Here is a 115,343-nt window from a genome sequence, read left to right as displayed (position 1 = left end):
AGGATCGTCCGTTGAGGCTGGGCTCGGTGAAGTCGAACATCGGGCATGCGCAGGCGGCTGCGGGTGTGGCGGGTGTGATCAAGATGGTGGAGGCGATGCGGCACGGTGAGCTGCCTCGGACGCTGCATGTGGAGGAGCCGACGCCGCATGTCGACTGGGCTTCGGGCGGGGTGGAGCTGCTGACCGAGTCCGTCGAATGGGCTGCGAACGACCGCCCCCGTCGGGCGGGCATCTCCGCCTTCGGTATCAGCGGCACCAACGCCCACGTCGTCATAGAGGAAGCCGATGAGCAACTGCCCACCGGCGCGCCCACGAGCGAAGCGCCTGTGCGGACGACCCTGCTCCCCTGGCTGACTTCGGCGAAGTCCGAGATGGCATTGCGTGAACAGGCGGGGCGTTTGGCTGCGTTCGTGGGGGAGCGGTCGGAGCTTTCGGTTGTGGATGTGGGCTTTTCGTTGGTGGCGTCGCGTGCGGGGTTGGAGTCCCGGGGTGTGGTGCTGGCGGCGGATCGTGCGGGTGCGTTGGCGGGGCTTGGGGCTCTGGAGCGGGGTGAGGTTGCGGCTGGTGTGGTGAGTGGTGTCGCGGCTGCTGAGCCGGGTCGGGTGGTGTTTGTGTTCCCGGGTCAGGGTTCGCAGTGGGTGGGGATGGCGGCGGGGTTGTTGGAGTCCTCGTCGGTGTTCGCGGGGCGGCTTGCTGAGTGTGATGCGGCGTTGGAGCCGTACGTGGGCTGGTCTGTGGTGGATGTTGTCCGGGGTGTGGATGGTGCGCCGTCTCTGGATGACGTGGTGGTGGTGCAGTGTGCCTTGTGGGCGGTGATGGTGTCGCTCGCTGAGCTGTGGCGGTCGACCGGTGTCGAGCCTGCCGCGGTGATTGGTCACAGTCAGGGTGAGATTGCGGCGGCTGCGGTGGCGGGTGCGTTGTCGCTGGAGGATGCGGCGAAGGTGGTGGCGCTGCGGGCTGCCGCGATTGCCGAGGAGCTGTCCGGTAAGGGCGGCATGATGTCGATCGCCCTGCCGTCCGACGCTGTGCGGGAGCGGATTGCCTCGTTCGGTGAGCGGGTGTCGGTGGCGTCGGTCAATGGCCCGTCCTCGACGGTGGTGTCGGGTGATCCGGACGCGTTGGATGAGCTGTTGTCCGTGTGTGAGGCGGACGGTGTGCGGGCGCGGCGGATCGCGGTGGATTACGCCTCGCACTCCGCCCAGGTGGAGTCCATCCGCGAACAGGTGATCACGGCGTTGCAGGGCATCAGTCCGCACGCCTCGGAGGTGCCGTTCTACTCCACGGTGACCGGATCGGTGATCGACACGACGGGGCTGGATGCGGAGTACTGGTTCACGAACCTGCGTCAGGAGGTCCGCTTCGATCAGACCGTGCGGAGCCTCCTCGCGGACGGCTTCGGCTATTTCGTGGAATGCAGCGCTCACCCGGTGCTGACCGTCGGTCTGGGCGAGACGTTCGAGGACACCGCCAGCAACACCGCGTACGCGCAAGGCACCCTGCGCCGCGACGAAGGCGGACCGGAGCGCTTCCTGACCTCCGCCGCCGAAGGCTACGTACGCGGCCTGCCGGTCAACTGGCAGGCCCTGTACGCCGGTTCAGATGCCCGCCAAATCGACCTCCCCACCTACGCCTTCCAGCACCAGCACTACTGGCTGGAGCCCAGTGCTCACTCCAAGGCCGACGTGAGTGGCTTTGGTCTCGGTGTGACGGGTCATCCGTTGTTGGGTGCGTCGGTGCGGGTGGCCGGTGAGGGGCAGTTACTGCTGACCGGCAGGTTGTCGCTGGCGTCGCATCCGTGGCTGGCCGATCACGCCGTGTCGGGCACGGTGCTCGTGCCGGGCGCCGCCCTGGTCGAGCTCGCGCTGCGCGCCGCCGACGAGGTCGGCTGCCAGGAGGTTCACGAGCTGACCCTCGAGGCGCCCCTCGTGCTGCCGGAGAACGCCGCAGTCCAGGTGCAGCTGTCCGTCGGCGCACCCGACGAGACCGGCCATTGCGAAGTGGACATCTACTCCCGGCTCGACGAGGCCCGGCCCGACGCCGTCTGGACGCGCCATGCCACCGGCGTGCTCCGTGCGGATGCGCCCGAGGAAGCAGTCGGCCTGACGGCCTGGCCGCCGACGGGTGCGGAGCGTGTCGACGTCGAGGGTTTCTACGAGCGGGTGGCGGAGGCCGGATACGACTACGGCCCCGGCTTCCAGGGCCTGACCGCTGCTTGGCGCGTGGGTGACGAGATGTACGCCGACATCACGCTGCCCGACGAACTGGCCGACGACGCGGGAAAGTTCGTGATCCACCCGGCTCTCCTCGATGCGGCGCTGCATCCGTTGCTGCTACTCGATACCTCAGGTCCGCAGCGACTGCGGTTGCCCTTCTCGTGGGGTGGGGTGTCCCTGTACGCGGTGGGGGCGACGTCGCTTCGGGTGCGGGTCTCTCCTGCTGGTGAGGACGCGGTGTCGGTGGTGGTCGCGGACGCGGCCGGTGCCGCGGTCGCTTCCATCGACTCCCTCGTCCTGCGGTCCGTCTCGCCGGAGCAGCTGCGCCTGGTCGATGACCCGACCCGTGACGCCCTCTTCCGCGTCGACTGGACCCCGCTGGCCCCTGTGGCCGACGCGCGGCGGGACACCCTCGTCCAAGCCGTACTCGGCGAGTCCGTCCAGACGCTTCAGGATGCGACCGCGCACCCCGACCTCGCTTCGCTCGCTGCCGCGGTCGATGCGGGCGCTCCGATCCCTGACGTGGTCTTCGCCTTCCGCGACGGAGGTGGGGACCAGGGTTCGGCGAGCGCGGTGCATGCGAGCACCGCCAAGGTCCTTGCGATGATGCAGGGTTGGCTGTCCGAGGAGCGGTTCGCGGGGTCGCGTTTGGTGGTGGTGACGCGGCGTGCGGTGGCGGTGCGTTCTGGTGAAGGCGTGCTGGATCTGGTGCATGCGCCGTTGTGGGGTTTGGTGCGGACGGCCCAGGCGGAGAACCCCGGCCGCTTCCTGCTGGTCGACCTCGACCACGCCCCCGACCACGACCACGATCTCACCCTCGACGCCGACGCTCGGGATGATTCCGGGACCGACCTGGCGACAGCCGTAGCCACCGCCCTGGCGTCCGACGAACCTCAACTTGCCTTCCGCTCCGGTGAGATGCTCGTCCCCCGTCTGACGCGGACGACCTCGTCCGGAGGCTCCCTGACGCCCCCGTCGAGCTCCCCGGCCTGGCGGCTGGACACCACCCACGCGGGGACTCTGGAGGGCCTCGCCCTGTTGCCGGTCCCCGAGGCGCTGGAGCCCCTCGGCGAGGGCCAGGTCCGGCTGTCCGTGCGGGCGGCCGGGGTCAACTTCCGTGATGTCGTCGTCAGCCTCGGCCTGGTCCCCGGTCAGGAGACGCTCGGCAGTGAGGGCGCGGGAACGGTTGCCGAGGTGGGCCCGGGAGTGACCGGCCTCGCCGTCGGTGACCGGGTGATGGGACTGATTCCGCAGGGCGCCTTCGGCCGGTCGCGATCGTCGACCACCGGCTTCTCACACGTATCCCCGAAGGCTGGTCCTTCGAGCAGGCCGCCGCCGTACCCGCTGTGTTCCTGACCGCTTACTTCGGGTTGGCGGATCTGGCGGGGTTGGTGGCGGGGGAGTCGGTGTTGGTGCATGCGGCGACGGGTGGTGTGGGGATGGCTGCGGTGCAGTTGGCCCGGCACTGGGGTGTGGAGGTGTTCGCGACCGCGAGTGAGGGTAAGTGGGATGTTCTGCGGTCGATGGGGTTTGACGAGGCTCATATCGCGTCGTCGCGGACGCTGGACTTCGAGGGGAAGTTCCTCGGGTGACCGGTGGTCGGGGTGTGGATGTGGTGCTCGATTCGCTGGCGCAGGAGTTCGTGGACGCGTCGCTGCGGATGCTGCCGCGTGGTGGTCGGTTCCTGGAGATGGGCAAGACCGACATCCGGGATCCGGAAGTCGTAGCGGCGGATCACCCGGGCGTCACCTACAACGCGTACGACCTGGCCCAGGTTGACCCGGACCGTGTCGCCGCGCTCCTTGCCGAACTCCAAATCCTCTTCGAGCGGGGTGTGTTGGAGCCGTTGCCGGTGCGGGTGTGGGATGTGCGGCGGGCGCCTGAGGCGTTGCGGTTCATGAGTCAGGCCCGGCATACGGGCAAGTTGGTGCTGTCAGTGCCCGCGCCGCTGGACGTGGACGGCACGGTGCTGGTCACGGGCGGTACGGGCACGCTGGGCGGGTTGCTGGCCCGGCATCTGGTGGCTGAACACGGCGTACGCAGCCTGGTGTTGACCAGTCGTCGCGGTGCTGCGGCCGAGGGTGTCGAAGAGCTGGTGGCGGAGCTGTCGGCGGCCGGTGCACGCGTGGAGGTCGTGGCGTGTGACGCGGCCGACCGGGACGCGCTCGCGGAGGTCGTGGAGGGGATCGGGTCGTCGCTGACGGGTGTGGTGCATGCCGCCGGTGCTCTGGATGACGGGCTGGTCTCGTCCCTCACTCCTGAGCGGCTTCAGGCGGTGCTGCGTCCGAAGGTGGATGCCGCGCTCAACCTCCACGACCTCACCCGTCACCTCGACCTCTCCCTCTTCGTCCTCTACTCCTCCTTCGCGGGGGTCATGGGGAACCCGGGACAGTCCGGTTACGCCGGGGCCAACGCGTATCTCGACGCGCTGGCCGCGCACCGACGCGCCCAGGGCCTGGCCGGGCAGTCGCTGGCCTGGGGCCACTGGGAGCAGACCAGCGAACTCACCGGCAACCTCGACACGGCCGAACTCGCCCGCCTCGCGCGCTCGGGGATCGTGCCGATGTCATCGGAGCAGGGGCTCGGGCTGTTCGACGCCGCGCACTCCCTGGACGAGGCGCTCGTCGCCACTGCCCGGCTCGACGTCGCGGCTTGGGCCTCGGGAACGGCCAACGAGGTCGTCGGCGCGCTGGCGCGCGGACTCACGATGCCGCACACGGGCCGGGTGCGGGCGACGGCCGCGTCGGGCGCCAGGGGATCCGGCAGCGGTCCGGAGCTGGCGCAGCGCCTGGCCGGAATGTCCGGGACCGAGCGCCGGAACCACCTGGTGGATCTCGTGCGGACACATGCCGCGGCCGTCCTGGGCCACGGCTCCGCCACGGCGGTCGAAGCCGAGCGCGCCTTCAAGGACCTGGGCTTCGACTCGCTGACCGCAGTCGAGCTGCGCAACCGCCTGGCCACCGCCACCGGACTGCGCCTGCCCGCCACCCTCGTCTTCGACCACCCCACCCCCACACCCTCGCCGAGTTCCTCGGGCAGCAGATCGCCCCCGGCGAGGAGGAACCGGCCGCGGCGGAATCGCTGCTCGCCGAACTCGCCCGGATCGAAACGGCGTTCGCCGGGGTCACGGCGGACGAAGCCGCGTACTCCACGATTTCCCGTCGCCTGGAGAGCCTGCTCTCGGCGTGGCAGGAACTCGACCCGGGTCGGCGCGAGAACACCGCGAGCGACCGTCTGAAGTCGGCGTCCGCCGACGAAGTCTTGGATTTCATCAACAACGAGCTCGGGATCTCCTGACTCGGGATCGCCTGAGAACGTCACGTAACTGGATCCCCATGGCTCATGGGTGAGTCCCATTGGTTGTTCGGAGAGGACCGAGTCGGATGACGAACGATGAAAAGCTGGTCGACTACCTGAAGCGCGTGGCGGCCGACCTGCATGAAACTCGTCAACGTCTGCGTGAGGTCGAGGACCGGGAGCACGAGCCCATCGCCATTGTGGCGGCCGCCTGCCGTTTCCCCGGTGGTGTGCGATCCCCGGAGGACCTGTGGCGACTCGTGGAATCGGGCACGGACGCGATATCGGATTTCCCGACCGACCGAGGCTGGGACATCGAGGGAATCTACGACCCGGACCCTGAAGCGAGCGGCAAGACCTATCTGCGGCAAGGCGGATTCCTTTACGAGGCGGGCGACTTCGACGCCGAACTGTTCGAGATATCGCCGCGTGAGGCGCTGGCGATGGATCCGCAGCAGCGGCTGATGCTCGAATCCTCCTGGGAGGTCTTCGAACGCGCCGGAATCGACCCCAAGTCCCTGAAGGGCAGCAGGACGGGTGTCTTCGTCGGCGCCGCGGGCACCGGCTACCTCACCAACATGCAGCGCGTCCCCGACGGGGTGGAGGGCTACACCGGAACCGGGTCGTTCGTCAGCGTCGTCTCCGGGCGGGTCTCCTACGCCCTGGGCCTCGAAGGCCCGGCGATCACCGTCGACACCGCCTGTTCCTCGTCCCTCGTCGGCCTCCACATGGCCGTGCAGTCGCTCCGCTCGGACGAGTGCTCGCTCGCCGTCGTGGGCGGCGTCGCGGTGATGCCCACCCCCTGGGTGTTCGTCGACTTCAGCCGCCAGCGCGGTCTGGCGCGCGACGGCCGGTGCAAGGCGTTCGCCGCCTCGGCCGACGGCACGGCCTGGGCGGAGGGCGTGGGCACCCTGCTGGTCGAGCGGCTCTCCGACGCGCGCCGCAACGGCCACCAGGTCCTTGCCGTCGTACGCGGCTCCGCTCTCAACCAGGACGGTGCGAGCAACGGCCTGACCGCGCCGAACGGCCCCTCACAGCAGCGGGTGATCCGCGCGGCACTGGCCAACGCACGGCTCGCGGCCGACGAGGTCGACGCCGTCGAGGCACACGGCACGGGCACGACCCTGGGCGACCCGATCGAGGCCCAGGCGCTGCTCGCCACCTACGGCAAGGCCCGCCCCGAGGACCGGTCCCTCTGGCTGGGCTCCATCAAGTCCAACCTGGGCCACACCGCACACGCGGCCGGTGTCGCCAGTGTCATCAAGATGGTCATGGCGCTGCAGAACGAGGCGCTGCCGCGCACCCTCCACGTCGACGAGCCCTCCCCGCACGTCGACTGGTCGACCGGCGCCGTCCGCCTCCTCACCGACCAGGTGCCGTGGTCCAGCAACGGCCGCCCGCGCCGCGCCGGCGTGTCGTCGTTCGGGATCAGCGGCACCAACGCCCACGTCATCCTGGAAGAGGCACCGCGTCCGGCAGCCGACGAGCCCGGCGCGGATCCGGCGCCCGCGACCGACGGCGCGGAGGCGGCAGCCGAGACACGTGTCCTCGAACTGCCCGTCGCTCCCTGGCCGATCGCGGCCAAGAGCCAGAACGCCCTCCGGGCACAAGCCGGACGGCTCGCCACGTTCGTCGAGAACGCCACCGCGCCGGACGCGTACGACATCGGCCATTCGCTCGTCACCTCCCGGGCGGAGCTCGAGCACCGCGCGGTGCTCCTCGTACACGATCAGGAGAGCGCCCTGACCGGCCTCTCCGCGCTGGCCCAGGGCGTACACGCCGTGGACGCGGTGACCGGCGCCGTGCTTCCCGGCGCGGGTCGGGTGGCGTTCGTGTTCCCGGGTCAGGGTTCGCAGTGGGTGGGGATGGCGGCGGGGTTGTTGGAGTCCTCGCCGGTGTTCGCGGAGCGGCTTGCTGAGTGTGATGCGGCGTTGGAGCCGTATGTGGACTGGTCCGTGGTCGACGTGGTGAGCGGGATCGAGGGCGCGCCGTCTCTGGATGACGTGGTGGTGGTGCAGTGCGCGTTGTGGGCGGTGATGGTTTCGCTGTCCGCGTTGTGGCGGTCGACAGGTGTGGAGCCTGCCGCGGTGATCGGTCACAGTCAGGGTGAGATCGCGGCGGCGGCGGTGGCGGGTGCGTTGTCGCTGGAGGATGCCGCGAAGGTGGTGGCGCTGCGGGCTGCCGCGATTGCCGAGGAGCTGTCCGGTAAGGGCGGGATGATGTCGATCGCGCTGCCTGCGGAGGCTGTGCGGGAGCGGATCGCCTCGTTCGGCGAGCGGGTGTCGGTGGCGTCGGTGAACGGCCCGTCTTCCACCGTGGTGTCGGGTGATCCGGACGCGTTGAATGAGCTGTTGGTCTCGTGTGAGGCGGACGGTGTGCGGGCGCGGCGGATCGCGGTGGATTACGCCTCGCATTCGGTGCAGGTGGAGTCGATCCGCGAGCAGGTGATCACGGCGTTGCGGGGCATTGAGCCGCGTACGGCCGAGGTGCCGTTCTACTCCACGGTGACCGGATCGGTGATCGACACAGCGGGGTTGGACGCGGAGTATTGGGTCACGAACCTGCGCCAGGAGGTCCGCTTCGACCACACCGTGCGGAACCTCCTCGCCGACGGCTTCGGGGCGTTCGTGGAGTGCAGCGCACACCCGGTCCTGACCGTCGGCCTGGGCGAGACGTTCGAGGACACCGGCAGCGAAGCGTTCGCACTGGGCACCCTGCGCAGGGATGAGGGCGGCCCGGAACGCTTCCTGACCTCCGCCGCCGAAGGCTACGTACGCGGCCTCCCCGTGAACTGGCAGACGCTGTACGCCGGTTCCGAGACCCAGCACGTCGACCTGCCCACCTACGCCTTCCAACACCAGCGCTACTGGCTGGAGTCGGGTGCGCTCAACGTCGCCGACGCGGGCGGACTCGGGCTCGGCGCGGCCGAACACCCGCTCCTTGGCGCCGCCGTACAGATCGCGGGAGAAGACCAACTCCTGCTGACCGGGCGGCTGTCGCTGCAGACGCACCCTTGGCTCGCCGACCACGCCGCGCTCGACGCCGTACTGGTCCCGGGAGCCGCCTTCGTAGAGCTGGCGCTGCGCGCCGCCGACGAGATCGGCTGCGAGGAGATCCACGAGCTGACCCTCGAGGCGCCCCTGGTGCTGCCGGAGCACGGCGGAGTCCAGGTGCAGATCTCTGTCGGCGCGCCCGACGGGTCGGGCGCCCGTGAGGTCACCATTCACTCCCGCGCGGACGAGTTGGCGGGTGTGGACGGGGCGTGGACGCGGCATGCGGTGGCTGTCTTGGCCGCCGTCGGCGGTGCGGCTGGAGATGGTTTGAGGGCGTGGCCGCCTGCTGGGGCTGAGCGGGTGGATGTCGGGTCGTTCTATGAGCGGGTCGCTGATGTGGGTTATGGGTATGGTCCGGCGTTTCAGGGGTTGCGGTCGGCTTGGCGGCTGGGTGGGGAGGTGTTCGCCGAGGTCGAGTTGGCGCAGGAGCAGGTCGCGGACGCGGGAAGGTTCGGTCTGCATCCCGCACTCCTGGACGCCGCACTGCACCCGGCCGCGCTGCTGAGCGGGACGCCCGAAGGTGCGGACGGGCTGCGCCTGCCGTTCGCGTGGAGCGGCGTCCGGCTGCACGCGGTCGGCGCGACCACGGTGCGCGTTCGGATCGGCCCCTCGGGCGATGACGCGGTGTCCCTCACGATCGCTGACGGCACAGGGGCGCCGGTCGCCTCCGTGGACTCCCTCGTACTGCGCCCGGTCTCGCCCGAGCAGCTCCGGACGGCCGACGTCTCCACCAGGGACGCGCTCCTCCGGCTCGACTGGGCTCCGCTGCCCGTCGACACCACTGCCCCCGTCGACACGACGGGGTGGGCCACCATCGGAACGGGTATCGCACCGGACGGCTCGGACCAGACGTCCTTCGATGACCTCGACGCGCTGCTGGCCCGGCTCGACGCCGAACCGTCGGCCGACGTTCCACGGACGGTCGTCGCCTCCTTCAGGTCCTCCGAGGATCAACAGGTGCCGGTCGACGTCCAGTTGCCGGACGTCGTACGCGAGAACGCCGCGAGGGCGCTCCACCTCGTACAGACCTGGCTGGCCGATGAACGGCTCGCCGACACCCGGCTCGTCGTCCTCACACACCGGGCGATCGCCACAGCTCCGGACGAGGACGTCACCGACCTCGGCCACGCGTCCCTCTGGGGCCTCGTACGCGCCGCGCAGTCCGAGCACCCCGAACGGTTCCTGCTGGTCGACACCGACGATCACGCGATGTCCGGATCCGACGTCCTCGCCGGAGCCTTGTCGGCCGCGATCGCCGCGGGCGAACCGCAGATCGCCATACGGGAGGGGGCCGCCCTGGCGCCGCGCGTCGTCCGGGCGGCACACGCGAAGTCTGCCGGTTCCGGCCTCGATGCGTCGGGAACCGTACTGATCACCGGCGGAACGGGCGTGTTGGGTGGCCTGCTGGCCCGGCACCTGGTGACCGAACACGGCGTGCGTCGGCTGGTGTTGATGAGCCGTCGAGGCGGTGAGGCTGAGGGTGCGGCTGAGTTGCTGGCCGAGCTGGAGGCGGCCGGTTCGGATGTGGAGATCGTGGCGTGTGACGCCGCGGACCGGGACGCGCTCGCCGAGGTGCTGGACGGTATCGGCTCGTCGCTGACTGGTGTGGTGCACGCGGCGGGTGCCTTGGACGACGGGCTCGTGGGGTCGCTGACTCCCGAGCGGTTGAGGGAGGTGCTGCGGCCGAAGGTGGACGCTGCGGTCAACTTGCATGAGCTGACGCGGGAGTTGGACCTCTCTGCCTTCGTGCTGTTCTCGTCGGTGGCCGGGACGCTGGGCAATCCAGGGCAGGCCAACTACGCCGCCGCCAACGCCTTCCTCGACGCCCTGGCCCAGCGGCGTCGCGCCGACGGCCTGCCCGCCCTCTCCATGATCTGGGGCTACTGGGCCCGGACCAGCGAGCTCACCGGACACCTCGGCACGGCGGACGTGGCGCGCTACCTGCGCATGGGTGTGACCCGGATGGAATCGGAGCAGGGCCTCGCGCTGTTCGACGCGGCCCTCGGCGCTCGCGACGATCACGCCGCCCTGGTCCTGAGCCGTCTGGACTTCGCCGCACTGCGCGGCCAGGCCACCGAGGGAGAGCTCCGTCCGCTGTACCGGAACCTCATCCGCACCCCCAACCGTCGCGTCGCCGAGGCGGGCGGCGACAGCGGAGCCCTGCTCACCCGGCTGTCCGGGCTGAGCGAGGACGAGCAGCTGCGCTTCCTGCTCGACCTGGTGCGCGGCCGGGTGGCGAGCGTACTCGGACATGCCGACGGCAGCACCATCGAAGCGAATCGCCCTTTCAAGGAGTTGGGGTTTGATTCGTTGACGGCGGTGGAGTTGCGGAATCGGTTGAATGGTGTGACGGGTCTGCGGTTGCCTGCGACGTTGGTTTTTGATTATCCGACGCCGGTGGCTTTGGCGGGGTTTTTGCGGGCTGAGGTGGTGGGTGGGGTTCGGGCCGGTGTGGTGTCTGGTTCGAGTTCGGCTTCTGCTTCTGCTTCTGGTGTGGGTGTGGATGAGCCGGTGGCGATTGTGGGGATGGCTTGTCGGTATCCGGGTGGTGTGGTGTCGCCGGAGGGTTTGTGGGATCTGGTGGCTTCGGGTGGGGATGCGGTGTCGGTGTTTCCGGGGGATCGGGGGTGGGATGTTGAGGGGTTGTATGACCCGGATCCGGATGCGGTGGGAAGTCGTATGCGCGTGAGGGTGGGTTCCTTTATGGGGCTGGTGAGTTTGATGCGGGGTTCTTTGGTATTTCGCCGCGTGAGGCGTTGGCGATGGATCCTCAGCAGCGTTTGTTGTTGGAGGCGTCGTGGGAGGTTTTCGAGCGGGCGGGTATTGATCCGGGGTTGTTGAGGGGGAGTGCGACGGGCGTCTTCGCGGGCGTCATGCACCACGACTACGCCTCCCGAGTGGAGCAGCTCCAGGGCGAGATCGAGGGATACGCCCTGATGGGTGCCTCGCCCAGCGCGGTCTCCGGCCGGGTCGCCTACACCTTCGGGCTCGAAGGCCCCGCGGTCACGGTGGACACGGCCTGCTCCTCCTCGCTGGTCGCCCTGCACCTGGCGGTGCAAGCGCTGCGTACGGGCGAGTGCTCCATGGCGATCGCGGGCGGCGTGACCGTCATGGCGACGCCCACCCTCTTTGTCGAGTTCAGTCGGCAGCGGGGGATGGCGGTGGACGGCCGGTGCAAGGCGTTCTCGTCGTCCGCTGATGGCGCGGGGTGGTCCGAGGGTGTGGGGCTGTTGCTGGTGGAGCGTCTGTCGGATGCGCGGCGGAACGGTCATCAGGTGTTGGCGGTGATCCGTGGTTCGGCGGTGAACCAGGACGGCGCGTCCAATGGCCTGACGGCGCCGAACGGTCCCTCGCAGCAGCGGGTGATCCGTGCGGCGTTGGCCAATGCCGGGCTTGAGGCCGCTGAGGTCGACGCGGTGGAGGCGCACGGCACGGGCACGACGTTGGGTGACCCGATCGAGGCGCAGGCGCTGCTGGCGACGTATGGCCAGGACCGTCCCGAGGACCGTCCGTTGAGGCTGGGCTCGGTGAAGTCGAACATCGGGCATGCGCAGGCGGCGGCGGGTGTGGCCGGTGTGATCAAGATGGTGGAGGCGATGCGGCACGGTGAGCTGCCTCGGACGCTGCATGTGGAGGAGCCGACGCCGCACGTCGACTGGGCTTCGGGCGCGGTCGACCTGCTGACCGAGTCCGTCGAATGGACTGCGAACGACCGCCCCCGTCGGGCGGGCATCTCCGCCTTCGGCGCCAGCGGCACCAACGCCCACGTCATCATCGAACAGGCCACCGACGCCGACGCGGAGCCCGAGCAGGCGCTTCCTGCGCCCACCGACCCGCACGCCCTCGACACAGTCACCGTTCCCTGGGTGCTCACGGCCAAGTCCGATACGGGGCTCCAGGCGCAGGCGGCCACCCTCGCGGAATTCGCCGCCGAAAGCTCGGATCTCTCGTCGCTGGTGGATGTGGGCTTCTCGTTGGTGTCTTCGCGTGCGGGGTTGGAGTCCCGGGGTGTGGTGCTGGCGGCGGATCGTGCGGGTGCGTTGGCGGGGCTTGGGGCTCTGGAGCGGGGTGAGGTTGCGGCTGGTGTGGTGAGTGGTGTCGCGGCTGCTGAGCCGGGCCGGGTGGCGTTCGTGTTCCCGGGTCAGGGTTCGCAGTGGGTGGGGATGGCGGCGGGGTTGTTGGAGTCCTCGCCGGTGTTCGCGGAGCGGCTTGCTGAGTGTGATGCGGCGTTGGAGCCGTATGTGGACTGGTCCGTGGTCGACGTGGTGAGCGGGATCGAGGGCGCGCCGTCTCTGGATGACGTGGTGGTGGTGCAGTGCGCGTTGTGGGCGGTGATGGTCTCGCTGGCCGCGTTGTGGCGGTCGGTGGGTGTCGAGCCTGCCGCGGTGATCGGTCATAGTCAGGGTGAGATTGCGGCGGCTGCGGTGGCGGGTGCGTTGTCGTTGGAGGATGCGGCGAAGGTGGTGGCGCTGCGGGCTGCCGCGATTGCCGGGGAGCTGTCCGGTAAGGGCGGCATGGTGTCGGTGGCGCTGCCTGCGGAGGATGTACGGGAGCGGATCGCTGCCTGGGGCGAGCGGATCTCGGTGGCTTCGGTGAATGGTCCTTCCTCGACCGTGGTTTCCGGCGATCCCGTCGCTCTCGACGAACTGCTGTCCTCGTGTGAGGCGGACGGTGTGCGGGCCCGGCGGATCGCCGTGGATTACGCCTCGCACTCCGCGCAGGTGGAGTCGATCCGCGAACAGGTGATCACGGCGTTGCGGGGCATTGAGCCGCGTGCTGCCGAGGTGCCGTTCTACTCCACGGTGACGGGTTCCCCGCTGAACACGGCGGAGTTGGACGCGGAGTACTGGGTGACGAACCTGCGTCAGGAGGTCCGCTTCGACCAGACCGTGCGGAGCCTCCTCGCGGACGGCTTCGGCTATTTCGTGGAGTGCAGTGCGCATCCGGTGCTGACCGTGGGTCTGGGTGAGACGTTCGAGGACACCGGCAGCAACACCGCGTACGCGCAAGGCACCTTGCGTCGTGATGAAGGCGGTCCGGAGCGTTTCTTGACCTCCGTCGCCGAGGGCTACGTGCGTGGCCTGCCGGTCAACTGGCAGGCCCTGTACGCCGGTTCCGGTGCACGGCGCGTCGACCTGCCCACCTACGCCTTCCAGCGAGACCAGTTCTGGCTCCAGGCGACCGCCGGTGACGCGTCAGGTGACGTGAGTGGCTTTGGTCTCGGTGTGACGGGTCATCCGTTGTTGGGTGCGTCGGTGCGGGTGGCCGGTGAGGGGCAGTTGCTGCTGACCGGCAGGTTGTCGCTGGCGTCGCATCCGTGGCTGGCCGATCACGCTGTGTCGGGCACGGTGCTCGTGCCGGGCGCCGCCCTGGTCGAGCTCGCGCTCCGCGCCGCCGACGAGGTCGGCTGCGGCCTCGTGGAGGAACTGACACTGGCCGCTCCGTTGGTGATGCCCGAGCGGGGCGGCGTCCAGGTGCAGTTGTCGGTCAGTGCGCCCGATGAGTCGGGACGACGTGAACTCGGCTTTCACTCCTGCGCGGAAGACGCCGGGATGGACGCGCCGTGGATCCAGCACGCGAGCGGCGTCATCAGCCCTGAGGAGCCCGCATTGGGCGCCAGCCTCACGGCCTGGCCGCCGAGCGGTGCGGAGCGTGTCGACGTCGAGAGCTTCTACGAGCAGGTGGCGGAGGCCGGATACGACTACGGCCCCGGCTTCCAGGGCCTGCGCTCTGCCTGGCGCGTGGGCGACGACGTGTACGCGGAGATCGTGCTGCCCGACGAACTCGGCCCACAGGCCGAGCGGTTCGGCATCCATCCCGCGCTGCTGGACGCCGCGCTCCACCCCGTCGTACTGCTGAACGGCGGCTCCGCCGCGGACATCAACGAACTGCGGTTGCCCTTCTCGTGGGGTGGGGTGTCCCTGTACGCGGTGGGGGCGACGTCGCTTCGGGTGCGGGTCTCTCCTGCTGGTGAGGACGCGGTGTCGGTGGTGGTCGCGGACGCGGCCGGTGCCGCGGTGGCGTCCATCGATTCGCTCGTCCTGCGGGCGGTGTCGCCGGACCAGCTGCGCCTGGCCGATGACCCGACCCGTGACGCCCTCTTCCGCGTCGACTGGACCCCGCTGGCCCGGCCGACCGACGCCACCACGACGCTCTCCGCCGTGGCGCTGTCGAGTGGGGACGCGCTCCCGGACGTGCCCGCGTACCCCGATCTCGCGTCATTGGCCGAGGCGGTGGACGCGGGTGATCCGGTGTCTGATCTGGTCTACGCCGTCTTCGCAGGCGATGAGGTGCCGAGTTCGGCGGATGCCGTGCACGCCGTGACGACGAACGCGCTGAGTCTGCTCCAGGGTTGGTTGTCCGAGGAGCGATTCGCGGGGTCGCGTTTGGTGGTGGTGACGCGGCGTGCGGTGGCGGTGCGTTCTGGTGAAGGCGTGCTGGATCTGGTGCATGCGCCGTTGTGGGGTTTGGTGCGGACGGCCCAGGCGGAGAACCCCGGCCGCTTCCTGCTGGTCGACCTCGACCACGCCCCCGACCACGACCACGACCTCACCCTCGACACGGCGACCGTCGCGGCCGTCGTGACCGCTGTCGAGTCCGAGGAACCCCAACTGGCCCTCCGCTCCGGTGAGATGCTCGTCCCCCGTCTGACGCGGACCACCTCGTCCGGCGGCTCCCTGACGCCCCCGGCCGAGTCCCCGGCCTGGCGGCTGGCGACGACCGGTTCCGGAACGCTGGAGAATCTCGCCCTGCTCCCCGCGCCGAGCGCGCTGGAGCCCCTCACCGATGGGCAGGTCCGAGTCTCCGTACGGGCCTCCGGAGTCAATTTCCGCGACGTACTGATCGGCCTCGGCATGTACCCCGACGCCGACGCCTACATGGGCACCGAGGGCTCCGGCACGGTGACCGAGGTGGGCCCGGGTGTGACCGGCTTCGCCGTCGGCGACCGGGTCATGGGCCTGCTCCCCGAGGCGTTCGGCCCGGTCTCCGTCGTCGATCAGCGCCTGATCGCTCCCGTTCCCGCGGGCCTGACAGACGAACAGGCCGCCGCGATCCCTGTCGTCTTCCTCACCGCTTACTTCGGGTTGGCGGATCTGGCGGGGTTGGTGGCGGGGGAGTCGGTGTTGGTGCATGCGGCGACGGGTGGTGTGGGGATGGCTGCGGTGCAGTTGGCCCGGCACTGGGGTGTGGAGGTGTTCGCGACCGCGAGTGAGGGCAAGTGGGATGTTCTGCGGTCGATGGGGTTTGACGAGGCGCATATCGCGTCGTCGCGGACGCTGGACTTCGAGGGGAAGTTCCTCGGGGTGACCGGTGGTCGGGGTGTGGATGTGGTGCTCGATTCGCTGGCGCAGGAGTTCGTGGACGCGTCGTTGAGGTTGTTGCCGCGTGGTGGTCGGTTCCTGGAGATGGGCAAGACCGACATCCGGGATCCGGAAGTCGTAGCGGCGGATCACCCGGGCGTCACCTACAACGCGTACGCCCTCACGGAAATACCCACCGATCGGCTCGGGGAGATCCTCCGGGAGCTTTGCGAGCTCTTCGAGCGGGGTGTGTTGGAGCCGTTGCCGGTGCGGGTGTGGGATGTGCGGCGGGCGCCTGAGGCGTTGCGGTTCATGAGTCAGGCCCGGCATACGGGCAAGTTGGTGCTGTCCGTGCCCGCGCCGCTGGACGTGGACGGCACGGTGTTGGTCACGGGCGGTACGGGCACGTTGGGCGGGTTGCTGGCCCGGCATCTGGTGGCTGAACACGGCGTACGCAGCCTGGTGTTGACCAGTCGCCGGGGTGCTGCGGCCGAGGGCGCCGAGGAGTTGGTGGCGGAGCTGACGGCGGCCGGTGCACGCGTGGAGATCGTGGCGTGTGACGCGGCGGACCGGGACGCGCTCGCGGAGGTCGTGGAGGGGATCGGGTCGTCGCTGACGGGTGTGGTGCATGCCGCCGGTGCTCTGGATGACGGGCTGGTCTCGTCCCTCACTCCTGAGCGGCTTCAGGCGGTGCTGCGTCCGAAGGTGGATGCCGCGCTCAACCTCCACGACCTCACCCGTCACCTCGACCTCTCCCTCTTCGTCCTCTACTCCTCCCTCGCGGGCACGGCAGGCAGCCCCGCGCAGGGCAACTACGCGGCGGCGAACGCGTTCCTGGACGCGCTGGCCGCGCACCGACGCGCCCAGGGCCTGGCCGGGCAGTCGCTGGCCTGGGGCCACTGGGAGCAGACCAGCGAACTCACCGGCGACCTCGACACGGCAGACCTGGCCAGGATGGCGAAGTCCGGTGTGGTGCCGATGCCGTCGGAGCAGGGGCTCGGACTGTTCGACGCCGCGCGCTCACTGGACGAGGCCCATGTGGTGACGGCCCGCCTGGAGCCGTCGGCCTGGACCTCGGGCACCAGCAGTGACGTGGTGCGAGCGCTGGCGCGCGGCCTGGTGAAGCCGGGCTCGGCGCGCCGGGCCAGGGCCGTGGCAGGGACGGACGCCGCGGCGGGGACATCGGCTCTCGCCCGGCGACTCGCGGGCATGTCCGCCGCGGAGCGTACGGAGCATCTGGTGGATCTCGTACGGACGCATGTCGCGGCCGTGCTCGGCCACGGGTCACCCGCCGCGGTCGAAGCCGAGCGTGCCTTCAAGGACCTGGGCTTCGACTCGCTGACCGCGGTCGAGCTGCGCAACCGCCTGGCCACCGCCACCGGACTGCGCCTGCCCGCCACCCTCGTCTTCGACCACCCCACCCCCCACACCCTCGCGGGCTTCCTGCTCACCGAGCTGGGCGTGGACGCACGGACCGAGGCGGCCGTGCCGGTGCCCGTGCGGACGGGGGCCGACGTCGACGACGATCCGATCGTCATCGTCGGCATGGCCTGCCGCTTCCCGGGTGACGCGGACTCCCCCGAGGGGCTGTGGGACCTGGTGGCCGAAGGGCGGGACGCGATCTCCGGATTCCCCGGTGACCGAGGCTGGGACCTGGAGCGGCTGTACGACCCGGATCCGGACCGCTCCGGCAAGAGCTACGCGCGAGCGGGCGGCTTCCTCCGGGACGCCACGGACTTCGACGCCGCGCTGTTCGGGATCTCGCCGCGCGAGGCCCTGGGCATGGACCCGCAGCAGCGGCTGATCCTCGAATCCTCCTGGGAGGTCTTCGAGCGGGCCGGGATCGACGCGACCGAGCTGCGCGGCAGCAGGACCGGCGTCTTCGTCGGCGCCGTCAGCACCGGATACGGCCAGGGCGAGAAGCTGCAGCAGAGTGTCGAGGGCTACTCCGTCACCGGCAACGTCCTCAGCGTCATCTCCGGGCGGGTGTCGTACGTCTTCGGCCTCGAAGGCCCGGCCATGACGGTCGACACGGCCTGCTCCTCCGCGCTGGTCGCCCTGCACCTGGCGGCCCAGTCCCTGCGCGGCGGCGAGTGCTCGCTCGCGCTCGTCGGCGGCGTCACGATCATGCCGAGCCCGTTCGGTTTCGTGGAGTTCAGCCGTCAGCGGGTCCTGTCGCCCGACGGCCGCTGCAAGGCGTTCTCCGCCGAGGCCGACGGCACCGGGTTCGCCGAGGGCGTGGGCACCCTGCTGGTCGAGCGCCTCTCCGACGCACGCCGCAACGGCCACCAGGTCCTTGCCGTCGTACGCGGCTCCGCGACCAACCAGGACGGCGCGAGCAACGGCCTGACCGCGCCGAACGGCCCCTCGCAGCAGCGGGTGATCCGTGCGGCACTGGCCAACGCCGGGCTCGCGGGCGACGAGGTCGACGCCGTCGAGGCGCACGGCACGGGCACCAGCCTCGGCGACCCCATCGAGGCCCAGGCGCTGCTCGCCACCTATGGAGCCGACCGGCCCGCGGACCGGCCGCTGTGGCTCGGTTCCATCAAGTCCAACATCGGGCACACGCAGGCCGCCGCCGGTATCGCCGGGCTCATCAAGATGGTGATGGCCATGCGGCACGGGACGCTGCCCCCGACCCTGCACGCGGACGAGCCGACCTCCGAAGTGGACTGGTCGTCGGGCGCCGTCCGGCTGTTGGCCGAGCCCGTACGGTGGCCGGTGAACGACCGCCCCAAGCGCGTCGCCGTGTCGTCCTTCGGCATCAGCGGCACCAACGCGCACGTGGTCCTCGAAGAGCCGCCCGCGCAGCAGGCCGAGGACGAGCAGGAGCCCGCGGACGGGCCGACGCCGGAGAACGAGGTCCGCGGCGGACGGCCGGATTCCGTGCCGTGGGTGCTGTCCGGCAAGACGGCCGAGGCGATGCGCGCCCAGGCAGGGCGGCTCGCCGGGCACGCCACCGAGCACGGCGACCTCTCGCCGCTCGACGTCGGTCACTCCCTGGTCGTGTCGCGGACCGCCCTGGAGCACCGCGCCGTGGTCCTCGCCGACGGCCTCGACGAAGCCGTCCCGGCACTCGGTGCGCTGGCCGCGGGGTTGCCCGCCGCGGGCGTGGTCACCGGCACCGCGGACGTACGCGGCAAGGTGGTCCTCGTCTTCCCCGGCCAGGGGTCGCAGTGGCAGGGCATGGCGCGTGAACTCCTCGACAGCTCACCGGTGTTCGCCGAGCGCTTCGCGGAGTGCGACGCCGCGCTGCGCGGCCACGTGGACTGGTCGGCGACCGATGTCGTCAGGGGAGTGGCAAACGCCCCGGCGCTGGAGCGCATCGAGGTCCTGCAGCCCGTGCTGTTCGCCGTGAACCTCTCCCTCGCCGCCCTGTGGCGTTCGGTGGGCGTGGAACCCGCGGCGGTGGTCGGTCACAGCCAGGGCGAGATCGCCGCGGCACAGGTGGCGGGCGCGCTCTCGCTGGAGGACGCGGCCAGGATCGTCGTGCTGCGCAGCGCCCTGTTCGCCGAGGAACTCGTCGGCCGCGGTGCGGTGGCCTCGGTGGCGCTGTCAGCGGACACCGTCGCGGAGCGGCTCGCCGAGTGGGAAGGACGCATAGTGATCGCGGGTCGCAACGGTCCCGGCGCGGTGACCGTCGCGGGGGAGGTGGCGGCCCTGGAGGAGTTCGTGGCCCGGTGCGCGGAAGAGGACATCAGGGCCCGCGTCGTCGGCTCCACGGTCGCCTCGCACTGCGCCCAGGTGGACCCGCTGCGCGAGCGCATCCTGGAGCTGTTCGCCGACGTCGCCCCGGACCGGAGCCGGATCCCGTTCTACTCGACGGTCACCGGCGGCGCCCTGGACACGACGCGGCTGACGGCCGAGTACTGGTTCGACAACGCGCGCCAGCCGGTGAACTTCGAGGGCACGGTGCACGCGCTGCTCGCGGACGGCTTCCGGTTCTTCGTGGAATCCAGCGCGCACCCCGTACTGACGACGGGCATGCAGGCCACCTTCGAGGACGCGGCCACCGACGCCGTCGCGGTCGGCTCGCTGCGCCGCGACGAAGGCGGCACGCACCGGTTCCTGACGTCGCTGGCCGAGGGGTACGTCCGCGGCCTGCCCGGCGTGGACTGGACGGCGGTCTTCGCCGACAGCGGCGCGCGCCGGGTCGAGCTGCCCACGTACGCCTTCCAGCGCAGCCGGTACTGGCTCGACGACCTGAGCGCCTCCCTCGCCGACGACGCGGGCGCGAACGGCGCCGAAGCCGAGTTCTGGGACGCGGTGGAGCGCGGTGACCTCGACGAGGTCGCCGCCGAACTCGACCTGGAGGCCGACCCGTTGAGGGAGGTGCTGCCCGCGCTCTCCTCCTGGCGACGGCGGCGGCTCACCCGGTCGCGGGTCGACGGGTGGCGCTACCGGGCGATCTGGAGGCCCGTACCGGCACCGGCGGCACCCGCGCTCTCCGGTCGCTGGCTGCTGCTCGTACCGGCCGCCCTCGGTGAGGACACCTGGGCCGAGGGCGCACGGCAGGCGCTGACCGGGGCCGGGGCCAGGGCCGAGTGCTTCGTGGTGGACACGGCCGACAGCGACCGCGACCAACTCAGTGACGTCCTGCGGCAGTTCCAGGCGGACGAGGAGGACCCCGTCGTCGGAGTCCTTTCGCTGCTGGCTCTCGACGAGAGTCCGCACGCCGACCGCCCCGCGATGCCGAACGGCCTCGCCGCCACGGTGGCGCTCGCCCAGGCCGTCGACGACGCCGACCTGACAGTGCCGCTGTGGACCGCCACCCGGGGCGGCGCGCTCACCGGGCAGGACGATCCGCCGGCACGGCCGGACCAGGCCCAGACGTGGGGACTCGGCCGGGTGATCGCGCTCGAACAGCCCGGGCGCTGGGGCGGCCTCGTCGACCTGCCGGAGACCGTCGACGACGCGGCCCGCACCCGCCTCGCCGCGGCCCTCACCGGTCTCGGCGAGAGCGGGCACGAGGACCAGCTGGCGATACGTCCGTCCGGCGTGCTGGCCCGCCGCCTCGTGCGGGCACCCCTGGAAGACGAACCCGCCCGGCACGAGTGGCGACCCGAGGGCACCGTCCTGATCACGGGCGGCACCGGCGGCATCGGCGCCCGCGTCGCCCACTGGTGCGCCCGCAACGGCGCCGCACACCTGCTGCTCACCGGGCGCCGCGGCCCCGACGCCCCGGGTGCCGCACAACTCCGTACGGAACTGGAGGAGTTGGGTGCCCAGGTGACCATCGTGGCCTGCGACATGGCCGATCGTGACGCGGTCGACGCACTGATCGCCTCGGTGCCCGAGACGGCGCCGCTCACCGCGGTGATCCACGCCGCGGGCGTGCCGGGGACCTTCGCGCCGGTCACCGAGACCTCGCCCGACACCTTCACCGGCATCACGTCGGGCAAGGTGCTCGGAGCGCTCAACCTGGACGCGGCGCTCGGCGACACCGAACTGGACGCCTTCGTGCTCTTCTCGTCCAGCGCGGGCCTGTGGGGCAGCGGCGGCCAGGGCGCGTACGCGGCGGGCAACGCCTTCCTCGACGCGTTCGCCGAACGGCGCAGGTCCCAGGGCAGGCGGGCCACCTCGGTCGCCTGGGGCGCCTGGGGCGGTGGCGGCATGATGACCACCGACGGGGCCGTCGCCTACATGGGGCGCCGCGGCGTGGTGGAGATGGACCCCGATCTGGCGATCGCCGCGATGGTGCGGGCCGTCGAGCACGACGAGACCTGTGTGGCCGTGGCGGACGTCGAATGGGAGCGGTTCGTCCTCGGCTACACCGCACTGCGCCCGAGCCCGCTGATCGCCGAAATCCCCGAGGCCCAGAGCGCGTTGCGTCAGGACGACACCGCCGTCTCCGCCGAGGAGAGCGCCGCGGGTGCGGCTCTGACGGCGCGCCTGGCCGCACTGCCGGAGAACGAACAGCTCAAGACGGTCCTCGAACTGGTCCGCGGCGAGGTGGCGGCCGTCCTCGGCCACACCACCCTCGACGGAATCCAGGCCGGACTCGCCTTCAAGGAGATCGGCTTCGACTCCCCTGACGGCGGTCGAGCTCCGCAACCGCCTCAACAGCGCGACCGGCCTGCGGCTCCCCGCCGGTGTGGTCTTCGACCATCCGACACCCGCCGCCCTGGCCAAGCATCTGTGGGGCCTGCTCGTACCGGACCCCGCGGACACCTCGGACGCCGTCCTCGGCGACCTCCAGACGCTGGAGCGTTCGATCGCCGCCCTCGCGGACGACGGCGAGGGCACCACCAAGGTCGTGGAACGTCTTGAAGCCCTCATCTGGAAGCTGCGCGACGACCGCGACGCCACCAGGGCGCGCGGCACCGAAGGAACCGGTGCGGGCGACGCGGACAGTCTCGCCTCGGCCTCCGCCGACGACATGTTCGCCCTGCTCGACGAAGAACTCGGACAGTCCTGACCCGCGATCCGGGCTAGGGGACCTGCGGAATTGGGGAACTGGGGCATGGCAGAGACAGACACGGAACGGCAGGCCGCGGAGCGCACGGCCACGGCAGGCACCGCCACGTCAGGCAACGGCGTGACCTCCAACGAAGAGAAGCTGCTCGACTACCTCAAGCGGGCGACGGGCGACCTGAGGCAGACCCAGCGACGGCTGCGCGAGATGGAGGCCGCCCAGAGCGAGCCCATCGCCGTCGTCGGCATGGCCTGCCGCTATCCGGACGGGGTGGACTCGCCGGACGCGCTGTGGGACCTCGTCGCCGAGGGCCGGGACGCCATCACGGAGTTCCCGGCCGACCGGGGCTGGGACGTCGAAGGCCAGTACGACCCCGATGTCGCGCGAGCCGCGAAGAACGGCAAGAACTACGTGAGCGGCGGCGGATTCCTGCGCTCGGCCACCGAGTTCGACGCCGGTTTCTTCGGCATCTCGCCGCGCGAGGCGCTGGCCATGGACCCCCAGCAGCGCCTGCTCCTCGAAGGCTCCTGGGAGCTGTTCGAACGCGCGGGCATCGACCCGAAGTCCGTCAAGGGCAGCCCCACCGGCACCTTCATCGGCTTCAGCACGATGGATTACGGATGGGAGCACCAGAGCATCCCCGAGCCGGTCGCCGGCTACTACGCCACCGGCAACTTCGCCAGCGTGATGTCCGGCCGGATCGCCTACACCTTCGGCCTGGAGGGCCCCGCCGTCAGCGTCGACGCGGCCTGCTCCTCCTCCCTTGTGGCGCTCCATCTCGCGGGGCAGGCGCTGCGGTCCGGTGAGTGCTCGCTCGCCGTCGCCGGAGGCGTCACCGTCATGTCCACCTCGATCGGATACGCCGAGTTCTGCCGCCAGCGGGCACTGTCCCCGGACGGCAGGTGCCGTGCCTTCGCCGCCTCGGCCGACGGCTTCGGACCGGCCGAGGGCATCGGCCTGCTCCTCGTCGAGCGGCTCTCCGACGCACGCCGCAACGGCCACCAGGTCCTTGCCGTCGTACGCGGCTCCGCCGTCAACCAGGACGGTGCGAGCAACGGCCTGACCGCACCCAACGGCCCTTCCCAGGAACGTGTCATCCGCGCCGCCCTGCGCAATGCCCGTGTCGCGCCGGAACAGATCGACGTGGTGGAGGCGCACGGCACCGGCACCACCCTCGGCGACCCCATCGAGGCGCACGCTCTGCTCGCCACCTACGGGCAGCGGCGCTCCCAGGACCGCCCCCTGTGGCTGGGATCGGTGAAGTCCAACATCGGCCACGCCTCCGCCGCCGCCGGTGTGGCCGGAGTGATCAAGATGGTGCAGGCCATACGACATGGCGTACTGCCCAAGACGCTGCACGTGGAGGAGCCGACCCCACACGTCGACTGGTCGTCGGGCGCCGTCCGCCTCCTCACCGAGGCCCGCGCCTGGCCCGACACCGAAGGCCGCCCCCGGCGCGCGGGCGTCTCCGCGTTCGGCATCAGCGGTACCAACACACATGTGATCGTGGAGGAGGCGCCGAGCGACACCGAGGCCGCGGCCGGGTCCGGGCCCGCCGACACCGCCACCGAAACCGCCACCGACGGCCAGAACGGCCGGACCGTCTCCGGCCTGACGGACACCCTCGTGCCCTGGCTCGTCTCGGCCCGCTCCGAGCGTGCCCTGCGAGCCCAGGCGGAGCTCCTGGCGGCCCACGCGGCAACCGAACACACCTCCCTCCGGGACATCGGCCACTCCCTGGCCTCGACCCGCGCCGCACTGGAACACCGAGCGGTCATCCTGGCCCCCGACCACGAGACCGCGGTCGCGGGCCTGACGTCCCTCGCCACGGGAGATCCGACCGTCCCGTCCCATGTCGTACGCGGAACGGCGACGACAACGGACCCGGACGAACTCGAACTGACCGGCAAGACGGTGTTCGTTTTCCCGGGTCAGGGTTCGCAGTGGGTGGGGATGGCGGCGGGGTTGTTGGAGTCCTCGCCGGTGTTCGCGGGGCGGCTTGCTGAGTGTGATGCGGCGTTGGAGCCGTATGTGGGCTGGTCTGTGGTCGATGTTGTCCGGGGTGTAGATGGTGCGCCGTCTCTGGACGATGTCGTTGTGGTGCAGTGCGCCTTGTGGGCGGTGATGGTGTCGCTCGCGGAGTTGTGGCGGTCGGTGGGTGTCGAGCCTGCCGCGGTGATCGGTCACAGTCAGGGTGAGATCGCGGCGGCGGCGGTGGCGGGTGCGTTGTCGTTGGAGGATGCCGCGAAGGTGGTGGCGCTGCGAGCTGCCGCGATTGCCGGGGAGCTGTCCGGTAAGGGCGGCATGGTGTCGGTGGCGCTGCCTGCGGAGGATGTACGGGAGCGGATCGCTGCCTGGGGCGAGCGGATCTCGGTGGCTTCGGTGAATGGTCCTTCCTCGACCGTGGTGTCGGGTGATCCGGACGCGTTGGACGAGCTGTTGGTCTCGTGTGAGGCGGACGGTGTGCGGGCGCGGCGGATCGCCGTGGATTACGCCTCGCACTCCGCGCAGGTGGAGTCGATCCGCGAGCAGGTGATCACGGCGTTGCGGGGCATCAGTCCGCGCGCCTCGGAGGTGCCGTTCTACTCCACGGTGACGGGTTCCCCTCTGAACACGGCGGAGTTGGACGCGGAGTACTGGTTCACGAACCTGCGTCAGGAGGTCCGCTTCGACCAGACCGTGCGGAACCTCCTCGCGGACGGCTTCGGCTATTTCGTGGAATGCAGCGCTCACCCGGTGCTGACCGTCGGTCTGGGTGAGACGTTCGAGGACACCGGCAGTAACACCGCGTACGCGCAAGGCACCTTGCGCCGTGACGAAGGCGGCCCGGAGCGTTTCCTGACCTCCCTCGCCGAGGGCTACGTACGCGGCCTGCCGGTCAACTGGCAGTCCCTGTCTGCCGGTTCGGATGCCCGTCGAGTGGACCTGCCCACCTACGCCTTCCAGCACCAGCGCTACTGGATGGAAGCCGACCCCGCTGCCGCAGGTGATCCGGCGGAGCTCGGGCTCGGTGCTGTGGGGCACGCGGTTCTCGGTGCCGCGCTTCCCGTGGCCGACGGCGGACCGCTCGTGCTGACCGGCTCCCTGATGCCTCGCACGCATGCCTGGTCCATGCAGCACACGGTGCACGGATCGATGGTCGTGCCGAGTGCCGTGTTCGCCGAGCTGGCCGCGACGGCCGCGTACGAGACGGGCTGCGGCCGGGTGGCGGGCCTGACTGCCGAGGCGCCCCTTGTGCTACCCGAGCAGGGCGGCGTACAGCTCCAACTGGTCGTACAGGACAGGGGGTTGGAGGGCGAACGGGAGTTCGCGGTGTACGCGCGCAGTGCGCAGGCGGCGCCGGACGTGCCCTGGACGCCTCATGCGCGCGGGACTCTGGCCGACGGCGCGCCGGACCTGGTGGAGGACGCTCCGGCGACGTGGCCGCCCGCCGGTGCCGAACAGGTCGGACTCGACGATCTCTACGAGCGGCTGGAGGCCGCGCGGCACGGTCATGGCCCCGCGTTCCGGGCGCTGCGTTCCCTCTGGCGGGCGGGCGACGAGTTCTTCGCCGAGGTCACCGTCGGCGAGGGAGAGGACAGGACCCTGTCCGTCGACGGGTTCGGACTCCACCCGGCCCTGCTCCACGCCGCGCTCCAACCGGCCCTGATCGCGCGCTCCGACGGTGGCGAAGGACTGCCCCTGCTGCCGGTCGAATGGCGCGGGCTCACCCTGCACGCGGTGGGTGCCACCAGCCTTCGTGTGCGGGTGAGGCCCGTGGACGAGGACACCGTGGCGGTCACCGCGACCGACCCGGACGGCGCGCCCGTGGTCACCGTGGACGCCGTACGGCTCGCTCCGCTCGGGCCCGAAGAGCTGCGTGGGGTCGAGGAGTTGACGCGGGACGCGCTGTTCCGTCTGGAGTGGACTCCGGCGTCTGCCGGGCAGTCCGTCGCCGACGCCCGTCGTTGGGCGGTCATCGGCACCGACGAGCTGGGCCTGGCCGCCGCCCTCGGCCTGGGCAGGGGCGGTGCGGACGCGGCGGACACGTCCACCGTCGCCGTGTTGTCGTACGCCACGGCACCGACCTCCGATCCGGCGGCGGACCCGGGCCTCGCGGACCGGGTGCGCGAGGTGACGGCGGAGGCCCTGGAAGTCGTGCAGAAGTGGGTGGCCGACGAGCGTGCCGAGTCCTCGACCCTGGTGGTGGTGACCCGGAACGCCGTGGCCACGCGGGCGGGAGAAGAGCTCGGCGGGCTCGTCCACGCGCCGCTGTGGGGGCTGATACGGGCCGCCCAGGCGGAGTATCCGGCCGGGCGGTTCCTGCTGGTCGACGTGGACGGGCGGCAGTCGTCGCTCGACGGGTTGGTCCCCGCTGTCACGGCGGCTCTCGCCGAGGGCGAACAGCAGCTGGCCCTGCGGGAGGGGGAAGCACTGGTGCCTCGGCTCGCCCGGGCCCGCACCGAGGCGCACCCGACGGAGACCGCCGCCACGCACCCGGCGGAGACAGACCCCGCCCACCAGCCGGAGGCCGACCCGGCGGCGGGCACCTGGCTCGTCACCGGCGGCACCGGGACCCTGGGCGGCCTGATCGCCCGCCATCTGGTGACCGAACACGGCGTGCGCCATCTGGTGCTCGCGAGCCGCCGAGGGAGCGCGGCCGACGGCGCCGCGGAGCTGGCGGCCGAGCTGACATCGGCGGGGGCGGCCGTGGACGTCGTGGCCTGTGACGCGGCCGACCGGGCCGCGCTGGCGGCGCTCCTCGACACCGTCCCGGCCGACCGGCCGCTGACGGGCGTCGTGCACGCGGCGGGTGTGCTCGACGACGGACTCGTCGGATCGCTCTGCGCCGAACAGTGCGAGCGGGTGCTGCGACCCAAGTCCGACGCGGCCCTCAACCTGCACCAACTCACCCTGGAACACGACCTGTCGGCCTTCGTGCTCTTCTCCTCGGCGGCCGGCACGTTGGGCAACGCGGGACAGGCGGGCTTCGGCGCCGCAAACGTGTTCCTCGACGCCCTCGCCCAGCACCGCAGGGCCCGTGGGCTGCCCGGGGTCTCCCTCGCCTGGGGGCCCTGGCGGACGGGCGGGAGCACAGGGGGAAGCGGCGACGGAATCCTGCCGTTCACGCCGGACGAGGGGCTCGTGCTGTTCGACGCGGCCCGGCACGGGACGGACGCGCTGGCGCTGCCGATCCGTCCCGACCTGCCGGTGCTCGGCGAGGCGGCGGCAGCGGGCGCGCTGCCCACGGTGCTGCGCGGCCTCGTCAGGACCGCGCGGCGCACCGCCGCCACCGGCGCGGGCGCCGACCGCTCCCGTACCGAACTCGCCGGGAAACTGGCCGGAGTGCGGCCCGCCGAGCAGACGCGCGTCCTGCTCGACCTGTTGCGCACCGAGGTCGCGGCCGTACTGCGGCACGCCACGACCGAGGACGTCGACGCGGACCGGGCCTTCAAGGACCTCGGTTTCGACTCGCTCACCGCGGTCGAGCTGCGCAACAGGCTGGCCGCCGCGACCGGTCTCACGCTGCCGCCGACGCTCGTCTTCACGTATCCCACGCCGACCGTCCTGGTGCGTTTCCTCCTGGAGGAACTGGCACTCGGGGCGGGCGCCGAGGGGGAACTCCCGGTCCTCGCCGACCTGGAGCGGCTCTCCGACACCCTGGCGGCGACCGAGGCGGACGAGTCCACCACGGAGCGGATCACCCAGCGCATCGAGGCCTTGCTGTGGCAGTGGCGGGGCGACCCGCGCGGCACCCGGCAGGTCCTCGCCGGGGAAGCCCTCGACGCCGCGTCGGACGACGAGATGTTCGCACTGATCGACAAGGAACTGGGCGGCTCTTGAGCGTCCATCCCGAGACCCGGGACCAGGCACCCCCGCCAGGGGACACGACCGCCGGGCGCCCCTGCCCACCGTTCGCCGAAGGAGACAGAGGGACACCATGTCCAACGGCACTACCGAGGCAAAGCTCCGCGACTACCTCAAACGCGTCACGGCCGACCTGAGCCTGACGCGGCACCGGCTGCACGAGGCCGAGGCAGCGGACAGCGAGCCCATCGCCGTCGTCGGCATGGCCTGCCGCTACCCCGGCGACGCGGACTCCCCCGAAGAGCTGTGGGAGCTGGTCGCCGAAGGCCGCGACGCCATCAGCCCCTTCCCCACCGACCGGGGCTGGGACCTCGACGCGCTCTACCACCCCGACCCCGAGGTGCGGGGCACGAGCTACGTCCGCAACGGCGGATTCCTCAGCCGCGCCGGGGACTTCGACGCGCCCTTCTTCGGCATCACCCCGCGCGAGGCACTCGGCATGGACCCGCAGCAGCGGCTGATGCTGGAGATCTCGTGGGAGGCGTTCGAGCGCGCGGGCATCGCCCCCGCCACCGCGAAGGGCACCCGCGTCGGCGTCTACACCGGCATCGTGGCCACCAACTACGTGTCCCGGCTGCGGGAGACCCCCGAGCCCGTCGAGGGGTACGTGGTCACGGGCACGATGTCCAGCGTGGCCTCGGGCCGTGTCGCGTACACGCTGGGCCTGGAAGGCCCGGCCGTGAGCGTGGAGACGGCCTGCTCCTCCTCGCTGGTCGCCCTGCACCTCGCGGTGCAGGCGCTGCGGTCCGGCGACTGCGCCATGGCCCTGGCCGGCGGGGTCGCGGTGATGCCCATGCCGGACGCCTTCGTGGAGTTCAGCCGCCAGCGGGGCATGGCCCCGGACGGTCGCATCAAGGCCTTCGCCGCCGAGGCCGACGGCACCAACTGGGCCGAGGGCGCCGGAGTGCTCCTCGTCGAGCGGCTCTCCGACGCGCGGCGGGCGGGCCACCCGGTCCTCGCGGTGATCCGCGGCTCGGCGATCAACCAGGACGGCGCGAGCAACGGGCTCTCGGCCCCCAACGACCTCGCCCAGGAGCGCGTCATCAGGGCGGCACTGGCGAGCGCCAGGCTCACCGCCGACGACGTGGACGCGGTCGAGGCGCACGGCACCGGCACCACGCTCGGCGACCCGATCGAGGCGCAGGCGCTGTTCGCCACCTACGGAAAGGACCGGCCCAGGGACCGGCCGCTGCTGCTGGGGTCGATCAAGTCCAACTTCGGGCACGCGGGTCCGGCGGCGGGCGTGGCCGGAGTGATCAAGATGGTGGAGGCGATGCGGCACGACCTGCTGCCGCGCACCCTCCACGTCGACGAGCCGACGCCGCACGTCGACTGGTCCTCAGGGGCGATACGGCTGCTCACCGAGCCCACGCCGTGGCCCGCGCGGCAGGACCGGCCGCGCCGCGCCGGTGTCTCCGCGTTCGGCATCAGCGGCACCAACGCCCACGTCGTCCTGGAGGAGGCCCCGGGGCAGCCCGTACCGGAAGCGCCGGGTGCCGATGCCAGTGCCGACGCTGATGCCAGTGCCGACGCCGACTCCGTCGCCGTCGAGGCGTCCGGACTCACCGGGGAGCTGGTGCCCTGGCTGGTGTCGGCCCGTTCGGAGACCGCGTTGCGGGCCCAGGCCGCGCGGCTCGCCGCGTTCGCCGGGGCGCGGACCTCGGCCGCCCCTGCGGACATCGGGCGTTCCCTGGCGCTGACCCGGTCCCCGATGGAACACCGGGGTGCGGTCCTGGCCGCCGACAGGGACGGTGCCCTCGCGGCGCTCACCGCCCTCGCCGAGGGCACACCCGCGCCCGGAGTCCTCACCTCGGTCGCGGCCCCCGGCGGCCGGGTCGCCTTCGTCTTTCCCGGGCAGGGCTCCCAGTGGCAGGGCATGGCGGCCCGACTCGCCGACACCGCACCGGCGTTCGCCCGACGGCTCGCCGCCTGCGACGCCGCGCTGCGGCCGCTCACCGGCTGGTCGGTGACCGAGGCCATCCGCGGCGGCGAAGGCGCGCCCTCCTTCGACGACGTCGAGGTGGTGCAGTCCGCGCTGTGGGCGGTCATGGTGTCCCTCGCGGAGCTGTGGCGTTCCGCAGGGGTCGAACCCGCCGCGGTGATCGGTCACAGTCAGGGCGAGATCGCCGCCGCCGCCGTCTGCGGAGCGCTGTCGCTCCAGGACGCGGCGAAGGTGGTCGCCCTGCGGGCCCGCGCCATCCGCGAGGAACTCTCCGGCAAGGGCGGCATGGTGTCGGTGGCGCTGCCCGCGGACGGCGTACGCGACCGGATCGCACCCTGGGGCGAGCGCATCTCGGTGGCGTCGGTCAACGGCCCCTCCTCCACCGTGGTCTCCGGCGAACCCGTCGCCCTCGACGAGCTGATCGCCTCCTGCGACGCGGACGGGGTGCGCGCGCGACGCATCGCGGTGGACTACGCCTCGCACTCCGCGCAGGTGGACGCGATCCGCGACCGGGTCGTCGACGCGCTGCGGGACATCGAGCCGCGCACCTCCGACATCCCCTTCTACTCGACCGTGACCGGCTCGGCCCTCGACAGCTCGGCGCTCGACGCGGAGTACTGGATCACCAACCTGCGGCAGACCGTCCGCTTCGACGACACCGTCCGCGCCCTGCTCGCCGACGGCTTCAGCCACTTCGTCGAGTCGAGCGCGCACCCGGTGCTCACCGTCGGCCTCCAGGAGACCTTCGAGGACACCGGCAGCGACGCCGTCGCCCTCGCCACGCTCCGCCGCGACGAGGGCGGCACGGGCCGCTTCGTCACGGCGCTCGCCGAGGGGTACGTACGGGGACTGCCCGTCGACTGGGCCGCGGTCTTCGCCGGAGCGGGCACCGGAGCCCGGCACATGGACCTGCCGACGTACGCCTTCCAGCACAGGCGCTACTGGCTGGAGGAGGCCGATGCCGACGCGCCCGCCGCCGAGCGGCACGGTGACGAGGGCGACGACGCCGACTTCTGGGCCGCGGTGGAGCGCGGCGACCTGGCCGACATCACGGCCGAACTCGGGGTCGCCGCCGACCGGCCGCTGAGCGAGGCACTGCCCGCCCTGTCGTCGTGGCGGCGCCGCAGCCGGTCGCGATCGCGCGCCGACCGCTGGCGCTACCGCGTGGCGTGGCACCCGCTCGCCACCGCCGAGACCCCGGCGCTGGAAGGCCGTTGGCTGCTGCCCGTTCCGCAGGGCGAGGAGTACGACGACTGGGCCGCCGGAACCGTACAGGCACTGGAGAAGCTCGGCGCACGGGTCGAGCGGCTGGCCGTGGATCCGGCGACGGCCGACCGGGCCCACCTGGCAGGGCTGCTGCGCGAGGCCTGCACCGGCCGGGAAGGACCGCCCGCCGGAATCCTCTCGCTGCTCGGCCTCGACCGGCGCCCCCACCCCGACCACACCGCGGTGCCCGCCTCGCTCGCCGCGACCCTGGCCCTCACCCAGGCACTGGTCGACGTCTCAGGGGAACTACCGGTCGCGCCGCGCCTGTGGTGCGTCACCGGTGGAGCCGTCTCCGTCGACGCGGGAGATCCGCTCACCGACCCGGCGGCCGCGCACCTGTGGGGCCTCGGCAGGGTCGTCGCGCTGGAACACCCGCTGCTGTGGGGCGGGTTGATCGACCTGCCCGCCGATGTCACCGACCCGGCGGTGGACGGGCTGCGGGCCGCGCTCACCGCCCCCGCCGACGAGGACCACCTCGCCGTACGCGCCGACGGCACCCTCTACGGGCGGCGGCTCGTCCGCGCCCCGCTCGCCGACACCCCCGTGCGCCGCTCCTGGCAACCGCGCGGCAGCGTGCTCATCACCGGCGGCACCGGCGGCATCGGCTCTCACCTGGCCCGGCAGCTGGCGCGCGACGGGGCCGAGCATCTGGTCCTGGCGAGCCGGAGCGGCCCGGCCGCGCCGGGCGCCGCCGAGCTGAGCGAGGAACTGACCGCGCTCGGCGCCAGGGTCTCCCTCGTCGCCTGCGACGTGGCGGACCGCGACGCGATCGCCGACGTGCTCGCGGGCGTTCCCGACGACCTGCCGCTGACCGCGGTGATCCACGCGGCCGCGGTCCTGGACGACGGGGTGATCGACTCGCTCACCCCCGAGCAGGTGCAGCGCGTGCTGCGCGTGAAGGCGCGGGGCGCGGTCCACCTGCACGAACTCACCCGGGACATGGACCTCTCGGCGTTCGTGCTGTGCTCCTCCTTCGGCGCCACCTTCGGACTGCCCGCGCTCGGGAACTACGCGCCGGGGAACGCCTTCCTCGACGCGCTCGCCGAGCACCGGCGCGCCCAGGGACTGCCCGCGACCTCCGTCGCGTGGGGCACCTGGGCGGAGACCGGCATGGCCGCCGGAGCCGTCGGCGCCCGCGGCCGCCTCGAAGGAATCGAGGCGATGGACCCCCAGTCGGCCGCCGCCGCCCTCTCCCACGTCCTCGACCGCGAGGAGGCCACCGCCGTCCTCATCGACCTGCGCTGGGAGCGGTTCGCGCCGGTCTTCCACGGCAAACGCCCCACCGCGCTCTTCCAGCAGATCCCCGAAGCCGTACGGGCGCTGGCGGCGAGCGTGCGGGGACCGGATCCGGACACCGGGGGCGAGCCCGCCGACGGGCTGCGGACCAGGCTGCTCGGCGCGACCCGCCACGAGCAGGAGCACGAACTGCTCGAACTGGTCCGCTCGCACGCGGGTGTCGTCATGGGCCACGTGACCCTCACCGGCGACGCCAAGGACGCCATCGACCCGGACCGACCGTTCCGTGAGCTGGGCTTCGACTCCCTGATGGCGGTCGAACTGCGCAACCGCGTGGGCGCGGCCACCGGCCTCACGCTGCCCTCCACGCTGGTCTTCGACTTCCCCACCCCCGATGCCGTGGCCCACCACCTGTGGGAGCAGATGGGGCTCGGCCAGGGTGGGGGCCCGCAGCCGGGAGAGGCGGAACTCGACCTCCTCGAAGCCTCGCTCGCGACGGTTCCCGCCGACGCCGAGGCGCGCGCGAGGACCGTCAAGCGGCTGGAACGCCTGCTGTGGAAATGGACCGCGGACAGCACCGCGGAAACCCCTGAACACGGGACCGACGAAACCGAGTTCACGACCGTGACCAACGACGAGATGTTCGCCCTCATCGATCGCGAACTGGGAACAGGCGGCGCCGCAGATGACTGACACGACGAACGCGACGGACACGACGACCCCTACGGACGCGACGGACACGAACACGACGATGAGTGACAACGAGAAGCTGCGGGACTACCTCAACAAGGTCATGGCCGACCTGCGCCGCACCCAGCGACGCCTGAAGACCGTGGAGGAGCAGAGCCACGAACCGATCGCCGTCATCGGCATGGCCTGCCGCTACCCCGGCGGCGCCGAATCCCCCGAGCGGCTGTGGCGGCTCGTCGACGACAGCGGCGACGCGATCTCCGGGTTCCCCACCGACCGGGGCTGGGACCTCGAAAGGCTGCGACTGCGGGACCCCGAGGGCAAGGAAATCGCCCCGGAGGGCGGGTTCGTGGACAGCGCCGCCGCCTTCGACGCGGAACTGTTCAACATCTCGCCGCGCGAGGCGCTCGCCATGGACCCGCAGCAGCGGCTCGTCCTGGAATCCTCCTACGAGGCGTTCGAGCGGGCAGGCATCGACCCCGCCACGCTCCGCGGCAGCCGCACCGGCGTCTTCGTGGGCGCCTCCTACACCGGATACGGCGCCGACGTCGAGCAGATCCCGGACGGCCTCGAGGGCTACACCATGACGGGCTCCGCCAACAGCGTCGTCTCCGGGCGCGTCTCCTACACCTTCGGCCTCCAGGGCCCCGCCGTCACCGTCGACACGGCCTGCTCCTCCTCGCTGGTCGCCCTGCACTGGGCGGTCCAGTCCCTGCGCGCGGGGGAGACCACCCTGGCGCTGGCCGGTGGGGCGATGGTCATGCCGAGCCCCATGGAGTTCGTGGAGTTCTGCCGCCAGCAGGTCCTCGCGGCCGACGCCCGCTGCAAGGCCTTCGCGGCCGCGGCCGACGGCACCGGCTTCTCCGAGGGCGCGGGCCTCGTCCTCCTCGAGCGCCTGTCGGACGCCCGCCGCAACGGACACCGGGTGCTCGCGGTCATCCGAGGCTCCGCGGTCAACCAGGACGGCGCCTCCAACGGACTGACCGCTCCCAACGGGCCCGCGCAGCAGCGCGTGATCGAAGCCGCGCTCGCCGACGCCAGGCTGACCGCCGACGAGGTCGACGCGGTGGAGGCGCACGGCACGGGCACGACGCTCGGCGACCCGATCGAGGTCCAGGCGCTCCTCGCGACGTACGGCAAGGACCGCCCCGCGGACCGGCCGCTGTGGCTCGGCTCGGTCAAGTCCAACATCGGGCACACCCAGGCCGCCGCCGGTGTGGCCGGTGTCATCAAGACGGTCGAGGCGCTGCGTCACCGCGTGCTGCCCGCGACCCTCCACGTCGACGCCCCCACCCCGCGGGTCGACTGGTCGTCCGGCGCCGTGCGGCTGCTGACCGAGCGCCGCGAGTGGCACGACGCCGGGCGCCCGCGCAGGGCGGCCGTCTCCGCGTTCGGCATCAGCGGCACCAACGCCCACCTCGTCCTGGAGGAGGCACCGGCGGAAGAACCGGCCCAGGACAAGGGCGAGGACGGGGACAAGGGCGCGGGCACGGCGGCCACCGGCCTGGTCGATGCCGTCGTGCCCTGGCCCCTCTCCGGCCGGAGCGGTGGCGCGCTGCGCGCCCAGGCCGACCGCCTCGCCGCCCACGTCCAGGACCGCCCCGACCTCCCCGGACTCGACATCGGGGCCTCCCTGGCCCTGTCCCGCGGCGGACTCGAACACCGGGCCGTCGTCCTCGCGGCCGACCGCACCGAGGCGTTGACCGGTCTCTCCGCACTCGCCCAGGGCGTCCCCGCCGTCGACGTCGTCACCGGCACGGTCCGGCCGGGAGCGGCACGCGTCGCGTTCGTCTTTCCCGGCCAGGGGTCCCAGTGGGTGGGCATGGCGGCCGAACTGCTCGACACCACACCGGTGTTCGCGCGCCGCCTCGCCGAGTGCGACACCGCACTGCGCCCGTATGTCGACTGGTCCGTGCTCGACGTGGTCCGCGGCGGCGCCGACGCCCCCTCGCTGGACGACGTGGTCGTCGTACAGGTGTCGCTGTGGGCCGTCATGGTCTCGCTCGCCGAGGTGTGGCGCTCGGTGGGCGTCGAGCCCGTCGCCGTCGTCGGACACAGCCAGGGCGAGATCGCCGCCGCGGCCGTGGCGGGCGCCCTCTCGCTCGACGACGCGGCCAAGGTGGTGGCGCTGCGCGCCATCGCGGCCGCCGAGGAACTGTCGGGCAAGGGCGGGATGGCCACCCTGACCCTCTCCGCCGACCAGGTCGCCGAGCGCATCGCGCCCTGGGGCGACCGGATCTCCATCGCCGCGCTCAACGGCCCCAACTCCACCGTGGTCTCCGGCGACCAGGGCACGCTCGACGAACTGCTCGCCGACTGCGAGGTGGACGAGATCCGGGTCCGGCGCATCCCGGCCGCCTACGCCTCCCACAGCGCCCATGTCGAACGGATCCGCGACCGACTCGTGCGCGACCTCGCCGACGTCCGGCCCCGGACCGGCGACATCCCGTTCTACTCGACCGTCACCGCGGGACTGCTCGACACCAGCGGCCTCGACGCCGAGTACTGGTACAGCAACCTGCGCCGCGAGGTGCGCTTCGACCAGACCGTCCGCGCCATGCTCGCCGACGGAGTCGCGTACTTCGTGGAGGCGAGCCCCCACCCGGTGCTCGCCGTCGGCCTCCAGGAGACCTTCGAGGCCGCGGGAGCCGACGGCGTCGCCCTGAGCACCCTGCGCCGCGACGAGGGCGGCCCGCACCGCTTCCTCACCTCGCTCGCCGAGGGCTACGTGCGCGGCCTTCCCGTCGACTGGCACAAGCTGTTCGCCGGGACGGGAGCACAACGGACCGAGCTGCCCACGTACGCCTTCCAGCACGAGCGCTACTGGCTGGACATCACACACACCGCCCCCGGCGATGCCGCGGACTTCGGGCTCACCGGCACGGGGCACCCGCTGCTCACCGCGGCCGTCGAGGCCGCCTCCGGTGACCAACTGCTGCTCACCGGACGCCTCTCGGCCCGCACCGACAGCTGGCTCGCCGACCACACCCTGCACGGCACCACCGTCCTGACCGGTGCCGCCTTCGCCGAACTCGCCCTGGACGCGGGCGAGCGGGCCGGTACCGCGCTGGTGGAGAGCCTCACCGTCGAGGAGCCGCTGACCCTGCCCGACGGCGCCGGGGTCCAGCTCCAGCTGACCGTGGCCGCACCCGACGACACCGGTCGCCGCGCGCTCGCCCTCTACGCCAGGGCCGAGTCCGACGGGACGACACAGCCGTGGGTCAGGCACGCGACCGGACTCCTCGCCCCGGAACAGGACGACATCCCCGACGGAGCGGGGGAGTGGAGCGTGTGGCCGCCGACCGGCGCCCAGCCGGTCAGCGTGGCCAACTTCCAGCAGCGCATGTCGGATGCGGGGCAGGGCTACGGACCGGCCTTCGGGGGCCTGTCCGCCGTCTGGCGCAAGGGATCCGACCTCTACGCCGAAGTCGCGCTGCCCGAGGACCACGTCGGGCAGGCCGCGTCGTACGGGCTGCACCCCGCCCTGCTCGACGCCGCGCTGCAGCCCGCCCGCCTCGAACAGCGCACCGGCCTGCTCTGGACGGACTGGAGCGGCCTGCGACTGCGCGCCGTGGGCGCCGGTGCGCTGCGCGTCCACCTCCGCACGCTCGCGGACGGGGCGGTGAGCGTCACCCTGGCCGACGAGACAGGGCGTCCTGTCGGCTCCGTGGAATCCGTCCGCCCCCGCCCGATCACCGCGGCGGAACTGCGCCGCCCGGACGACGCGACCCGCGACGCCCTGTACTGCCTGGAGTGGCAGCCCGTGCCGGCGGCGGGCCAGAGCGCCGAATGGGTGGTGCTCGGCGACGACGCGCTCCAACTCACCGACGCCTTGGAGGAGTCGGGCGCCTTCCCGCAGTTCTACGACGACCTCGGCGAGCTCGCCGGGGCCGTCGACGCCGGGCTGCCCGCGCCCGAGCTGACCCTCGTCTCGTACGGCCCGCACGGCGAGCGGTCCGACAGCGAAGAGGCGCTCGACGCCACGACCCGCCTGCTCGCGCTCGTGCAGGAGTGGCTGGCCGACGAGCGGTTCACCGCCTCCCGGCTGGTCGTCGCCACCAGGGGAGCGGTCGCGGCCACCGCCGCCGACACCGTCGACGGCCTCGCGCACGCGGCACTGTGGGGTCTGGTGCGCTCGGCGCAGGCCGCACACCCCGGCCGGTTCGCCCTGGTCGACCTGGACGCCGACGAGGGTTCGCTCGCGCTGTTCCCGAGCGCCGCGCCCGCCGCCGTCGCGTCCGGCGAGGCCCAGTTCGCCCTGCGCGCCGGGTCCGTGCTGGTGCCCAGGGCCGTACGGGCGGCGGGTGCCGACCCGGCGGCCGCCCCGCGGCCCTTGGACCCCGAGGGCACCGTCCTGATCACCGGCGGCACCGGCGGGCTCGGCGGCGTCGTCGCCCGCCACCTCGTCAAGCACCACGGCGTACGCCACCTCCTGCTCGTCAGCCGCAGCGGCCGTGGCGCGGCCGGGGCGGACGAACTCGAAGGCGAACTGACCTCGCTCGGCGCGACCGTGACCATCGAGGCCTGCGACGTCGCCGAACGGGCCCCACTGGAAAGGCTGTTGGCGGCCGTCCCCGCCGATCGGCCGCTCACCGCGGTGCTGCACAGCGCGGGTGTCCTCGCGGACGCGCCCGTGGAGGCACTGACGGCCGATGACGTACGGAAGGTGTTCGCGCCGAAGGTGGCCGCGGCCACGCACCTGCACGACCTCACCCAGGACACGGACCTGTCGGCGTTCGTCCTGTTCTCCTCCGCGTCCGGCGTGCTCGGCAGCATTGCCCAGGCCAACTACGCCGCCGCCAACGCGCATCTGAACGCCCTCGCCCAGTGGCGCCGCGCCCACGGACTGCCCGCCCAGTCCCTCGCCTGGGGCCTGTGGGAGCAGAGCGGCGAGATGGGCGCGGCGGCGGACATCGCGAAGTTCGCGCGCGCCGGGATCCTGCCGCTGACCGCCGACGAGGGCACCGCGCTCCTCGACGCGGCAGGGGCGCTCGACGAGGCGCTGCTGATGCCCGTACACCTCGACAGTGCCGCCCTGAGCACCCGGGCCGCCGACGGCACCCTGCCCGACCTGCTGCGCGGCCTGGTGCACCGGCCCTCGACCCGAAGGACGGCACAGCAGACGCAGAGCGCGGCCGAAGGATCCGACTGGGCGGAGCGCCTGAGCGGCCTGCCCGCGGCGGAGCAGCTCCACCGCCTCGTCGAGCTCGTACGCGGCCACGTCGCCTCGGTCCTCGGGCACGCCACCCCTGAGGCGATCGATCCCGACCGGCCCTTCAAGGAGCTCGGTTTCGACTCGCTGACCGCACTGGAACTGCGCAACCGGCTGCAGGCCGCCGCCGGACTGCAACTGCCCGCGAGCCTCGTCTTCGACCACCCCACGCTCGACGAGACCGCCGCGTTCCTGCGCGAGCAGCTGGCGCCGGGGGAGGCCGAGGTGGTGCCGCCCGCCCTCGCGGAACTCGACCGCCTGGAGAGCGCGCTGCTCGACATCGGCGCCGACGACGCCGAGACCCGCGAGAAGGTGACCAACCGGCTGCGCGCCCTGGTCTCCAAGTGGCAGGACACGGGCGCGGCCACGGAGTCCGCGACGGACGCCGACGACGGCGCCGTCGTGGACGACGCGTCCGACGCCGAGCTGTTCGCGCTGCTCGACGACGAACTGGACTCGCCGTGACGCCGCCCCGGGCAACGCTCCGCGACCGGCCGAACCTCATCACGAATAGGTGTGACGCATGACCGAGAACACGGCGAGCACGGCAGCCAAGGCCGGCGAGACCAAGCTCCGGGAGTACCTCAAGCGGACCACCAACGACCTGCGCAAGGCCCGGCGCCGCATCCGGGACCTGGAGGAGCCCGGACCCATCGCGGTCGTCGGCATGGCCTGCCGCTACCCGGGCGGCGCCGCCTCTCCGGAGGCGCTGTGGGACCTGGTCGCCGCCGACGGCGACGCGATCTCGCCGTTCCCCGACAACCGGGGCTGGGACCTGGACGGCATGTACGACGCCGACCCGGACGCCGAGGGCAGGACCTATGCCCGTGAGGCCGGGTTCCTGCACGACGCGGGCGAGTTCGACGCGGAGTTCTTCGGGATCAACCCCCGCGAGGCGCTGGCGATGGACCCCCAGCAGCGGCTGCTCCTCGAGACGTCGTGGGAGGTCCTCGAACGCGCGGGCATCGACCCCACATCGATGAAGGGCAGCCGCACCGGTGTCTTCGCCGGTACGGCGACCATCGACTACATCACCGGCAGGCAGCGCATCCCCGAGGGCCTCGAGGGGTACTCGGGCACCGGCTCCTTCGCCAGCGTCATCTCGGGCCGGGTCGCCTACAGCCTCGGCCTCGTCGGCCCCGCCATCACCGTCGACACCGCGTGCTCCTCCTCGCTGGTGGCCATCCACCTGGCCGTCCAGGCGCTGCGCACCGGAGACTGCTCACTGGCGCTCGCGGGCGGCGTCGCCCTGATGCCCACCCCTGCCGGGTTCATCACCTTCAGCCGGCAGCGGGCCATCGCCCCCGACGGGCGCTGCAAGGCGTTCGCGGCCGCGGCCGACGGCTTCGGCCCCTCGGAGGGCGCGGGCCTGATCCTCCTGGAGCGCCTGTCGGACGCGCAGCGCAACGGCAGGAACATCCTCGCCGTCATCCGTGGCTCGGCCGTCAACCAGGACGGTGCGAGCAACGGCCTGTCCGCGCCCAACGGGCCTTCCCAGGAACGCGTGATCCGCGCCGCCCTCGCCGATGCCCGTCTCTCGCCCGACCAGGTCGACGCCGTCGAGGCACACGGCACGGGCACCAGCCTGGGCGACCCCATCGAGGCCCACGCGCTGCTCGCCACCTACGGCCAGGAGCGGCCCGCCGACCGGCCGCTGCGGCTCGGTGCCATCAAGTCGAACATCGGGCACTCGGCACACGCCGCCGGTGTCGCCGGGGTCATCAAGATGGTGATGGCGCTGCGCCACCGCATGCTGCCCCGCACCCTGCACGTGGACGCCCCCTCTCCGCACATCGCCTGGTCGTCCGGCGCGGTGGAGCTGCTCACCGAGCCCGTCGAGTGGACGGCCGACGGACGACCGCGCAGGGCCGGTGTCTCCGCGTTCGGCATCAGCGGCACGAACGCGCACGTGATCGTGGAGGAAGCGCCCTCCGCACCCGCGGCGACCGGCGAGGAACCCGAGGCCACCGCCGAACCGGCCGCCGAGCGCCCGCGCCCCCTCGACCTGGGCGTCGTGCCCTGGACCCTGTCAGGACGCACCGAACCCGCCCTGCGCGCCCAGGCGGAGCGCCTTGCCGCGCACATCGGCCAGGACGGCGAAGGGCACGCCCCCGCGGACATCGGCCGGTCCCTCGCTTCGACGCGGGCGCACCTGGAACAGCGCGGCGTGATCCTCGCCGCCGATCTCGACGGAGCGCGGGCGGGCCTCGCGGCACTCCTCGACGGCACACCCGCCCCGAACGTCATCATGGGCCGCGTCCGCCCCGGAGCCGCCCGCCCCGTGTTCGTGTTTCCGGGGCAGGGGTCGCAGTGGGAGGGAATGGCGGTCGGACTGCTCGATTCCTCCCCGGTGTTCGCGGGCCGTTTCGCGGAGTGCGAGCGCGCCTTGCGGGCGCATGTGGAGTGGTCCGCGACGGATGCGCTGCGGGGCGTGGAGGGCGCGCCGTCCTTGGAGCGCATCGAGGTGTTGCAGCCGGTGCTCTTCGCGGTGCACGTGGCGTTGGCGGGGCTCTGGCGGTCCCTCGGCGTGGAGCCCGCGGCGGTGGTCGGCCACAGCCAGGGCGAGATCGCGGCGGCCCACGTGGCGGGCGCGTTGTCGTTGGAGGACGCGGCGCGGATCGTCGTGCTGCGCAGCGCCCTGTTCGCCGAGGAGTTGGTCGGACGCGGTGCGGTGGCCTCGGTGGCGTTGTCGTCCGACGTGGTGGAGGAGCGCCTCGCACGGTGGGACGGACGGTTGGTGGTGGCCGGGCGCAACGGCCCGGGGGCCGCGACGGTGGCCGGGGAGACCGGGGCCCTGGCGGAATTCGTCGCCCAGTGCGAGGCCGAGGACATCAAGGCCCGCGTCGTGGGCTCCACCGTGGCGTCGCACTGCGATCAGGTGGATCGCCTGCGGGAGCGGATTCTCGAGCTGTTCGCCGGTGTCGAGCCCCGGCGCGGCGAGGTGCCGTTCTATTCGACGGTGACCGGTGGCGTGCTGGACACGGAAGGTCTCGACGCCGCGTACTGGTTCGAGAACTGCCGTCGTCCGGTCGACTTCGAGGGCGCGGTGCGGTCCCTGTTGGCGGACGGTTTCCGGTTCTTCGTGGAGTCGAGCGCGCACCCGGTGCTGACGATGGGTGTGGAGGCGACGTCCGAGGACGCCGGGGTCGAGGCGGTGGCGGTGGGGTCACTGCGCCGGGGCGAGGGCGGCCCGGAGCGCTTCCTGACCTCCCTGGCCCAGGGGTACGCGCACGGCCTGGCGGTGAACTGGCGGGAGGTGTACGCCGGTTCCGGCGCCGGCCTCGTGGGTCTGCCCACCTACGCCTTCCAGCACAGGACCTTCTGGCTGGACGCCGAATACGACACGGCCGACCCGGCGGGACTGGGGCTCGACGGCGGGGGACACCCCCTGCTCGGCGCGGCCGTGCGGCTCGCGGACGAGGACCGGATCCTGCTGACCGGACGTCTCTGCGCCAAGTCCCAGCCCTGGGCGGCCGGTTCGGGCGTCGATGGGCTGCTGCCAGGATCGGCGCTCGCGGAACTCGCGCTGCGAGCGGCACGGGAGGCGGGCTGCGGCCAGGTCGACGAACTCACGCTGACCGAACCGCTGCCGCTGCCCGAACAGGGCGGCACGCAGATCCAGTTGACCGTGTCCGCACCGGACGAGAGCGGCCGCCACGAGCTGCGGGTGTACGCGCGTGACGCCGACGCCGAGCCGGACAGCCCGTGGAACCGGCACGCCACCGGTGTCCTCGCCCAGTCCCCTGCGACCGCCCCGTTCCACGCGTCGGCCGCGTGGCCGCCACCCGGCGCGCGCCCGCTCGATGTCCCCGAAACCGCGGAGGAACAGGGCGTCCAGGCCCTCTGGCGGGACGGGGACGCCCTCTGCGCGGACGTCGTCCTGCCGGAGCGACTGCGCAACGAAGCGGGCCGGTTCGGCCTGCACCCCGCACTGCTCGACCTCACCCTGCGCGCCGCGGCACACGGCGGGCTGCTGGACGGCGACGCGTCCGCCCTCACCCCGCACGCCTGGCGCGAGGTGGCGCTGCACGCCGTCGGCGCGACCTCCGCGCGGGCACGGATCACGGCCACGGGCCCTGACACCCTCACGCTGTCCCTCGCGGACACCACGGGCGAGCCGCTGGCCACGATCGGATCCGTCGAACTGCGCGCCCTGACCGCCGACCAGGTTCCCACGGTCTCCCGAGCCGAGCGGGACTCCCTGTTCCACGTGGAATGGTCGGGACAGCCCACCGGCGTCGCGGCCGCCGAGAGCGCGGCGTCCGACACCGGCGCGGACTGGGCGGTGCTCGGGGACGACAGCCTCGGCCTGATACCCGCCCTCAAGGGAGCCGGTGCGTTCGGCCGTTCGTACGCCGACGCGGCGGAACTCGGCGCCGCGATCGACGCGGGCGCGACGGCGCCCGATGTGGTCCTCGCCTCGTACGCCGCGCCGGACTCCCACGACGATCTCGCGGGTTCGGCGCACCGGGCGCTCACCGAGACGCTCGGCCTCGCCCAGGAATGGCTCGGCGACGAACGGCTGCGCCCCTGCCGCCTCGTGGCGGTGACGCGCGGCGCGATCGCCGCCGCACCCGACGAGGACGTCAGCGACCTCACGCACGCCCCGCTGTGGGGACTGCTCCGCTCCGCCCAGGGCGAGAACCCCGGCCGCTTCCTCCTGGTCGACCTCGACGAACGCCAGGAGTCCCGGGCGGTACTCGCCGCCGCGGTCCGTACGGCGCTGGCCGCCGACGAACCGCAGATCGCGGTGCGTGACGGCGAGGTGCGCGTCCCGCGCCTAGCCCGTACCGCCGCCGGATCCCTCACCCCGCCGCCCGGTACGGCCGCCTGGCGGCTCGCCGCCACCACCGACGCCGGGGCGGGCCAGGGCGTCACGGCGCTGGCGCACCCCGAACTCCTCGCGCCGCTGGCCGCCGGACAGGTGCGGATCTCCGTGCGCGCCGCCGGAGTCGAGACGGCCGACCTCCTGCCGGGGCGCACCGTCCTCGGGGGTGAGGGCGCCGGTGTGATCACCGAGGTGGGGCCCGGCGTGACCCGCCTCACCGCAGGCGACCGGGTGATGGGCCTGCTGCCCGACGGGGCCTTCGGCCCGCTCGCCGTCGTGGACCACCGGCTCGTCGCCCGGGTCCCGCGCGGCTGGTCGTTCGAGCAGGCCGCCGCGGCACCGAAGGCGTTCGTCCACGCCTACCTCGCCCTGTTCGATGGCGCTCAACTCGCCGACGGCGAGACCCTGTTGGTGCACGACGCCACCGGTGCCACGGGCCGGGCAGCGGTGCAGCTGGCCCGCTACCGGGGCGCCGACGTCTACGCGACGGCCCAGGAGGAGACCCGGTACCTGCTGCGCGGCATGGGATTCGACGAGGCGCACTCGGCCTCATCGGCCAGGGCGTCCTTCGCGGACGCGGTCCTGGCGGCCACCGGCGGCCGCGGCGTCGACGTAGTGTTCGACGCCGAGCCGTGCCAGGACGCCGCCCTCGTGGCCGCTCACCGAGAGAGTCTGCTGAGGGTGCTGCCGCGCGGCGGACGGCTCGCGGAGCCCGCCGTCGACGGCGGGCCCGGTACGGGCTCCACGGGCTCGGACGACAGCGGCGCGACGGCCGCGTCGGTGCGCCGCCACTCCTACGACCTCGCGTCCGTCGACCCTGACCGGATCGCCGAGATCCTGGCCGACCTCGTCAAGCTCTTCGACCGGCGGGTGCTGCGTCCGCTGCCGGTGCACGGCCACGACATCCGGCAGGCCGCGCGGCTCCTGAGCGCCCTCGGCGAAACCGCGGGCTCCGGCAAGGCCGTCCTGACGGTGCCCAAGCCGCTGGACCCCGACGGCACCGTCCTCATCACCGGCGGCACCGGCACCCTCGGCGGTCTCCTTACCCGGCACCTGGTGGCCGAGCACGGCGTGCGGCACCTGGTGCTCACCAGCCGCCGCGGCCCGAAGGCGAGCGGCGCCGAGGAACTCCGGGCCGAACTGGTCGCGGCGGGCGCCTCGGTGAACATCGCGGCGTGCGACGCCGCGGACCGCGCCGCCCTGGCCGCGCTGCTCGAGGACATCCCCGCAGAGCATCCGCTGACCGCGGTCGTGCACGCGGCGGGCGCCCTGGCCGACGGGCTCATCGGCTCGCTCACCGAGCGGGACGTCGAGCACGTGCTGCGCCCCAAGGTCGACGCGGCCGTCCATCTCCACGAACTGACCCGGGACCTGGACCTCGCCGAGTTCGTCCTGTACTCGGCGGGCGCGGGCGTCCTCGGCAACCCGGGGCAGAGCAACTACGCCGCGGCCAACACCTTCATCGACGCGCTGGCACACCACCGGCGCGCCCGGGGACTGCCGGCCGTCTCCATGGCGTGGGGCTTCTGGGGCGAGACCAGCGAGCTGACCGGACAGCTCGACGAGACGCTGGTGACCCGCATGCGCCGCTCGGGCGTGCTGCCCATCGCGGCGCGGGAGGGCATGGCACTGTACGACGCAGCCCGCGCGGCGGGCCGACCGCTGCTCGTGCCGACCCGCCTCGACCTGGGGGCACTGCGCGCCCAGGCCGCCACCACCGCGCTGCCCAGCATGCTCCGCGGCCTGGTCCGCGCCGCGCTGCCCACCGCCCGCGAGAGCGCGCGGCGGACGGCGACGCTGGAGGCGCGCCTGGCCGGTCGCGGCGGTCCGGAACAGCGGGCCCTGCTCGTCGACCTGGTCCGCTCCAACGCCGCCGCCGTCCTCGGGCACGCGGATGCCCAACCGGTCGGCGCCGACCGGGCGTTCAAGGAACTCGGCCTCGACTCGCTCACCGCCGTGGAACTGCGCAACCGGCTCACCACGGTCACCGGCCTCACCCTGCCGAGCACGCTCATCTTCGACTTCCCCACCCCCGTCGAACTCGCCGCCCACCTCCATCAGCGCCTCGTCCCCGAGGCGGACAACGGCCCGGCCGTCGATCCGGAGGAGGCGGAGGCACGCAGGCTGCTCGATTCGATCCCGGTGGCGAAGCTGCGCGGCTCGGGCGTCCTGGACCTGCTGCGGCAGCTCGCCGAGGAACCGACGCACACCGAGGCGGCCGAGACGGCGGAGAGCGGGGCGATCTCCTCGATGGACGTGGACGACCTGGTCCGCGCCGCGCTCGGCGAGGGCGACGCATGAGCCCCCGCCGTCCTGCCGAGGCACCCGACGAGAGAGAAACGGAGAACGTGTGATGGCCAGGTCGACGGAGGAGATCGTCGCGGCGCTGCGCGCGGCCCTGACGGAGGCGGACCGGCTGCGCAAGCACAACCAGCATCTCGTCGCGGCGGCCACCGAGCCGATCGCGATCGTGGGGATGGCCTGCCGATTCCCCGGCGGCGCCGACTCCCCCGAACAGCTGTGGGAGTTGCTCGCGGCAGGCAAGGACATGATGATCCCGGTCCCTCAGGACCGGGGCTGGGATCTGGAAGCGATTCTCGGCACCCGTGCGGACGGCTCGCCGCGGACCGCTGAGGGCGGCTTCCTGGAAGGGGTCTCGCTCTTCGACGCCGACTTCTTCGGCATCGCCCGCGCGAGGCGCTGGCGATGGACCCGCAGCAGCGGCTGATGCTGGAGACGGCCTGGGAGGCGTTCGAGCGGGCGGGCATGGACCCGCTGTCGCTCAAGGGCAGCAGGACGGGCGTGTTCGTGGGCACGTCCTACTCGGCGTACGCCAGCGACGTGCCGTTCGTGCCCGCGGAGATCCAGGGCTATTCGATGACCGGCAACGTCACGAGCGTCGCCTCGGGCCGGATCTCCTACGCGCTGGGTCTGGAGGGCCCCGCCGTCACCATCGACACGGCGTGTTCCTCCTCCCTGGTGGCGCTGCACCAGGCCGCGCACGCGCTGCGCGCGGGCGACTGTCCGCTCGCGCTGGTCGGCGGCGTCACGGTGATGCCGATCCCGGCGCTCTTCGTGGAGTTCACCCGCACGCGGGGGCTCGCGTCGGACGGCAGGGTCAAGGCGTTCGCCGCGGCCGCGGACGGCACGGCATGGGCCGAGGGCGCGGGCGCGGTCGTGGTGGAACGCCTCTCCGACGCCCGGCGCAACGGCCACCAGGTGCTTGCCGTCATCCGTGGCTCCGCCCTCAACCAGGACGGATCGAGCAACGGTCTGACGGCGCCGAGTGGCCCCGCCCAGCGCCGGGTGATCCGCGCCGCCCTGGACAACGCGGGCCTCACCTCGGCCGATGTCGACACCGTCGAGGCACACGGCACCGGCACCACCCTCGGCGACCCGATCGAGGCGCAGGCCCTGCTCGCCACCTACGGCCAGGACCGTGACGCCGACCGGCCGCTGTGGCTCGGCGCCATCAAGTCGAACATCGGGCACACGGGCACGGCCGCGGGCATGGCGGGCCTGATCAAGACGGTGCAGGCGCTGCGGCACGGCGTGCTGCCCAAGACCCTGAACGTCGACGAGCCCACGCCGAACGTCGACTGGTCGTCGGGCGCGGTCGAACTGCTCACCGAGACCCGGCCGTGGCCCGAGATCGGCGGACGCCCCCGGCGGGCCGGAATCTCCGCGTTCGGCATCAGCGGCACCAACGCCCATGTGATCGTCGAACAGGCACCGGCCGACGCCGCGGTCGTCGCACGTCCCGCGGCCGCAGGACCCCGGCCCGCGGAGTTCCTGCTGCCGGTGGCCGCCAAGACCGTACCGGCCCTGCGGGCCCAGGCCGCCCGCCTGGAGCAGGCGCTGGCCGAGGACCCCGGTCTAGCGCCGCTGGACGTCAGCTACTCCCTCGCGACCACGCGGGCGGCCCTCGGCGAGCGTGCCGTCGTGATCGCCGAGGACCGCGACGAGGCGCTGCGCGCCCTGCGCGCACTGGCCGAGGGGTCTCTCGATGGCTGCCTGGTGGAGGGCACGGCCGCGCAGCGCGTCGAGACGGCGTTCCTCTTCACCGGACAGGGCGCCCAACGGGCGGGCATGGGAAAGGAGTTGTACGAGGCGTTCCCGGTGTTCGCGGCGGCGTTCGATGCCGCCTGCGCCCAACTCGACCGCCATCTGCCGCGACCGCTGCGCGACGTCGTGTTCGCGACGGAAGGATCGCCCGAGGCGGCCCTCCTGGACGAGACGGTGTTCACCCAGACGGGAACGTTCGCGCTCCAGGTGGCCCTGCACCGGCTGTGGGAGTCGTGGGGGGTGCGCCCCGGCCACCTCATCGGCCACTCGGTGGGCGAGCTGTCCGCCGCGCACGTCTCCGGAGTGCTCTCCCTGGAGCACGCGGCCGAGCTCGTGGCGGCCCGCGGCACCCTGATGCAGCGGCTGCCCGCCGGAGGGGCGATGCACGTGCTCCAGGCATCGGAGGCCGAGGTCGTCCCGCTGCTCGAAGGGCGGGCGTCCGAGATGTCCGTCGCGGCCGTCAACGGCCCCGCGGTCACGGTCGTTTCGGGTGACGAGGAGGCGGTCGCCGAGGTCGCCGCGCACTTCGCGGGCCAGGGCCGCAAGACGAAGCGGCTGCGTGTCAGCCACGCCTTCCACTCGCCGCGCATGGAGGCGATCGTCGACGACTTCCGCGCTGTCGCGACCCGTCTGGAGTACGCCCCTCCGCAGCTCCCTCTCGTCTCGAACGTCACCGGCAGGCAGCTCACGGCCGGCGAGGTGTGCGACCCCGAGTACTGGGTGCGGCACGTCCGTGGCGCCGTGCGCTTCCTGGACGGGGTGCGCACCCTGGCCGACGCGGGCGTGACCGCCTTCGTCGAACTCGGCCCCGACGCGGTGCTCACCGCCATGGCCAGGGACTGCCTGGGCGGGCGCGCCGCCGACGTGGCCCTCGTGCCCACCCTGCGCCGGTCCCGTCCCGAGGCCCGCTGCGCGCTCACGGCCGTCGCCACGGCCCACGTCAAGGGTGTCCCCCTCGACTGGGAGAAGGTCTTCGACGGCAGCGGAGCCCAGCGCGTCGACCTGCCCACGTACGCCTTCCAGCGCCGTCGCTTCTGGCTGGAGAACATGGCCGATCCGGTGGCCTCCGGAGCAGTCGCCGCCCTGGCCGGATCCCGTAACGGCGGGCCCGCGCCGGGGACGACCGCGGCCGGAAGTCCCGCACCCGTGCCGCTCGCCGCGGACCCGGAAGCGTCCGGGGAATCGCTGGGGGAGCGGATGCGCGGCCTCGACGAGGAGGCGCGGCGCGGTCCTTTGCTCACGCTGATACGCCAGTACGCCGCCGGAGCCCTCGGCCACGCGTCGGCGGACGAGATCGCCCCCGGCCGGGACTTCTCCGACATGGGCTTCGACTCCATGTCGGCCGTCGAATTCACCGTACGGGTCTGCGACGCCACGGGATTCACTCTGCCCAGCACCATCGTCCTGGACCACCCCACCGCCGAGCACCTGGCCGACTTCCTGGCCGGTGAGTTCGGCAAGCCGGTCACGGACGCCGCGCCGTCCTACGGGAGTGCCGAAGGACTCGGCGGTCTCTTCGTGCGCGCCTGCCAGGAGGGCAAGGCCGCCCAGGCGCACCGGTTGATGTCCGAACTGGCCGACTACCGGCCGGGATTCAGCACGCTCGCGGAGCTGGACCGGGCGCCGCGCACGGTCTGGCTGTGCGACGGCGCGGACGAGCCGGTCCTGATCTGCTTCCCGTCGTTCGTATGGCAGCAGAACTTCTACCAGTACTCGCGGCTGGCCACCGGATTCCGCGGCAGCCGCGCCGCCGCGATGGTCGGCCTGCCCGGCTTCCTCACCGGAGAGCCGCTGCCGACGTCCGTCGGCGCGCTGGCCGAGGCGCTCGGCGACGCGGCTCTGCGGGCCGCGGGCGGGCGGCGGTTCGCGCTCCTCGGCCACTCCGGCGGCGGCTCGATCGCCAGTGTGGTGACCACGTATCTGGAGGGCAGAGAGGCCGGGCCCGAGGCCCTGATCCTCCTCGACACCCCGACCTGGGGCGGCCGCAACGGTCTCGGCGAGGAGTGGGGCGACACGGTCCAGACGTCCCTGCTCGGCCGCAAGGAGCGCATCGAACAGGCGGGCGACGGCGGGGGAGAGGCCTGGATCACCGCACGCGCCCGCTACGCGGGCTTCGACTACTCCGTGCCACGGATCGCCGCCCCCACTCTCCTCGTGCGTGCCACCGAACCGGTCGGCGGCCCCGGCGCCGCGGCGCCGGAGAGCGACGGGTGGCGGGTGAACTGGGAGCCGGAGCACACGCTCGTGGAGGTGCCCGGTGACCACTTCTCCATGCTCGAGGGCGACCACGCGGCGCACACCGCCCGCGCCGTCGAGGACTGGCTGCGCGGCCCCGGCCGACGAACCCGAGGAGGGACATCATGACCGACTGGCACCGCGAGGCCGGTCCCTGGCTCACGCGCTACACCCCGGCGGGGCCGACGGGTGAGCGGGCCCAGCTCATCTGCTTTCCGCACGCGGGCGGCTCGGCGACGTACTTCCAGCCGCTCGCCCGCGAGCTGGCCGCACGGCAGGACGCTTCCGTGGAGGTGCTCGCCGTCCAGTACCCGGGCCGCCAGGAGCGGCGGGCCGAGCCGTTGATCGAGGACCTGTCGGTGCTCGCGGACCGGATCACCGAGGCGCTGAAGCACGCGGCCGACGCACCGCTGGTCCTCTTCGGGCACAGCATGGGCGCCCTGCTCGCCTGGGAGGTGGCCCGTCGGCTCGACGGCCACGGCGTCGTCCCCGGGCGCTGATCGTCTCGGGGCGCGGGGCCCCGGCCTCTACCGCGACGTCCAGCTGCACCGGCGTACCGACGACGAGCTCACCGCCGACCTGCGCTACCTCAGCGGCACCTCGGCACACCTCCTGACCGACCCGGGAGTGCTGGAGATGGTGCTGCCCGTCCTGCGCGGCGACTACCGGGTGGTGGACGGCTTCCGGTACGAGCCGGGGCCACCGCTGAGCTGTCCGATCAGTGTCTTCCTCGGCGACCGCGACCCGTGGGCGCGCGAACGCGAAGCGCGCGGCTGGCAGGCGGAGACCACCGCCGACGTGTCGTTCCGCAGCTTCCCCGGCGAGCACTTCTACCTCGCCTCGCAGTGGGGTGCGGTGGCCGAAGCGATCGCCGACATCCCCCTGGGTGCCCCGTCACACTGACCGCTCGACCACCCGAACTCCCCCTCCCGTAAAGGAAAGTGAGAGCAAACATGTCCCACACGACAAGGGCGGTCGTCCTGGGGGCGGGGATGGCGGGCATGCTCGCCGCCACCGCGCTCGCGCGCCACGTGGACGCCGTCACCGTCCTTGACCGCGACCGGCTGCCCGACGGCGCGGACCCGCGTCGCGGGGTGCCGCAGGCCCGCCACACCCACGTCCTGTGGTCCGGTGGCGCCCGGGTGATCGAGACCCTGCTGCCCGGCACCACGGACCGCCTCCTGGACGCGGGCGCCCACCGCGTCGGCCTGCCCGAGGACCTGGTCTCCCTGACCGCGTACGGCTGGCAACAGCGCTTCCCCGAGACCCAGTTCATGATCGCGGCCAGCCGTTCGCTGCTCGACTGGACCGTCCGGGACCAGGCGGCGCGCGACCCCAAGGTCACCGTGCTCGGCGACATGGACATCCTCGGGCTGCGCGGCGACGCCCGCGCCGTCACGGGTGTGACCTGCAAGCCGAGGCGGGAGGGCACCCTGTCGGTGATCGAGGCGGACGTCGTCGTGGACGCCACGGGACGCGGCTCCCCGATGAAACGCTGGCTCACCGGGCTCGGTCTTCCGCCGGTGCAGGAGGACGTGATCGACTCGGGCATGGCGTACGCCACCCGGATCTTCCGCGCCCCCGAAGGGGCCAGGAAGAAGTTCCCCCTCGTCAGCGTGTACGCCGACCACCGCGCGGGTGTGCCGGGCCGCAACGGCATCCTGCTGCCCATCGAGGACGGCCGCTGGATGGTGACCCTGTCCGGGACCCGTGGCGGCGAACCGCCGACCACCGAGGAGGGGTTCGCCGACTATCTGCGTACCCTGCGCCACCCGCTCATCGCCGACCTGATCGACCGCGCCGAGCCGCTGACCGGAGTCCAGGCGTCGCGCTCCACGGCGAACCGGCGGCTGTTCTACGACCGCCTCGTCGAATGGCCCGACGGCCTCGTCGTGCTCGGGGACGCGGTGGCCGCGTTCAACCCCGTCTACGGCCACGGCATGAGCGCCGCGGCACTGAGCGCGGCCACGCTGGACGCCACCCTCCGGAATTCCGCTCTGCGGCCCGGCACGGCACGCGCGGCCCAGCGGGCGATCGGGGCGGTGGTGGACACTCCCTGGTCGCTCGGTACGTCGCAGGACATCTGTTACCCGGACGTGTTCGCCAGGACCGATGACCCACGGCTGACCCGGCACGCCGACGACCGTCGCCGCCAGGCGGACGTGATCGGCGCCGCGGCGCTCGGCGACCCTCTGGTGTGCGCCGCCGCGTTGCAGGTCAACACCCTTTCGGGAGCCGCCGACGCCCTCCAGGACCCCGAGGTGCAGCAGGCGCTCTCGCGGGCCGGGGAGCTGGGCCTCCCGGACGGGCCCACGCTCACCGACGAGGAGCGGGACGCGGCACGGACGACGGTGAACGCCGCCTCCTGAGCGGCATTGACGGAACTTTGACGCGGCGGGGACGACTCGCCGCGTCATTCCGCTTCCCTTCGCCGCGTCTCGTGATTACAGTGATGACTGAAACAACTAGAACGTGCTGTAAGAACTAGGAGGTGCTGCATCTTGTCGCCGAGAGCCGACCAGGAGCCGGGACCCGAGCCGCGGAACCAGGGCGCGGGACCCGAAGAAGAAGTGCTGGCCTGGATCGAGCGAGTGGCGTCTTGGTTCATGCAGCAGGCGGGATGGCCGCCGATCATGGGCCGGACGATGGGCTGGCTCATGGTGTGCGACCCCGCGGAACAGAGCGCCGCACAGATCGCCACGGCGGTCCAGGCCAGCCGCGCGTCCCTGACGAACACGCTGCGGCTGCTCACCGAGGCACGCATGGTCGAGGCGGTCACCCGCAGCGGAGAGCGCGCCACGTACTACCGGATCACCGAGGACGCGTGGTCCGGCGTGCTCAAGCGGCGCCTGGAGAGCATGACGTCCTTCGTGGACATCACGGCCGAAGGGCTGCGCCTGTTCCCCGAGGGAGAGGCACGGGCGGCACGGGTGCGCGGTGCGCATCGCATGTTCACCTGGCTCCACTCGGAGGCGGAGCCCATGTGGAAGCGCTGGGAGGCCGTCAACCGCGCCGACCAGCAAGGGAATTCGGATGAGGAATCGGACGGGATGCCGTTATGAGCAATCAGGAGACCCGCAAGTGGTGGGCCCTGGCAGCTATTGGGGTCAGTCTGCTGACGGTGGGTGTGGACGCGACGATTCTCAATGTCGCACTGCCCACTGTCAGTGCTGATCTCAACGCCTCCACCAGCGAACTGCAGTGGGTCGTCGACGCCTTCACCCTCGTGCTGGCCGCGGTGCTGCTCCCCGCCGGCCTGTTGGGCGACAAGTTCGGACGCAAGAAGCTCCTCGTCGCCTCCCTCCTGCTGTTCGGCGGCGCCTCGCTGTGGTGCGCGTACTCAGGATCGGCGGAACAGCTGATCGCCGCCCGTGCGACGCTCGGCCTGGCCGCGGCGTTCCTGGTGCCGCTCTCCACCTCCGTGCTCCTGAACATCTTCGAGTCGGAGGCGGAACGGACCAAGGCGATCGGCGTCGTGGCGGTCTCGCAGATGCTGGGCCTCCCGCTGGGACCCATCATCGGCGGCGCGCTGCTCAATCACTTCTGGTGGGGTTCCGTCTTCCTCATCAACGTGCCGCTGGTGGCCCTCGGCGTCATCGCCGTGATCAAGCTGGTCCCCGAATCGCGCAGCAAGGACCGCGTCGGCATCGACGTGGTGGGCGTCGTGATCTCCAGCGTCGGCCTGGCCGCCCTGACGTACGGGGCCATCGAGGCGGGCGAGAAGGGCTGGGGCAGCAGCGAGACGGCGATCTCCCTGCTGGCCGGCGCGGTCGCCCTCGTCCTGTTCGTGGTGTGGGAGCGCAGGGTCGCCGCGGCCGGACATGATCCGCTGGTGGACCTGACGCTCTTCCGCGGCCGGGGCTTCGTCTGGGGATCCATCCTCAGCACCGTCGTCAGCTTCGCGATGTTCGGCCTGATGTTCGCGCTGCCGCAGTACTTCCAGGGCGTGCAGGGTGCCGACTCCCTCGGCACCGGTCTGCGGCTCCTTCCGATGATCGGCGGTCTGCTGGTCGGCGCCAGCGTCATCAACAAGATGCCCGCCCAGTTGGGTCCGCGCGCCGTGCCCGCCCTCGGCTTCCTCCTGGTGAGCGTCGGCCTGTTCATGGGCACCTACACCGAGACGTCGACGGGCTACGGATACGTCGCGGTCTGGCTCGTGATCATGGGCGCGGGCCTCGGCCTCGCGATGACCCGGGCCATGGCGGCGGCGCTCAACACGCTCTCCAAGGAGCGCAGCGGCGTCGGCTCCGCCGTCGTGCAGGCCCTGCGCCAGGTCGGCGGCGCGATCGGTGTTGCGGTGCTCGGCTCCGTGGCCAGCGCCTCCTACCGGGGCAACCTCGACCTGGCGAACACCCCCCAGGAGATCGAGGACGCGGTCGGACGCAGCGTCTCCACCGGCGTCGCCGTCGCCGAGAAGATGCACGACGCGGCGATGCTCACAGCGGTCCGCGACGCCTTCGTCGACGCGATGCACACGCTGCTGTTCGTCTGCTCCGGCATCGCCCTCGTCGCCGCCCTGCTCGCCCTCGCCTTCATGCCGCGCACGGCCGCCGTGCCGCCGAAGGACTCCGAGGACGCCCCCACGGAAGCGGGGGTCACTGACTCGGTCGCCTGAGGATTCCCCCGGTTCCAGACGACCGACCGAGCCGCGGCACCGCCTGTTGTCCAGGCGGTGTCGCGGCACTTTTCGGTGCGGGCCCCGTGTCCGGGCCGCTCAGCGCGCGGCCGCGGCCTCCTTGCCGAAGGCGCCCACGAACTCCACGACCGTGTCGCACACCGCGGACCGATGGTCGTTGAGGAAGAAGTGACCGCCCGTGAAGCTGCGGTAGTGCAGGGACGAGGTGGTGTGCTTCTCCCAGGCGCGGGCCTCCGCCGGGGAGACGCGCGGGTCCGATTCCCCGGTGACGACACCCACCGGGCAGCGGAGCAGCGGCAGCGGATCGGGCTCGTGGGTCTCGACCGCCTTGTAGTCGGCGCGCAGCGCGGGAAGGATCATGCGGAGCAGTTCGGCGTCCTCCAGAAGGGGCGCCGCCGTGCCGCTGAGGCCGCGTATCTCGGCGATGAACGCGGCGTCGTCCAGCTTGTGGGCGTTCTCCTCCCGGTAGACCGACGGAGCACGGCGCCCGGACACGATCAGGCCCAGCGGGGTCCCCTGCGTCGACTGCTCGAACTTCCGCGCCACCTCGTGGGCGAGGACCGCCCCCATGCTGTGCCCCATCAGCACCAGCGGCCGGTCCTGCCAGCTCCGCAGCGCCGCGAAGATCCCGTCCACGAGCTCGGGAAGGGAATCGACGGCGGGCTCCTCGCGCCGCTCCTGCCTGCCGGGGTACTGCAGGCTCAGTACGTCGATGCCGTGGGTGGCGAGCATCGCCGAAAAGGGGTGGAAGAAAGGTGCGGAGCCGCCGGCGTGCGGAAAGAAGACCACGCGGGAATCCGCATCTTCGACGGGGTGAAATCGCCTTGCCCACAAGTCGTTCGCCCGATCTGTTTCGTGCATTCCTCAGCTCCTCACCGGAGTTCCCCGCACTCTGCGGAGCACCTCCGCCTCACTGTCCGGTGATTTCGTATGCGGCCATGCACACATGGCGCCACCACGGTATGCGGAGCAAAGAGGCGCTCTGAACCCCTATTGGGCCCCTCCGACCCCTGTGCTCAAGGGGCATCCGACGGGTCCGACATGCCTGCGGCGCCCTCAGGGTTAGGGGTTCTGACAGGGGTTCACCCTTCGTACAGTCGACGTGGCTGTCGCCCGTCACCACCTCTCGTCAATTGCCGTCATCTGTCGGCACGCCGGAATAGGGGCCCCTGTGGAAGCCATTGTCAGTGCCGCGCTCTCCGAAGACGCCCGCACCGAGGATTTCGCCGCGCTCGCGGTGCCCGAGTCCTATCGCGGAGCGGTCGTCCTCAAGAGGAGGTCGGAATGTTCGAAGGCCTCGCGAGCCAGGACAAGGACCCCGCAAATCCCTGCACATCGAGTCCGTGCCGACACCGGACCGGGTCCTGGGGAGGCGCTGATCGCCGTGATGGCGAGTTCCGTCAACTACAACACGGTGTGGAGTTCCCTCTTCGAACCGCTGCCCACCTTCACCTTCCTGGAGCGCTACGGGCAGTCACGGCCCGAGGGGGAGCGGCACAACCTGCCCTACCACGTGCTCGGTTCGACCTGTCGGGAGTGGTGCTGTGCACCGGACCCGGCGTGCGTCGCTGGAAGCCGGGTGACCGGGTGGTGGCGCACTGTCTGTCGGTGGAACTGGAGAGCGCGGAGGGCCACAGCGACACGATGCTCGACCCCGAGCAGCGCATCTGGGGCTTCGAGACGAACTTCGGCGGCCTCGCCGAGATCGCGCTCGTCAAGTCCAACCAGCTCATGCCCAAGCCGGGCCACCTGAGTTGGGAGGAGGCCGCCTGCTCGGGCCTGGTGAACTCCACCGCGTACCGCCAGCTCGTCTCGCGCAACGGCGCCGACATGAAGCAGGGCGACAACGTGCTGATCTGGGGCGCGAGCGGCGGCCTCGGCTCCTACGCCACGCAGTTCGCGCTCGCCGGCGGCGCCAACCCGATCTGTGTCGTCTCCAGCGAGCAGAAGGCCGACATCTGCCGCTCCATGGGCGCCGAGGCGATCATCGACCGCAGCGCCGAGGGCTACCGGTTCTGGAAGGACGAGCGCACCCAGGACCCAAGGAGTGGAAGCGCTTCGGCAAGCGCATCCGCGAGTTCACCGGCGGCGAGGACATCGACATCGTCTTCGAGCACCCAGGCCGCGAGACCTTCGGCGCCAGCGTCTACGTCACCCGCAAGGGTGGCACCATCACCACCTGCGCCTCCACCTCGGGCTACATGCACGAGTACGACAACCGCTACCTGTGGATGTCCCTCAAGCGCATCATCGGCTCCCACTTCGCCAACTACCGCGAGGCCTGGGAGGCCAACCGCCTGATCGCCAAGGGCAAGATCCACCCCACCCTCTCGGAGGTCTTCCCGCTCGCCGCGACCGGAGAGGCCGTGCGTGAGGTGCACCGCAACCGGCACAGCGGCAAGGTGGGTGTCCTGTGTCTCGCGCCCGAGGAGAACCTCGGTGTCGAGAACCCGGAGACGCGAGCCCGCCACGAGTCCGCCATCAACCGCTTCCGCGGCACCGGCCGGTAGCGGTCTCGTGTACCGGGGCGCGCGCCAGGGCAGGTAGCACCGGTACGGCCACGGCGGGGCAGGCCGCGGCGCGGGAGCAGCGGGAGCAGGAGGAGTCGGACACCATGGCACACGACACGGCCGGGTACTGGGAGTTCACCGACGACCGGGATCACCTGGTGAGGGCCGCGGCACGCCCGGCGAGGCCGGTCGCCTACCTACCCACGGGCGCGGCCCTGTACGACCACGGCATACGTCCGGCGGGTGTCTTCGGCTCCGCGCACGACGATCCCGCCGTACCGGATCCCGCCAAGGCGGGCAGCCTCCCGCTGGACGGCCTGGGCTACTTCGGCGCCGGTTCCGCACTGGACCTGGACGCCCTTGTCGCCGCAGGGCCCGACCTCGTCGTCGCGGTCACCTATGGCGGCGGACAGGTCTACGGCATCGACCCCGAGGCCGCCAAGCACCTGGAGGAACAGGTGCCGGTCGTCGTGCTCGACATCGGGCACGGGCGCAGCCTCGCCGGAATCAGGGGGCGCCTGACCGCCCTCGCGCAGAGCCTCGGCGCCGCCGAAAAGCCCGAGGAGGACGCCGAACTCGCCGTCGCCGAGCAGAGGTTGACCGCGGCGGCGGGCGGCCGCGCACGGCCGCGCGTGCTCGCGCTCTCTCCGGCGGGCCCCGACACCGTGCACCTGGCGCGGCCGTACGCCTGGCCCGATCTGGCCGCGCTCGCCGGGCTCGGCGTCGGACTCGTCGACCCCGAACCCGGGCAGGGCGCCAACTGGTCCACGACCACCTGGGCCGAGGCTGCCGCCCTCGAACCCGACCTGGTCCTGACCGATGTGCGCTCCAACGCCGTCCCGCTCGGCGACGCCCTCGGCCCGGGCATCCGGACGCTGCCGTGGAACCCCGAACTGCCGCCCAGCGCACGGCAACACGCCCGCTTCGCCACCTCGCTCGCCGAAGCCCTGGAGGACGCGCGCCCCTGAGTCAGCCGCAGCGCAGCCGATCGCCGGTGACGGGCGCGCCCTCCACCATGCTCCGGTCGTACGTCACCTTCGCCACCTGTTGCTTCGCGGCGCCCACCGCGACCCGGAAGACCGGCCCTTGACCGGTGACCTGGCGCAGCCGGGAGCCGGGCAGCGCGGCGGCGAGCGTGTCGACGTAGCGGGCCTGGACCGGGTCGTACGTGATGACCGTCGGACCCGCGGCCCGGCCCGCCGAGGGATCGACGGCGCGCACGTCGAAGCCGTTGGCCCGCAGCCCGTCGGCGGTCGCCGGATCGTCGACGCGCACGCGGACGGTCCCCGGCCGCTGGTCCACGGGGACGGCCTTCGCCGGGCGACCCTGGACCAGCGACCGGTCCTCGCGCACCGCGTCGAACAACGCCTTGGCGCGCGGCTCGTCCCACAGCAGCGTCGAGCCCCAGCCGGGCACCTGGTGGTCGAAGTCGGACATCGGGACGGTCGCGAACTCGGTGTGCGCGAGGTCGAGACGGCGCAGTGCGCGCCCCCACGCGTAGAGCGTGCCCAGCGAGGTGTTCTCGTCGGTGCGCACGCTGCGCGCGAGGGCGCGGGCCGTGCGCCCTGTGGCCAGGGGATCGGTGAACGCGCCCGCGTCGGAGAGCCGGGCCAGCATGCCGAGGAGGAGGCGCTGCTGGCGGCGGACCCGGCCGAGGTCGCCGGGCGGTGAGACATGGCGGGCCCGTACGTAGCGCAGCGCCGTGCCGCCGTCGACGGCATGGGTGCCGGGCGCAAGGTCCAGGCCGGAGTTGAGGTCGGACAGCGGAGTCGAGGTGCACACCTCGGCGCCGCCCAGCCGGTCGACGGCCTCGACGAAGCCGAGGAAGTCGGCCTCCAGGTAGTGATCGATGGGGACGCCGGTGGCCTTCTCGACGGTCCGTACGGCGAGGTCGGCACCGCCCTCCGCGAAGGCCCCGTTGATCTTCCCGCTGTGCGGGCCGTGGCCGTCGTGCCGCGCGAACGGCACGTACGAGTCACGGGGAATGGACACGACGCCGAGCCGCCGCCCGCCCGGGGCGATGTGGACCAGCATCATCACGTCGGTGCAGTCGCATTCCTTGCCGCCGACGTGCAGCCGCTGGATGTCGGAGCGGGACATGCCGGTCCTGCGGTCGAGGCCGACGACGAGGAGATTGGTGCCCCGGTCCCGCGAGGGCGCGGGTGCCGCCGGGCGCGGGACGGTGGACGGCGCGGCGGAGATCAGTGACGCGGTGAGCAGGGCGGTGAGGGCGAGGCGGCGCAGGACGCGGCTGGACGGCAAGGATGCCTCCCTGTGCGGGACAAGTGACCTCCCTGGGGCAGGTGAGATCCTTTGCGGCAGGCTAGGCCGCCGCCGGGCCGATTCCCCGCGTTGACGCGCCAGGCGCCGGTGTCCGCCCCGTGGCCCGCCCGTCGCAGGGATGATCTTTCCATGAGCACCCATACGAACATGAACACGAGTGACATCGTCCTGATGGCGGACCCGAGGGTCGCCGACGTCCCCGTACGCGAGTGCGGGGAGCGCCTTCTCGACGTACGCGAAGACAGCTCGCTGCTGGTCGACGCACGTCAACAGGAAGGCGCCGAGGCCGCGTTCGCGCTGCTGCGCGAGGGTGTGGTGCGGCGCCTCGAACGCGCGGAGAAGCTGCTCCCCGACGGCCTGCGGCTGCTCTTCGTGGAGGGCTACCGGCCGCCTTCGCTGCAACGCGCGTACTTCGAGGAGTACGCGGAGCAGCTCCGGGCCCTCCATCCCCACTGGTCCGCCGCGGAGATCCACGCGTCGGCAAGCCGCTACGTCTCCCCGCCCGACATCGCCCCGCACAGCGCCGGAGCCGCCGTTGACCTGACGCTCGCCGACGCCGAAGGACGCGAACTCGACCTGGGCACCCGGATGAACGCCGACCCGGAGGAGAGCGAGGGCGCCTGCTACACGGCCGCGGCCGACATCGGCCCCGAGGCGCGGGCCCACCGAGACATCCTCGGCACCGCGCTGACCGCGGCGGGCCTGGTCAACTACCCCACGGAGTGGTGGCACTGGTCGTACGGCGACCGCTACTGGGCGCTCCTGTCGGGCGCGGAGTGCGCGCTGTACGGACCGCGTGAGGCGGACCGGGCGTAGGCAACCTTGGGGCGGCTCGGCTCGGCTCGGTCGGGAATGTTGGGGAGGTCAGGGCTGCGCCCGCACGGACACCGCCGTCCGCTCCTCCTCCACGGTCGTCGTGCCGAGCGTCGCCGCGCCCGCGCCGATGAGCACGGCGAAGGCCGCGGCGACGCCGACGACCGCGAGCCGCAGGCGGGGTCCGCGTCGGCGCGCGGGCCGCACCGCGACACGAACGACGGGGGCGCCCACCGCGAGTTCCCTGCGGGCGGCCACCCACTGCCGGGTGTCGTCGGCGTCGAGACCGCACGCGACGACGAACGCGACGAGGAGGGCCTTGCGGGGCAGCCGGTCCCGGCCGAGCATGGTCGCCGCCGTCGAGTACGGCAGCACCTCGCCCGCGGTGGCCGCCGCGCGTTCCAACTCCCGGTAGCTCAGGCCCGACCAGGCCTTGAGGCGGCGCAGCTCGGCCATGAACGCGGCCTCTCCGGCGGCGCCTTCCGGCACGGGCGGTGGCGTCATGTGGGTCCCTCCGATTCCGGCGCACCCCGCTGACCTGCGCGTACGGAAACTCGCACAAGCTCGAACAGCTCATCCGTTGAGCGAGCTCGTCAGCGGCGGTCAGCCTCGGCAGCACATCTGTTGTCTGCCTTGTGGGAGGCTCGCGTGGTCCGCCTCGGTTCCCCTCGCGCTGTTGCTCGTGCTCGTCGTCACCGGATGCTCGGGCGGCAAAGAGGCGCACGTGCGTCGTGATCCGGTCGACCGGGCCGTCGACCGCTACCTCGACAAGACGCTCCCCAAGGGGCCTGGCATCACCGTGGCCGCCGCCCGGGGAGGCGAGCTCAGGCACTGCGCGGGGCGCGGGCTCGCCGACCGTGCGAAGAAGACGCCCGCGACCTGCGACACCGTGTACGACATCATGTCGATCACCAAACAGTTCACCGCCGCCGCGGTCCTGCGCCTTGAGACGGACGGCAGGCTCAGGACGAGCGACCGGATCGGCGCGTACCTCGGGCGCGTGCCCGAGGACAAGCGCGGCATCACCCTGCACCAACTCCTTACGCACACGGCGGGCCTGCCGGAGTCGCTCGGCGACGACTACGACCCGCTGTCGCGCGCGGGGTTGCTGGCCGGGGCGATGAAGGCCCGGCTGCGGTCGGCGCCCGGCAAGGAGTTCCATTACTCGAACGTCGGTTACAGCGTGCTCGCCGCCGTTGTCGAGAAGGTCTCGGGCCTGCGCTACGAACACTTCCTTGCGGAGCGCCTGTTCCGGCCCGCCGGGATGACCCGCACCGGCTATGTGCTGCCCTCCTGGGACCGTGCGCGGGTCGCCGTCGAGTACGACAGGAACGGCCGCGCGCAGGGGCGGCCGATGGACCACCCGTGGGCGCCCGACGGGCCGTCCTGGAACCTGCGCGGCAACGGCGGGATGCTCTCCACCGCCCGGGACATGTTCCGTTGGCACCGCGCACTCATGGGTGACACTGTCCTGTCCGAAGCAGCGAAGCGGAAGCTGTTCGCCCCGCATGTGCGGGTACCCGAGCTCGACGGGTCCTATGGATACGGCTGGGTCGTCATCGACTCCGACGACGGCCGGGTCGCCTGGCACGACGGGGGCAACGACTGGTCCCTTGCGACGGTCGCGGAGTTCCGCCGCGACAAGATCATGGTGTTCTGGGTGAGCAACCACGCCTATCAGAAGGGCAAGTGGAACCTTGAGGACGGCCAGCTGGAGCTGACCAGGGGAGTGAGCGCGGGCCTCACCCGGTAGCCGAGGCCCGCCGCGGGTCCGGCTCGCCGCCGCGGGATCACTCCACCCCATCCGCGAGGTACTCGTGCAGCCTGCCCGCCCCCTCCAGCATCGCCCGCGTGCGCTGGTCAAGCGCCTCCGCGCGGCGCGCCACGGCCGTGCGGAGCGCCTCGACGCCACCGCTGTGGCGCAGCTCGTCGAGGACCGGGCGGATCTGCGGCAGCGGATAGTGGCTCTGCCGGAGCATGTTGATCACGCGCGCGTCGCGGACGTCGGCGGGCAGGTAGGAGCGGTAGTGCGTGACCGGGTCGCGGGTCGGAACCAGGAGTCCTGCCGCCTCCCACACGCGCAGGGTCGAGGTGCGCAGGCCCAAGTGCGCGGCGACCTCTCCGACGCGCAGCCGTGAGCGCGGTGGGGCCGGTGCGCCGGGGCCCTCGTCCGCGACGGCTTCCAGGGCTTCACCAGTGGTCCGCAGGGCGCCTCGCTGTCCGTGCAGCTCGGCGTGTCCGGCGTCGACGAGGGCGAGTGCGCGCGGTACCTCGCCCTCGTGCACGGCCCGCATGATCCCCTGCGCGGGCCCGGGGCCGTAGCCGCGGATCAGTGCCCGGTAGGTGAGCAGGGCCTGCCGGTGCCGGGCGTCGAACCTGCGGTATCCGGCGGGGGAGCGGGGCGCGGGCGGCAGGATTCCGGCGTCGGCGTAGTTGCGGATCTGCTGGGTCGAGATGCCCGCGGCCCGCGCCAGATCGACCGGGCGCAGTCCCCTGGGTTCCTCTCCACGGCTCTCCTGACGGCTCATGGGCGGCCCCTTCACAGGCATGGCGGGGGAAGCCCCCACGGCTCGGCTACTTCAAGGAAACACTTGAAGGTACCGAGGCGATGCGAGCCGCCCCGGAGCGCCCCGCGGCCCTCACCCCTCCTCGGCGCGGCGCGCCCGCAGGGTGCGTACCTTGTGGCGGTTGCCGCAGTGCTCCATCGAGCACCAGCGGCGGCGGCCGGGGCGCGAGGTGTCGACGTACAGCAGGGCGCAGTTGTCGGCGGCGCACGTCCGGATCCGGTGCGCGTACGGGCCCGTCAGCAGCTCCACGGCGTCATGGGCGACGGTGGCGAGGAGCCGGGTGCCGTCGGCGGTCCCGGCCCAGCCGCGCATGCCGTCGGGGTCGATGACGGGCGTCAGGGGCGGGCGGGCGGCCGCCTCGTTGAGGACGGCGATGTCCTCGGAGGGCGCGGGCTCGTCGAGGGCGCGGGCGGTGGCCACCTGGAACAGCGCGTCCCGCAGGCGCCGCGCGTCGGCCACCTGCGCATCGACGACCCGCAGCGCGGGCGTCGGCGTCAGCCGCGAGCGCTCCGCCCAGGCCAGCAGGTCGGCGGGCGCGTGCAGCACCTCGAACCGCCGGAACTCGCCGGGACCTCCGGTGGTCAGCAGCTCCAGACAGAGCGCGCCCGGGTCGAACCGGTAGGTCGATCCGCTGAAGGAGCGCATCGGGATGCCGGGGGACGCGGGCGGTTCCATGTAACTAATATAAGCGGTTACGAGGTGGTGGCCGGGCGGGCGGTGCGGTCGGTGCGGGCCGGGCGGAGGTCGCGGGGCCTGCGGCCTGAACTCCCCGCCTAGACTCCCGGCATGGACGACGAACTGGTCACCCGGCTCAGCACGGGAAAGTACCTGCTGGTCAGCAGCTACCGGAAGGACGGCACCCTGGTGCCGAGCCCGGTCTGGGTCGTCAGGGACGGTGAGGCGCTCGGCATCTGGACGGTCGCCGACTCGTGGAAGGTCAAGCGGATCAGGCGCCGCGCCGACGTCATGGTGGGCCCGTGCGATCTGCGCGGCAATCCGACGGGGGAGCAGGTACCCGCCACCGCCGAGATCGTGCCGCAGGACGTGACCGCGCGCTACCGCACGCTCATCACGCGCAAGTACCACGTCGTCGGCTTCTTCACGCTGCTCGGCAGCAGGATCCGCCGCGGCCTCGACGGCACGGTGGGCATCCGCATCACGCTCACGGGCTGAGCGCGGGCTCGGTCAACTCGGCACGGAAGGCGACGGCCATGTTACGGGCGTGCCGCAGCCCCATGCGGGCGAAGTCGGCTTCCAGGGCGGCCAGTTCGGCGAGCGTGGCCGCGCGGTCGCGGCCGAGCCGCGCGCGGCACTTGGCGAGCCCGAGCCGGGACAGGGCGGCGCCGCGCGGTTCGCGCATGTCCGTGAACTCCGCGAGGGCCACGGCGTAGATCTCGCGGGCCGCCGCCCAACGCCCGTCGCGGTAGAGGACGTTGCCCCGCATCTTGTGGTTGTAGGCGAGCGCGCTCGCCAGATCCATGGCGCGGCAGACCTCCTCGGCCTCGGACAGCAGGTCGAGGGCGCGGTCGGGTTCGCCGCGCAGGGAGAGGACGTCGGCCACGCCCCGCAGCGACCAGGCGCGCCCCCGCGCGTCGTCCGCGTCGGTGGCGATCCGCACGGACTCCTCGAACAGTTCGAGGGCCTTGGCGTGGTCGCCGGTGTTGCGGCGCATCTGCGCTATGCCGGTCATCGCCCACACCATGTGCCTGGCCTCGCCGTGCGCACGCCCCTGTTCGAGCAGCTCCTCGTGGAGCGCGGCGACCGCGGCGTAGTCGCCCTGGATGCGTCCCGTCTCCGCGAGGCCCGCGAGCGCGTAGCCGTGCGCGAGCCGGTCGCCGCTGCCCGCGGCCAGCTCCACGGAGCGGGCGAGCAGCCGCCGGGCGAGCGGCAGCGCGCCGCACTGCCGGGCGAGGGTGCCGCCGCTCCACAGGGCCCACGACATGGCCCCCGCGTCTCCCGCGCTCCGCGCGCTGCGGTAGCTCTGCCGCCAGGCGGCGCCCGCGTCGTCCACCCGGCCGAGCCGCCGGTTCGCCTCGGCCACCGCGAGGGCGGCACGGGCCCGTTCGGCCGCGCCGCCCGCGCGGTCGAGCGCGCGGCCCGCCGTTCGCAGGACGTCCTCGTAGGACGAGTTCACACTCAGCTCCGAGCCCAACTCGCCCTGGTACTCGGGTGCGAATGCCTTCACGTACATGTACCGGAAGCCTCTCGATCGTGTCGTCCCGATGACGTGATCAAGAAGCTACGAGCTGGGCCCGGGTGGACGAATCCGTCCCCATATTGGTCATCGCGTACGACTTGAGTGCTACGGACGGGGCCGTGATCAACCTCGGGTCGTACGGGATGACTCGGAGGCGGGACTCAGCGGGACTCAGGAAGCGGTCTCCGTGGAGCTGTCCCGCGGCGCGGTGTCCGCCACGGGCGGGACCGTCGCCGTCTGGAGTGCCGTGATGCACGCGCCGATCGCCTGCTGGAGGTCTTCGAGGCGCTTGACCATGTCGTCCTCGTAGATGTCGTCGATGTCGTCGACGTCGTCGAAGGTCAGCTCCTCGAAGACCTTCGTCGCCTTCTGCAGACTGCTGTAGAACTTCGCGCGCCGCTCCTGCACCCGCAGCTGCGGGTCGCTCTGGACGGTCTGGGCGACCAGGTCACGGACCGTGTCGTACGCCTCGCGGGCCCACTCGCCCGACTCCTCGCCGTCGTCGAGCTCGTCGATGAGGGACAGGTGCCGCTCGGCCTCCTCGCGCAGCTCGGGCGATGCGTCGATCATCTGCCCCGCGGGCGTCTTGACCTGGCCCTTCTCCACGATCTGACGGACGTAGTCGACGCGGTCGCCCGCCTTCGCCTCGGCGCTCACGGCCTTCTTGAGGTCGTCGGTGCGCACGATGTCGCGGACCAGTTCGGTACGGAGTGCCGGGTCCTCCTCGATGCGGTCCATCAGCGCCTTGCGCGCGGCCTCCGCGGTGCCGGGGTCGGCGAGGATCGCGGCGCGCAGCGCGGTCGGGTTCTCGGCGACCTCCAGGGCCTTGGTGGGGCGGATGCCCTCGGCCTCGGCGGCCTCCGAGATCGCCTCGCCGCGCGGGGTGCTCGCGCTGGAGCGCGACGCGTAGTACGACAACCAGACGTCGGCGTCCGGGAGTTCGATGTCCTGGCCGGGCTCGAGGACCTCGAAGTGCGGCACGAGACCGTCGTCGGCGGCCTTGTCCCAGGCCTTGTAGTAGCGCATGACGCGGTCGGCCGAGCATCCCGCGAGCTCGCTGAACTCCTTGGCCGAGACCTTCGGCGTCTCGCCGGAGCTCTGTCCACCGGGGCGCACACTGCGCGCCACCTTGAGGGCGAAGGTCCAGCCGCCGGTCCGCGCGTAGGCCCCGAAGACGCGGGCGTCCTCGGCCACCAGGTCCGCCGTCCCGGCCTCGGCTGCCGGGGCGGCGGTCTCCTCGGCGGGGACGCTGGTCTCCTCGGTGGGGACGGCGACCTCCTCGGTGGGGGCGGTGGCTTCCTCGGTCGGGGCGATGGCTACGGTCACAGATGTTCTCCTGGGTGTCACAGGGGGACGAGGGTTGACGTGACACTTTATCGCTCTTATTGGGATGTTTTGCGCGTGAGTTGGCGCTGAGCCTCCGCGTCGTCCCGTCACCGGTCGCCCGCCCCCTGGCCTGCCGAGAAGCGGCTGACCTGCGGTTGAACCGTGACTGAACGGAAAATCTCAACTCCCTTATTTCCGGAGCCTGTTCAAGCCATGTGACGTGTGCAATGGTACATGTCACACATCGAACGTGTGCATGACATGGGTGGCGCCGCCACCCATCCGCCATGGCCCGTTACCCCCCATTGCCGTGCCCTCGCACGGCAGCGACCGGCCTGGAGGCCGCCTTGATACCAAGATCCTCCGCACTGAGAGAACGCGCCAGATTCCTGGTGACCGCCCTGATCGCCTGCCTGGGCCTGGCCCTGCTCGCCCCGCGAGCCCGGCGGCGGCGACCGGTGCCACCCCCGGAGCGCAGCCCGCGAAGGCCGCTCAGGGCAAGCCGGGCCCGGACCCCGCGCCGATGCCCGCCACTCCCACCCCGGCCACCGCCAAGGCGGAGCGCCAGGCCGAGCCGGACAAGGACGTGGCGAACCGCCCGCCGCTGCAGGCCACCCCCGACAAGACCCGCAAGGGCGAGGGCAAGGTCAAGGCCGCCGAGTGCCGGGTCTCCGACTTCACGTCGAAGACCGGCGCCGCCCTGGTCGAGCAGATCAAGGGCGTGGAGGTCAATTGCATCAACACGCTGTTCTCCGTGACGGGCCCGGACGCCAAGGCGCTGTTCCGCGAGGAGCAGATGGTCACCGTGGCGAACGCGCTGCGCGACACGGCGGCCAACTACCCCGGTGACAACAGCACGTCGGCCGAACAGGTGGTCCTCTACCTGCGCGCCGGGTACTACGTGCAGTGGGGCGACCCTGACGGGGTCGGCGATTACGGCCCCGCCCTCAAGAGCGCCATCCAGGGCGGTCTCGACGCCTTCTACGCCTCCTCCCACGCCTTCGACGTCACCGAGGCCAACGGCAACACCCTCAACGAGGCCGTCATCCTGATCGACAGCGCCCAGGAGAACGACCGCTACCTCAGCGTGACCAAGCGCCTGCTGACCGACTACAACGCCTCGTACGACAAGTTCTGGGGCATGGTCGCGGCGGTCAACAGCACCTTCACGGTCTACTTCCGCGGCCACCAGGTCCCGGCGTTCCTCGCCGCCGTCAAGGCCGACCAGAGCAACCTCACGATCCTTCGGGACTTCGCGGTCAAGCACGACGACCTGCTCGGCACCGACCGGTCCTACCTCGTCTACAACGCCGGGCGCGAACTCGGCCGCTTCCTCCAGCACGCGGACCTCAAGCCCGCGGTCGGCCCGCTGGCCAAGGAACTCCTGGGCCGCAGCCAGATGACCGGCCGCACCGCCCGCCTCTGGGTCGGCGTGGCCGAGATGACGGACGCCTACGACAAGGCCAACTGCGCCGAGTACGGCACCTGTGACCTGGCGAACCGCGTGCGCGACGCCGTGCTCACCGTCAAGCACACCTGCAGCGACAGCCTGAAGATCGCCGCCCAGGAGATCACCGCCGAGGAACTGGCGGCCTCCTGCGACAGCCTGAGCAAGCAGGACGCCTTCTTCCACAACGTGGTCAAGGACAACGGGCCGGTCAAGGACGACAAGAACACCCAGCTCGAAGTCGTCGCCTTCAACTCCAGCGACGACTACCAGACCTACGCCGGGGTCGTCTTCGGCATCGACACCAACAACGGCGGCATGTACCTGGAGGGCGACCCGGCCAAGGAAGGGAACCTCCCGCGCTTCATCGCCTACGAGCAGCCCAAGCAGGACGGCTCCTTCCAGATCTGGAACCTCAACCACGAGTACACGCACTACCTCGACGGCCGCTTCAACATGTACGGCGACTTCGCGGCCGGGCAGACCACGCCGACCGTCATGTGGGTCGAGGGCTTCGCCGAGTACATCTCCTACTCCTACCGGGGCGTCACCTACGACAACGCCATCGCCGAGGCGGGAAAGAAGACGTACAAGCTCAGCACGCTCTTCGACACCACCTACGAGAACACCAACACCACCCGCACCTACCCGTGGGGCTACCTCGCGGTCCGCTACCTGCTCCAGTCCCACCCGCAGGACGTGACCACGCTCCTCGGCCACTACCGCGCCGGTGAGTGGGACGCCGCGCGCACCCTGCTCACCAGCACCATCGGCAACCGCTACGACGCCGACTTCGACGCCTGGCTCGACCGGTGCGCCGCAGGCAACTGCGACGCCACGGCCTGAAGCTGAGCGTCTCACCGCCGGCTGAGCAGCGGCAGGAGCAGCGCCGCCGACCAGCTGAAGTTCGGTGAGTTGAGAGGGGCTCCGGTCTGGGGGTTGTAGTTCTCCATGACCGGGGCCCTTTCCGTCAGGCCCGATGCCTTGGCCAGGAGGCGGTCCGTGAGGGCGTCGGCATCCTGGCCGTAGCCGTAGCGGCGCAGCCCTTCGAGGGCGAAATACGCCTGGTCGAGCCAGACCGGGCCGCGCCAGTACCGGGTCGGCGAGAAGTAGGGGGACGACTTGGCGACGGTCGGGAACGGCACCGGCGTCGCGAACTCGGCCGGATCGGTCAGCTTGGCCCGCACCGCGCGCGCCTGCTCGCGCGAGGCGGTGCCGGTCCACAGCGGCACCGCGCCCTCGACGCCGCGGCCGCGCGCGGTCAGCCGGGTGCCGGTGGCGAGGTCGACGTCGTGGAACCAGCCGTCGCGCGGGTCGTACATCTTCGCCCGCACGGCGGCGTGGGTGGCATCGGCCTTGCGCTGCCAGCGAGCCGCGTCGGCGTGCTTGCCGACGGCCCGCGCGATGCGCGCCAAGTAGTCCTGGTCCTGGGCCAGATAGGCGTTCAGGTCGACGGACTCCTGGGTGAGGGAGTAGCCGACGAGAGTGCCGTCGGGGGCGTGGTTGGGGACGACGGACGTGCCGAGGTCGGCGTCGAAGCGGGGAGCGTTGTCCATGCCGCTCTCCCAGGCGGCGGCCAGTCGGCGCTGCTCGGTGGAGTCGTTGGCGGGATCGACCGTGGCGCCGTACTCGGCGAGACCGTCGCGGTCGTGGTCACGGTTCCGGTACCACCATGCCTGATAGGCGGCGAGCTTCGGATACATCTCGCGCAGGAAGGCCCGGTCCCCGCTCTTGCGGTAGACCTCCCACACCGACCAACTCGCCAGCGGCGGCTTGGAGTTACGCTCGTTCCAGTTGCCGCCGCCACGCTCCGGGTCGTTGTAGAAGAGGGCGTCGGGGATCATCCCGGCGTCCTGCGGGCGGGCCGTGGAGTCCGCGGTGATCTGCCGGTCGAACATCGACCGGATCTGCGTCTGGGCGAGCCGCGGGTCGAAGCGGGCGGTGCCCACGGCCTGCTTCCAGGTGTCCCAGGACCACAGACCGCCGGTGAACCACTTGTACGAGATCGACGGCGTGATGCCGTCGTGCTTCAACTGCCCCGCTGCGGAGCGCCAGTTGGTGACGAGTGTTTCCAGGGACTTCACGGCGGTACGGCGCCGGTCCGCGGGCACGCCCCGGGTCACCCCGGCGACATAGCCGCGCCAGCGGGCATCGGCGGCCGAGACGTACGCCTGCGGGTGGGCGAGGACCGCCCGGACCCGCCGCGTCTCACGGGCCCGCTCCGCCTCGGTGAACGTGTACGACTCGGTCCAGTCGAAGCGGTGTGCGGCGCCCGGCGCGAGGGAGACGGGCGCGGCGGTCTCGGTGCGGTAGGAGTCGCCGTCGACCGTGGTGCGCACGGGTTCCTTGTGGGTGACCTCGAAGCGCTCGGTGCCGTCGGTGAGGTAGTCCCAGGTCTCGCGGACCTTCGCGAAGTCGACGCCGACACCGGAACCGGTCGCCTTGAGCTTCGGGGCGTCCCGCATCGGGGCGTCGGCGGGCCGCAGCAGGCTGCCGGTCCAGTCGGCGCCCAGGGTGCGACGCCCGGTCCCGGTGTTGCGGACCTCGGCGCGCACCAGCGCGCTGCGGTCGGTGGCGAAGCGCAGCGTCAGCGTGAGGCGCAGGCCGCGCCCGAGGTCGTAGGACTGGACGAGCCTGCCGGGCTGCGAGGTGAGGCGCGGGGCGCCACCGGCGGCGAGGTCGAGGGCGCGGCCGCCCTCGGTGAGCCGGATGCGGCTGAACGACTCGCTCAGCCACCACGGGTACTCCTGGGCGATGTAGAGCGGCCCGCTGAACCCGCCGTAGGCGGCCCGGTCACCGGCCTCGGGGAGCGCGTACGCGTGCCAGGCGCCCCGGTCGGCGAAGACGTTGACGCGGTTGACGTCGTCGGCGTCACCGGGCAGCGCGGCGGCGGGGGTGCCGTGCAGGTCGAGGACGTCGGCGTAGTCGGGTGTCCTGTCCCTGCCGGGCGCCGGGGCGGCGCCCGCCTGCGGGGCCGCGAGGGTCGCGCTGCCCGCGAGCAGCAGGGCCGCGAGAAGCGCGGCACGGGAGGTACGGGGTCTGGTCACGAGCGGTTGTCTCCAAGGGGATCGGGGGAGTTGGCGGGGTCGGGGGAGTCGAGGGAGTCGGGGGAGTGGGGGCGGCGGAGCACGGCCGCGCCGAGCGGTGGGAGGCGGACGGCGCCGCGCACCGGAGCGCCGGTGAGCAGATCCGTGCCGTCGGCGTCGACCGCGACGGGCCGGTCCGTGTGGTTGAGGAGAAAGAGGTACGAGGCGTCGGCGCCGGTGCGCACGGTGGCCTCGACGCCTTCGGGGACCGGCACGCACGCGGTGACGCCCGCCTCCGCGAGCGCCGCGTCGAGCACGTCCCCGATGTGGTCGGGCAGGTGGCAGCTCAGGTAGCGGGCGATGCCCGAGCCGTAGGCGTGCCGGGTGACGGCGGGCTGCCCGGCGAGCGGTCCCGCGGCGTACGTGTCGACCGTCTCGGCGCCCGCCGTCTCGATCCACTCGCTCCAGAGCGTGGCGCTCGCGCCGGACGCGAGCGGCACCGCATCGGCGTCCGGCACCGGCCAGAACTCGTCGACGGACAGCCCGAGCACCTCCCGCAGCGGACCTGGCGCGCCCCCGTCGTGGAGGTGGTCGTGCTCGTCGACGACGCCGCTGAACGGGCCGACGACGAGGTGGCCGCCCGCGCGGACGTACGACGTGAGGCGCCGGGCGTCGGCGCTGCGCACCAGGTGCAGATTCGGCGCGAGCACGGCCCGGTAGCCGGTGAGGTCGGCGTGCGGTGGCACGAAGTCGGCGGTGATGCCACGGGCGTGCAGCGCCGCGTACCAGGGGCGCATCAGGTCGGGCCAGCGCATCCGGGCCGAGGGGTGGTCGGCGCCTTCCAGGGCCCACCAGGAGTCCCAGTCCAGGAGGACCGCCACGGGCGCCGTGACGCGGCTGCCCGCGACCTCGGCGATCCTGGCCAGTTCGGCGCCGAAGCGGACGGTCTCGCGCCAGCCGCGCGACGCGGTGCCCCGGTGCGGGAGCAGGGCGCTGTGGTACTTCTCGGCGCCCGCGCGCGAGGCGCGCCACTGGAAGTACATGATGCCGTCGGCGCCCCTGGCCACGGCCTGCAGCGACCACAGGCGTTGCAGCCCGGGCTTCTTGGGGACGTTGACGGGGCGCCAGCTCACCGCCGACGGGGCCTGTTCCATGAGGAGCCAGGGCCTGCCGCGCTTGAGGGAGCGCATCAGGTCGTAGTTCATGGACGCGTTGACGTGGGCGCGCGGGTCGGCGGGGTCGGGGTAGGCGTCGTCGGAGACGAGGTCCTCGTGCTCGGCCCACCGCCAGTAGTCGAGCTCCCGCATCATCGACATGAAGTTGGTGGTGGCGGGGATGTCCGGGCTCGTCGCGGTGAGGACGTCCCGCTCGGCGCGGTGCAGGGCGAGCAGCGCGTCGGAGCAGAAGCGCCGCCAGTCCAGGAGCTGGGTCGGGTTGACCGGGCCCGGCGCGGTGCGCGGCGGTTCTATCTCGTCGTACGTGCCGTAGCGCTGGGACCAGAAGGCCGTGCCCCAGGCGTGGTTGAGGGCGTCGACGGTGCCGTACTTCTCGCGCAGCCAGTCGCGGAAGTGCGCCGCCGAGCGCGGGCAGAAGCATTCGGTGACGTGGTCGCCGTACTCGTTGTGGATGTGCCACAGGGCGAGCGCCGGATGGCGGCCGTAGCGCTCGGCGAGCTTGCGGGTCAGGCGCACCGCGGCCTGTCCGTAGGCCTTGGAGGAGGGGCAGTAGTGCTGCCGCGAGCCGAATTCGAGCCGGACGCCGTCGGCGGTGACCGGCAGGATCTCCGGGTGGGCGCGCACCAGCCAGGCGGGTGGCGACGCGGTGGCCGTCGCCAGGTCGACGGCGATGCCGTGGGCGTGCAGCAGGTCCATGAGCCGGTCGAGCCAGCCGAAGTCCCAGGTGTCGGGGCCGGGTTGGAGGCCCGCCCAGGAGAACACGCCGACGGTGACCATGGTGACCCCGGCCTCCCGCATCAGCTTCACGTCCTGTTCCCAGACCTCCTCGGGCCACTGCTCGGGGTTGTAGTCCCCGCCGTAGAGCAGTCCGGGCACGGACGTCAGACGCTCGCTCATCCCTTCACCGCCCCGCCGAGCAGTCCGGCCACGAACTGCCGCTGGAACAACAGGAACAGCGCCATCAGCGGCAGCGTCGCGAGCAGCGAGCCGAGCATCAGTCCTGAGTAGTCGACGCGGGAGAGACCTGTGAGGGTGTTGAGGGCGACGGGCACGGTGTATTTGTCCTCGGTGTTGAGCATCAGAAGGGGCCAGATGAAGCTGTTCCAGGCGGCCATGAACGTAAAGATCACCAGCGCGCCGAGCTGCGGGCGCACGCACGGAAGGACGACGCGGTAGAAGGTGCGCAGCTCGCCGCAGCCGTCCATGCGGGCCGACTCGATGAGCTCGTCGGGGAAGCCGACGAAGCCCTGGCGCATCAGCAGGATCCCGAAGGAGTTCGCCAGGAACGGCAGGATCACCGCCTGGTAGGAGTCGATCCAGCCGACGCTCGCCATCATCTGGAAGAGCGGCACGAGCAGCACCTGGAAGGGGATCATCATCGTCGCGAGCACGGCGGCGAGCACCAGGCCACGCCCCCGGAAGCGGTACTTGGCCAGGCCGTAGCCGCACATCGCGGAGCCGAGCGAGCTGAGCACGGTCTGCACGACGGCGATGCCGATGCTGTTGACCATGACCCGGCCGAAGCCGATGGTTTCTTGCAGCCGCGAGAGGTTGTCCAGGAGCCGCCCGCCGGGCAGGAACGGCGGTGGTGAGTGGAACAGGTCGGCGGAGGAGTGGGTGGCGGCGATCGCCATCCACAGGAACGGCACGAGGCTGACCACCGCGCCGACGAGGAGCACGGCGCGTACGAAGAGGCGGCCGACGAAGGATCCTGGGCTGCGGCTCATCGGCGGCGCTCCCGTCCGAAGGCGAAGTACTGGGCCGCGGAGATCGCGGCGATCAGCGCGACCACCACCCAGGCGATGGCGGCGGCGTAGCCGAAGTCGAACTGCTGGAAGCCGACCTTGTAGAGGTAGACGACGGGCGTGAGGGTCGCGTCGTCGGGGCCGCCCCGGGTCAGCACGTAGTTCTCGTCGAAGAGTTGGAGCGTGCCGATGGTGGAGGTGATGACGCAGAACAGCACCACCGGCCGCAGCTGGGGCAGGATCACCCGGGTGTAGGTGGTGAAGGTCGACGCGCCGTCGAGCGCGGCCGCCTCGTACTGCTCCTTGCCGATGGACTGCAGTCCGGCGAGCAGGATGACGGCGTTGTAGCCGGTCCAGCGCCAGGTGAGCGTCAGGATCAGGGAGACGCGCGCCCAGGTCGGGTCGTTGAGCCAGTCGATCGGGCCCATGCCGAAGGCGCCGAGCGTCTGGTTGACCAGGCCGTTGTCCGTCTTGAGGAGCACCTGGAAGACCACGGCGTAGGCGACGAGGGTGGTCACCGCGGGCAGGAAGTGCACGGCGCGCCAGGTGCCGCGGAAGCGCAGCCACGACTGGTTGAGGAGTGCGGCGAGGAGCAGCGCGAGGCCGACCATCACCGGGACCTGTACGACGAGGATCAGCCCGGTGTTGACCAAGGCGTCGGCGAACGCCGGGTCGTGCAGGAGCCGTTGGTACTGGTCCAGGCCCACCCAGCGCAGCGAGCCCGCGTCCTCCGCGGTGAAGGACTGCAGCAGGCTCGCGCCGAGCGGATAGGCGAAGAAGAGGGCGAACAGGGCGGCGGCGGGGCCCGCGAAGACCCAGCCCACATGCCGCTGACGGCGCCGGGGGCGGCGCGCGGCGCGGGGTGACCGGGCGGGCACGACGGTGTGCTTCCCGGAGTCCAGGGCAACCATGGGTCAGGCCACCCTCTTTCGTCCGGTCGCGTCGGCGAGCCGCTGGGCGGCCGAGGCGAGGGCGGCGCGCGGGTCCTTGCCGCGCAGGAGCACGCTGTTGACGGCCGAGATCGTGATGTCCTTCTCCTTGGCGTCGTCCTTCGTGTACTCGACCGGCGGGATGTTCCTGGCAAGGCGCGCGAACACGGCGTTGACGCGCTGCCCGCCGAAGTACTCCTGACGCTCGCTCAGATAGGGGTCGTCGAGCGCGGGCAGATAGGCGGGGAAGAGGCCCTCGCGTTTGAGCATGGCGACCTGGTTGCCGGTGTCGGTGAGGACGAAGCGGATGAACTCCCAGGCCGCTTCGGCGTGTTCGCTCTGCGCGGGGACGCACAGCGTGGAGCCGCCGATGTTGGAGGTGCGCACCCCGTCGGCGGTGAACCCGGGCAGCGGAAGCACCCCGAACTTCCCCTTGAGCTCCGGCATCTCACCCGTGAGCGTGCCCGACCACCACGCGGCGAGCGGATTGGTGGTGACCTTGCCCTCCTTGTGGGCGGTGACCAGGCCGTCCCAGTTCTTCTCGTAGGCGAGGAGGCCGTGGTCGGCCAGGCGCTTCATCAGCGTCAGGGCCCGCACCGCCGCCGGGGTCTCCAGAGCGATGCGGCCGTCGACGAACGAGGACTGGCCCTGCTGCTGGAGCAGCATCGGGAACATGCCCGAGCCGGTCGGATCGTGGACGAGCAGTTTGTGCCCGGTGGCCTCCTTGACGCGGACGCCGACGCGTACGTAGTCGTCCCAGGTCCGCAGGGACTTCGGGTCGACGCCCGCGGCGCGCAGGTGGTCGGTGCGGTAGTAGAGCGCGCAGGGGCCGATGTCCCAGGGCAGCCCGAAGACCTTCTCGCGGCCCGCGCCACCGGTGACCGTGCGCCAGGCGGCCCGGTCGAAGTCGTCGCGGAACCGGCCGCCGCGCCGCGCCACGTCGTAGAACCCGGTGGGGAAGTTGGCGGTGTAGCGGGGCAGATAGCTGCCCTCCATGGTGAGGACGTCGGGGAGTCCCGTGCCGCCGCGCAGACCCACGGTGATCTTGTCGTACGCGTTGTCGTAGCCGATGTCGACGACGTCGACGGTGACGCCGGGGTGGCGCTCCTCGAACGGGCCGCGGAGCCGCTTCATCGCGGTGGCCGCCACGTCCCACGACCAGACGGTGATCTTCCCGGTGAGCTTCGCGGCCCGTTGGCCCGCCGAGCCGTCCTCGTCGTCGCCGCCCAGCTCGTGCGGGTCGCCGCCCGCACCGCCCGCGCCTCCCATGGCGCAGGAGCCGAGCAGCGCGGACGCCGAGACGGCGAGTCCGGCGGTCACAACGCGCCGCCGGGATGGTCGTGTTGACACTCTTGCCTCCCGAGGAGTGAATGCCTAATGCTGTATTCAGAACACTGAATGACAGGACCGGTCGTCAAGGGTCCTGCACATATGGACCTCCGACCTCTTGGCCCGCCCCGGGGTCCCGCTTCCTCGTGCCCTCAGCCACGCGAAAGGTGCGGCATGACGTCGTCCCAGGCTCAGCCCGCTGCCCACCCCTACATCCCGAACACGGTGCCCGCCGTCCGGCAGGCGATGCTCGACGAGATCGGCGCCGCGAGCGTCGAGGAGTTCTACGCCGACATCCCCGACGCGATCCGGCTGCACCGCCCCCTCGACCTGCCCGCGCCGCTGGCCTCGGAGGCCGAACTCGGCCGCCACATGGAGCAGTTGCTCGCCCGCAACACCAGCACCCGGCAAGCCTTGAGCTTCCTCGGCTCCGGCTGCTACCAGCACCACGTGCCCGCGGTGGTCGACGAGATCGTCAACCGCGGCGAGTTCCTCACCGCGTACGCGGGCGAACCCTACGAGGACCACGGGCGCTTCCAGGCGCTGTGGGAGTACCAGTCGATGATGGCCGAACTGCTCGACGTGGAGGTCGTGAACGTTCCCGTCTACGACGGCTTCCAGGCCACGGGCACCGCGCTGCGCATGGCGGGCCGGATCACCGGACGCCGGGGGATCGTGGTGGCGACGGCGACCGACGCGGACAAGCTCTCGCGCATCCGGGACTACGTACGGCCCGATCACGACGTCAGCGTCGTCCCCGTGGACCGCGAGAGCGGCCGCGCCGACCTCGACGCGGTGCGCGAGGCCCTCGCCGCGGGGGACGTGGCCGCCGTGTACGCGGAGTCCCCCTCGGCGGCCGGAATCGTCGACGAGAGCCTGCCCGAGCTCGCCGAACTGGCCCATGCGGCAGGGGCGTTGTACGTGGTCGGCTGCAATCCGCTCACCCTCGGCGCGCTCGCGCCCCCCTCCTCGTACGGCGCGGACATCGCGTGCGGCGACATCCAGCCGCTCGGCATCCACCAGAACTTCGGCGGCGGCAACGCCGGGTTCATCGCCACCCGCGACGAGGAGCGGCTCGTCGCCGAGTTCCCCTCGCGACTGTTCGGTCTGGTGCCCACCACGGTCGAGGGCGAGTACGGCTTCGGGGACGTCGCCTACGAGCGGACCTCCTTCGCGCGGCGCGAGGAGGGCAAGGAGTGGGTCGGCACCGCGGCCGCGCTGCACGGCATCGGAGCCGGGGTGTACCTGGCGCTGATGGGTCCGCAGGGCATGCGCGAGATCGGCGAGACGATCCTCGCCCTCACCGCCTACGCGCGACGACGCCTCGCCGAAGTCCCGTGTGTGGAGGTGCCGTTCGGGGAAGCCCTGCACTTCGCCGACTTCACCGTCCGCTACTCGGGCGCCCGCACGGCCGCCGAGATCCGCGCCCGCCTCAAGGAGCGGGGCATCTTCGGCGGCGCGGTGACCGGGGATCGCGAGGCCGTCTACTGCGTCACCGAAGTGCACACCAAGGCCGACATCGACCGGCTCGCCACGACCCTGGAGGAGATCGTCAAGTGAGCGACCACCACATGCCCGTGTCGGTGACCCCGGAGGACGCGCGCATCGCGCCGAAGCCGGGGCTGCGCCGGTACCAGCAGGCGTCCTGGGACGAGAAGCTCGTCTTCGAGCTGGGCGGACCGGGGGAGCGGGGCGTCCTCGTACCGGCCCCCGACCCGTCCCTTGACATCCCGGAGATCCCGGCCGCCCTGCGCCGCACCACACCGCCCGCGCTGCCGGAACTCTCCCAACAACAAGTCCTGCGCCACTACATGAGGCTCTCCCAGGAGAACCTGGGCGCCGACCTGAACATCGACGTCGGCCAGGGCACCTGCACCATGAAGTACAGCCCGAAGATCAACGACCAGTTCGTGCGCGACCCGCGCATCGCCGCGCTCCACCCGCTCCAGGACGACGACACCGTCCAGGGCGTGCTGCGGATCATCCACGACCTGGAGCAGCTCCTCAAGGAGATCTCCGGCATGGACCGGGTCTCGCTGCAGCCCGCGGCGGGCTCCGCCGCGATCTACGCCAACGTCGCCATGATCCGCGCCTACTTCGCGGCGCGCGGCGAGGCGGAGCAGCGCGACGAGGTCATCACGACGATCTTCTCGCACCCCTCCAACGCCGCCTGCGCGAAGACCGCGGGCTTCAAGGTGATCACCCTGCACCCGGACGCGGACGGCTACCCCGACATCGAGGCCCTCAAGGCCGCGGTCGGCCCGCGCACCGCCGCCCTGCTGATCACCAACCCCGAGGACACCGGCATCTACAACCCGCGCATCGAGGAGTTCGTGCGCATCGTGCACGACGCGGGCGGCCTGTGCTCCTACGACCAGGCCAACGCCAACGGCATCCTCGGCATCACCCGCGCCCGTGACGCGGGCTTCGACCTGTGCCACTTCAACCTGCACAAGACGTTCTCGACGCCGCACGCGTGCGGGGGCCCGGCGGCGGGTGCCTGCGCGGTCACCTCGGAGCTGGCGCCCTATCTCCCTTACCCCACGGTCGAGTTCGACGGGACGCGGCACTTCCTGGACCACGACCGCCCTCAGTCCGTCGGCAAGATGCGCCCCTTCCACGGCGTCGTGCCGAACCTCGTCCGTGCCTACGCGTGGATCATGACGCTCGGCGCCGACGGACTGCGGGCGGCGGCCGAGACGGCGGTCCTCAACAACAACTACCTGCTCCACAAGGTCCGGCAGATCCCCGGCGTCTCCGTGCCCTACGCCGAGGGGCGGCCGCGCGTCGAACAGGTCCGCTACAGCTGGGAGAAGCTGCACGAGGACACCGGCGTCCACTCCGAGGACATCGGCCTGCGCACGGCCGACTTCGGCACGCACTACTGGACCAGCCACCACCCGTACCTGGTCCCCGAGCCGATGACCCTGGAGCCGACCGAGTCCTACTCCCGGGCGGACCTCGACGAGTACGCCGCGATCCTCACGGAGGTGGCGAGGGAGGCGTACGAGGACCCGGAGACCGTCCGCACCGCACCGCACCGCTCCAGCGTCCACCGGGTGCGGCCCGAGGCCCTCGACGACCCGAAGACCTGGGCGGTGTCCTGGCGCGCCTACCGCCGCAAGATCCTGGGCGAACCCGCATGAGACGCCCCCGCGTGGGCCTCGTGGTCAACCCGGTCGCCGGCCTCGGCGGCCGGGTCGGCCTCGGCGGCACGGACGGGCCCGAACGGGTGCGCCGCGCAATGGAGTTGGGTGCGCGCCCGCTGGCCGGTGCCCGAGCGGCGCAGGCGCTGCGGGCGTTGCGGGCGCGGCTTGAGGCGGGGGACCTGGAGGTGCTGACCGTGCCGGGGCCGATGGGGGCGGACGCGGTGCGGGCGGCGGGGCTGGTGCCGGTGGTCGTGCCGATGCGGGCGGTCGCGGTGGTGGTGGCGAGCACGCCGCGAGGGGAGAGGCGCGCCCCCACCGTCGCGGACGCCGTCGCCACGGATGGGACCGAGGCGGTCGCTACCGGCGGGTCCCACACCACCTCGACCGTCGTCGCCGCCTCCCCTGACGCGAGCGGGGCCGACGCCGCCTCCGCGGCTACCACCGAGTGTGTCTCCACCTCCGCCGCCGAGACCGGGCCTGTCGCTTCCGGGACCGACGCGACCTCCGTGGTTGCCATCAGGGCAGACGCGGCATTCGCTGACGCGCCTGGGGGCGGCACCGCCTTCACGGTTACCGCCGGGTCCGTCGTCACTTCTGGCGACGCGACGTCCGTCGACGTGGCTGGGGCTGTGGTGGCCTCCGTAGACGGGGACGAGGCCGGGGCCGGGGTCGGCACCAGCTCTGGCGACGCGACCTCCGCCGACCCGGTCGGGTCCGTCGCCAGCGCCAGCGCCAGCGCCAGCGCCACTGCCACCGGCGCTGGCACCGTCACCGCCTCCGCCCACACCACCTCCGCCGTCCGCGCCCTCGTCGGCGCCGGTGTCGATCTCCTCCTCTTCGCCGGGGGCGACGGCACCGCGCGCGACGTGCTGCGAGCCGTGCCCGGCGAGGGCGGTGACCGGTGCCCCGTGCTCGGGATTCCTACCGGCGTCAAGATGCACTCCGCCGTGTTCGCCGTGGGCCCCGCCGCGGCGGGCGAGGTCGCGGGCGCGTGGCTGGCCGGTAGCGGGGGCGTTCGGCTGCGGGACGCGGAGGTCATGGACCGTGACGAGGGCGCGCTACGGGACGGGCGCGTGGCCTCGCGGTTGTTCGGGTGGCTGCCCGTGCCGGACGTGCCCGCGCGCGTGCAGCAGCGCAAGACCGGCAGCACGGCCACCACGGGCGACGCCTCCACCGGCATCGCGGCGGAGGTCGCGGGGCGCGTCGGTGAGGGACCGCTCGTCCTCGGCCCCGGCACCACCACCCGCGCCGTGGCCACCGCCCTAGGCGCCGACGCGTCACTCGCGGGCGTCGACGTGCTCGCCCTGCGCGCGGGGCGGGCCGACGTGGTGGCGCGCGACACCGGCGAGGCGGAACTGCTCGCCCGGATCGGTGCGGGGCCCTGCTGGATCGGGCTCTCCCCGATCGGCGGCCAGGGCTTCCTGCTCGGCCGGGGCAACCAGCAGATCTCGCCGCGCGTACTGCGCGCGGCGGGCGGCCGCGACCGGCTGCTCGTGCTGTGCCCGGAACACAAGCTGGCCGCACTCGGGGGCCGCCCGCTGCTCCTCGACACCGGAGACCCGGAACTGGACGCCGAGCTGAGCGGATACCTGCCCGTACTCACCGGCCACCGCCGCATCTCCCTCTACCCCGCCACCCATTGAGTGACAGGAACAAGGAGTCCACGATGATCTCTCTCGACGGCAAGCGCGCCATCGTCACCGGCGCGGCCGCCGGCATCGGCCGCGCCACCGCGCAGGTCCTCGCCGAACTCGGTGCCCGCGTCGTGATCGCCGACATCGACGTCGACGGGGGCGAGCAGACCGCGAAGGACACCGGCGGCACCTTCGTACGGTGTGACGTCTCGCGGCGGGCGGACTGCGAGGCCGTGGCCGCCGCCGCGCGGGAGCGGTTCGGCGGCGTCGACGTCCTGTTCAACAACGCGGGCGTCATCCGCCGCTCCACGGTGTGCGACATCACCGAGGACGACTGGGACCTGGTGATGGCGGTGAACGTCCGCTCCGTGCTGCTGCTCAGCCGTCTCGTCATCCCCGGCATGGCGGCCCAGGGCGGCGGTTCGATCGTCAACACCGGCTCAGGATGGGGGATGTCGGGCGGCGCCCGCGCGGTGTCGTACTGCGCGTCGAAGGGCGCGGTCGTCAACATGACCCGCGCGATGGCCATCGACCACGGCCCCGACAACATCCGCGTCAACTGCGTGTGCCCCGGTGACACCGCCACCGGGATGCTCGCCGACGAGGCCCGCCAGCTGGGCGAGAGCGCGGACGGGTTCTACGCCGAAGCCGCCGACCGCCCGCTCGGCCGGATCGGACAGCCCCGCGACATCGCGCAGACCGTGGCGTTCCTGGCATCCGACGCATCCGCGTTCATCAGCGGAGCGATCATTCCCGTCGACGGCGCAGGTACCGCGTGACCAGCCGGTAACGGATAATCGAGCACACCTAAGGGGAGGGGCCGTCGCACATGCCAATCGAGAACCGTCCGTTGCGCGAGCAGGTGAAGGAGGAGCTGCTCAGGCGCCTCGGCAGCGGCACGATCGCGACGAGCGAGACCATCAACGAGGTGCAGCTCGCCACCGAACTCGGCGTCAGCCGCACCCCGTTGCGCGAGGCGCTGATCACGCTGGAGCGCGAGGGCGTCATCACCAGCGAGCGCGGCAGGGGCTTCCGGTTCACCCCCCTGAGCGCACAGGAGTTCCGCGACCTGACGGCGATCGTCGCGACGCTGGAGGCGCTCGCGCTGCAGTCCAGCAGCCCCGAGCACCTCGCGGAGATCGCCCCGCGCCTTTTGGAGGAGGCCCATGCCTTCGCCGTCCCGCAGGCCCCGCACGAGGTGATAGAGCGCTACGACGACGCCTGGCACGACCTGCTCCTCTCGGGCTGCGCCAACGATCGCCTGATGAAGCTGATCACGTCCCTGAAGGTCACGATGCACCGCTACGAACGGGTGGCCCTCGGCGACCAGGACGTCCTGGAGCGTTCGGCGGCGGAACACGAGCGCATCGCGCTGTGCCTGCGGCGGGGCGATCTGGACGCGGCCGTCGTGGCACTGAAGGAGAACTGGAACAGCGGCATGGACCGCATCCTGGAGCGCTTCACGGACTGAACCGCACCCGGAGCGCACCCCGAGGACGCGCCTGTCCGCCCTCGGCGGACAGCGGGTCCTTCGTGCGGGCCTGATCGCTCGCATAGGCTGCTTGGATGAGCATTCTGGATGACGCCCGCGCGGGCATGAACCCCGATATCCGACCGCAGGACGACCTCTTCGGACATGTGAACGGCCACTGGCTGGACACCGAGAAGATCCCCGAGGACCGCTCCAGCTGGGGTCCCTTCGTGCAGCTCGCCGACACCGCCGAGCAGCAGGTCAAGACGATCATCCAGGAGCTGGCCGAGCAGGCGGGCGCCGACGGCGCCGCGGCCTCCGAGGACGCCCGCAAGATCGCCGCGCTGTACGCGTCCTTCATGGACGAGGAGACCATCGCCGCGCGCGGCCTCGCCCCGGCGCAGCCGCTGATCGACGAGGTCGCGGGCCTGGGCAGCACCCAGGAGCTGGCCGCGTTCCTCGGCCGGTTCGAGCGCGTCGGCGGCTCGGGCCTCTTCGGCTCGTACATCGACTCCGACGACCGCGACTCCGACCGCTATCTCTTCAACGTCCTCCAGGGCGGTCTCGGCCTGCCCGACGAGTCGTACTACCGCGAGGAGAAGTTCGCCGAGATCCGCGAGAAGTACGCCGCCCACCTCACCGATCTCCTCACCCTCGGCAAGCACGCGGACCCCGAGGCCGCCGCGCGCACCGTCCTCGCCCTGGAGACGAAGCTCGCCGCGGGCCACTGGGAGCGGGCCGAGACCCGCGACGTCCTGAAGACGTACAACCTCACCACCCTGGACGAACTCACCGCGCTCGCGCCGGAGTTCGACTGGCGCGCCTTCGCCGAGGGCCTCGGTGGATCGGACGCCACGATCGCGGAGACCTGCGTCCGCCAGCCGTCCTACCTCACTCACCTGTCCGGTGTCCTCGCCGAGGTGCCGATCGAGCAGTGGCGCGACTGGGCGCTGACGCGGGTCCTGCGCGCCTGCTCGCCGTACCTCTCGGACGAGTTCGTGCGCAACAACTTCGAGTTCTACGGCCGCACCCTCAACGGCACCCCCGAGCTGCGCGCCCGCTGGAAGCGCGCCGTCTCGCTCGTCGAGGGCGCCATGGGCGAGGCCGTCGGCAAGGAGTACGTCGCGCGGCACTTCCCACCGTCCTCCAAGGCGATGATGGACGACCTCGTCGCCAATCTCCTGGAGGCCTACCGCCAGTCGATCGCCCGCCTGGACTGGATGACCGACGAGACGAAGGAACGGGCGTACGAGAAGCTCGCCACGTTCCGCCCCAAGATCGGCTACCCGGACACCTTCCGCGACTACTCGGCGCTCCAGGTCACCGACGGCGACCTGCTCGCCAACGCGCAGGCGGCCGCCGCGTTCGAGACCGACCGCGAGCTGCGCAAGATCGGCTCGCCGGTCGACCGCGACGAGTGGTTCATGCTGCCGCAGACCGTCAACGCCTACTACAACCCAGGCACCAACGAGATCTGCTTCCCCGCGGGCATCCTGCAGAAGCCGTTCTTCTCGCCCGAGGCCGACGCGGCGGAGAACTACGGCGGCATCGGCGCGGTCATCGGTCACGAGATCGGCCACGGCTTCGACGACCAGGGCGCGCAGTACGACGGCGCGGGCAACCTCAACGACTGGTGGACCGCCGACGACAAGACGGCGTTCGAGGCCAAGTCGAAGGCGCTCATCAAGCAGTACGACGGGTTCTCGCCCCGCAATCTCCCCGGCGAGTTCGTCAACGGCTCGCTGACCGTCGGCGAGAACATCGGCGATCTGGGCGGCCTCACCATCGGCCACACGGCGTACCTGATCTCCCTGGGCGCCGCGGAGCTCCCCGAGGCGGGCGGGCTCACCGGCACCCAGCGGCTCTTCATGAACTGGTCGTACTGCTGGCGCACCAAGCGCCGCACCGAGCAGGAGCAGCAGTACCTGACCATCGACCCGCACTCGCCCCCGGAGTTCCGGGCCAACATCGTCCGCAACCTCGACGAGTTCCACGAGGCGTTCGCGACGACGGAGAGCGACGGCCTCTGGCTCGACCCCGCGGAGCGTGTGCGCATCTGGTGAGGTGCGGCGGTTCGGGCGGCGGCCGCGCACCGCTTCGGTGACGCGGCCGCTCAGCGGCTCACGGGTGTCTCCCGCTCGACGCGCGAGAGCTTCGCCGGATTGCGTACGGCGTACAGCCCGGTGATCAGGCCGCCGTCCACGCGCACCGCCATGACAGTGTCGATCGCGCCGCCCCGTCGGACGATCAGCGCCGGAGCGCCGTTGACCTGGGCGGGTTCAAGGATCACACCGTCCAGCCTGCCCAGGACCTCGGCGACGTCGTCCGCGCCCACCACGGGTGCGAGCGCGGCCCGAACGACGCCGCCGCCGTCCGTCAGGAGCACCACGTCCGGCGCGATCACGTCGAGCAGGCGCTGCAGGTCGCCCGTCTCCACCGCCCGCTGGAACGCGGCGAGCACGCCCCGGGTCCGGGCGGGGGAGACCACCTCGCGCGGCCGTCGCGCCGCGACGTGGGCCCGTGCCCGGTGGGCGATCTGACGGACCGCGGCAGGGCTCTTGCCGACGGCGTCCGCGATCTCGGCGTACTCCAGATCGAACACCTCGCGCAGTACGAACACCGCCCGCTCGGTCGGCGCGAGCGTCTCCAGGACCAGCAGCATCGCCATCGAGACGCTGTCGGCCAGTTCGACGTCGTCGGCGACGTCCGGCGCGGTCAACAGCGGTTCGGGCAGCCACGGCCCGACGTACGACTCCTTGCGCCGCCGCAGCGTACGCAGCCGGGTCAGCGCCTGGCGGGTGACCATCCTGACCAGGAAGGCGCGCCGGTCCCGCACCGCGTCGAGGTCGACGCCCGCCCACCGGAGCCAGGTCTCCTGAAGGACGTCCTCGGCGTCCGCCGCGGAACCGAGCATTTCGTAGGCGACGGTGAAGAGCAGGTTCCGGTGGGTGACGAACGTCTGGGTGGCGGAGTCCATCGGGTCGTCACCGGGGCCGCGTTCGGCTGTTCCCGTCCGTCGCTCGCCGTGCTCGTCCACTGTCCGCTCCCGCCTCTTCATCTTCTTCGTCCGTGTCACGCACAAGACGCCGGATCCCGCCGTCGTGTGACACCCGGATGCGGTGCTCTGCGTCACATCGCCGACCTGTCACAGGAACCGGCCGGCCGGCATCTCGTGTTCGTCAGATCGACTTCACGAAGGACGTAGCCATGGAACCCCGTATGAACCTCTTCGACCGCGAGATCGGTGCCAGGATCGGCAAGCGGATCTACGCCGTCAGTCAGGTGATCCAGGAGTCGCCGCTGCCCAAGGAAACCCAGGAGCTGGTGCAGTTGAGGGCGAGCCAGATCAACGGCTGCGGCTTCTGCGTCGACATCCACGGCAAGGACGCGGCTGCCGCGGGCGAGTCCTCCGCGCGGCTCAACCTGGTCGCCACCTGGCGTCACTCCACGGTCTTCACCGAGGCCGAGCGCGCCGCGCTGGCGCTCGTCGAGGAGGGCACCCGCATCGCCGACGCGTCGCCGGGGGTCTCCGACGGGACCTGGGGCCGGGTGCGCGAGCACTTCGACGAGGACCAGGCCATCGCGCTGGTCTCGCTGATCGCCATGATCAACGCGACCAACCGGCTCGGCGTGATCCTGAACAACCAGGGCGGCTCCTACGAGCCCGGCGCTCTCGCCACGGTCGCGGGCTGAGGGCGGGGGCCGACTCCCTCGCGCGTGGCGGCCCGTCCCGGGGACGGGCCGCCACCGCCCCGGCTCAGGCGGTCTCCTCGTACGTGATCCGGTACTTGGCCGCTATCCGGTTGAGCGCCACGGGATCTAGCTGCCCTCCCCGGCTGATCTCCGACCTGTTCTCGATCATGTCCTCCAGGAAGCACTCCCAGCCGCCGGGCGAGGAGATCTGGAGCACCCGGGGCGGCGGTGTCGTCGCGGGTCGCAGGGCGTGCGGGACGCCGTGCGGCAGCAGGACGAACTGGCCCGCCGTGACCGTCTGGACCCGGTCGTCGAACTCCACGGTGAGCTCGCCGTCCAGTACGTAGACGCATTCGTCGGCGACGTGATGGACATGCCGGGGGATGGCCTGCGCGACGACGACCTCCATCAGCGAGAACCGGCCCTCGGTGTCGTCGGTGCCCGCCTTGACGGTCATCGAGGGCGGCAGCGGAACCCGGGTCGGGCGTGAGGCGCCTGCCTCCAGGAGGATGAAACGGTTCTCAGGCATGAGCTATCCTTCCGTAACGGATCTGGAATCGGAATCCGATTCCGTTTAAAAGCTCAGCAGAGGACGCAGCGAGATGTCAAGACCGTCACGGGCCGACGCGGAGCGCAATCGGCTCCGGGTGCTCGAAGTCGCCGAGGAGCTGTTCGCCGAGCGCGGGGACGCGGTGCAGATGGCGGAGGTGGCCCGCGCGGCGGGGGTCGGCGTCGGGACCGTCTACCGGCACTTTCCCAACCGGCAGGCGCTGGTCGAGGCCATCACCGAACAGCGGTTCGCGAAGATCCTCACGTTCGTCGAGCAGCGCTGCCTGCCCCAGCCGGACACCCACCAGGCGCTGGTCTGTTTCCTGACCCACGTGGGCGAGGTGCACGAACAGGGTCGCGGTCTCTCCGGAGTGATCGAGGCGACCTTCGGCTCCACCGCCCCCCGGGGTGAGGTCGGCGGCGCCCTGCTGGCCGTCGGCGAGACGCTGGTGCGCCGCGGCCGGGCGGACGGCGCGCTGCGCGAGGACGTGACCGTCGCCGATCTCTACATGACCGTCGGCGCGGTGGCGATCCTCAGCCGCGACGCGATCGGCGACTGGCGCCGGTTCATCGACATCACCCTCAACGGTCTGCGCCCCCGGTAGCCCGAGCCGCTCCGGAGCGCCGGGCCGGTCAGGGCGCCCCCGGTCATTCATGATCAAGTCACCGTGAGGTAACTGGTCTGGCCTCGTCACCTCACCAACGCGCCCTAGCGTCACGCGGGTTCACGCCGGGCGGTTCGTTCCGAAGGCCCGGCCAGAGGCAAGGAACTTCCCCGTGCGACATGCCCCGTTCGCCCTCGGCGCCGCATCCCTGGCGCTGCTCCTCCCGATCGCCGCCCAGGCGGTGACCGACCCGGCAGCCGCGTCGGCCGCGTCGGCCGCCGAACAGGGCGCGGCACACGCCGCCCTCGCCGCGCCCGCCTTCGGCAGACCCGGCGGGCGCTACGAGCGGCCCGTCTCGCTGGCGCTGCGCGCCGGGCGCGGGACCACGGTCCGCTACACGCTGGACGGCACGACGCCCACCCGCGCCAGCCGCGCCTACGTGCCGGGGCGGCCGCTGCGCATCACCAAGGACACCAATGTCACCGCGGTCGCCTTCCGCGGCCCTCGCGCGAGCCTGCCGGTGTCGGCCGGATACCTGGTCAAGACGGCGGAGAAGCCGCTGGCGCGCCTGGTCGTGATGTCCGACGTGCACATCGGTGACCACAAGAACAACGACAAGAAGTACGAGAGCTTCTTCGACACCATCGGCTCGGTCTTCCCCGAGCCCGACGCGATCCTGTCGAACGGCGACATGATCAATGACAACGGCGACGGCAGGGGCGCGGACCACCGGATCGTCTCCGAGATCTTCCGCGCCAACCTGAAGCGCAAGGGCATGGACGACACCCAGGTCCTGCTCTCCAACGGCAATCACGACGCGAGCCTCGCCGACATCCGCGCGAACTACCCGCGCGACTGGTTCCCCGACGCGGGCGGCGGCTACTACGAGTCGAAGGTGAAGGGCCTGCACCTGTTCACCGTGAACACCGAGACGTACAACTCCGATGCCGCGCAGCGCACGTGGCTCAAGAAGCGGCTCGCCGAGCTCACCGCGGACCCGGCCGCCGCGCGCACCCCCGTCATCGTCCAGGGCCACCGCCCCGCGCCCGGCACGACGATGGACGGTCAGCAGGCGTCCAACCCCCTTCTGACCGAGGACCTGAGCGCCTTCCCCCAGGTCATGTACTTCTCCGGGCACTCGCACCTGAACATCAACGACGAACGCTCCGTCCACCAGCGCGACTTCACCGCCGTCAACGACGGTTCGATGTCGTACGTCGAGATGGACCACGGCTACCAGGCCATCACGGAGACGGGCCTCGCCGACCGCTTCGAGGCCCCGACGGCGCAGGCACTCTTCGTCGAGGTGTACCGCGACCGTACGGAGATCGCGCGCGTCAACATGGCCGCGGACAAGCACGATATCTACACCGGCGGCAAGTGGTCGGCCAACTGGCAGCCCCCGTACGCCAGCGCGGGCACCCTCAGCGGGCCGACGTGGACCGTCCGGCTGAAGGGGCGGACCCCGAAGGAGATCAAGAAGGGCTTCACGTACACCGACGCCCGACGCAACACCACGGCGCCGAGGTTCACGTCCGCCCGCCCGCTGACCGTGACGGGCAAGGGCAAGGGAGCGAGGACTCTGCGCGTCCTGCAGGCCAGGGACGACCAGATGGTCCATCACTACCGCGTCGACATCCGTGACAAGGCCACCGGCGCCGAACTCCTGTCCTCCAAGGTCCTCGCCGAGTACTACTTCATGCCCCGGCCCCGCGCCCTGGACATCCCGGTGCCCGCCACGAAGCGCGGCACGCGCTACGTCGCCCGGGTGAGCGCGGTGGACGCGTACGGGAACGCGTCGCGCGCGGGGTCGGTGCAGTTCACCGGGTAACGGGGTAACGGGGTAACGGGGTAACGGGGGCCCGCGCCTCGCGCGGAAACGGGCTGCGTGGCCCGGGCTGCTTACGCGACACTGCATGCCGTACGGGCGGCCGAAGGGATGCGACGTGAGTGGTGCGAGCGACACGAGGGGCGTGGGGGACATGAGTCAGCGGGAACCCGGGTGCCTGATCGTCACGGGCGTTCCCGCGGCGGGCAAGTCGACCGTCTCGCACCTCGTGTCCCTGAACCATCCGCGCGCGGCCCGCATCGACGGCGACGTGCTGTCCTACATGGTCACCAGCGGCAGGGCGGGCCCTGTCAGCAGCCCGGGGCCCGAGGCCGACCGGCAGGCGCGGCTCTGTGCCAGGAACATCTGCGCCCTCGCGAGCAACTTCGCCGAGGAGGGCTTCGTGCCCGTCGTGGACACCGTCGTCCAGGACCGGGCCACGCTGGACTTCTTCGTCGCGGAGCTGCGGCCGAGGCCCGTCCTGCTCGTGGTGCTCGCCCCGCCGCTGGACGTCTGCCATCGCCGCGACGCGGCCCGCGGCGACCGGGCGCGGGTCGGCATCGACCTCGGCCCCCTGCGCCGCACGATGCTGGACGAACTGGGCGACTCCGGCTGGTGGCTGGACAACGCCGACCTCACTCCGGAGGAGACCGCCGCCGCCATCACGTCGCACGCGTACGACAAGGCGGTCGTCGCGGGCTGAACGGCGCTGTCGTACGACGTGCGGGCCATGGCACGGCGGCTGCGAGAATCGTGTGTATGCAGCAAGAGAACGTGTCGATGCCCCCGCACCAGCCCCTCGTCGTCGTGGCGGCCGCGATCGTCCAGGAGGGCCGACTCCTCGTCGTCAGCAAGCAGGCGGCCCCCGAGGTCTTCTACCTGCCAGGCGGCAAGCCCGACGTGGGCGAGAGCCCGATGGAGGCTCTCACCCGGGAGCTGGACGAGGAGCTGGGGGTGGCGCCCCTGGAGCCGCGGTTCCTCGCCGAGGTCGAGGCGGTGGCGGCCCTGGAAGGCGTGCCGATGCGGATGACGGTTTTCGAGGCGAGGATCGGCCGGACGCCCGTGCCCGCGGCCGAACTGGCCGAGCTGCGCTGGGCGTCCGGGCGCGAGGACGGTCTTTCCCTCGCGCCCGCCGTGCGGGACCAGGTGCTGCCCCTGCTGCGCGAGCGCGGCGCGCTCGCCTCCTAGCGGCGCTTTCCTAGCGGCCTGTCAGCCCGAGCATCAGGACCACCGCCAGCAGACAGCCGAAGGCGACCTGGCACCGGACGAGGAGACGCCGCCGCAGCAGCTGGTACGTCTCCTCGTACTCGGCGCGCACCTGCCCGGTCCGTCGGGCGATGTGCCGCCAGCCGTGCCGGGTGAGCTCCAGGTGCTCCTCGGCGTAGCACCGCTCCACCTCCGCGCGTTGGGCGTCCGTCAGCCAGGGGAGCCGTCCGGTGAACCGCTCGGCCGCCGTCCGTCCGTCGGCGCGGGCCGCCTCGACGAGCAGATGGCCCTCGACCTCGTTGACCAGGACGCGCGCGTCCACCAGGTGGTCGTGCACCACGTGGTCGTCCATCGCCGTCATCGCAGGGCCTCGCGTTCGGCCGCCGCGATGTCGGGGTGGTGCAGGTCGAACGCCGGGGATTCGCTGCGAATGCGCGGCAGGGAGAGGTAGTTGTGCCGCGGCGGCGGGCAGGACGTCGTCCACTCCAGCGAACGGCCCCATCCCCAGGGGTCGTCGACCTCGACCTTCTTGCCGTACTTGGCGGTCTTCCAGACGTTGTACATGAACGGCAGGAACGAGAGGCCGAGCAGGAAGGAGAAGATGGTCGAAACGGTGTTGAGCGTGGTCAGTCCCTCCGCGGCCAGATAGTCGGGAACCCGGCGCAGCATTCCGTTGGTACCGAGCCAGTGCTGCACGAGGAACGTGCCGTGGAAGCCCACGAAAAGCGTCCAGAACGTGATCTTTCCGAGCCGCTCGTCCAGCATTTTCCCGGTGAACTTCGGCCACCAGAAGTGGAATCCGGCGAACATCGCGAACACCACGGTGCCGAAGATGACGTAGTGGAAGTGCGCGACGACGAAGTACGACTCGGAGACGTGGAAGTCCATCGGCGGCGAGGCCAGGATGACACCGGTCAGTCCGCCGAAGAGGAAGGTGATCAGGAATCCGACGGACCACAGCATGGGGGTCTCGAAGCTGAGCGATCCCTGCCACATCGTGCCGATCCAGTTGAAGAACTTCACGCCTGTCGGCACGGCGATCAGGAACGTCATGAAGGAGAAGAACGGGAGTAGCACGCCGCCCGTGACGTACATGTGGTGGGCCCACACCGTCACCGACAGACCGGCGATCGCGATGGTCGCGCCGATCAGGCCCATGTAGCCGAACATCGGCTTGCGGGAGAAGACCGGAATGACCTCGGAAATGATGCCGAAGAACGGCAACGCGATGATGTACACCTCGGGATGGCCGAAGAACCAGAAGAGGTGCTGCCACAACAGGGAACCGCCGTTGGCCGCGTCGAAGATCTGCGCACCGAATTTACGGTCCGCCTCCAGGGCGAACAGCGCGGCGGCGAGCACCGGGAAGGCCAGCAGGACCAGGACGGCGGTCAGCAGGACGTTCCACACGAAGATGGGCATCCGGAACATCGTCATGCCGGGCGCGCGCATGCAGATGATGGTGGTGATGAAGTTGACCGAGCCGAGGATCGTGCCGAAGCCGGAGAAGGCCAGACCCATGATCCACATGTCCGCGCCGACGCCGGGCGAACGGACCGCGTCCGTCAGCGGGCTGTTGGCGAACCAGCCGAAGTCGGCCGCACCGCCCGGCGTGAGGAATCCGCCGACCGCGATCAGCGAGCCGAACAGGTAGAGCCAGTAGGCGAACATGTTCAGCCGCGGGAAGGCGACGTCGGGCGCGCCGATCTGGAGCGGCATGATCCAGTTCGCGAAGCCCGCGAACAGCGGCGTCGCGAACATCAGCAGCATGATCGTGCCGTGCATCGTGAACGCCTGGTTGAACTGCTCGTTCGACATGATCTGCGTGCCGGGACGGGCCAGTTCGGCGCGCATGAGGAGCGCCATCACACCGCCGATGCAGAAGAACGCGAACGACGTGACCAGATAGAGCGTGCCGATCGTCTTGTGGTCCGTGGTGGTCAACCACTTGATCACGGCCCGTCCGGGGCTGAGGGGCTGCCCCTGCGTACGTACGGGAACGGATCCGGAAGGGGCATCTGCGGCGCGCGCGGGCGGCGCCTTGACGGTGTTGCTGTCCATGCCCCGCCTGTGTCCGGCAGTCCCGCTCCTGTGACAGCGGGCGAGAGCGACATGGATCACACCCGGGAGTGTGATCGACGGGGCCGTGCCGGACACTTCATGACTGTGAGCGACGACGAAGATTTCGCCGCTGCCTATCGCGAGCACTACTGGGCGGTCAGCCGCTACGTGGCACGACGGCACGGCGGACCGACGAGTGACACCGAGGAGGTGGTGGCCGACGTGTTCGCCGTGGCCTGGCGCCGCCGCGCCGACCTGCCGCCGTTCGCCCTGCCCTGGCTGTACGGGGTGGCGCGGCACTGTCTGGCGAACGCCGTACGCGGCTACGGCCGCCGCAGGCGCCTGGTCGAACGGCTCGGGAACGACGAGGCCAGGCACCGCAGGGACGTCGTGGCGGGCCCGGAGGCCGACCGTCCGGGCGACTGGGTGCACGAGGCCCTGAACCTCCTCTCCGCCGCCGACCAGGAAGTGCTGCGCCTGACCGCCTGGGAGGAACTCGGCACGGAGGAACTCGCGGTCGCGCTCGGCTGCGGCAACCGGGCCGCCGCGATGCGCCTGCACCGGGCCCGCCGCCGACTGAGAGCCGAGATAGACCGCATGCGGCCCGCCCTCGCCCCCGGCGAACGGCCCACCCCCGCCCAACGGCCCGCCCCCGAAGAGACCCGCGCCACCGTCCCGGAGGACCACGGCCATGGCACCTGACGACGAACTCGCCCTGCTGCGCGGCGCCAACCCGGTGCCCCGCGACGACTCCCGCTTCCACGACAGGCCCGACAGGACCCTGCCCGCGTCCGCCGAACGGCAGTTGAACCAGCTCCTGCACAGCGCCCGCACACCCGGAGGGCGCAAGGCGCGCCCGCGCCCCGTGCGCCAAGTGCGCCGCCTGGTCTGGGGCATCGAGATGGTGGGAGCAGCCGCCGCGGTCGCCCTCGCGCTCGTCCTCGCCGGGCCCACCAGCACACCCGCCGTCGCTGCGCCCCATCCCCTCAGCCTCCGCGAGGGCTCCACGCCGATGCCGCTGGAGCGCCTCGCCGACCGGGCGGCAGACGCCGTGGCGGCGAAGGACGCGCCCCGGCTGCGCCGCGGCACCCACGTCCAGACGTGGAACCTGGCCCTGGCGTCGCGGCCCGGCACCGCCCGGCCGCTCACCCTTCCCCAAGAGCGGGTCACCCGCTGGAAGGCGGACGGCAGTCACACGGAACTGGTCGTCGCCTCCGACCCCCGCCACCCCGGCGAGTCCGTCATCGCCGACGGGGACGGCGGTCTGCGGAGCGTCTCGGCCGGCAAGGTGCTGAGCGACCGCACCTACCCGCCGAGTTGGGGGAGCGCCCCACCACAGTCCCGCCCGCCGCACACCCCCGACGCCCTCCGCGCCTACCTCGCGGAACTCGGCCACCCGGGCGGCACCCCGCTCACCGGCACCGGCGAACTCCTGGACGCGGTGGCCGCGTTCCTCGGCCACTGGACACCGGGCGCGCGCGAGTCCGCGGCTCTGACCCGGATCCTCGCCGACGCCGAAGGACTCCGCCCGGCAGGCGCGATCACCGACCGCCTCGGCCGCTCGGGCCAGGTGTACGTGTACGAGGCCGACGGCCTGCGCCGCATGCTGATCCTGGACCCGGCCACCGGCGCCGTCCTCGGCCTGGAGGACACCTACACCAAGGACGACCCCGCGTACGGGGTACGGGCCGGGGACGTCATGTCGTACAACGCGTGGATGAGGTGACCGACGCGGCGCGTTGAACGCGGGTGCCCGACACCAACCGCACAGTGATCGTTAACATATGCCAGATGGGCGTAAACAATCGGGAATCGGGCGAACGGGTCGAAGTGTCCGAGGGGCAGGTCACCGAGGCCAAGGCGCGGGCGGCACGGCTGCTGCTCGCGTTCCGGCACGGCAACCAACTCGCTTACGACGCCCTGGTCGAGGAGTTCGGCACCGACGAGCGGACGATCGATCTGGTGTCCATGCTGTGCTGGATCGCCAACGAAGGCGTGCGCAAGGCGTATCTGCCCGAGGCGGGGGACCAGGTGCTGCGGCACATGGTGCGCAGGGCCGACGTCGGCGGCCGCGACGTACTCACCGAGGGCGGTGCGGGGCCGGACGTGGCGGAGCTGCTGGAGGCCGTCGCCGCCGAGGACGTGAAGACCGTTCAGGAGATCGTCCGCGGGACGCCGGACACCACGTTCCTGCTCGGCCGCTTCGTCCTGGCCTTCGCGATGCTGCTGCCCGACATCCCCCGGCCGGTGCTGCGCGAGGTCGTGAGGGAGCTGCGCGGGCAGTGACACCGGATGCCCGACGCAGGGGGTCCCCAGCCTTGTCCCCTCAGGCTCCCTTCGCCGCGCCCGCCGCCCTCTCCTCGCGCGCCGCGAGCGGCACCCCCAGCGGACGCGCGAGACCCATGATCCCCTCGTCGAGCCGCTGCAGATGCCGCAGCACGCGGAAGGCCACCGAACCGGTCCGCAGCACCTGGTGACGGCCGCTGTCCAGCATGGCGGCGATGCTGGCGCCCGACTCGATCGTGCCGTCCGTCTCCTCCTCGCGCACGTGCGCGGCGATCAGATCGATGTTGTGCGTGATGCGCCGCCCGGCGAGGGCGAGCCGCGCGTCGGCGGCGACGCTCTTGCTGGACGGCACCAGCTCCGCGGTCGCCGCCAGGGAGCGCGCGTGATAGGCGCACGTCTCCAGGAGCGCCACCACATAGCGGGCGGTCTGCCGACGGGCCCGCAGCGGCGCGATCGGATGCGTCAACGGCTTGGTGGAGCTGCGCAGATCGTCGAGCGCGGTGTCCAGGTCCCGCGCCAGGTCGACGAGGTCGACCGGGGGCCCTCCACTGAGCTGGGCGACCGCCGCCGACACGACGTCGCGCAGCCGGGCGAGGACGGTGCCGAGCTCCTCGTCGGTGCGGTGCGAGGTGCGCACCGGCAGGACGAGCACCGCGGCGATGATGCCGCAGGCCGCGCCGAGCGCCGTCTCCTCGATGCGCAGGACGAGCACGTCGAGGCTGTAGGTGTTGAGGAGGGTGTAGAGCAGGCCGAGCATCGCCGTGACGAAGAACGACATCATCGCGTACGACAACGGAGCGGTGAAGAACATCCCGAAGACGCAGAGCAGCACCAGGCCGAACGCGATCCAGGTGTGGTTCCCGACGGCACCCGCGAGCGCCACCCCGGCCACCACGCCGAGCACCGTGCCCACCAGGCGGCGGTAGCCCTTGACCACGATCTCCCCGGTGGACGCGGTGTTGAGGAAGACCACCCAGCAGGTCAGGACCGCCCAGTACCAGCGCTGCGTGGACAGGAACTCGCCGCCGACGATGGCGAGCGCCGACCCCACGGCGACCTGCACGGCCGCCCTGGTCGTGGGCCGCCGGAGCCCCGTCCGCTCGTCCTCGTCGTCCGCCCCCGCCGCCTCACCGGCGATGGAGATCTCCTCCGCCGCGAACTCCTCGCGGGACCGCGCGGCTTCCGGAGTGTCGTACTCCTCGTCCTGCGCGCCGTCCACGGCGAGACGCAGGCCCAGGATGGCGCGCGCGGCCTCGCCGACCGCGCGGAAACAGTCCTGGAGGGCGGGCGAGCCCTTCGGGAGACCCTTCTCCTCGCGGTAGCCGAGCAACCTGTTGCGTACGTACGGCAGCGCGGTGCCACGGTCGTCGGGCACCAGGCGCACCACGAGGAGATGCAGCGCGTTGAGGTCCCTGCGCAGCGCCGTGCCCGCGTCCTCCGCGATCTTGGCGCGGGGCGGCATCGGCGTGGACGCGTTCGGCAGGTGCAGCGTGAGGGTGTCCACACGCTCCGCGCTGCGGGCGTTGAGCAGCAGCACCCCCAGGCGCTCCGCGGCGATCTCCGCGTCGGCGACCCTGCGCTGCAGGAGCGCGGCCGCCGCCGCGTCGCGGGTGCCCTCCTCAAGGCGGCCCTGGATCATCAGGGCGGCCTCGTGCAGCCGGGCGGTGCTGCGCCGCAGATCGTCCAGGACGCCGTCCACGTCGTCGGCCCCGGCGTCCAGGAGCTCGATCTGGTGGGCGACGAGTTGCGCGAGCCGCGCCCGGAATGCCTCGCGCAGCCGCCGCAGCGTGCGCTCGGGCGTCTCGGGGACCACGGCGAACCGGACGATCGCGCTGCTCGCGAAGGCGACGGCGAGCGTCAGGAAGAGCCCGGGCAGCGCCGAGACCTCGGCGCTCACGAAGAGGGAGACGAAGTAGACCTGGAAGCCGATCAGGCCGAGCGCGGTGCCGCGGTCGCCGAACCGGCGCGAGTAGACCGCGCCGAAGATCAGCAGCACGAAGAAGACGTCACCCGCGATGACGCGGGAGTTGAGCAGCGCGCCCAGGGATATCGCCGCGAGCGCCACCGGGACGCCGAGCAGCAGCGTGATCGCCTGACCGCGCACCTCCTTCTCCTGGATCGCGAACGTGGCGACCATGGCGGTCATCGCGCCCGCGACCAGATGGTTCACCGAGGTGCCGAGCAAGGTCAGTACGGCGAGGGCGAGGAGGATGGCCCCGACCGTACGCAGCCCCGCCATGAGACGCAGGAGTCCCGGGTCGGACGCCGAGAATCTGTCCCAGACGCCCTTCGCTGTCCTTCGTGCCGCTGCCATCGCGATGCCGTTCTCTCCTTCGCCGTCCGCCCGGCCGCTGTCACGGGCCGCGCGTGCCCCAGCATTACATGAGGGCGGTTCAGAAGATCAGGGCTGGTGGGGAGGCATGTCAACGGCCCCTGCCCGCCCAGTGCCTACCATCGAGTAGGGTTTCGCTCCCGCGATCCGACCGCGAATCCCGACCCTCTACGAGGAGGCACCGTGCAGCGCTCCGACCGTACGTCGCAGGGGAGCAGGACATGACGGCGCGCGTGGCGGTCGGTGACACCGTCGACGACTTCACGCTGCCCGACGAGACCGGCACCCCGAGGCGGCTGAGCACGCTCCTCGAGGAGGGACCGGTGGTGCTGTTCTTCTACCCGGCGGCGATGACCCCCGGCTGCACGGCCGAGGCGTGCCACTTCCGTGATCTGGCGGCCGAGTTCGAGGCCGCGGGGGCGCGTCCTGTGGGCATCAGCGGTGACGAGGTCGAGCGGCAGCGGGAGTTCGTGGGCAAGCACACGCTGGGCTTCCCGCTCCTCTCGGATCCCGAGGGCACGGTGCGCGGCCGGTTCGGCGTGACGCGCGGCTTCTCCCTGGCGCCGACCAAGCGCGTCACGTTCGTCATCGGACAGGACCGCACCGTCGCCGACGTGGTCCGCAGCGAACTGCGGATGAGCGCCCACGCCGACCGTGCCCTCGAGGCCGTACGCCGTCTGGGCGCGTGATTCAGAGGAAGCTGACGTTCTGCGCGAGCGCCAGCTGTCCCGAGTAGTTGACGGTGTTGGTGGCCGCCCGCATGTAGGCGCGCCAGGCGTCGGAGCCCGACTCGCGGCCGCCGCCCGTCTCCTTCTCGCCGCCGAAGGCACCGCCGATCTCCGCCCCCGAGGTGCCGATGTTGACGTTGGCGATGCCGCAGTCGGAGCCCTCGGCGGACAGGAAGAGCTCGGCCTCGCGCTGATCGCGCGTGAAGATGCTGGACGACAGGCCCTGCGGGACGTCGTTGTGCAGGGCGATCGCCTCGTCGAGGGTGTCGTACGTCATGACGTAGAGCAGCGGAGCGAACGTCTCCTCGCGTACGACATCGGTCTGCCCTGGCACGCGCACGATGGCCGGTTCGACGTACGCGGCGCCCGGCGCCGAGCCCGCGGGACGGCGCTCGCCGCCCACGATCAGCTCGCCGCCCTCGTCCCGCGCCCGGTCGAGCGCGGCCCGCATGTCGTCGAAGGCCGCCGTGGAGATGAGCGGCCCGACGAGCGTGGACCGGTCGAAGGGGTCACCGATGGGCAGCTTCTGGTACGCGGCGGTCAGCCGGTCGACCAACGGGTCCGCGACCTCGCGGTGCACGATGAGGCGCCGCAGCGTGGTGCAGCGCTGCCCGGCCGTGCCCACCGCGGCGAACACGATGCCCCGCACGGCGAGGTCAGGATCGGCGGACGGCGCGACGACGGCGGCGTTGTTGCCGCCGAGTTCCAGCAGGCTGCGGCCGAAGCGGGCGGCGACGCGGGGACCGACCTCGCGGCCCATGCGGGTCGAGCCCGTGGCGCTCACGAGCGCGATCCGCGGATCGTCCACGAGCCGTTCACCGACCGAGCGGTCGCCGAGCAGCAGCCGGTGCACGTCGCGGGGCGCCCCGACGTCCTCGGCGGCCCGGGCGAGCAGCCGGTCGCAGGCCAGTGAGATCAGCGGGGTCAGCTCGGAGGGCTTCCAGACGACGGTGTCGCCGCAGGCGAGCGCGACGGCCGTGTTCCACGACCACACGGCGGCGGGGAAGTTGAACGCGGAGATCACCCCGACGACGCCGAGCGGGTGCCAGGTCTCCGCGAGGCGGTGCCCCGGGCGCTCGGACGCGATGGTGCGGCCGTACAGCTGACGGGACAGGCCCACGGCGAAGTCGCAGACGTCGACCATCTCCTGGACCTCGCCGAGCGCCTCGGAGCGGATCTTGCCCGCCTCGATGGTGATCAGATCGGCGAGGTCCTCCTTGTGCTCGCGCAGCAACTCGCCCAGGCGGCGCACCAGTTCACCTCGGCGCGGCGCCGGTGTGCGGCGCCAGTCGAGGAACGCGGCGCGGGCCGCGGCGATCGCCTCCTCCGTGTCGTCGGCGCCGGCCGCGGGGACCGGGAAGAGGTCGTCGCCGGTGATCGGGGTACGGGCCCGCAGGCCGGTGCCGCGGTCCGGCACGGTGGCACCGACGCGCTGGAGCGCGGCGCGGGCGCGGGCACGCAGGTCGTCGGCGGAGGGGAGGACGATGCCGTTCATGGAACTCCTCTGGAGATAAGGGGGTCGGCGGGGCGGCGGGTTCAGCCGGGCGAGGGCGCGGCGGCCAGGCCCAGCGCGTCGGCGACCCCGGCGAGGGACCGTGCGCGCTGCCGCTCGTACAGCGCGAACGGATCGAGCACGTCGCGGTCGACCGCACCGGCCAGCCACGCGTCGTCGTACGAACCGCCCTCCTGGCCGGTGTTCCTGGAGCCCCGGTCGCTGAGGTTGGACTGGAAGATGCCCGCGGCGGACCGGGGAAGGAAGTCCTCGTACACGATCGGCTCGGCCCGTACCCAGCCCCCGTTCAGGAGCGCGCCGATGCCGGTGGGCGGACGGCCGCCGTCCGCGGGCCGGTCCCGCACCGCGTGGTAGGTGAAGAACCCGAGCCCCTGGGCGGCGAGTTCCCGCTCGGTGCCGGGCAGGTGCTCCGCCCACAGGGCGCGGGTGACGTCCGCGCGTTCCGCGGGCGGCCGGTGGGCGGCGCGCTCGTCGACGAGCGCGAGGACCCGGTCGTAGCGCGCGCGGCCCGCGCGGGTGAGGGCGATGCCCCGCGCCTCGACCTCGCCGAAGCGGACCCGCAGGGAGCCGCGGGTCACCCGGCCGTCGGGGGCGCGCATCGCGCGCGGCTCGGCGAGCGCGCGGAAGGAGGTCTGGCGCAGCAGCACGTCCGCGCCGGGGCGGTGCGGCGGGCCCTGAATGGTGTCGATCATCTCGATGCCGCGCGCGGTCATGCGCCGGTACAGCTCGTCGATGTCCAGGACGCGCGGGGTGAGGTGATTGATGTGCGTACTGCGCACGCCGCCGATGTCGGCGGCGACGGCGGAGACCCGCGCCAGGGTCTCGTACCAGGCCCGGTCGACGGGTTCGGCCGACAGCTCGAAGACGCGTACGGCGAGGTGGAGGAAGCGCTCGGCGGCGGCATCGGGCAGCTCCCGCTCGGCCTCCGCGCGGTCGGCGAGGGTGAGCAGCTCGGGCGGGAACAGTTCGCGCCCGGCGAGGAATTGTGTGAGGCGGGAGCGGAGGTCCACGTCGAAGAAGCGGGGGTCGTCGACGGTGAGCAGGGAGGTGAAGACCCGGAACGGGTTGCGGGCCAGCTCGTCCTCCGCCACCGGCCTGAACGCGGTCGATACGACGGGCAGCGCGCTCCCCGCCGTGTCGCGCAGGTCGTAGTGGCCCACCGGACGCATGCCGAGGGCACCGAAGACGCGGGCGACCTGGCGCAGTTCCCCCGGTGTGCCGACCCGGATGGCGCCGTGCCGCTCGGAGGTGACCCGGCCGATGGAGCCCAGGCGTTCGGCGTCGGCCCCTCGCGCGCGCAGGACGTCCTCGTTGACCTCGCGCGAGACGTCCACGAGCGTCGTGTAGGCGGGGACCTCACGCCCGTACATCTCCGAGAGCCGCGCGGCGAACGCGGCACGCAGCTGCCACTGCCGGATCATCGGCACGTCGTCCTTTCGATCGGCCAGATCCCGGTCAACCGGGACAGGGGGGTTCAAACCACGTGTGCCTCCGGGCGGCCCACGACGCCCGGGCCGAAGCGGTCGGCGCCGAGCGGCGCGATGTCGACGAAGGGCCTCCGCCCCAGGTGGAGATCGCGGACGAGCTCGCCGACGGCGGGTGCCTGGAGGAAGCCGTGGCCGGAGAACCCGGTGGCGTAAAGGAAGTTGGGGAGGATCTCGGAGCGGCCGATGAGCGCGTTGTGGTCCGGCGTCACCTCGTACAGGCCCGCCCAGCCGCCGTCCGTCTCCATGTCCGCGAGTGCGGGCGCGCGGTGCCGTGCGACCTCGCGGAACAGGTCGAGCCACTCCGGCGTCCACGTCGTGTCGAACCCGTCGGCCTGCGCCGGGTCGGCGAGGCCGAGGAGCAGCCCGTCGTCGCTGTTGTGGAAGTACGCCGACGACGCGAAGTCGATGGTGAAGGGGATGCGCGGCGTGGCGGGCACCAGCGGGACGGTGAAGGCGAGTTGACGCCGCACGGGGCGCACCGGCAGGTCCACGCCCACCATGGCGCCGACCTCCGCCGACCAGGCCCCTGCCGCGCACACGACGGTGGCGCAGGAGATGGCGCCGCGGTCGGTGTGCACGACGCGGACCCGGTCGCCGGTGGTGTCCATGCCGAGCACCGTGGTGTGGGTCGCGAGGACGGCACCGGCGTCGGCCGCGGCGCTCGCGTACCCGCGCACGACGAGACCGGGACGCGCGTGGCCGTCGGTGGGGGAGTAGCAGGCGGCGACGAGTCCCTCCGTGCGCAGGTAGGGGCACAGGTCCTTGGCCTCGTGGGCCCCGATCATGCGGCTGGGGACGCCGAGTTCGTTCTGGGTGCGCACGGCGGCCTCGAACTCCGCCGCCTGGTCCTGTCCGGTCAGCAGGAAGAGATAGCCCACGGTGTCGAGGCCGATACCCGTACCCGGGCGGCGCGGAAAGTCCTCGTAGGCCCGCAGGCTGCGCAGGCCGAGCTCGATGTTGAGCGGGTCGGAGAACTGCGCGCGGACCCCGCCGATCGGCTTGCCCGAACTGCCCTGTCCCAGCTCGTCGCGCTCCACGACGACGATGTCGCCTGCGCCCGCCTCGGCCAGGTGGAAGGCGATGCTGGTACCCATCACCCCGCCCCCGACGACGACCACATCGGCATGGGACGGCAGAGTGCGGAACTCCGAGGGCGCTGAACGGGGCAAGGGGTCGCTCCCTTCCAGGTGCCGTCACCCTAGGCCGGTCCCGAGACCCGAAGTCCCGCTGTCCGAACGGGTGGTGGCCGGGCTGTCGTGGCGTGGCGCGAAACGCTGAACAGCTTGCTGCCCGCCATGGTGCAGCACCCGGCGTGCGCCGTCCATGAACACTTCGTGCGGTCGATCGATTACGATCGCTATATGTATGGGGCGAGCGCCCAGTTGAGGTCCCTGGTGGAGCTGACCAAACGGGGAACCATCACGGCGGTCGCCGACGCCCTGGGGTACACCCCCGGAGGCATCTCGCAGCAACTCGCGGCGCTCGAGCGGTCCACGGGAGTGGAGCTGCTGCGGCGCGTGGGCCGCCGGGTGGAGCTGACCGACGAGGGCCTGACCCTGGCGCGGTACGCCGAGCGGATCCTGACCACCGAAGCGGAGGCACTCGAAGCACTCGCGCGCGGCCGCGGAGAGGTGAGCGGCGTGCTGCGGGTCGGCCTGTTCGCCACGGTCGCCGCCGAGATACTCCCGCTGGCCCTGCGCAGGACCGGCGAGGTGCTCCCCGGACTCACGGTGCGCAGCCGTGACATGGACGTCGACGAGGTGTACGACGCGGTCGCGTCCGGCGGCGTCGACCTCGCTCTCGGCCTCGACTACCCCGACGTACCCATCCCGCGCGATCCCGCGCTGCGGATGCTGCGCCTGTACCGCGAACGATTCGCCCTCGCGGTGCCCGCGGGCTCGATGGCGGGCACCGAGACCGTCTCCCTCACGGACACGGCGGGCCTCGGCTGGATCCTTCCGCCCGGCGACAGCTACTACGGCCGTGCCGTGCGCACCGCCTGCCGTCGCGCGGGCACCGAGCCGCTCGTCGAACATGAGGTGACGGACACCGCGGCCACCCTCGCCCTGGTCGAGGCGGGCGTCGGCGTGAGCACGGTGACGGGCCTGATGCTCCGCCTGCGCCGCTCCCGCTTCGACGTGGTGGCGCTGCGCGAGACGGTGGAGCGGCACATCGTGGTGGTGTTCCGCGCTCAGGCCGAGAACCGGCCGACGGTGTCGGCACTGGTCGAGGTCCTGCGGGCGGTGGCCCCACCTCCGGAGAGGGAGGAGAGAGAAGCGGGAGAGGCGAGGGAGGAAGGGGAGCGGGGCGTGCGATAGGGCCCGCGGCGGCCCACCATCCGCCACACCGCGAAGCCCGCCATGGCGACCAACAGGTAGATGGGTACGAGGAGTTCGGCACCGGGATCGAGCAGCTCCGCATGCCACCCGGCGTCACGCTTCTCGCCCTCGAACGTGACGCGGTTGACCGTCAGAAAGGTCAGATGGGTGCCGATGGCGGCGTACAGCGGCGCGCCCCGCACCGCCGTACGTGCCGTCACGAGCGTCAGCCCGAACACCGTCAGGAGAAACAGGTAGTCGGCCGCGTTCTGCCCGCCCGGCGCCCACCCCACGGGGCCGGGGTCGCCGCCGACGAGCCGCGCGGTCCACGACCCCACCACCGTCGAGAGACCCGGCACGACCAGGAACACGGCGGTCGTACCGAGCGCCGTCACCAGACCGCCGAAGCGGCCGCGCAGCGCGGTCCAGGTGTAGCCGCGCAGCGTCGTCTCCTCGGGGAGCGCCTCGAGGAGCAGGGCGATCACTCCGTTCGTCACCAGGAACGCGGCGAGCGCGAGCGGATCGGGGCGCGACCAGCTGAGCATTCCCGCGGCGGTGCCCGCCCCGAGGACGAGCGTCGCGGCGGCCGCCGTCACGCCCGCGCCGGTCAGCAGGGCGCGCAGCGCCGCCATCGGGTCACCGAACCCGATGGACGTCAGTGAGCGCCCCCGGCGCCGCAGCGCCGCCACGACGAGCGGCACGGCCACCGCGCTGACCAGGACGGCCGGTACGAGCCTGGCGGCGAACCCGGTGAGACCCAGTGCGTCGGCGACGCGCGGCCCCGCGGCCGTCCCGACGCCGAGGGCCACGCCCATGGCGACACCGCCGCCCACGGCCCTGCCCAGCGCGCCGATCAAGGAGGGAGCGGGTGGGGAGGTCGTCGGCTCGGTCATGTGCTTCTCCTCGTGTGCCTGTGCCGGATGGTGATCACCATCCTCGGCGCCCTCGCGGGCACGGGAGTCGTAGCCTCGGAGGAATTCGCGCTACATCCTTCGATGCAGGAGAACAGGCGTGATGCGGGAGAACAGGCGCGAGCTGTCACATCGGCGGGGTGGCGGGCGCGGGCCCCAGCGTCGTCGTACCCGGTGCGGCGCGATGCCCGAGTCCCGTGCGATAGGCGTCCATCGCGGCCTCCACCCGCCCGGAGCGGCGCAGCAGATCGCCCAGGAGGCGGCACAGGTCGGCCAAGTCGCCCGCGGCACTGGACCGTTCGAGCAGGGAGAGGGCCGCGCAGTAGTGCTCCTCGGCGCACTCGGTGTCGCCGCGCTCCTCGGCGATGAGCCCGAGCAGCCGGTGCGCGCCGCCCGCGTGCACCGCGCCCCGGCCCGCGCCGAGGGCGCCCGTCTCGTCCCCGGCGCCGTCGGCACCGGACATCAGGAGCGGCCGCAGCAGCGCCTCCGCCTCCTCGGTCTTGCCGCGTCGCCGCAGGACGTCGGCCAGTTCCACCTCGACCTGCTCGGTGAAGAGCGCGGCCCGCTTGGAGGCGAGGATGTCGCGGGCCGTGCGCAGTTCGCTCTCGGCCTGTTCCAGGTCGCCGTCCTGGGCGTGGACGTAGCCGCGCATCCAGTGGCAGTGGGCGAGTTCGGTGCGGATGTGCAGCTGACGGTAGAGCTCCTGCGCCTTGGCCAGCGACGCGTCGGCCTCGGCGATGCGCCCCTCGGCGATGAGCGTACGGGCCACCCCCCGGTGCATCCCCGCGACCAGCGCCGGATCGCCGACGCCGGGCGCGAGCGCGAGTGCCAGTTCGGCGGCGTGCGCGGCCCTGGCGTGCGCGCCCATGTCCATGTACGGGGCGATGGACGCCGTATAGAGCAGCAGCAGCGCCTCGGGGTCGTGCAGTGAGGCGGCGTTGAGCTCGTCGAGGGTGCTCTCCAGGAGGTAACAGGCGTACCGCAGCTCGCCGGTGAGGAGATGGGCGGTGGCCCGGCCCCGGATCGCCGGGACGCGGCGCGGCAGCGGATCGTCGGCGAGGAGCCGCTCGGCGGCGGCGAAGCAGTCACGGGCGTCGGTGAGTTCGCCGGATTCCAGCAGGCAGTCACCGAGCCCGAGGAGCGCGTCGGCCTGCTCCGCGGCCAGTTCATGCGTGACGGCTTCTTCGTGCAGGGCGCGGAAGAGCGCCGCCGCGTCGCCCGGTGCTCCGGTGGCCAGGGCGCGCCGCGCGTCGGTGAGGCGCAGGCGCAGACCGGCGGCGAGCCGGGCGGGGCGTCCGGTGGCCAGTTCCTCGTAGCCGACACCGAGGCGCTCGGCGAGGTGACGCAGGGCCGCTTCGGAGGGCCGCACCTTGCCCGCCTCCAGCGTGGAGACGTACGCGGGGGTGTAGGCGGGCTCTGCCAACTGGCGCTGGGTGAGGCCGCGTTCAGCGCGAAGGCGCAGCACGCGCCGCCCGATCTCGGCCGGATCGTCGGCCCGGACGCCCTCGTTCGGCGCGCCGTCGGCCCGCGTGCCCTCGCTCCGTACGCCGTCGGAACTGCTCCGCTCCACGTTCCGCTCCACCGCTGCCTCTCCGTATGCCGCCGCACGCGCACATCGTGCAGGTCATTTCGTGCCCAGATCGCGCAGGCCGTACGCATGGCCGGATACCGAGCCGCGAACGGCGTGAACTGGGCTGGCCCATGGATGACTTGACGCACAGCCATTGCCTGACGCCCCACGAGCCTCTACGTTGAGCGGCGCCTTAACCCCGCTTAACCCGCCATTTATATCGCGGACTTCGAAAGGACGCCCATGCCCCCCACACGACGAATACCGGCAAGGACCCCCGGCCGTGCCAGACGCACGCCCCTGCGCATCGCCCTCGCGACCGGCATCGCGCTCGCCGCGGGCCTCGCCGCGACGGGACCCGCGGGTACGGCCACGGCGGCGGGCCCTGACCCGGCCGCCGGGCAGACCCAGCGCGTCGAGTACTTCACCGGGCCCGGCGGCCACCCCCGGCACGCCGAGGTGCCCGCGTCCGACGCGCTCTCCTCGAAGGAGCGCTCGGAGATCAAGGGCGACGGTGACGTCGTCCCCATCGTGCAGGCAGGCCCGACCGCGTCCAAGCTCGACGTCGTCTTCATCGGCGACGGCTACACCGCCGCGCAGCAGGAGGACTTCCACGCCGACGTCCGGGCCAAGTGGGCGAAGATCTCCGCCGTCGAGCCGTACGCCGCGTACAAGGGTCTTTTCAACGTCTGGGCCGTGGACGCGGTCTCCCGGCAGTCCGGCGTCTCCGGCGACCCGACCAGCGGCACCGTCAAGGACACCGCGCTCGGCTCCGCCTTCTTCTGCGACGGCATCGAGCGCCTGCTGTGCGTGGACACCAACAAGGTCGAGTCGTACGCCAAGAAGGCCGCGGACCCCGACCTCGTGATCGTCCTCGCCAACTCCACCAAGTACGGCGGCGCGGGGTACAACGACATCACGTCGCCGTCCGGCTACGACGGCATCGCCACCGCCTCGTCGGACAACGCCCAGTCCGACCAGGTCGCCGTCCACGAGACGGGCCACTCGCTCGGCAAGCTCGCCGACGAGTACTGGTACGACGAGTACGGCACCTACACGGGCGCCGAACCCTGGGAGGCCAACACCAGCAAGCTCACGGCCGCCCAGCTCACCGCCCAGAAGAAGAAGTGGTACCGGTGGATCGGCCAGACGTCGCCGGACGGCGGCAAGGTCGGTGCCTACGAGGGCGGCGGCTACTACCCGCGCGGCCTCTACCGCCCCACCAGTGACTCGATCATGCGCACGCTCGGCCGCGAGTTCAATCTGCCCGGGCGGGAGGCCATGATCGCGGGCTTCCACCGGCACGCGTCCGTCGTCACGGCGATCACGGGCACCGACCGGGCCGTGCGGCGCGACGCCAAGGTGGCCGTGCAGGCGGCCGACGGCGTGCGGCTGAGCTGGCGCGTCGACGGCCGTGAGGTCCGGCAGGCGAAGGGCGAGAGCGTCGTCTCGCCGCGCGCCCTCGGCGTACCGGCCGACGGCCGTACCCACACCCTGTCGGTGCGCGCCACGGACCCGACGAAGTCGGTCCGCGACCCACAGCTGCGCACCCTCCTGACGGACACGCTCACCTGGCGCGTGACGCGCTGACGGGCTGAGCCGCCGCTCGCTCCCGGCGTGCCGGGTTCCCGAGCGCCGGGAGCGAGCGGCGCGCGGTGTGGCGCCCCGTCAGGGGCGCGGGGAACCGCGCGACCAGCCCCCACCGACCCGAGGACGACGCACTCCACACCCCGCGGAGCGCTCAGCGCGCGCCAGCCGTGCCGCTCGACTCGCGTACGACCAGTTCCGGCGCGAGCCGTATCGCCCGCTGCGGCCCGTCCTCGCCACCGGAAAGACGCTGATCGAGCAACCGCGCCGCTTCGGCGGCCAGTTCGGCGACGGGCTGGCGGACCGTGGTGACCCCGGGGGCGGACAGCGCCGCCATCGGGATGTCGTCGAAGCCGGTCACGGCGACCTCGCCGGGTACGTCGGCGCCGAGCTGCTGGAGGCGCTGGAGCGCGCCGATGGCAATGAGGTCGTTGGCGCAGACGACGGCGTCGGGGCGGGTGTCCCACACCTCGTCGACAGCGGCCCTGCCCCACTCCACGGAGAAGTCGCCGAGGAAGAGCCGCTCCGGCGCGCCGGGGTCGATGGCACCCGCCCCCGCCGCGTAGGCGGCACGCCGCTCGGTGGCGGCCGACGCCGTCCCCGCAGCCCCCAGGAAGCAGACGCGGCGACGGCCCGCGGCGGCCAGATGATCCAGGACGAGCGCCATGCCCGCGGCGTTGTCGACCGCGACGGAGTCGGCGATGCCGGGCCCGCAGCCCCGGTCCATCAGGACCAGCGGCACCCGGGCGGCCGCCGCGGCCACCGCCTCCCTGCTGCGGTCCTCGTGCGCGGGGATCACCAGCAGCGCGTCGACCTGTCGGCTCAGCAGGTCGCCGATGCGCTCCGCCTCGGCCACCGGATCGTCGTCGCAGTCGGCGAGGAGCACGGCCCGCCCGTCGGCGTGCAGCGCGTGCGTCAACTCCCGCACCAGGCCCGGATAGAAGGGGTTCGTGATCTGCGGCAGGACGAGGCCGACCGTGCCGGTGGAGCGGCTGCGCAGCGCGCGGGCCGCGTGATTGGGCCGGTAGCCGAGGGCTTCGGCGGCCTCGCGCACCCGGCGGGCGGTCTCGGCGCCGACCGGGCGGGTGCCCGCGAGGACCCGGGAGACCGTGGCGACGGAGCAGCCGGAGGCCCTGGCCACGTCCCGCAGAGTTACGTCGGCCACGCCGCGCCCGCCCTTCGCTGAATTTCGGCAAACGTTATCAGCGGGTCTTCGAGGCGGCCAGAGCCAATTTTTCGGCCGACTTCTCCGTTTTCGACCATTTCTGTCCCGGGCCGAACTGTGTCCGGTCCGGGCGAGTTTGCCGGGGTGTGTCGTCGGCCATTGACATAATTCGCACCTGTGCACAGAGTCTTGGGAGAACGTTTTCCCGAGCTGCCGCCCGCCAGCGGCAACTCAGCCGAACAAAGAGGTTCCGCGATGCCCCGAAAGATCATCCTGGACTGCGACCCCGGACATGACGACGCGATCGCCATGCTCTTGGCGCACGGCAACCCGGATGTGGATCTTGTCGCCGTCACCACCGTGGTGGGCAACCAGACCCTGGAGAAGGTCACCCGCAACGCGCTCTCGGTGGCCCGCATCGCGAACATCACCGGCGTCCCTTTCGCCGCGGGCTGCCCCCGTCCCCTCGTGCGCGAGGTCGAGACCGCCCCGGACATCCACGGCGAGAGCGGCATCGACGGCCCCGTCATGCCCGAGCCGACCCTCGCCCTGGACGAGCGGCACGCCGTCGACCTCATCATCGACACGGTCATGGCGCACGAGCCCGGCGAGATCACCATCGTCCCCACCGCCGGTCTGACCAACATCGCCCTGGCCGCGCGCAAGGAGCCCCGCATCGTCGAGCGGGTCCGCGAGGTCGTCCTGATGGGCGGCGGCTACCACACGGGCAACTGGAGCCCGGTCGCCGAGTTCAACATCAAGATCGACCCCGAGGCCGCGCACATCGTCTTCAACGAGCGCTGGCCGGTCACCATGGTCGGCCTCGACCTGACCCACCAGGCCCTCGCCACCCCCGAGGTCGTGGACCGCATCGCGAAGGTCGGCACCGGGCCCGCCGTCTTCGTCAACGAACTCCTCGACTTCTTCGGCGCCATGTACCTGGAGGCCCAGGGCTTCGACGCGCCGCCGGTCCACGACCCGTGCGCCGTCGCGTACGTCATCGACCCGAGCGTCATGACGGTCCGCAAGGCCCCCGTCGACATCGAGCTCACCGGCACGCTGACCCTCGGCATGACCGTCACGGACTTCCGCGCGCCCGCCCCGACGACTGCCACACCCAGGTCGCCGTCGACCTCGACCACCAGCGCTTCTGGGACCTGATCGTGGACGCCCTCGAACGGATCGGTGACGTCCGCGCATGAACGCCTCCTTCACCGAGCCGACCGCCGCGCCCGGCGGCGCCAAGGGCTCCCGCCCGGTGCGCGTCGGCGTCCTGGTCGCCGCGCTCCTCGCGGCCTGCTTCGCCTTCCAGCTCAACGCGAGCATGCTCAGCCCCGCCCTGAAGAACATCGAGGACTCCCTCGGGGCGACCTCGGCGGAGATCGGCCTCACCCAGACCGCGTTCTTCACGTCGGCCGCGCTCTTCTCGCTCTTCCTGCCGCGCCTCGGCGACCTGATCGGGCGGCGCAAGGTGCTCGCCGGGATGCTGGCGCTCATGGTCGTCGGCTGTGTGGTCGCCGCGCTCGCCGAGAGCGTGCCGATGCTCTTCGCGGGCCGCGTCATCCAGGGCGTCTCGGGCCCCACCGTGCCGCTCTGCCTGATCATGCTGCGCAACGAGGTCCACGAGCCGAAGAAGTACGGCACGCTCCTCGGCGTCATCACGGCCGTCAACGGCGGGATCGCGGGTGTCGACTCCCTCGCCGGCGGCTACCTCGCCGACCACCACGGCTTCCAGTCGGTGTTCTGGGCCATGGCGGGCGTCGCCGCACTCGCCACGATCCTCGTCGCCACCCTCACCCCGGAGTCCAAGGCCGCCGACACCACGGACAGCCGCATGGACTGGCCCGGCGTCACCCTCCTGGTCGTCTCCGTCGGCGCGGCCCTCATCGCCCTGAACGAGGCGGGCAAGCTCGGCGACGCCAACTGGCCCCTCGTCGTGGGCCTCTTCGTCGTCACCGCCATCGCCTTCGCCCTCTTCTGGCGCACCGAGGACCGCAGCAGCCACCCCCTGGTCGCCACCCACCACCTGCGTCAGCGCTCCACCTGGGCGCTGCTGCTCACCACCGTGCTGACCATGACGGGCGTCTTCGCCGTGATGAACGGCATGATCCCCGCCTTCGCCCAGGACGCGCAGGCAGGCTTCGGCATGAGCGCCGAGCAATCGGCCTGGTGGACCCTGACGCCGTACGCCCTCGCGGGCCTGGCCATGGGCCCGCTCGCGGGACGGCTCGCCGCCACCCACGGCTACGGCCGCATCCTGCGTCTCGGTCTGATCGGCTCGGCCGTGACCGTCGCCCTGATGCTGTTCACCCTGCACGCCGACTCGCGGCTGCTGCTCCTGGCCGCGTCGATCCTCATCGGCGTCACCTACGCGGGCGTGGGCAACATCGTGCTCAACGGCCTCGGCATCGTGCTCTCCCCGAAGGAGAACCCGGGCTTCCTGCCCGGCCTGAACGCGGGCGCCTTCAACCTCGGCGCAGGGCTCAGCTTCGCCGTCCTGTACGCCGTGCAGACGGCCGCCGCACCGGCCGACAAGACGTCCCCCGCCGGATACACGGCGGGCATGATCGCCGGAGTCGCCCTCATCGCGGCGGCCTTCGCGACGTCCTTCCTCATCCCCAAGCCGGTGGAGGCGGAAGCCACGCAGTGACCCCTCTGTGCGCCTCTGCGGGTGGCTTCATTGGTATGGACATGCCCAACTCGTGGGTCTACTCTCGCACTTGGTCTAGACCGCGTCGGACGTGCCCACCCGCAACCTCGCACCACGGGAGCACACCATGCGCAAGAAGCTCACCTCGTTACTCCTTGGCCTCGGCATCGCGGGCTCGGCGATGCTCGCCACCAGCGGCAGTGCCCAGGCCCACGGCTACACCGACTCGCCCGTCAGCCGCCAGCAGCTGTGCGGCAACGGCACCGTCCGCAACTGCGGGCAGATCCAGTGGGAGCCGCCGAGCGTGGAGGGGCCCAAGGGCTTCCCCGCGCGCGGCCCCGGCGACGGACGCATCTGCGCCGGCGGCATCGGACGCTTCTCCGAACTGGACGACCCGCGAGGCGGGAACTGGCCCACCACCAAGCTGACCGCGGGACAGAGCCACACCTTCGTGTGGCGCATCACGGCCCGCCACTCCACGACCGACTTCCGCTACTACATCACCAAGGACGGCTGGGACCCCACCAAGCCGCTGACCAGGGCCGACCTGGACCCGCAGCCGTTCCTCACGGTGCCCTTCGGGGGCCGCCAGCCCGGCTCCACGGTCACCCACGACGGCGTACTGCCCCAGAAGAGCGGCCACCACCTGATCCTCGGTGTGTGGACCATCGCCGACACGGGCAACGCCTTCTACGCCTGCTCCGACGTGCGCTTTTAACGTGCGCTTCTGACGTGGGCTCAGCGGTGCACCCGCGGCAGCCCGGTGACGGCCATGACCAGTGAGTACAGCGAGCTGGTCGCGGTGATGAAGAGCCGGTTGTTCTTCGGTCCGCCGAAGGCGATGTTGGACACCGGCTCCGGCACCCGCAGCCGCCCGATGAGGGTGCCGTCGGGGTCGTAGCAGTGCACCCCTCCCTCGATGGCGGCCGCCCACAGGCGGCCGCCGTCGTCGAAGCGGAGGTTGTCGAACCGGCTCAGGTCGTCCTTCGCCTCGGCGAACACCCGGCCCTCCGAGAGCGTGCCGTCCTCGCGTACGTCGAAGACGCGGACGCATCCGGCCCGCGTGTCGGAGACGTAGAGCTGCCGTTCGTCGGGCGAGAAGACGAGCCCGTTCGGCGCGCCGAAGCAGTCCGCGACCAGGCGCACCTCGCCGCTGGCCGGGTCGATCCGGTAGACGTGGCAGCCGCCGATCTCGGGCTCGGCGCGGATGCCCTCGTAGTCGCTGGTGATGCCGAAGTCCGGATCCGAGAACCACACCGAACCGTCGGAGCGCACGACCGCGTCGTTGGGGCTGTTGAGCCGCTTGCCCGCGTACCGCTCCGCGAGCACGGTGATCCGGCCGTCGGGCTCGGTGCGGGTGACGCGGCGATTGCCCTGCTCGCAGCTGATGAGCCTGCCCTCGCGGTCCAGGGTGTTGCCGTTGACGTGCCCGGCGGGGGAGCGGAACACGGAGACCGTCCCCGTCGCCTCGTCCCAGCGCAGCAGCCGGTCGTTGGGGATGTCGCTCCAGACGAGCTGGCGCCAGGCGGGGAGGTAGAGCGGCCCCTCGGCCCAGCGGCAGCCGCCGTACAGCTTCTCCAGCCGGTCGTCCCCGTTCGCGCACCGGCCGGTGCGGAACCGCTCGTCCAGGATCTCGTATATCGAGGTGCCGTCGTTGGTGGACATCATTACCCCTTAGCGCGCCACATCTGAATTCCATTCGGTATGCAGAGACTATGCCAGAACGAGATATGGTTGCGCCATGGTGACTGTGGATGACGTGGACCGGCGGCTGATCGCTCTCCTCCAGGAGGACGCGACGATGTCGTACGCCGCGCTCGGCAAGGAGGTCGGCCTCTCCGCCGGTGCCGCCCATGAACGCGTGCGCAAGCTGCGCGAGCGCGGCGTCATCCGGCGCACGACCGTCGAGGTGGACCCCGCGGCCGTCGACCGCGGGGTGCTCGCCTTCGTGATGGTCGAATCGACGGCGTGGATGGGGGAGTCGGCGGCCGCCTTCGCGGCGATCCCCGAGATCCAGGAGGCGCACGTCATCGCGGGCAGCGCGTCGGTCCTGGTGAAGGTCCGCACGGCGACGACCGAGCGACTTCAGGACGTGCTGCGCAGGTTGTACGAGATCGAGGGGGTCAGCGGTACCCAGGCGACGGTCTCGCTGGAGACGTTCTTCGAGCGCCCGGTGACCCCGCTGTCGGCCGCGCCTTCGGCGAGCGGGTGACCCCGTACCGGCTCCCCGCTCTCACCAGCGGACCGCGGTGAAGTCGATGGGGCGTGGCCGCAGCGTGCGGGCGCGGGCCGTCAACTCCCGCATGCGCGCGGCCATGTCGGCGGCCGGAAGGCGCTTGCGGTCGCCGTGCCCCGGCAGCAGCCACTCGAAGCGGAGCTGTTCGGCGGTGCGGGCCAGGGACGCCGCGAGCTCCTCGATCGAGTACCAGGTGACGCTGTCGGCCACCTCGATGTCCTCCGTCGTACGCGACCAGTAGAAGCTGTCCCCGCTGAAGCAGTACCGCTCGTCGGCGACGTACAGCACGCTCCCCTCGGTGTGTCCCGGCAGCGGATGGGCGAGCACGCCGTCGGTGATCTCGACGCTGCCGGTGCCGCGCAGGACGCAGTCGGCGTCGGGCGCGGAGTCGAGGTCGCCCTCGTGGACCCAGAGCCTGGCCTGTAAGCGGTCGGCGTAGCGGCGGCCGTGCGCGGCGTGGTCGCGGTGGGTCAGGAGCACGTCGGTGACGGGACCGATCGTCTCGAACCGGGCGGCCAGCGGCTCGCTCCAGCGCGGCGTGTCGATCATCAGCAGGTTCCCCGAAGGGCGCCGCAGCAGATAGGAGTTGGCGCCCGCGGTGCGCTGGGAGTTGTGCCCGCAGAACAGGACGGCGTCGTCGAGGGGGATGGGGTAGAGGTCCCGCTTCGTATCCATCCGGCCGGACGGCGGCCGGATGGAGCGGGTGTGGCAGGCGAAGGCGGCGGAGTACATCAGGTCCTCCTCCGCCGCGTCGCGCGGCTGGCGCAGGATCTCGGAGCGGCCGTTCGCCTCGACGATCAGATCCGGCGCGATCTGCCGGGCGACGTCGCAGTTCGTGCAGCGTTCATCCACGTACCAACCGGAGTCGTTCACCGTGTGACTCGCTTCCTGCGGGGGTTCTCTGTCCCCTCAGGGGTATCGCGGTGGCGGGCGGAAGTGGAAGGGGGGATCGGTCTTGTTTCTGCTGGTGGGAGGGGTGTCTCACGGACTCTTTCTGCGTGTGGTGGGCATGACAAAAGTGTGCGTGCGGGGGCTTTGTGCGAGCCCTGAGTGAGCCTTGAGCGGCCCTTCGGCGGCCCTTCGGTGGCACCTCAGCGGCACCTCAGCGGCGCAGATGCTCAGCCGCCGCCTCCATCACCGCGTCCGCCAGTGTCGCGAGCGCGGGGGAGTCGAGCTTCCACTGCTGCCAGAACAGCGGTACGTCCACGGTCCGTTCGGCATCGAGGAGGATGAGCGCACCGGCCCGCAGGAGCGGCTCGGCCTGCGTCTGCGGCACCACGCCCCAGCCGAGTCCCGCCGCGATCGCGTCGACGAACCCCCGGGACGAGGGCACGTAGTGCCGCAGCCGACTCGCCCCGCGCCGTCCTTCGGTCACCTCGCGGACGAAGTGTTCCTGCAGCGAGTCGCGGCGGTCGAAGCACACCACGGGCGCGTCCGCGACGACCTCCGCCAGCGGCACCCGGGGCCAGTCGCCGAGCCGTCGCGCGGCGAACCCCGGCGCGGCGACCGGCAGATACCGCATCCGGCCAAGACGCCGCACCGTGCAGCCCGACACCGCGTCGGGCGACGAGGTCACCGCGGCCATCACCGCGCCCTCGCGCAGCAGCGCCGTCGTGTGGTCCTCGTCCTCGCGGCGCAGCTCGAAGCAGATCCGCGCCTCGTCGGGGATCCGGGAGAGGGCGGACAGGAACCAGGTGGCGAGCGAATCCGCGTTCACCGCGACCGGCAGCAGCGCGGGCTCTCCCGACCCTCCAGGTTCGCCCGTGCCGCTGATGCCCAGATCGGCCCGCGCGTCCCGCTCCAGGCGCGCCATCTGCCGGGCGAACCGCACCACGACCTGCCCCGACTCGGTGGGCCGCACCGGCTTCGTACGCATCAGCAGGACGCGTCCCGTCCTGCGCTCCAGCGCCTTGACGCGCTGGCTGACCGCGGACGGCGTGACGTGCAGGGCGGCGGCGGCCGCGTCGAAGGTCCCTTCGTCGACCACGGCGAGCAGCGTCCGGACATGGTCGAGGGGCAGTTCAGACATCACGATTGCTTAAGCTACATGAGAATCTTTAGCTGTACTTAGGGCGTCGGTGATCCCTAACGTCGGTGCTCATGGGATCAGCACTGACCGCCGCGGCAACCGGATTCGGCACCGGACTCTCACTCATCGTCGCCATCGGCTCGCAGAACGCCCTCGTCCTGCGCCAGGGCATCCGCCGCGAGGCCGTGCCCGCCGTGGTGGCCATCTGCGCCGCGTCCGACGCCGTGCTGATCGCCGCGGGCGTCGCGGGGGTCGGCACCGTGGTGACGGCCTGGCCCCCGGCCCTGACCCTCGTCGGCCTGACAGGCGGCGGATTCCTGCTGACGTACGCCGTACTGGCCGGGCGCCGGGCGCTGCGCCCCTCGGCGATGACCGCGACCGGGGCGACGGCGGGCTCGCGGCGCGGCGCGCTGCTCGCCTGCCTCGCCATGACCTGGCTCAACCCGCACGTCTACCTCGACACCGTCCTGCTGCTCGGCTCCGTCGCCGCCGGTCACGACGCGCTGCGCTGGGCGTTCGGGGCGGGCGCGATGATCGGCAGCCTCTGCTGGTTCACCGCGCTCGGCTACGGGGCGCGGCTGCTCAGCGGGTTCTTCGCGCGACCCGCGTCGTGGCGGGCCCTTGACGTCGTGATCGCCGTGACGATGGCGGTCATGGGTGCGACGCTGATCCTCAAGGCACTCTGACAGACGAGCCCCGTCAGGGGCGCGGGGAACTGCGCGCTCAGCGCAAGAAGAGCCGCAGCCGCGTCT

At 71.9% G+C, this 115,343-nt stretch carries 61 protein-coding genes and 6 pseudogenes (1 of these 67 running past the window's edge); 42 read left to right on the top strand and 25 right to left on the bottom strand.

The genetic code is table 11. The features are described from left to right. The 14 genes and pseudogenes from CP970_RS46150 to CP970_RS00275 all read left to right on the top strand — a co-directional run. Positions 1–5,510, top strand: a pseudogene (locus tag CP970_RS46150) (SDR family NAD(P)-dependent oxidoreductase); it begins 9,588 nt to the left of the window's first position. Between the two features lie 86 nt (positions 5,511–5,596). Beyond that, a pseudogene (locus tag CP970_RS44575) lies at positions 5,597–21,834 on the top strand (type I polyketide synthase); the annotation flags it as partial. A 61-nt stretch (positions 21,835–21,895) separates the two neighbouring features. Next, positions 21,896–21,952: pseudogene (locus CP970_RS45655) on the top strand (hypothetical protein); the annotation flags it as partial. A 168-nt stretch (positions 21,953–22,120) separates the two neighbouring features. After that, entirely contained in the window at positions 22,121–22,282 is a 162-nt protein-coding gene (locus tag CP970_RS43940; protein WP_191094853.1) for a hypothetical protein, read from the top strand. Positions 22,283–22,402: 120 nt separating this feature from the next. After that, positions 22,403–28,102, top strand: coding sequence for a type I polyketide synthase (locus tag CP970_RS00320; protein ID WP_055546218.1), 5,700 nt, complete (start codon positions 22,403–22,405; stop codon positions 28,100–28,102). A gap of 61 nt (positions 28,103–28,163) precedes the next feature. Continuing rightward, positions 28,164–33,263 (top strand): type I polyketide synthase, encoded by a 5,100-nt coding sequence (locus tag CP970_RS00315; protein WP_450262631.1) that lies wholly within the window; start codon positions 28,164–28,166, stop codon positions 33,261–33,263. Next, positions 33,256–38,937 carry a type I polyketide synthase gene (locus tag CP970_RS00310; protein ID WP_420855554.1) on the top strand — a complete coding sequence of 1,894 codons (5,682 nt, stop codon included), beginning with the start codon at positions 33,256–33,258 and terminating at the stop codon, positions 38,935–38,937. Before CP970_RS00315 ends, CP970_RS00310 begins: the two co-directional genes overlap by 8 nt. A gap of 58 nt (positions 38,938–38,995) precedes the next feature. Further along, positions 38,996–45,601 carry a type I polyketide synthase gene (locus tag CP970_RS00305; protein WP_055546183.1) on the top strand — a complete coding sequence of 2,202 codons (6,606 nt, stop codon included), beginning with the start codon at positions 38,996–38,998 and terminating at the stop codon, positions 45,599–45,601. A gap of 52 nt (positions 45,602–45,653) precedes the next feature. Beyond that, positions 45,654–49,729: pseudogene (locus CP970_RS00300) on the top strand (type I polyketide synthase). Further along, positions 49,726–50,100, top strand: a complete 375-nt coding sequence (locus tag CP970_RS00295) for a thioesterase II family protein (RefSeq protein WP_150492820.1) — start codon at positions 49,726–49,728, stop codon at positions 50,098–50,100. Before CP970_RS00300 ends, CP970_RS00295 begins: the two are co-directional and overlap by 4 nt. A gap of 43 nt (positions 50,101–50,143) precedes the next feature. After that, a complete protein-coding gene (locus tag CP970_RS00290; RefSeq protein WP_150492818.1) occupies positions 50,144–50,503 on the top strand; it encodes a thioesterase II family protein in 360 nt (119 codons plus the stop codon). Positions 50,504–50,553: 50 nt separating this feature from the next. Then, positions 50,554–51,969: an NAD(P)/FAD-dependent oxidoreductase gene (locus CP970_RS00285; protein ID WP_055546190.1), complete on the top strand. Its 1,416-nt coding sequence runs from the start codon at positions 50,554–50,556 to the stop codon at positions 51,967–51,969. 132 nt (positions 51,970–52,101) lie between these two features. Beyond that, positions 52,102–52,662 carry a GbsR/MarR family transcriptional regulator gene (locus tag CP970_RS43935; RefSeq protein ID WP_063806058.1) on the top strand — a complete coding sequence of 187 codons (561 nt, stop codon included), beginning with the start codon at positions 52,102–52,104 and terminating at the stop codon, positions 52,660–52,662. After that, a complete protein-coding gene (locus CP970_RS00275; RefSeq protein WP_055546192.1) occupies positions 52,659–54,215 on the top strand; it encodes an MFS transporter in 1,557 nt (518 codons plus the stop codon). Before CP970_RS43935 ends, CP970_RS00275 begins: the two co-directional genes overlap by 4 nt. 99 nt (positions 54,216–54,314) lie before the next feature. On the opposite strand, the gene CP970_RS00270 is transcribed toward CP970_RS00275, so the two are convergent. After that, a complete protein-coding gene (locus CP970_RS00270) occupies positions 54,315–55,097 on the bottom strand; it encodes a thioesterase II family protein (RefSeq protein WP_055546194.1) in 783 nt (260 codons plus the stop codon). Between the two features lie 310 nt (positions 55,098–55,407). Between CP970_RS00270 and ccrA the strand changes: the two are divergent. Then, positions 55,408–56,746 (top strand): annotated as a pseudogene (gene ccrA, locus CP970_RS00265) (crotonyl-CoA carboxylase/reductase). Positions 56,747–56,850: 104 nt separating this feature from the next. Further along, a complete protein-coding gene (locus CP970_RS00260) occupies positions 56,851–57,714 on the top strand; it encodes a substrate-binding domain-containing protein (RefSeq protein ID WP_055546198.1) in 864 nt (287 codons plus the stop codon). Between the two features lies 1 nt (position 57,715). Here CP970_RS00260 and CP970_RS00255 read toward each other — a convergent pair whose 3' ends face one another. Then, on the bottom strand, positions 57,716–59,008 hold the full coding sequence (locus CP970_RS00255) for an LCP family protein (RefSeq protein WP_055546200.1): 1,293 nt from the start codon (positions 59,006–59,008) through the stop codon (positions 57,716–57,718). Between the two features lie 150 nt (positions 59,009–59,158). Between CP970_RS00255 and CP970_RS00250 the strand changes: the two genes are divergently transcribed. Further along, positions 59,159–59,845 carry a M15 family metallopeptidase gene (locus CP970_RS00250; protein WP_224058101.1) on the top strand — a complete coding sequence of 229 codons (687 nt, stop codon included), beginning with the start codon at positions 59,159–59,161 and terminating at the stop codon, positions 59,843–59,845. Positions 59,846–59,893: 48 nt separating this feature from the next. On the opposite strand, the gene CP970_RS00245 is transcribed toward CP970_RS00250, so the two are convergent. Then, on the bottom strand, positions 59,894–60,346 hold the full coding sequence (locus CP970_RS00245) for a hypothetical protein (RefSeq protein ID WP_055546204.1): 453 nt from the start codon (positions 60,344–60,346) through the stop codon (positions 59,894–59,896). A 220-nt stretch (positions 60,347–60,566) separates the two neighbouring features. On the opposite strand from CP970_RS00245, the gene CP970_RS00240 reads away from it, so the two are divergent. Continuing rightward, positions 60,567–61,595: a serine hydrolase domain-containing protein gene (locus CP970_RS00240; RefSeq protein WP_055546223.1), complete on the top strand. Its 1,029-nt coding sequence runs from the start codon at positions 60,567–60,569 to the stop codon at positions 61,593–61,595. Positions 61,596–61,632: 37 nt separating this feature from the next. Here the strand turns inward: CP970_RS00240 and CP970_RS00235 are convergent, their stop codons facing one another. Together CP970_RS00235 and CP970_RS00230 are read right to left on the bottom strand one after the other, a co-directional pair. Next, a complete protein-coding gene (locus CP970_RS00235; protein ID WP_055546206.1) occupies positions 61,633–62,370 on the bottom strand; it encodes a MerR family transcriptional regulator in 738 nt (245 codons plus the stop codon). A gap of 111 nt (positions 62,371–62,481) precedes the next feature. After that, positions 62,482–63,084, bottom strand: coding sequence for a CGNR zinc finger domain-containing protein (locus tag CP970_RS00230; protein ID WP_055546208.1), 603 nt, complete (start codon positions 63,082–63,084; stop codon positions 62,482–62,484). A 111-nt stretch (positions 63,085–63,195) separates the two neighbouring features. On the opposite strand from CP970_RS00230, the gene CP970_RS00225 reads away from it, so the two are divergent. Continuing rightward, positions 63,196–63,582 carry a PPOX class F420-dependent oxidoreductase gene (locus tag CP970_RS00225; RefSeq protein ID WP_055546210.1) on the top strand — a complete coding sequence of 129 codons (387 nt, stop codon included), beginning with the start codon at positions 63,196–63,198 and terminating at the stop codon, positions 63,580–63,582. Here the strand turns inward: CP970_RS00225 and CP970_RS00220 are convergent. Beyond that, positions 63,572–64,600, bottom strand: a complete 1,029-nt coding sequence (locus CP970_RS00220; RefSeq protein WP_055546212.1) for a tetratricopeptide repeat protein — start codon at positions 64,598–64,600, stop codon at positions 63,572–63,574. The genes CP970_RS00225 and CP970_RS00220 overlap by 11 nt on opposite strands. A gap of 177 nt (positions 64,601–64,777) precedes the next feature. Further along, a complete protein-coding gene (locus CP970_RS00215; protein WP_055546214.1) occupies positions 64,778–65,932 on the bottom strand; it encodes a hypothetical protein in 1,155 nt (384 codons plus the stop codon). A gap of 523 nt (positions 65,933–66,455) precedes the next feature. Here CP970_RS00215 and CP970_RS00210 point away from each other — a divergent pair. Then, entirely contained in the window at positions 66,456–68,225 is a 1,770-nt protein-coding gene (locus CP970_RS00210) for a collagenase (protein WP_150492816.1), read from the top strand. 11 nt (positions 68,226–68,236) lie between these two features. Here CP970_RS00210 and CP970_RS00205 read toward each other — a convergent pair whose 3' ends face one another. Genes CP970_RS00205 through CP970_RS00185 form a run of 5 tightly spaced genes read right to left on the bottom strand, consistent with a single transcriptional unit; the run spans position 68,237 to position 75,604 of the window. Further along, positions 68,237–70,426 carry an MGH1-like glycoside hydrolase domain-containing protein gene (locus CP970_RS00205; protein WP_224058099.1) on the bottom strand — a complete coding sequence of 730 codons (2,190 nt, stop codon included), beginning with the start codon at positions 70,424–70,426 and terminating at the stop codon, positions 68,237–68,239. Beyond that, the gene (locus tag CP970_RS00200) at positions 70,423–72,477 is read right to left on the bottom strand and encodes a beta-galactosidase (RefSeq protein ID WP_150492814.1); all 2,055 of its coding nucleotides are present in this window, start codon (positions 72,475–72,477) and stop codon (positions 70,423–70,425) included. The genes CP970_RS00205 and CP970_RS00200 overlap by 4 nt, the downstream gene beginning before the upstream one ends. After that, positions 72,474–73,307, bottom strand: coding sequence for a carbohydrate ABC transporter permease (locus tag CP970_RS00195; RefSeq protein WP_150492812.1), 834 nt, complete (start codon positions 73,305–73,307; stop codon positions 72,474–72,476). The genes CP970_RS00200 and CP970_RS00195 overlap by 4 nt, the downstream gene beginning before the upstream one ends. Next, the gene (locus CP970_RS00190; RefSeq protein WP_079043380.1) at positions 73,304–74,236 is read right to left on the bottom strand and encodes a carbohydrate ABC transporter permease; all 933 of its coding nucleotides are present in this window, start codon (positions 74,234–74,236) and stop codon (positions 73,304–73,306) included. The genes CP970_RS00195 and CP970_RS00190 overlap by 4 nt, the downstream gene beginning before the upstream one ends. A 3-nt stretch (positions 74,237–74,239) precedes the next feature. Beyond that, complete coding sequence (locus CP970_RS00185) at positions 74,240–75,604, bottom strand: ABC transporter substrate-binding protein (RefSeq protein ID WP_055545884.1); 1,365 nt, start codon at positions 75,602–75,604, stop codon at positions 74,240–74,242. A 153-nt stretch (positions 75,605–75,757) separates the two neighbouring features. Here CP970_RS00185 and gcvPA point away from each other — a divergent pair, with 153 nt between their 5' ends. The 6 genes from gcvPA to CP970_RS00155 all read left to right on the top strand — a co-directional run bounded on the left by gcvPA (position 75,758) and on the right by CP970_RS00155 (position 83,900). After that, positions 75,758–77,143, top strand: a complete 1,386-nt coding sequence (gene gcvPA / locus CP970_RS00180) for an aminomethyl-transferring glycine dehydrogenase subunit GcvPA (RefSeq protein ID WP_055545886.1) — start codon at positions 75,758–75,760, stop codon at positions 77,141–77,143. Then, positions 77,140–78,729, top strand: coding sequence for an aminomethyl-transferring glycine dehydrogenase subunit GcvPB (gene gcvPB / locus CP970_RS00175; protein WP_224058097.1), 1,590 nt, complete (start codon positions 77,140–77,142; stop codon positions 78,727–78,729). The genes gcvPA and gcvPB overlap by 4 nt, the downstream gene beginning before the upstream one ends. Further along, a complete protein-coding gene (locus CP970_RS00170; protein ID WP_150492810.1) occupies positions 78,726–80,375 on the top strand; it encodes an ATP-NAD kinase family protein in 1,650 nt (549 codons plus the stop codon). The genes gcvPB and CP970_RS00170 overlap by 4 nt, the downstream gene beginning before the upstream one ends. 23 nt (positions 80,376–80,398) lie before the next feature. Next, positions 80,399–81,145 (top strand): SDR family NAD(P)-dependent oxidoreductase, encoded by a 747-nt coding sequence (locus CP970_RS00165; RefSeq protein ID WP_055545890.1) that lies wholly within the window; start codon positions 80,399–80,401, stop codon positions 81,143–81,145. 50 nt (positions 81,146–81,195) lie between these two features. Next, positions 81,196–81,837, top strand: a complete 642-nt coding sequence (locus CP970_RS00160; protein ID WP_055545892.1) for a GntR family transcriptional regulator — start codon at positions 81,196–81,198, stop codon at positions 81,835–81,837. A gap of 95 nt (positions 81,838–81,932) precedes the next feature. Further along, positions 81,933–83,900 carry a M13 family metallopeptidase gene (locus CP970_RS00155; protein WP_055545897.1) on the top strand — a complete coding sequence of 656 codons (1,968 nt, stop codon included), beginning with the start codon at positions 81,933–81,935 and terminating at the stop codon, positions 83,898–83,900. Between the two features lie 50 nt (positions 83,901–83,950). Here CP970_RS00155 and CP970_RS00150 read toward each other — a convergent pair whose 3' ends face one another. Beyond that, positions 83,951–84,895 (bottom strand): RNA polymerase sigma-70 factor, encoded by a 945-nt coding sequence (locus tag CP970_RS00150; RefSeq protein ID WP_055545899.1) that lies wholly within the window; start codon positions 84,893–84,895, stop codon positions 83,951–83,953. A 149-nt stretch (positions 84,896–85,044) separates the two neighbouring features. Between CP970_RS00150 and CP970_RS00145 the strand changes: the two genes are divergently transcribed. Beyond that, on the top strand, positions 85,045–85,530 hold the full coding sequence (locus tag CP970_RS00145; RefSeq protein WP_055545900.1) for a carboxymuconolactone decarboxylase family protein: 486 nt from the start codon (positions 85,045–85,047) through the stop codon (positions 85,528–85,530). A gap of 64 nt (positions 85,531–85,594) precedes the next feature. Here CP970_RS00145 and CP970_RS00140 read toward each other — a convergent pair whose 3' ends face one another. After that, on the bottom strand, positions 85,595–86,059 hold the full coding sequence (locus CP970_RS00140) for a cupin domain-containing protein (protein ID WP_055545902.1): 465 nt from the start codon (positions 86,057–86,059) through the stop codon (positions 85,595–85,597). A gap of 73 nt (positions 86,060–86,132) precedes the next feature. On the opposite strand from CP970_RS00140, the gene CP970_RS00135 reads away from it, so the two are divergent. The 4 genes from CP970_RS00135 (at position 86,133) to CP970_RS00120 (ending at position 89,700) form a co-directional block, all read left to right on the top strand. Next, a complete protein-coding gene (locus CP970_RS00135) occupies positions 86,133–86,684 on the top strand; it encodes a TetR/AcrR family transcriptional regulator (RefSeq protein WP_055545904.1) in 552 nt (183 codons plus the stop codon). 172 nt (positions 86,685–86,856) lie between these two features. Beyond that, positions 86,857–88,515, top strand: coding sequence for a metallophosphoesterase (locus tag CP970_RS00130; RefSeq protein ID WP_055545906.1), 1,659 nt, complete (start codon positions 86,857–86,859; stop codon positions 88,513–88,515). Positions 88,516–88,666: 151 nt separating this feature from the next. Beyond that, positions 88,667–89,215 (top strand): AAA family ATPase, encoded by a 549-nt coding sequence (locus CP970_RS00125; protein WP_055545908.1) that lies wholly within the window; start codon positions 88,667–88,669, stop codon positions 89,213–89,215. 56 nt (positions 89,216–89,271) lie between these two features. Next, complete coding sequence (locus tag CP970_RS00120; protein WP_224058095.1) at positions 89,272–89,700, top strand: NUDIX hydrolase; 429 nt, start codon at positions 89,272–89,274, stop codon at positions 89,698–89,700. A 10-nt stretch (positions 89,701–89,710) separates the two neighbouring features. Here CP970_RS00120 and CP970_RS00115 read toward each other — a convergent pair whose 3' ends face one another. Both CP970_RS00115 and ctaD read right to left on the bottom strand, forming a co-directional pair. Continuing rightward, entirely contained in the window at positions 89,711–90,070 is a 360-nt protein-coding gene (locus tag CP970_RS00115; RefSeq protein ID WP_224058094.1) for a hypothetical protein, read from the bottom strand. Between the two features lie 5 nt (positions 90,071–90,075). After that, positions 90,076–91,779, bottom strand: a complete 1,704-nt coding sequence (ctaD, locus tag CP970_RS00110; RefSeq protein ID WP_150492808.1) for an aa3-type cytochrome oxidase subunit I — start codon at positions 91,777–91,779, stop codon at positions 90,076–90,078. A 105-nt stretch (positions 91,780–91,884) separates the two neighbouring features. Here ctaD and CP970_RS00105 point away from each other — a divergent pair, with 105 nt between their 5' ends. From CP970_RS00105 to CP970_RS00095, 3 genes are all read left to right on the top strand, one after another. Continuing rightward, positions 91,885–92,481: an RNA polymerase sigma factor gene (locus CP970_RS00105; RefSeq protein WP_150492806.1), complete on the top strand. Its 597-nt coding sequence runs from the start codon at positions 91,885–91,887 to the stop codon at positions 92,479–92,481. Further along, on the top strand, positions 92,471–93,505 hold the full coding sequence (locus CP970_RS00100) for a CU044_5270 family protein (RefSeq protein WP_055543713.1): 1,035 nt from the start codon (positions 92,471–92,473) through the stop codon (positions 93,503–93,505). The genes CP970_RS00105 and CP970_RS00100 overlap by 11 nt, the downstream gene beginning before the upstream one ends. 65 nt (positions 93,506–93,570) lie before the next feature. Beyond that, a complete protein-coding gene (locus tag CP970_RS00095; protein ID WP_150492804.1) occupies positions 93,571–94,065 on the top strand; it encodes a hypothetical protein in 495 nt (164 codons plus the stop codon). Between the two features lie 40 nt (positions 94,066–94,105). Here CP970_RS00095 and CP970_RS00090 read toward each other — a convergent pair whose 3' ends face one another. After that, entirely contained in the window at positions 94,106–96,379 is a 2,274-nt protein-coding gene (locus CP970_RS00090) for an FUSC family protein (RefSeq protein WP_055543715.1), read from the bottom strand. A 239-nt stretch (positions 96,380–96,618) separates the two neighbouring features. On the opposite strand from CP970_RS00090, the gene CP970_RS00085 reads away from it, so the two are divergent. Continuing rightward, the gene (locus CP970_RS00085) at positions 96,619–97,086 is read left to right on the top strand and encodes a peroxiredoxin (protein WP_055543716.1); all 468 of its coding nucleotides are present in this window, start codon (positions 96,619–96,621) and stop codon (positions 97,084–97,086) included. Position 97,087: 1 nt separating this feature from the next. Here CP970_RS00085 and amaB read toward each other — a convergent pair whose 3' ends face one another. The 3 genes from amaB to CP970_RS00070 are packed head-to-tail and all read right to left on the bottom strand — an operon-like array spanning position 97,088 to position 101,294. Continuing rightward, positions 97,088–98,620 carry an L-piperidine-6-carboxylate dehydrogenase gene (gene amaB, locus CP970_RS00080; RefSeq protein ID WP_055543717.1) on the bottom strand — a complete coding sequence of 511 codons (1,533 nt, stop codon included), beginning with the start codon at positions 98,618–98,620 and terminating at the stop codon, positions 97,088–97,090. Between the two features lie 41 nt (positions 98,621–98,661). Then, positions 98,662–100,059, bottom strand: a complete 1,398-nt coding sequence (gene hglS, locus CP970_RS00075) for a 2-oxoadipate dioxygenase/decarboxylase (RefSeq protein WP_055543718.1) — start codon at positions 100,057–100,059, stop codon at positions 98,662–98,664. Between the two features lie 53 nt (positions 100,060–100,112). Beyond that, a complete protein-coding gene (locus tag CP970_RS00070) occupies positions 100,113–101,294 on the bottom strand; it encodes an NAD(P)/FAD-dependent oxidoreductase (RefSeq protein WP_079043123.1) in 1,182 nt (393 codons plus the stop codon). Positions 101,295–101,486: 192 nt separating this feature from the next. On the opposite strand from CP970_RS00070, the gene CP970_RS00065 reads away from it, so the two are divergent. Beyond that, positions 101,487–102,443 (top strand): LysR substrate-binding domain-containing protein, encoded by a 957-nt coding sequence (locus tag CP970_RS00065; protein ID WP_055543719.1) that lies wholly within the window; start codon positions 101,487–101,489, stop codon positions 102,441–102,443. 1,038 nt (positions 102,444–103,481) lie between these two features. Here CP970_RS00065 and CP970_RS00055 read toward each other — a convergent pair. Then, positions 103,482–104,831, bottom strand: a complete 1,350-nt coding sequence (locus CP970_RS00055; protein WP_055543725.1) for a helix-turn-helix domain-containing protein — start codon at positions 104,829–104,831, stop codon at positions 103,482–103,484. A gap of 336 nt (positions 104,832–105,167) precedes the next feature. Here CP970_RS00055 and CP970_RS00050 point away from each other — a divergent pair, with 336 nt between their 5' ends. Further along, positions 105,168–106,514, top strand: a complete 1,347-nt coding sequence (locus tag CP970_RS00050) for a M64 family metallopeptidase (protein WP_079043124.1) — start codon at positions 105,168–105,170, stop codon at positions 106,512–106,514. Between the two features lie 151 nt (positions 106,515–106,665). On the opposite strand, the gene CP970_RS00045 is transcribed toward CP970_RS00050, so the two are convergent. After that, entirely contained in the window at positions 106,666–107,676 is a 1,011-nt protein-coding gene (locus CP970_RS00045; protein WP_055543720.1) for a LacI family DNA-binding transcriptional regulator, read from the bottom strand. Positions 107,677–107,931: 255 nt separating this feature from the next. On the opposite strand from CP970_RS00045, the pseudogene uriH reads away from it, so the two are divergent. The 3 genes and pseudogenes from uriH to CP970_RS00030 all read left to right on the top strand — a co-directional run bounded on the left by uriH (position 107,932) and on the right by CP970_RS00030 (position 111,044). Further along, a pseudogene (uriH, locus tag CP970_RS00040) lies at positions 107,932–108,878 on the top strand (uridine-preferring nucleoside hydrolase UriH). Continuing rightward, positions 108,875–110,326: a uridine transporter UriT gene (uriT, locus tag CP970_RS00035; RefSeq protein ID WP_055543722.1), complete on the top strand. Its 1,452-nt coding sequence runs from the start codon at positions 108,875–108,877 to the stop codon at positions 110,324–110,326. Before uriH ends, uriT begins: the two are co-directional and overlap by 4 nt. A gap of 127 nt (positions 110,327–110,453) precedes the next feature. After that, positions 110,454–111,044: a lytic polysaccharide monooxygenase auxiliary activity family 9 protein gene (locus CP970_RS00030; RefSeq protein WP_055543723.1), complete on the top strand. Its 591-nt coding sequence runs from the start codon at positions 110,454–110,456 to the stop codon at positions 111,042–111,044. A gap of 20 nt (positions 111,045–111,064) precedes the next feature. Here CP970_RS00030 and CP970_RS00025 read toward each other — a convergent pair whose 3' ends face one another. Then, positions 111,065–111,991 carry an SMP-30/gluconolactonase/LRE family protein gene (locus CP970_RS00025; RefSeq protein WP_055543727.1) on the bottom strand — a complete coding sequence of 309 codons (927 nt, stop codon included), beginning with the start codon at positions 111,989–111,991 and terminating at the stop codon, positions 111,065–111,067. Positions 111,992–112,076: 85 nt separating this feature from the next. On the opposite strand from CP970_RS00025, the gene CP970_RS00020 reads away from it, so the two are divergent. Then, positions 112,077–112,538 (top strand): Lrp/AsnC family transcriptional regulator, encoded by a 462-nt coding sequence (locus CP970_RS00020; protein WP_055543728.1) that lies wholly within the window; start codon positions 112,077–112,079, stop codon positions 112,536–112,538. A 21-nt stretch (positions 112,539–112,559) separates the two neighbouring features. Here CP970_RS00020 and CP970_RS00015 read toward each other — a convergent pair whose 3' ends face one another. Together CP970_RS00015 and CP970_RS00010 are read right to left on the bottom strand one after the other, a co-directional pair. Further along, positions 112,560–113,435, bottom strand: coding sequence for a 4Fe-4S domain-containing protein (locus tag CP970_RS00015; protein ID WP_150492802.1), 876 nt, complete (start codon positions 113,433–113,435; stop codon positions 112,560–112,562). Between the two features lie 229 nt (positions 113,436–113,664). Then, positions 113,665–114,594, bottom strand: a complete 930-nt coding sequence (locus CP970_RS00010) for a LysR family transcriptional regulator ArgP (protein WP_055547113.1) — start codon at positions 114,592–114,594, stop codon at positions 113,665–113,667. Between the two features lie 68 nt (positions 114,595–114,662). Between CP970_RS00010 and CP970_RS00005 the strand changes: the two genes are divergently transcribed. Next, positions 114,663–115,277, top strand: coding sequence for a LysE/ArgO family amino acid transporter (locus CP970_RS00005; protein ID WP_055547117.1), 615 nt, complete (start codon positions 114,663–114,665; stop codon positions 115,275–115,277). The last annotated feature ends 66 nt before the right edge of the window (positions 115,278–115,343 follow it).

Origin of the sequence: Streptomyces kanamyceticus (assembly GCF_008704495.1) — a bacterium.
Taxonomy (GTDB): domain Bacteria; phylum Actinomycetota; class Actinomycetes; order Streptomycetales; family Streptomycetaceae; genus Streptomyces; species Streptomyces kanamyceticus.
This window is presented reverse-complemented; position numbering and strand designations above follow the sequence as displayed.

Coding starts and splice junctions, on each gene's coding strand:
- CP970_RS00200 (WP_150492814.1), bottom strand. CDS start 72,477: ATGAGCGAGCGTCTGACGTCCGTGCCCGGACTGCTCTACGGCGGGGAC.
- CP970_RS00210 (WP_150492816.1), top strand. CDS start 66,456: ATGCCCGCCACTCCCACCCCGGCCACCGCCAAGGCGGAGCGCCAGGCC.
- CP970_RS00050 (WP_079043124.1), top strand. CDS start 105,168: ATGCCCCCCACACGACGAATACCGGCAAGGACCCCCGGCCGTGCCAGA.
- CP970_RS00235 (WP_055546206.1), bottom strand. CDS start 62,370: ATGAGCCGTCAGGAGAGCCGTGGAGAGGAACCCAGGGGACTGCGCCCG.
- CP970_RS00145 (WP_055545900.1), top strand. CDS start 85,045: ATGGAACCCCGTATGAACCTCTTCGACCGCGAGATCGGTGCCAGGATC.
- uriT (WP_055543722.1), top strand. CDS start 108,875: ATGAACGCCTCCTTCACCGAGCCGACCGCCGCGCCCGGCGGCGCCAAG.
- CP970_RS00230 (WP_055546208.1), bottom strand. CDS start 63,084: ATGGAACCGCCCGCGTCCCCCGGCATCCCGATGCGCTCCTTCAGCGGA.
- CP970_RS00115 (WP_224058094.1), bottom strand. CDS start 90,070: ATGGACGACCACGTGGTGCACGACCACCTGGTGGACGCGCGCGTCCTG.
- gcvPA (WP_055545886.1), top strand. CDS start 75,758: ATGACGTCGTCCCAGGCTCAGCCCGCTGCCCACCCCTACATCCCGAAC.
- CP970_RS00220 (WP_055546212.1), bottom strand. CDS start 64,600: ATGTACGTGAAGGCATTCGCACCCGAGTACCAGGGCGAGTTGGGCTCG.
- CP970_RS00165 (WP_055545890.1), top strand. CDS start 80,399: ATGATCTCTCTCGACGGCAAGCGCGCCATCGTCACCGGCGCGGCCGCC.
- CP970_RS00090 (WP_055543715.1), bottom strand. CDS start 96,379: ATGGCAGCGGCACGAAGGACAGCGAAGGGCGTCTGGGACAGATTCTCG.
- CP970_RS00270 (WP_055546194.1), bottom strand. CDS start 55,097: ATGCACGAAACAGATCGGGCGAACGACTTGTGGGCAAGGCGATTTCAC.
- CP970_RS00225 (WP_055546210.1), top strand. CDS start 63,196: ATGGACGACGAACTGGTCACCCGGCTCAGCACGGGAAAGTACCTGCTG.
- hglS (WP_055543718.1), bottom strand. CDS start 100,059: ATGATCCGGCAGTGGCAGCTGCGTGCCGCGTTCGCCGCGCGGCTCTCG.
- CP970_RS00285 (WP_055546190.1), top strand. CDS start 50,554: ATGTCCCACACGACAAGGGCGGTCGTCCTGGGGGCGGGGATGGCGGGC.
- CP970_RS00100 (WP_055543713.1), top strand. CDS start 92,471: ATGGCACCTGACGACGAACTCGCCCTGCTGCGCGGCGCCAACCCGGTG.
- CP970_RS00190 (WP_079043380.1), bottom strand. CDS start 74,236: ATGGTTGCCCTGGACTCCGGGAAGCACACCGTCGTGCCCGCCCGGTCA.
- CP970_RS00275 (WP_055546192.1), top strand. CDS start 52,659: ATGAGCAATCAGGAGACCCGCAAGTGGTGGGCCCTGGCAGCTATTGGG.
- CP970_RS00170 (WP_150492810.1), top strand. CDS start 78,726: ATGAGACGCCCCCGCGTGGGCCTCGTGGTCAACCCGGTCGCCGGCCTC.
- CP970_RS00005 (WP_055547117.1), top strand. CDS start 114,663: ATGGGATCAGCACTGACCGCCGCGGCAACCGGATTCGGCACCGGACTC.
- CP970_RS00160 (WP_055545892.1), top strand. CDS start 81,196: ATGCCAATCGAGAACCGTCCGTTGCGCGAGCAGGTGAAGGAGGAGCTG.
- CP970_RS00305 (WP_055546183.1), top strand. CDS start 38,996: ATGACCGAGAACACGGCGAGCACGGCAGCCAAGGCCGGCGAGACCAAG.
- CP970_RS00120 (WP_224058095.1), top strand. CDS start 89,272: ATGCAGCAAGAGAACGTGTCGATGCCCCCGCACCAGCCCCTCGTCGTC.
- CP970_RS00030 (WP_055543723.1), top strand. CDS start 110,454: ATGCGCAAGAAGCTCACCTCGTTACTCCTTGGCCTCGGCATCGCGGGC.
- CP970_RS00310 (WP_420855554.1), top strand. CDS start 33,256: ATGACTGACACGACGAACGCGACGGACACGACGACCCCTACGGACGCG.
- CP970_RS00195 (WP_150492812.1), bottom strand. CDS start 73,307: ATGAGCCGCAGCCCAGGATCCTTCGTCGGCCGCCTCTTCGTACGCGCC.
- CP970_RS00125 (WP_055545908.1), top strand. CDS start 88,667: ATGAGTCAGCGGGAACCCGGGTGCCTGATCGTCACGGGCGTTCCCGCG.
- CP970_RS00065 (WP_055543719.1), top strand. CDS start 101,487: ATGTATGGGGCGAGCGCCCAGTTGAGGTCCCTGGTGGAGCTGACCAAA.
- CP970_RS00250 (WP_224058101.1), top strand. CDS start 59,159: ATGAGCACCCATACGAACATGAACACGAGTGACATCGTCCTGATGGCG.
- CP970_RS00140 (WP_055545902.1), bottom strand. CDS start 86,059: ATGCCTGAGAACCGTTTCATCCTCCTGGAGGCAGGCGCCTCACGCCCG.
- ctaD (WP_150492808.1), bottom strand. CDS start 91,779: ATGGACAGCAACACCGTCAAGGCGCCGCCCGCGCGCGCCGCAGATGCC.
- CP970_RS00135 (WP_055545904.1), top strand. CDS start 86,133: ATGTCAAGACCGTCACGGGCCGACGCGGAGCGCAATCGGCTCCGGGTG.
- CP970_RS00085 (WP_055543716.1), top strand. CDS start 96,619: ATGACGGCGCGCGTGGCGGTCGGTGACACCGTCGACGACTTCACGCTG.
- CP970_RS00295 (WP_150492820.1), top strand. CDS start 49,726: ATGACCGACTGGCACCGCGAGGCCGGTCCCTGGCTCACGCGCTACACC.
- CP970_RS00260 (WP_055546198.1), top strand. CDS start 56,851: ATGGCACACGACACGGCCGGGTACTGGGAGTTCACCGACGACCGGGAT.
- CP970_RS00245 (WP_055546204.1), bottom strand. CDS start 60,346: ATGACGCCACCGCCCGTGCCGGAAGGCGCCGCCGGAGAGGCCGCGTTC.
- amaB (WP_055543717.1), bottom strand. CDS start 98,620: ATGAACGGCATCGTCCTCCCCTCCGCCGACGACCTGCGTGCCCGCGCC.
- CP970_RS00095 (WP_150492804.1), top strand. CDS start 93,571: ATGGGCGTAAACAATCGGGAATCGGGCGAACGGGTCGAAGTGTCCGAG.
- CP970_RS00025 (WP_055543727.1), bottom strand. CDS start 111,991: ATGTCCACCAACGACGGCACCTCGATATACGAGATCCTGGACGAGCGG.
- CP970_RS00150 (WP_055545899.1), bottom strand. CDS start 84,895: ATGAAGAGGCGGGAGCGGACAGTGGACGAGCACGGCGAGCGACGGACG.
- CP970_RS00155 (WP_055545897.1), top strand. CDS start 81,933: ATGAGCATTCTGGATGACGCCCGCGCGGGCATGAACCCCGATATCCGA.